Origin of the sequence: Mangrovihabitans endophyticus (genome assembly GCF_014646155.1) — a bacterium.
GTDB classification, from domain to species: domain Bacteria; phylum Actinomycetota; class Actinomycetes; order Mycobacteriales; family Micromonosporaceae; genus Actinoplanes; species Actinoplanes endophyticus.
In genome coordinates, this window is record NZ_BMMX01000025.1 from 1 (window position 1) to 81,724 (window position 81,724).

The following is an 81,724-nucleotide window of genomic DNA, read 5'->3' on the forward strand; positions in this document are numbered from 1 at the left end:
CTCGCCACCGACCGCCATAGCAGATCAACGAAGCCGAATCCGCCAAGCTACGGCTTGTTTCCCAGCGGACCCTAACTACGCGGCATTGGGGCTAGCCCCCGGCGCCGGTCAGGACTCCGGCTCGTACGCCAGGTTCGGGCGCAGCCAGCGCTCCACCACCGCCAGGTCGACGCCGCGCCGCTTCGCGTAGTCGGCGGTCTGGTCGGCGCCGATCCGGCCCACGGTGAAGTACCGCGACGCCGGATGGGCGAAGATCAGGCCACTGACGCTGGCGGCGGGGGTCATCGCGAACGATTCGGTGAGGCCGATGCCCAGGCGGTCGGCGCCCAGCAGGTCGAACAGGTCCTGCTTCTCGCTGTGGTCCGGGCTGGCCGGGTAGCCCAGCGCGGGACGAATGCCGCGGAACCGCTCGGCGTGCAGGTCGGCCACCACCGGGTCGGCGCCCGGCTCGAACCACTCCCGCCGCACGTGCAGGTGGAGATATTCGGCGAAGGCCTCGGCCAGCCGGTCGGCCAGCGCCTTGACCATGATCGACCGGTAGTCGTCGCCGTCCGCCTCATACCGCGCGGCCAGCTCGTCGGCGCCGTGAATGGCGACCGCGAACCCGCCGAGATGGTCGCCGGACGGCCCGACATAGTCGGCCAGGCACCTATTGGCCCGGCCCCGCGGCTTGCTGGTCTGCTGGCGCAGCATCGGGAAGCGCCGGTCCGCGACCACGATGTCGTCGTCCTCGGCGTGCGCCGGCCACAGGCCGTAGACACCGCGCGGCCGGAACGCGCCGTCCGCGATGATCTTGTCGAGCATCTCGTTGGCGTCGTCGTACAGCTCGCGGGCGACCGGTTCGTCGAGGATCGCCGGGAACTTGCCCTTCAACTCCCAGGCCAGGAAGAGGAACTGCCAGTCGATCATCTCGCGCAGCGCCGCGACGTCCGGTTCCATGATGTGCACGCCGGTCTGCGCCGGCACCGGCAGATCGGCGAAGTCGACCGTCTCCCGGTTGGCCCGCGCCGCCTCCAGCGACAGCAACGGCTGCGCGCGCCGGGACTCGTGCTGCTCGCGCAGCCGCTGCTGCTCGGCTCGGTTGGCGGTATCGAGTTCCACGGCCCGGGCCGGGTCGAGCAGGTGGGACACCACGCCGACGACGCGGGAGGCGTCCAGCACGTGCACCGTTGAGCCGTCGTACTCCGGCGCGATGCGCACCGCGGTGTGCTGACGGCTGGTGGTCGCGCCGCCGATCAGCAGCGGCAACCGCAGGTCGCGGCGGCGCATCTCGGCGGCCACCGAGACCATCTCGTCCAGCGACGGGGTGATCAGACCGGACAGGCCCACCGCGTCGGCACCCTCGGCCGCGGCGGTGTCCAGGATCTTCGCCGTCGGCACCATCACGCCGAGGTCGATCACCTCGTAGTTGTTGCAGCCCAGCACCACGCCCACGATGTTCTTGCCGATGTCGTGCACGTCGCCCTTGACGGTGGCCAGTACCACCTTGCCCTGGCCGCGCCCGCCGACCTTCTCCTTCTCCAGGAACGGCTCCAGATAGGCCACCGCGCGCTTCATCACCCGCGCGCTCTTCACCACCTGCGGCAGGAACATCTTGCCGGCGCCGAACAGGTCGCCGACCACCTTCATGCCGTCCATCAGCGGACCCTCGATCACGTCGAGCGGCCGGTCCAGCATCTGGCGCGCCTCTTCGGCGTCCTCCTCGACGAAGTCGACGATGCCGTGCACCAGGGCATGCGACAGTCGCTCGGACACCGACCCCTCGCGCCAGGAGAGGTCCACCGCGCGCTTGGTGCCCTCGCCGGTGACCGTGGCGGCGAACGAGACGAGCCGGTCGGTGGCGTCCGGTCGGCGGTCGAACAGCACGTCCTCGACCAGCTCCAGCAGATCCGCCGGGATGTCCTGGTAGACCGCGAGCTGCCCGGCGTTGACGATGCCCATGTCCAGGCCGGCCTGGACCGCGTGGAACAGGAACGCCGAGTGCATCGCCTCGCGGACCACGTTGTTGCCGCGGAACGAGAACGACAGGTTCGAGATGCCACCGCTGGTGCGCGCCCCCGGGCACCGCTTCTTGATCTGCGGCAGGGCGTCGATGAACGCCTTGGCGTACCCGTTGTGCTCGGCGATGCCGGTCGCCACGGCCAGCACGTTCGGGTCGAAGATGATGTCCTCGGGCGCGAACCCGGCCGTGCCCACCAGCAGGTCGTAGGCGCGCGCACAGATCTCCACCTTGCGCTGCGTGGTGTCCGCCTGGCCCTGCTCGTCGAAGGCCATCACCACCACGCCGGCACCGAACGAACGGATCTTCCGGGCGTGGTCCAGGAATGCCTCGTCGCCCTCCTTCAGGCTGATCGAGTTGACCACGCCCTTGCCCTGCACACAGCGCAGGCCGGCCTCCAGCACGCTCCACTTGGAACTGTCCACCATCACCGGAATGCGGGCCACCTCCGGCTCGGTGGCGATCAGGTTCAGGAAGGTGGTCATCGTCTCCTCGCTGTCGAGCAGGTCGGCGTCCATGTTCACGTCCAGCAGGTTGGCGCCGCCGCGGACCTGCTCCAGGGCGACGTCCACGGCGCCCTGGAAGTCGTCCGCCTCGATCAGGCGCCGGAAACGGGCCGACCCGGTGACGTTGGTCCGCTCCCCGATCATCACGAACCCGGTGTCCGGGCCGATCTCGAACGGCTCCAGACCGCTGAACCGGGTGGCCGGCGCGGGGGTGGGCACCCGCCGCGGCGCCTTGCCACGCACCGCCTCGGCGATCCGCGCGATGTGCGCCGGCGTCGTGCCGCAGCATCCGCCGACGATGTTCACCATTCCGGCGTCGGCGAACCCGGCGAGCAGCGCGCCGGTCTCGTCCGGTGTCTCGTCGTAGCCGCCGAACGCGTTCGGCAGGCCGGCGTTGGGGTGGCTGGCCACGTGCGTGCCGGCCAGTCGAGCCAGGTCTGCCACATGCGGGCGCATCTCGGTCGCGCCCAGCGAGCAGTTGACGCCGACGACCAGCGGCTCGGCCGGCTCGATGGACCGCCAGAACGCCTCCACGGTCTGCCCGGAGAGGGTCCGGCCGGACAGGTCGGTGATGGCAACCGAGATCCAGAGCGGGAGCTGCGGTGCGACCTCCCGGGCGGCGGCAACGGCCGCCTTCGCGTTCAGCGTGTCGAAGATCGTCTCGATCAGCAGCAGGTCGACGCCGCCCTCGGCGAGCGCGCTGATCTGTTCCGCGTACGCCTCCTTGACCTGCTCGAAGGTGACCGCCCGATAGGCCGGGTCCTCGACCTTCGGCGACAGCGACAGGGTCACGTTCAGCGGGCCCACCGAACCGGCCACGTATCGGTCGCCGAACTCGTCGGCCACCTCGCGGGCCAGCCGGGCAGCGCGCACGTTCATGTCGTGCACCATCGACTCCAGGCCGTAGTCGGCCTGCGCGATGCGGGTCGCGGTGAACGTGTTGGTGGTGGTGATGTCGGCGCCCGCCGCCAGGTATTGCCGGTGCACGTCCCGGATCACATCGGGGCGGGTGAGGTTGAGCAGATCGGGGTCCCCGGTGACGTCCTTGGGGTGATCGGCCGCGATCAGATCGCCGCGGTAGTCCGCCGGGCTGAGCTTGGCACCCTGCAGCATGGTGCCCCACGCCCCGTCCAGCACCACGACGCGCTCGGCCAACAGATCACGCAGGCTTTTCATCGGCACTCCTCCTCCGCTCGAACGTCGGAGGCGCCCTTGTTTCGCGTGCCGAAGACCCCGGCTCGCCCAGGCGACCAGCGGGAACACCCACGGCTGCGCCTGGCTCAGGCCGAGCGTGGCGGGTCGCGCCCGTCGCAGCGCCTCTCGGCCTGTCCGGGCAAGTTTAACGGCACCCGAGGGGCGCGGGGGGCCAGCACCACCGCGGGGGGAAGGCTGACCCCCCTGACGGACGACCGCCACGCCGCCACGCTGAAAGCCATGACCATCACCCTGCAACCGCCCGCCCCCGCCGCGGGCAGCGATTTCGCCGAACTCAACCGCCGCGTCAAGGCGCGCGGCCTGATGCGCCGGACGCCGTTTCATTACGCCGTACGGGTGAGCGCGATTCTCGTCACCACGGCCGCCGCGTGGGCCGCCGTGGCCACGCTCGGCGCCTCCTGGTGGACGTTGCCCGTGGCGGCCCTGATGGCGGTGACCTCGGCCCAGTCCGCGCTCATCGCGCACGACGTGGCACACCGGCAGGTGTTCCGCAGCGCCCGGCGCAGCGAACGGGCCGGGCTGATCGCCGGCAACCTGGCCATCGGCATGAGCTACGGCTGGTGGCTGGACAAGCACACCCGGCACCACAACAACCCGAACCACGACGATCTGGACCCGGACGTGGCGCCCGAGGTGCTGGTGTGGACCCCGGAGGCGGCGGCGAACCAGCACGGGCTGCGCCGCCTGATCGCCCGCCACCAGGCGCCGCTGTTCTTCCCGATGCTCACCCTGCTCGCGGTAAGCCTGCGCCGGTCCAGCATCCGGGCGCTGCGGGACGGAACCGTACGGCGCCCCGCGCTGGAGGGCGCCGTGATGGCCGTGCACGCCGTCGCCTACCTGGGGGCGCTGCTGACGCTGCTGCCGCTGCCGCTGGCGCTCGCCTTCATCGTCGTGCACCAGGGACTGTTCGGGATCTACCTCGGCCTGACCTTCGCGCCGAACCACAAGGGCATGCCGCATCCGACCGGAGCCGAGGACTTCCTGCGCAAGCAGGTGCTCACCTCGCGCAACGTCCGCGGCGGGTGGCTCACCGACGCCGCCCTGGGCGGCCTGAACTATCAGATCGAGCACCACCTCTTCCCGGCCATGCCGGCGCCACACCTGCGCACGGCGCAGCCGATCGTCCGCGACTACTGCGCCGAGATCGGCGTCCGGTACGAGATGACCAGCCTGACCGATTCCTACCGTCAGGCCCTGCGCCACCTGCACGACGTGGGCGCGCCGCTGCGCGACGGGCGCTGACCGTGCGATCGTGCAGCCGTGTCGTGGCGGCACGATCGGGAGGCTGGGATGGATCTGCAACTTCGGGACAGGGTCGCGGTGGTCACCGGCGGCAGCGTGGGGATCGGGCTCGCCGTCGCGCGGGGGCTGGCGGCCGAGGGCGCGCACCTCCTGCTGTGTGCGCGCGACGAGGAACGCCTCGGCGCGGTCGCCGGCGACCTCCGGGACGAATTCGGCGTACGCGTCGTCGGGGTGCCCGCCGACGTGGCCACCGCGGCCGGGGCGGCGGCGGTGGCCGACGCCGCCGTCCAGGCGTACGGCGGGGCGGACATCCTGATCAACAACGCCGGCACCGGCAGCGAGGAGACGATCCTCGACGCGGACGACGCGCGCTGGTACGCGTACTGGGACCTGCACGTGATGGCCGCGGTCCGGCTCGCTCGCGCCCTGGCCCCGTCGATGAAGTCCCGCGGCGGCGGGGTAATCCTGCACAACGCGTCGATCTGCGCCAGCCAGCCGCTGGGATACGAGCCGATCTACAACGTCACCAAGGCCGCGCTGGTGATGTTCTCCAAGTGCCTGGCCGAGGAACTGATCGGCGACAACATCCGGGTCAACGCCGTCAACCCCGGCCTGGTGATGACCCCGGACTGGGAGAAGACCGCGCGGGCGCTGACCGAGGGCACCGACACGTCCTGGCAGGACCACCTGCGGCAGGTGGCCCGCGACAACGCCCCGATCGGCCGGTTCGCCGACCCGGCGGAGATCGCGAACCTGTTCGTCTTCCTGTGCTCGCCGCTGGCGAGCTACTGCGCCGGCTCCACCTACTACATCGACGGCGGGTGGCTTCGCACCACCACCTGATCGGTCCACCGACGTCCGTGGGCAGAACACCTAGGCACGCGGTATGTCCCGGCGACCGAAAGCGACGGAGCCGACCAGGGTGAACCCCACGGCGAGGGCGGCCAGCGCGGCCAGGTTGCCGGCGTCGACAGCGCCCAGCGGGGGGTTCCCGATGTGCGTCGTCGGAGCGACGTCGAGCACCCACGGAGCGAGGTCCAGACTGGGGCCGAGCAAGGCGATGAACGCCGCCACGGCGTATGCCGTCCAGGTGAGCGCGAAGCCGCGCGGCCACAGGCCGTACACCGCGAGCGCGAGACCCGCGAGCACGAACTCCGCGGGCAGGTAGTCCAGTCCCGCCCGGATGGTGGCGCCGACCTCGTCGGCGCTGCCGACCGACCAGGTGGTCGACAGCGTGAGAACCACGGTGGAGCCGACCACGATGAACGCCAGGCCGACCGCGACGACGGCGACGTGGGCCGCCAGCCACCGGAGGCGCGACAGCGTTCCGGCGAGCCGCGACTCCACGCGGCCCTCGGCCTCCTCGGCGCGCAGAGCGCCGACCGCTTGGATGACGTACCCGGTGCCGATCACCGCCAGGTAAAGCTGTGTCGCGGCGAGATAGCCGGCCAGCGGCCTGCCGGCGCCGATGCCCATGGCCTCGCCCAGGGCGGGATTGCCGGCCATCGCGTCGAGGAACTGGTGGGCCAGCGCGCCCATCATCGCGGTGAACATGATGCCGCCGGCCAGCCAGCCCGCGGTGGCCGGACCGTGGATCCAGACCGCGAACCCGATCGGCGATCGCCGGAACCGTGTCGCCCGGGCCGGATTCGCGCCGCCACGGAGCAGGGCGCTGCCGAGGTCACGGCGAGCGGCAAGCCACACGGCCGCGCCGCCCGAGGCGAGACCGGCGACGGCCGGCAGGGCCAGCACCCACCACCGCTGCTGTTCCCCGAACGGCGCGGTCTTCTCCGCCCAGCCGAGCGGCGACAGCCACGTCAACCAGTTCCCGGCCACATCGCCGACGCCGCGCAGGACGTACGCCGCGGCCAGCACGACCAGGCTCCACGTGTAGACGCCGCGGGCGTGCGGCACCAGTTGCGCCAGCAGGGCGGCGAGCCCGGCGAACACGGCGGCCAGCAGGCCGAGCGCCGCGCTGTAGAGGATCGCCCCGCGCGCCGGAACTCCGGCAGCCACCAGGCCCGCGGCGAACAGGATGGAGGTCGCGAGTATCGCCGCGGTGGCCACCGCGAGGGCCGCCAGAACCGGCTGGTGCCGGGCGATCCGGCCGCCGAGGATCGTCTCCCACCGCCCCGACTCCTCCTCCCGGCGTGTCGAGCCGGCGATCAGGCCGATGCCCAGCAGCGGCAGCAGGAACGAGGCCAGGAACCCGAACTCGTCCTGGATCACCCCACCGAGGCTGTCGATCCCCTCGACGCGGCCGTTGATCGCGGCGAGCGCGCTGCCGGACGTGACCGCTTCGGCATAACTGTGGATCTTGGCGGGGGTGTCGTAGAGACCGGCGACCGCGACGGCCGTCGCGATCATGCCCGCGGCGAGGGCGATCACCCAGATCAGCGTGCGCCGACGATGCGTACGCCAGGTAATCGCGACCATGGCGCTCATCGGTCGGCTCCGGCGAGCGGTCCGGCCGCCTCCCGGGTGTCGGCGGCCCCGCCGTACGCGCGCAGGAACAGCGCATCGAGGCTCGGCGGAGCGACGGTCAGGGTGTGGATCTGCGCGGCGTGCAGCCTGCCGATCGTGGTGTCGAGGTGATCCGGGTCGATGGTGAACCTGGTGTCGACATGCCCGTCGCGTTGTTTGCTGACGCAGTCGGCCACCCCGGCGGCGCCGGCCAGGCCCTCGGGTTCCCGGGCGGTGACCGCATGCACCGACGTCCGGGTGTGGCGTCGCAGGTCGGCGAGGCTGCCGGTGGTGACGGTGCGGCCCCGCCGCACGATGCTCACCCGGTCGGCCAGCGCCTCCACCTCGCCCAGGATGTGGCTGGACAGCAGCACCGTGACGCCGTCGTCCCGGCGCTCGCGCACGCACTGCTGGAAGGTCTGCTCCATCAGCGGGTCGAGTCCCGAGGTCGGCTCGTCGAGGACGAGCAGGTCGGCATCGGCGGCCAGCGCGGCCACGAGGCCGACCTTCTGACGATTGCCCTTGGAGTAGTCCCGGATCCGCTTCGTCGGATCCAGATCGAAGCGCTCGATCAGGTCGGCGCGGCGTCCCCGGTGCACCCCGCCGTGCGTGGCGCCGATCACGTCGAGACATTGACCGCCGGTCAGGCCGGGCCACAGCGCGACGTCCCCGGCGACGTAGGCCAGCCGCCGGTGGAGCCGGGCGGCCTCGCGCCAGGGATCGGCGCCGAACAGCTCGACCCGGCCGCCGGTGGCCCGGATCAGCCCGAGCAGGATGCGGATGGTGGTGGACTTGCCCGCCCCGTTCGGACCGAGGAATCCGTGCACCTCGCCAGGGCGAACGGTGAGATCCAGGCCGTCCAGGGCACGGACCTTTCCGAAGGTCTTCATGAGTCCCGCCAGGTGCACGATGTCGGTGGAATGACTCACGAGGACTCCTCCCCGGGCGCGGCCACGAACGCACCCGTCATATAGACGGCAGTCACCTCATTCGCCCACCGGGTGATGCCTTCCGGCGTGAGCGGGTCGACGCCGATCGCGGCGGCGATCGGATTCCGCAGCAGGATCAGCGCGAGGTCGTTGACCAGGAGGAACGCCGCACGCACCGCCGGGTCCGCACTCGGCCGGGCGACGCCGGTCTCGGTCATCGAATCGAGCAGCCGACGGGTGAGGGCGTACCACCGGCCGAACAGCGCCGCGCCCGCCGGATCGTTGACGAGCAACAGGCGGCGCAGGTAGGCGGGCAGCGGGGAGCCGTGCGGGAAGGCACGCGCGAACATCTCGGCGACCGACATCCCGCCCTCTCCGGTCAGCACCTTGGACAGTTCCTGACCGTCCATGTCGAAGAGCGCATCGAAAGCCTGCGCGGCATAGCCGTCCACCGCCGCCCGCAACCCGTCCTTGCTGCCGAAGTGATGCACCACCAGCGCGGGTGACACGGCAGCCGCCGCGGCGATCTCGCGCACCGTGACGGCATCGTGCCCCCGCTCGGCGAACAGGCGCAGCGCGGCGTTGCGGATGTTCGCCTTGGCCGTGAGGTCGCCCTCATCCGTGGCTGAACTCATGTTCAGCAGACTAAACGCTTGGTCAGCGTGCGGCAAGGAGCGTGTGCACGGCAACCTCGGCGGCCTGCGCGATGAGCGCGTTGTCGTAGTCGGCGTCCTTCTCTCCCCGGCTCGACATGATCGTGAGCACCACGGGCGCCCCGGTCGGCGGCCACAGCACGGCGATGTCGTTGCGTCCGCCGTACCCGGCGGTGCCGGTCTTGTCAGCGACCACCCAGCCGGCCGGGACGCCGGCCCGGATGAGCTCGTCCCCGGTCGTGTTGGTTCGCATCAGGCGGGTCAGCAGGGCGCGGTCGCCGGGGGGAAGCGCGTGGCCGAGGAGGTACGCGCGCAGGTCCGCGGCGAGGGCACGCGGGGTGCTGGTATCCCGCTTGTCCCCGGGGGTGCCTTCGTTGAGCTCGGGTTCGATCCGGTCCACCTCGGTCACCCGGTCGCCGAGCGCGCGCAGGTCGGACTCCAGCACCGCCGGGCCGCCAAGCTCGGCGAACATCAGGTTGGCTGCCGTGTTGTCGCTGTACCGCAGCGCCGCGTCGATCACCTCGCCGAGCGTCATCCCCTCGGTCACGTGCTGCTCGGTTATCGGCGAGTAGGACACCAGATCGTCCTGGCCATAGGTGATCGTCTTGGTCAGATCGGCCGGTACGGTCCGGGCCAGCAAGGCTCCGGCCAGCAGCGCCTTGCCCGTGGAGGCGTACGCGAAACGCTCATTGGCTCGATGCACCACGGCACGGCCGGTCCCGGTGTCCAGGGCGTACACCCCGAGCCGCGCGGCGAAGGTGGCTTCCAGCCGGCCGAACTCCCGGGCCGCAGCCGAAGCCGCGGGCGCCGCCGACGCGGCCGGCGTGCCGGATCGTGTCGAGACGGCGCCCGTGGATACCTCGTCCCTCTGGCACGCGCTCAGCGGCACCATGGTCAGCGCGGTCGCGGCCGTCAATGCGGTCCACCGGATATCGAAAATCATGCACTGCACTGTGGCATCCCGGCGCACGCGGCCCGCTTCGCCGCCGGTTGCCGCAGATCACCCAGCCGATGGCGGCGCCTCCGCGGGGATGTCCATGGTGCCGCTGCCGACGACGACCGCACACCCGCCGACGATCACCTCCGTGAGCTCCCCGTTCTCCCGGTGCGCCGTGCCGTGCAAGGTGCTCGGGCGGCCCATCGCCACCCCCTGGGTGATGGTCAGACGGTGGGTTCCGTGGCGCCGGGGCGACCGGTGCGCGAGGCTGGCGACCAGGGAGGCCGCCGCCGAGCCGGTGGCCGGGTCCTCGTCGACGCCCATGCCCGGTGCGAACAAGCGGGCATACACGCGGGCGGCGTCACCGAGGTCACCGGCGAAGAGGTACAGGTGGGGTGACCAGCCGCCGGCGATCGAGGACTGCCACGCGGACCGGTCGAGCCGGGCTTGGTCGACCAGGTCCGGACTGGCCAGCCGGATGAAGCAGTACCGCAGTCCGATGCCCGCGTACCAACTGTCCACGATGGCGTCGCCGGGCAGGTCGAGGGCTGCGGCCAACGTCGTCGCCGACGGCGTCTCGTCGGTGCTTTCGTACGGCGGCGCCGGCAAGTGCAGCCGGATCGTCTCACCGTCGACGTTGACGGGGACCGGACCGATGCCCTGCTCGAAGGTGAAGGCCCGCCGGCCCGGCCCGGATCCGGCCAGGACGGCGGCCGTGCCGATGGTCGGATGGCCGGCGAACGGCAACTCCTGGACGGGCGTGAATATCCGGACCCGGCAACTGTGCGCCGGGTCGCGGGGCGGCAACACGAAGGTGGTCTCGGAGAAGTTGAACTCGCGAGCCAGGCGCTGCATGGTCTGCGCACCCATGCCGGAGGCGTCCGGGAAGACCGCCAGTTGGTTGCCGCCGAACGGGCGGTCGCTGAACACGTCGACCAGGGCGAAGGCGTACCCCATGAGTCAGGCCACCACCAAGTCCATCTCGACGCTTGCCCCGAGTGGCAGGGCCGCAACGCCGATCGCGGTGCGGGCCGGATAGGGGGCGGTGAAGTGCTTGCCGTACTCCTCGTTCATCGCCGCGAAGTCGGTCATGTCCGTCAGGTAGACGCCGACGCGGACGACGTCGGCGAGACTCTTGCCGGCCGCCTCCAGCACGGCCGCGAGGTTCCTGAGAATCTGTTCGGTCTGCCGGCCGGCGTCCCCCTCGATCAGCCTTCCGGTGGCCGGATCCTGCGCCACCTGTCCACTCAAGAACAGCAGGTCGCCGCCGTGTACGGCCATCGAGAACGGGCCCACCGGTGCGGGCAGTCCCTCGGCGGTGATCGCGATACGGACCATGGTCAGGTTCTCCTCTCGACGGGTGCCGGCCCTGTCCCGAACGCCGATCAGGGCGGGGACAGGCGGTCACCGCTGGCTTGCAGCCGATGCAGCCGCTCCAGCAGGGCATCGATGTCGGTGCCGCCGAAATCGTCGGCGAGCCGCTGCTGCACGTCTTTCCATAGTGGAAACGCCTGCGCGCGCTTGCGCGCACCGAGCTCGGTCAGGCGAAGAACCCGCCGACGCCGATCCGAGCCGGGCACCATGTCGACCAGTCCGGCGTCGATGAGGGGTGCCGCCTCGCGCGTGCACGTCGTGCGCTCCATCCCCAACCGCCGGGCCAGGTGACTGACGGACATCGGTCCCTCGTCGGCCAACCGGGACAGGATGCTGTAGCCGGTCACCCGCATCCCGACCGCGGCGAGGGCGCGGTCGTACAACCGGTTGATCGACCGGGTGGCCATCCGCAACGAGGTGCACACGCACGAGGACTCCGCTGGCTCCACGGCGATGAGTGTATATACACCCAATGCGTTTGACCAGCCTCTGCCGGGATCGCAGGGATCAGCACCTGGGCCGGGCCGGGTCTCGGCGTGAGTAGTGTTCGGCGACCGCGGCGAAGGCGGCCTTGGGTTCCCACGGGAGGCCGGGGAAGGTGTCGCCGGTGCGGCCTTCGAGGACTTTCACGATCCCGAGGCTGGCGAGATCGAGGTCGTCGCGGGGGTCACCGCCGGGCCGGTGGGGAAAACTGTGGAGCGCGAAGAGGTGGACGAAGGCGCTGTCGATGCCCTCGCTGTCGAAGATATGGAGCAGTTCACTCAGGTAAGTTGCTTGGCCGGCCTCGTCGCGCTCGTACGCTCCGTTGAGCCGCAGTGGTGCATGAGTGGCGGGGTCGTACTCGACGATCTCCATGCTGCGGGGGGCGATGTCACCCGCACCGCGCCACGTCGCCGTGCCGAAACCGGTGACGGCGACCGGCTTGGGTTGGGCGGCCAGGTTTCGCACGGCGTCGCGGAACTGGTCGGCCACCTCGGCGGAACGGATGAGTTCGAGGGTCACGAAGTCGAACAGGTCCCAGTCGACTCCCTCGAACGGGATCGCCGCGTAGGTGACTTCTCCGTGGAAGCGTGCACGGATCGCGGCCACCGCGTCGCGGAGGAACCGGTCGAGCCGGGAACGGACCTCGGAGATCCGCTCGGCGCGTCCGGTCGGATCGGCCAGCAGCCGCCCCAAACGTTCGTCGATGCGGTCGCCGTCGATGAACCCACGGTTCATGATGCTCAGCTCAACCCCGGCGACGAACACCACCCGCGCGCCGGCCGCCCGCAGCCGCTCGGCTCGTTCGGCGCAGTCAAGCAGCAAACCGAGGACCTGGTCGGGTTGCAGATCCAGCGGGTACGGCGAGAACCAGACCTCCAGTCCAAGCTCGGCGGCCAGCCGGGCGGCGGACTCCAGGCGCTGCGGGTGTCCGCCGATGACGTGCACGGCATTGCAGTGCAGCTCATCCCGGATGATCGCCAGCTCGCGGCGAACCACGTCACTGTCGAAGCGCTCCAGCGAGTCGACCCCGTCGATGAGAAAGCCCGTGTCGTAGGCGATGCCTTGCGCTCGCATGTCCATTCCTCCCGGATTGCTTGGCGGTGCGGCGACATCAGGACGGTAGCAGAATATTGCGTGCACGCAATATTGCGTGGACGCAGTTCATCTGCCATCGTGTGGTCGTGACCGGTGCACCAGGCCTGCGCGCACGGAAAAAGCGCGCCACCCGAGATGCCCTTCAGGAGGCGGCGCTGCGCTTGGCGTTGGCACGCGGCCCCGACAACGTCCGCGTCGAGGACATCGCCGCGGCCGCAGGGGTCTCGCCCAGGACCTACAACAACTATTTCTCCAGCCGCGAGCAGGCGGTTGTCGCCGCCGTCGTCGGGGATCGCGCGGCACAGGTTGCGGCGGCCGTGGTCTCCCGCCCGGCCGAGGTCGGCGTCGCCGACGCCGTCATCGATGCCGTCGTCGCCCTGTATTCCGATTCGGACGACCACCCACGCGACGCCTTACTGATGATCGCCAACAGTGCCGTCCTGCGCGCCTGCTACGTCGACACCATCACCATGATCGAGGGTCCGCTCACCGATGCTGTGATCGAACGCTGCGACCGCATCGGACGCTTGACTGCCCAGGTGCTGTCCGCCAGCGTCGGCGCGGCCGCCAAGATAGCCGTCCGGCAGTGGCTGCAAACCACGAGCGCACCGCCGTCGATGCCCGGTTTCGTCGTGCCGTCCGGATCGTTGCCCGACCTCGTCCGCGCCGCCCTGACCCCGCTCGCGCCGGCCTTCGATGCAGCCACCACGCACTCAGCCCGCCGCCCGCCCGGCGCATGACAGAGCCGTAGGCGTGGTGTGCCGGCCCGCCTCCGGCCCCTCGGCGCCACCCGCGGTACCGGGAGAGCGCGACCGTGTCTACTCGCGGAACTCGCCCGCCGGCCACGTGTCCGCGGACTCGTGCTTCTGCCGCTCCGCGTCGCGCAGTTCCACGCGCCGGATCTTCCCCGAAATCGTCTTCGGCAACTCGGCGAACTCGATCCGGCGGATCCGCGCGTACGGGGGCATGTGCTCGCGGCAATGCGCGAAGATCGCCTTCGCGGTCGCCTCGTCCGGTTGCCAGCCCTGCGCCAGCACCACGTAGGCCTTGGGCACCGCCAAGCGAACCGGGTCGGGCGACGGGACCACCGCCGCCTCCACCACCGCCTCGTGCTCGATCAGCACCGACTCCAGCTCGAACGGCGAGATCCGGTAGTCCGATGCCTTGAACACGTCATCGGTACGGCCCACGTAGGTGAGGTATCCGTCCGCGTCCCGGGACGCGATGTCGCCGGTGTGGTACCGGCTGCCCGCCATCCGCTCCGCGGTCAGGTCCGCGTCGCCGTGGTATCCGGTCATCAGGCCCACCGGCCGCGGATCCAGGTCCAGACAGATCTCGCCCTCATCGGCCGGCGCGCCGGTGAGCGGGTCGATCAACGACACGCGGTACCCCGGCACCGGGCGGCCCATCGAGCCCGCGCGCACCGGCTGCCCCGGCGTGTTGGCGATCTGCACGCACGTCTCGGTCTGCCCGTACCCGTCGCGGATCGTCACGTCCCACGCGTGGCGTACCCGCGCGATGACCTCCGGGTTGAGCGGCTCGCCGGCGCCCACCGCCAGCCGCGGCGGGGTGCGCAGCGCGGACAGGTCCGCCTGGATCAGCATCCGCCACACGGTGGGCGGCGCGCAGAAGCTGGTGACCCCGCAACGTTGCATTTCGGACAGCAGCCGCCCCGGGTCGAACCGGGTGTAGTTGTGGATGAACACGCACGCCTGCGCGTTCCACGGGGCGAACACGTTGCTCCACGCGTGTTTCGCCCATCCCGGTGACGAGATGTTCAGGTGCACGTCGCCCGGCCGCAGGCCGATCCAGTACATCGTGGACAGATGACCCACCGGGTACGAGACGTGGGTGTGCTCGACGAGCTTCGGGCGCGCGGTGGTGCCGGAGGTGAAGTACAGCAGCAGGGTGTCGTCCGCGCGTGTGAGGCCGTCGGGCGTGAAGGACGCCTCCCGCCGGTACGCCTCCCGCAGGTTCAGCCAGCCGTCCACCGGCTCGCCCACGGCGATGTGGATGGCGTCCGTGCCGGCGAACTTGCCCGCGGCGGCCGAGGTGGCCACGACGTACCCGGCACCGCCGCGCGCCACCCGGTCGCGAGCGTCCGCGGGCCCGAGCAGCGGGGTCGCCGGAATGAGCACCGCGCCCAGTTTCATCACCCCCAGGATGGTGTCCCACAGCTCGACCTGATTGCCGAGCATCACCACGATCCGGTCGCCGCGTGCCACACCCTGCTCGCGCAGCCACCCGGCCACCCGGTCGGATCGGCGGGACATCTGGGCGTACGAGAACTTCTGCTCGGAGCCGTCCTCCTCGACGATCCACAGTGCCGGATCGTCGTTGCCGTCGGCGATGACGTCGAACCAGTCCAGCGCCCAGTTGAAGGTGTCCAGCCGCGGCCACGCGAAATCCGCATACGCTCGGTCGTGGTCCGCGCCGTGGGTCAGCAGAAAGTCGCGTGCCGCGCGGAAAGCCGCCGCATCCCGAGTGCTCATGGGCGCGCTCACGCGGTCGCGGACGGCACGCCGCCCAGGTCCAGGATGCCGATCGCCTCTTCGCGCATCTCCACCTTGCGCACCTTTCCGGTCACCGTCATCGGGAACCCGTCCACCACATGCACGTAGCGCGGCACCTTGTAGTGCGCCAGCCGCCCGGCGCAGAACTCCTGCACCGCCGCCGCGGTCAGCGGCTGCGCGCCCGCGCGCATCACCACCCAGGCCATCAGCTCCTCGCCGTACTTGGCGTCCGGCACGCCGATCACCTGCACGTCGGTGATGTCCGGATGGGTGTAGAGGAACTCCTCCACCTCGCGCGGGTACACGTTCTCGCCGCCCCGGATCACCAGGTCCTTGATGCGGCCGACGATGTTGACGTACCCGTCGTCGTCCATGGTCGCCAGGTCACCGGTGTGCATCCACCGTCCCCGGTCAATCGCCTCCGCGGTGGCCTCCGGCTGCCCCCAGTACCCGAGCATCACCGAATATCCGCGGGTGCACAGTTCGCCCGGTTCGCCGCGCGGCATCACCAGACCGCTCGCCGGGTCGACCACCTTGGACTCCAGGTGCGGCATCACCCGTCCGACCGTCTCGGTGCGCCGGGCCAGGCTGTCGTCGACGCGGGTCATCGTGGACACCGGGGACGTCTCGGTCATGCCGTAACAGATGGCCACCTCGGTCATGTGCATCTCGGCGACCACCCGCTTCATCACCTCGACCGGGCACGGCGACCCGGCCATGATGCCGGTGCGCAGGCTGGACAGGTCGTACGAGCCGAAGTCCGGCAGGCCCAACTCGGCGATGAACATGGTCGGCACCCCGTACAGCGAGGTGACCCGTTCGGCGGCGACGGCGGCCAGCGTGGCAGCAGGGTCGAAGCCGGGCGCGGGCAGCACGATGCACGCGCCGTGCGAGATGGCGCCGAGGCTGCCCATCACCATGCCGAAGCAGTGGTAGAGCGGCACCGGCAGGCACACCCGGTCCTCGTGGGTGTAGCCGATCAGCTCCCCGACGAAGTAGCCGTTGTTGAGGATGTTGTGGTGCGACAGCGTGGCGCCCTTGGGGAAGCCGGTGGTGCCCGAGGTGTACTGGATGTTGATCGGGTCGTCGAAGGCGAGCGTGGCGGCGCGGCCCGCCAGGTCGGCCGGGTCGCCGTCGAAGGCGGCCAGCTCGGCCCACTGCGGCGAGCCGATGAACACCACGTCGGCGAAACCGATCGCGCCGACCATCTCGCGATAGTCGCTGGTCTTGTGCGATTCCGCGCTGATCAGCAGGGACATGCCCGACTGCTGGACGACGAATTCCAGTTCGTGCGTGCGGTATGCCGGATTGACGTTGACCAGGATCGCCCCGATCTTGGCCGTGGCGTACTGCGTGATCACCCATTCCGCGCAGTTCGGCGCCCAGATGCCGACCCGGTCACCGGCGGCCACGCCGCGGGCCATCAGCCCCAGCGCGACCCGGTCGACCACCTCGTTGAGCTGCGCGTACGTCCATCGCCGGCCGGAGGCCACGTCGACCAGCGCTTCCCGCTCGCCGTACCGGGCCACCGACCGCTCCAGGTTGGCGCCGATGGTCTCGCCGAGCAGCGGCACGTCGCCGACTCCGGAGGCGTAAGAGAGCTGTCGCATTCCGGCAGCATGATCCCGCTCCGCCGGAACGGGCTACCCCCGTACGGGGGTGCGCGTGACATGCTTGCCACATGACGGAAACACCCGGCGACCAGGACGTTCTGCACGTCGCCCTGAGCCGGATCCGTCAGATCACCGCTCTTCCGGTGGCCTTCGGCGGAACGGTGGCCGCCGTGGGCGGTGCGGCGCGGCCGGTCCGGTCGCCGCGCTCGGCCGTGTCCCTGCGGCTGACCGAGTGCGCCGGCACGGTCACCGGGGCGCTGCCCGGCCTGCGCATCGTCGCCGGCGCGGGGCTCGGCGGGCGCGTCCTGCTCACCGGGCAGCCCGGCAACGTCACCGATTACGCCGTCGACCCGCGGATCAGTCACGAGTACGACGGGCCCGTCTCATGCGAAGGGCTGCGCGCCATCGCCGCGGTTCCGGTCGCCGTGGGCGGCGAGGTGCTCGGCCTGCTGTACGCGGGGACCCGCGAACCGCTGGCGGTGGGTGAGCGCGCCCAGGACGCCATGCGGCGGGTGGCCGCGCACGCCGGCACCGAATGGGCCGTACGCCGCGAGGTGCGCCGCCGGATCACCCACCTGGAGACCGCGGCACTGCGCCGCGAGGCTCGGGACCTGCCCACTGCTGCCGAGCGGGAGGAGCTGCGCCAGGCGCACGCGGACCTGCGGTCGATCGCCCAGGAGGTCACCGACCCTGCGGTACGCGCCCGGCTGCACGCCGTGTGCGACCGGCTGGCCGGTGCCGGACGGGCGCCGGCCACGCCCAACCCGCTGTCGCCGCGGGAACTGGACGTGCTGGCCATGGTGGCGGTCGGGTGCAGCAACGCGGAGACCGCCCGCCGCCTGGGCATCCTGCCGGAGACGGCGAAGAGCTATCTGCGCAGCGCCACCCGCAAGCTGGGCACGCACGGACGGATGGACACCGTGGTGACCGCACGACGGCACGGGTACCTGCCGTAGGCCGTCGTTCGTCGTCCCGGCCGAGCCGAGTTCGCCGAGCGGCACGCGATGATCGGGTTATGGTCGGCACCATGTCGATGCGCCGCGTGATGGTGACCGCCGAGGGTGTTCGCGTGACGCGGGCGGAGGTGCCCCGGCCTGCGCCGGGTGAGGCGCTGGTGCGCACGGTGGTGGCCGGGGTCTGCGGTTCGGATGTGCACGCGTGGCATGGCCGGCATCCGTTCGTCAGCCTGCCGTACGCGCCGGGGCACGAGGTCTGCGGCGTGGTGGTCGACGGGGATCTGCCCGCCGGACGCCGGGTGACGGTGGAGCCGGACCTGCCGTGCTGGACGTGCAAGCAGTGCCTGGCCGCTCGGCAGAACCTGTGCGAGCGGTTGCGGTTCTTCGGCTGCGCCCACGATCAGGGCGGGATGGCGGACTTCTTCACCATCGACGTGCGCCGCCTGCACACGGTGCCGGACGATCTCGACTGGCGCACCGCCGCCCTGATCGAGCCGTTGTCCACCCCGATGCACGCGATCCGGCTCGCCGAGGGCGTCCGCGGGCGCACCGTGGCGATCCTCGGCGCCGGCACCATCGGACTGCTGTTGCTGCGTGCGGCGCGGGCGCAGGGCGCGAAGCGGATCGTGGTGACCGCCCGCTCGACGGCCAACCGGGAACGGGCGATGCGGTTCGGCGCGGACGCGGCGGTGCCGACCGACGCCGATCAGGTGCGGGACGCGCTGGGTGAGAGCGCGGACGTGGTCTTCGACTGCGTGGCCGCTCCGGAGACGGTGCCGGCGGCGATCGCGATGGCGAACAAGGGCGGCACCGTGGTGGTGGTCGGCGTGCCTGCCGGCGAGGTCCGCGTTCCGCTGCCGATGCTGCAGGACAGCCAGATCCGCGTGCAGGGCAGCGCCACGTACCTGCCGGAGGATTATGCGGACGCGATGGCGATGCTCGGCGCCGGAACGGTGTCCGCGGCCGATTTCGTCACCGCGGTGCATCCGCTGTCCGACGCCGCGTCCGCGTTCGCCGACGCGGAGCGCGGCGCTCAGATCAAGGTGCTGATCGCGCCGGATCCCGCGGAACTCTCACCGCTGCCGGAACCGGCCCGCGGTGCGAGGATGGCCGCATGATGCGGTACGACGTCGTGGTCGTGGGCAGCGGTTTCGGCGGCAGTGTGAGCGCACTCCGGCTGGCCGAGAAGGGCTACCGGGTCGCCGTGCTGGAGGCCGGCCGCCGGTTCACCCCGCAGACGCTGCCGAGGACGTCGTGGGATCTGCGCAACTTCCTCTGGGCGCCACGCCTGGGACTGCGCGGCATCCAGCGGATCACGTGGCTGTCGCAGGTGGTGGTGCTGTCCGCGGCCGGGGTCGGCGGCGGCTCGCTGGTCTACGCGAACACGCTGTACCGGCCGCCGCCGGCCTTCTTCGCCGATCCGCACTGGGCGGGCATCGCCGACTGGGCGGACGAGCTGGCGCCGCACTACGACCAGGCCGCCCGGATGCTGGGCGCGACGACGCAGCCCACGATGACCCCGGCCGACGAGGTGATCGCGTCGGTGGCGGCGGACATGGGTGCCGGGGACACGTTCCGGCGTACGCCGGTGGGGGTCTTCTTCGGCACGCCGGGGGTGACCGTGCCGGACCCGTACTTCGGCGGCGCCGGGCCGGACCGCACCGGTTGCCTGCAGTGTGGCGACTGCATGATCGGCTGCCGGCACGGCGCGAAGAACCGCCTGGACCTGAACTATCTGCACCTGGCCGAGCGGGCCGGCGCGGTGATCCGGCCGGACACCGAGGTCACCTCGCTGCGTCCGGGCGGCGACGGCTGGCTGATCGGCGACGACGTGACCGCCCGGCAGGTGGTGCTCTCCGCAGGCGCGCTGGGCACCCAGCGGCTGCTGCACGCGATGCGCGACACCGGCGTGCTGCCCCTGCTGTCGCCGCGGCTGGGCGAGCTGACGCGGACGAATTCGGAGGCGCTGCTCGGCGCGCAGACCCGCACGGTTCCGGACCCGCCGTATTCCACCGGCGTGGCCATCACCTCGTCGTTCCACCCGCAGGACGGCACGCACATCGAGCCGGTCCGGTACGGGCCGGGCAGCAACGCCATGGGCCTGTTGTCCACGCTGCTGGTGGACGGCGGCGGGCGCCTGCCGCGCCCGCTGCGCTTTCTCGGCGAGGCGCTGCGCCACCCGGTCCTGTTCGTGCGGTCGCTGTCGGTGCGCCGATGGAGCGAACGCACCATCATCGCCCTGGTCATGCAGTCGGTGGACAACTCGCTGACGGTGCACCGCACGCGGCGCGGCCGGCTGGTGGGCGGTCTCGGCCACGGGCCTGCGAACCCGACGTGGATCCCGGCCGGCCACGAGGCGGTCCGGCGCATCGCGGACAAGATCGGCGGCGACCCGGGCGGGACGGTGGGCGACGTGTTCGACATCCCGATGACGGCGCACATCCTGGGCGGCGCCATCATCGGCGACTCGCCGGACACCGGCGTGGTGGACGCGTATCACCGGGTGTACGGATATCCGGGACTGCATATTGCGGATGGTTCGGTGATTCCGGCAAATCTCGGGGTGAATCCCTCCCTGACCATCACCGCGCTTGCCGAACGAGCGATGTCGATGTGGCCCGGCAACGGCGATCCTGACCCGCGGCCGCCGGTCGGTGCGCCGTACGTGCGCGTGGCCGCGGTGTCGCCGCGCTCGCCCGCGGTCCCCGCGCACGCTCCGGCCGCGCTGCGCATCGGCACACCGCCCACCGGGACACCGCGCACCGTCCCGCCGCCGGGTTGATCGGCGACGGGACGGGCCGTGTGTGTCCACTGTGGTGAGATCAGGCCCTTGTGCAGGCGCTGCCGTTCAGGGTGAACGCGGACGGCGCGGCGAAGCTGCCGCTGTAGGTGCCCTGGAACCCGAAGGACGTGCTGCCACCCGCCGGGACGCCGCCGTTCCAGGCCAGGTTGCGGGCGGTGAGGGCGCCGCTGGACCCGCTCAGCGTGGCGTTCCAGGAGTTGGTGACCGCCTGCTCGGAGGGCAGCGTGAAACCGAGCGTCCAGCCGTTGAGCGCGCTGCTGCCGGTGTTGGTCACCGTCACGTTGGCCACGAAACCATTGCTCCAGGTGTCCGTGCTGTATCCGACCGAGCAGGATGCGCCGCCCGCGGGCGGGGTCGTCGGGGTGCTCGTCGGCGGCGTGGTGGGCGGGGTCGTGGGCGGGGTGGTGCCGCCGCCTCCGCCGCCGTTGACGCTGGCCGAGAAGGAGTTCACCGCCAGGCCCGCGCCGCCGATCCAGGGCTCGAAGCCGGCCTGGATGCTGGTCAGATACCAGGAACTGGTGATCGCCCCGCGGCTGCGCACGTCGGAGATGAAGTCCAGCACGCTGAAGTCCCAACTGGCCAGCGGGGACGGCGCCACGTAGGAGATCACGTTGTTGGAGCCGTTGCTGCCCTGCCAGACCTGCCAGTTCCGGCCGCCGATGGTGGTGTTGCCCACCGGGGAACCGATCGGTTGGATGGAGCCCTGGCGGTTGAACCAGATCATAATCTCCATCTGGTTGACGCCGTCGGTCTTCGGCGTCGGGTCGAGCCAGATGTCGTACGCCGCGTCGTAGGTCGCCCCGGATACGAAGGTGTAGTTGATGCTCGACCGCGCGCTGCTGATGTCGCTCACGCGCATCGGCAGCACCGTGCCGGGCGAGCAGTTGGTGTAGTGGCAGCCGTAATAGACCGCCGGATAGGACACCGGGGCGCCACTGGTGTTGCCGGTGCCCTGCTGACTGGTGATGCCGAACCCGGTGCTGGTGACGTTGATGCACTGCTGGGCGGAAGTCCCCCAGCGGTTGTTCATCACCACGTACCGGCCGCCTATGGTGGTGCTGCCGAACTGCTCGCAGATCTGCGTGTCGGCCTGCGCCGGGCCGGCGACCACGAAGGCGGTGATCGAGCCGGCGGCGAGCAGGGCCGTGGCCGCGATCGCGCGGATGGCACGTCTCATGGTCACTCCTTGCAGGGGATACCCCGGGGGCGGGGCGCGCTGTGGGAGCGCTCCCACGCAACCTACAACAGATCGAAACCGGTGAGAAGTGTTTCCACCAGATTTCGCGGTGTGCTCCCGCGCCCCGGTGCGGCACATGCCACCAAGGACATTGCGCCATAGCAAGCGCAATTTGCGCCCAGAACGGACGCACGACAGAATGCTGGCGCATAACTCCATTCGCCAGCACGGAGCATTGACACCATGGCCAAACAGGTAATTACCCTCCTCACCGACGACATCGACGGCGGCGAAGCCGATCGCACGGTCGAGTTCGGACTCGACGGTGTGAACTACACCATCGACCTTTCCGAAGAGAACGCCGGCCAGCTTCGCAAGACGCTCGACCCGTACCTGAGCGTGGCCACCCGGGTCGGCCGCAACGGCGTCGGCAGCCGGCGCGGCGCCGCCCCCGCCCCCGCGCCGCGCGCCAATCGCGACCAGAACCAAGCGATTCGCGAGTGGGCCACCCAGAACGGATACACCGTCTCCGAGCGGGGCCGCATCCCCGGGTCCATCGTGGAGGCGTACCACAACAACCGGTGACATCGCGTTCCGGACCGGGGAGAATACGGCGTCGCCGCGCTCCGGCGGCGCCGTTTCTTCCACATTCGGAGAAGTCATGAGCGTTGTCATCGTCACCGGCGCCTCGCGGGGCATCGGACGGGCCATCGCCGTACGACTCGGCGAGGCAGGAATGCACGTCGTGCTCGCCGCGCGACGCGCCGAGGAATTGACCGCAGTCGCCGCCCGGATACCGGCGAGCACCGTGGCACCCACCGACGTGCGCGACCCGGCAGCGGTGACCTCCCTGGTGGAACGGGCGGCCTCGGTCTCCGGGCGCATCGACGCGCTGGTCAACAACGCCGGGGTCGGCGGCTCCTCCTCGGTGCTGGCCGATCCGCGCACGGTGGACGACATGATCGACGTGAACCTGCGAGCGCCGATCGCTTTGATGCGCGCGGTGGTGCCGGTGATGCGCGCGCAAGGCGGCGGCGCGATCGTCAACATCGGCTCGGTGGCCGGCGAGGTGGGCATCGGCGGCGCCTACTCGGCCACCAAGTTCGCGCTGCGCGGAATGACCGATTCGGTGCGCCGCGAACTGGCCGGCACCGGCATCGGGGTGACCCTGGTGGAACCCGGCTTCATCGCCACCGACACCAACGGCCGCCGGGGTCTGCCCGGTCCGGAGATCGTCGCGGCGGCAGTACAGCGGGCGATCCGCCGCCCGCGCCGGCGCATCGTGGTGCCGGCCAGATACCGGGTGCTCATTCCGCTGGCCGCGACCCTGCCGGCGGCGGTCGACCGGATGTACGCGGGACAGGCCGCCCGCGGCGACGGCCGGGTGGGGCTGCGCCCCGACCCGCCGCCCGACGAGCCCACCTGACCGGGCCATTGCGCGGTTCACCCCGCCTACATCAAGGTGACCTCGACGGTGAAGCCGCGGGCAATCGCCCCTTCCAGGTGCGTGGCATGCGCGCCGAGATACTGGATCTCGCCGCTGCTGTGCTCGGTAATCACCCGACCACCACATAGTCATCGGTGCCGGTGGTGTCGTCGCCGCAGATGCAGCACCGCATCCGCTGCGCCACCGGTCCGGTCCACTCGGCGGCGCTCATTCGGTGGCATCCAGGTGGAACCCGGGCGCTAGGGCCCTGTTGAAATGGTCCGCATGCGCTCCCAGGTACTGGATGGCGTCGCTCGGTGCGGCCGACAGAGCCAACACGATGTAATTGTCGGCTCCCTCGGTGTCGTCGCCGCAGATGCAGCACCGCATCCGAGTGGTCACCGGGCCGGTCCACTCCCGCTGGTCTGCGCCCATCACTCCCAGCCTCCACTCACACTCTGATCGCCCAGCGCGACGAGCTCCGCGCCTGTCACCTGGCGCGGGTAGGCCACCGTTCCCTGGACGACTGAACAGCTATCGGCGGCAGAGGTGCTTGCGGCCGACGTCCGTCAGGAACGGGCTACGAGGCGAGGGGGAACTCAGCTCGCAGGCTCGTACCGGTGATCTTGAGGTCGAGCTCGCCCTCCAGGGCGCTTGCCAGACGGTGCAGCAGGGGAAGCGTCGGCGTGACCGCGCCACCCTCCAGCCTTGAGATCACGGTCTGCGTCGTTCCTGCCCGCGTGGCCAGCTCGGCCTGGCTGATGCCCAGGACCGTCCGCCGGTCATAGACAGCCTGGCCGAGGGCGATGCGGGTACCCGCCTCGACGTACTCGGGACTTTCCCGATGCTCGTCCGGAACAGTCCACTTGGTGTGGTACCCCTTCATCGCCTGCCCCCTTCACGGTCGTAGAGATGGGTCGCTGGCCCATGCTCGCCTTCGCACGCCTTCTGGGCAGCGACGGCGCGCTCGACCTCGCTTGTAGGGCTCACCGAGCGTGGTCGGCGACGCAGCCAGCCTGTCCGCGTGGTATTCAACTGTTCGGTATGCGGGAGCGGCAACGTGTCCAACCAGCGGCGGACCTCGGGTTCCAGTTCGACGTCAAACCGCTCCCCCATATACGCGAGCATATAAATTGGGCAGCGCCGAAATCCAGAGGGCCGACTTGGCAGTCAGGTGACTGCTCGTATGGTCGAGTTGAGTCGCACCGCCGGTTCGAGCCGCCGGGTCGCGGGTACTCCCCGCTCATGCGAGTCGTCATCGTGGGCGCCTCCGGCAACGCCGGCACCGCCCTGCTGCGCCGTCTTCGCCCGGAGCCGGGTGCCTCCCTGGTCGGGGTGGCCCGGCGGCTACCGCCCCGCACCGCCGACTATGCCGATGTGGAGTGGCACTCGTGCGACATCGGCGCGCCGGACGCGGCCGCCCGGCTGGCCCCGATCGTCACCGGCGCCGACGCCGTGGTGCACCTGGCATGGCAGATCCAGCCCAGCCACCACCGCCGGCGTCTGTATCGCACCAATGTCCTCGGCTCCGCCCATGTCGCCGAGGCGACGGTGCGGGCGGGCGTGCCGGCGCTGGTCTTCGCCTCGTCGGTGGGCGTCTACGCGCCGGGGCCCAAGGACGCGTACGTGCGGGAGAACTATCCGCGCACCGGCGTGCTCGCCTCCTCGTACAGCCGGCACAAGGTGCTGGTCGAGGGCCTGCTGGATGTGGTGGAGGCGCACCACCCGGCGCTGCGGGTGGTGCGGTTGCGCCCCGGCTTGATCTTCCAGCGCGAGGCGGGCACCGAGATCGGTCGCTACTTCGCCGGCCCGATGTTCCCGGCCGGCCTGCTGCGCGCCGGCCGCATACCGGTGCTGCCCGCCCACCGCCGCCTGCGGATGCAGGCCGTGCACGCGGACGACGTGGCCGAGGCGTACGCCCGGGTGCTGCTCGGCGACGTCCGCGGCGCGTTCAACATCGCTGCCGCACCCGTGCTCGATCCGGTGGTGGCCGGGCGCGCGTTCCGCGGCGTGGGCATACCGGTGCCCGGTGCGGTGCTGCGCGGCGCCGCAGCGTTCTCCTGGCGGCTGCGCCTGCAGCCGATCGATTCCGGGTGGGTCGACCTCGGCCTGCAATCGCCGCTGATGTCGTGCGACCGGGCCGCCGCCGAGCTGGGCTGGCGACCGCGGCACGACGCGGTGAGCGCGCTGCGGGAACTGGTCGCCGGCATGGCGGCGCGGTCGCATACCGCGAGCGCGCCGCTGTCGTCCGATCCCGAACTGCCCGGGCGGTTCGGCGGGTTGGTGCACGGCCGACTGCCCGGCCAGGGCGACCCCTACTAGGTCGGCCCGGCCGGGCGTCGCCGCCGGTCAGGGCAGGAAGTAGTTCGGGTTGGGCAGTTGGAACGTCTTGTCCGCATGCCCGCCCTTGAGATCGCTGTACTGGTCGCCGAAGTTCGCCACGATGTCGTAGCCCAGTGACTCGATGTGTGCCCGGGTGGCCGCCTTGTAGTGCACGGTCGTGCAGGAACCGTTCGGGTCGTCGGCGCACGCCGCGCGCAGATAGTCCGGGTAGTCGGCCACCGCCGGCTTGGTGAACAGGCCGTCCTCGCCGTCGCGCAGATCGGTCGGCTTCGGATAGCCGGCGTCCACGCCGACCCCGTCCGCGGTGAGATTACCCAGCGTGGCGGCCTCCTGCGTGGCCGGCCGCCCGGTCAGGTAGAAGACCGCGTAACCCTCCCGCTCGGCCGCCCGCGCGGTGTCCAGCATTCCCGGTACGGCCGGGAAGCGCTGCTCGGTGACGAACGTGGCATTGGTCGACGGGTTGTACGCCCAGTTGCTGTACACCTCGTAGTTCCACGTGGCCAGCGTGGTGTCGTCGACGTCGAAGAGGACGGCGCGCGTCTTGTGGGTCCGGTGCGCAGCGGCGAGGTAGCGCTTGCCGTCCCGGGCGACCTGCCGGGCCTCGCGCGCGTAGAAGCTGGTGTCGCCGAAGACGCCCGAGCCCAGCGGGTCGCCGTAGTAGTTGCGCAACTGCTGGCGCAGGACGTCGATGTTTGTCACGTCGTCCGCGGAGTGCGGGGTGATGGTCTTGATCGCCGGGCCGCCGGACGACGCGGCGTAGCCGATGCCGACGCCGCCGAGGGTGGCGGTCGCGAGCGCCGCGACGGCGGTGATCAGCAACCGCCGCGAGAGGTGCAGGGACACAGATGCCTCCGGATGAGAGAAGGGGCGAGGGAACGGTAATCCCGTCGATCCCTGCCCGCATCCCTCACGCGGCGACGGCGGCCGGGCCGGTCAGCCAGTGCAACGCCTCGGTCGCGCCGACCGGGGTGGAGAACAGGAAGCCCTGACCCAGCGGGCACCCCAGCCGCAGCAGCATGTCCCGGTGGGTGGCGGTCTCGATGCCCTCCGCCACCACCGTGAGGTTGAGCGTCTGCGCCAGGCTGATGATCCCGCTGACCAGGGCGGCCTGCTGGGAGTTGTCCACCATGTCGTCAACGAACGTTTTGTCGATCTTGAGGACGTCGATCGGCCGCTGCCGGAGGTACCCCAGCGACGAATAGCCGGTGCCGAAGTCGTCGATGGCCACGCGTACGCCCATCTCCTGCAATGCCGAGAGTTCCGCCCAGATCCGCTCCTCGTCGCCCATCAGCAGCGTCTCGGTGATCTCCAGCATCAGCGCCTGCGGAGGCACGCCGGCGTGCTGCAGCGCGGTCCGCACATGGTCGACGAAGCCGGGCGCGCGGAACTGCCGGACCGAGACGTTCACGCTGACGTACGGCGCGCGGCTGCGCGGCAGCAACCGGCGCCACTGCGCGACGGTGCGCAGCGCCTCGTCCAGCACCCAGCGGCCGATCGGCACGATCAGTCCGCTCTCCTCGGCGACCTCGATGAACTGGTCCGGCGTGATGATGCCGCGGGTCGGGTGATCCCACCGCACCAGCGCCTCGAATCCGGCGGTGTCGTCCGTGGCCAGGTCCACGATCGGCTGGTACTGGAGGATGAACTGGCCCTCCTTCACCGAGTGTTCCAGCGCCGAGCGCAGCTCCAGACGCTCCACCATCGCGCCGTGCAGCTCCGACTGGTAACGGCGCCACTGCCCCTTGCCGGCGCCCTTGGCCACGTACAACGCGAGGTCGGCCTGACGCAGCAGCTCGGTGGCGGTGTTCGCCTCCGGTGTGGTGGTGATGCCGATGCTCGCCACCGCGTGCAGTTCCTCGCCGTCCACCACGATCGGCTCGGCGAGCGCGGCCAGGATGCGCGTGGCGGTCTCCTCCACCGCGCCCGGGTCCTGCACGTTCTCCACCAGCGCGGCGAACTCGTCACCGCCCAGGCGGGCGGCCGTGTCGTCGGCGCGCAGCGCGCCGCCGATCCGGTCGGCCACCGCCATCAGCAGTTCGTCGCCCACCGCGTGGCCGAGCGTATCGTTGACGATCTTGAAGTCGTCCAGGTCGATGAAGAGCACCCCGACGACCGAGCCGTCCCGGGCGGCGCGTGCCAGCGCGTGTTCCAGCCGGTCGGTGAACAGCACCCGGTTGGCCAGGCCGGTGAGCGAGTCGTGGAATGCCTGGTGGGTCAGTTCGCGCTCCAGGCGGCGCCGCTCGGTCACGTCCCGCAGGGTGACCACCAGCCCGGCCACGCTCTGATCGGCGCGCAGATCCCGGCAGTGCAGCTCCAGCGTGACCTCGGTGCGGTGCGCGCCCAACGCCCGGAAGTCCATCCCGTCGCTGGGCCCGTCGCCGGCGCGGACCGCGCCCAGCACGTCCGACAGCCGGCGCTGGTCCACCGGATGGATGATCTCCGGAAGCGAGACGCCGACCGGGTCGCGTCCCAGCACCGCGACGGCCGACGGGCTCGCGTACCGGATCTGGTCCACCTCGTCCACGATGAGGATGACGTCGGAGGTGTTCATCACCAGGGTCCGGAAGTAGGTCTCGCTGTTGCGCCGGGCCACCTCCTGGCTCAGCTCGATGCGCTCCAGCGCCAGCGCCACCTGGGTGGCCAACACCTCCACGGAGGACCGCAGCCCGCTGAGCATCCACGCCGGCGCGCCCACCGTGAGCACCCCGACCAGCGGGTCGCCGGCCGGCCGGTCGCCCAGCACGAGGGGGCAGCGCAGCACCGTGCTGAACTGGTTGAGCCGCACCGCCGCAACCCATTCCACCTCACGGGTGGGCACGATGCGAGCGGTGGTGCCCCCGGCCCGGTCCGCGGCCGCCCGTGCGGCGGTGGCCCCGGTCGGCACCTCCTCGGACTCGGTGATCGCCATCGACAGCACGACCCGGTGCCGGACGTCGGCGGGCAGCAACTGGGCCACCGCGGCGCGTACCGCCTCGGCCACCTCGTCCGTGCCCGGCGCGGCGACAAGCGTGGCGGACGCCCTGCGCAGGGCGCGCTCGCGGGCCAGAGCGAGCCGGTGGCTGGTCATGATGCCGGCCATCCGGGTCAGCACCAGCAGGAAGGTGACCGCGCTGAGTACCGCGATCACCGACAGGTCGGTGACCCGCCCGGCGGTGTGCACCTCGACAAGCAGCACCGCCGGGGCGACCAGCGAGGCGAGGGCGAGCAGCACCAGACGCAACCGGCTCAGGTCGTCGGCGGATGTGACGGCCGGGCGGGTCATCTCCGTCATCGACGGGTGCAGCGCGGCCAGCCCGACGGCGAGGTAGAACAGCAGCCGGGACAGCCCGGCCATCTGCAGGACCAGGTCGTTCAGCGGGGCGAGGTGGACGCCGACGTCGGACACCAGCAGCACCGCCACGCCGCCACCGACGAGCTTGGTGGCCTCGGCCGACGGCGCCGCCCCGGCCAGCAGCCGGACCAGCAGGGCCAGGCAGATCAGGTCGCCGGCAGGGAAGGCGAGCGACCAGAACACTTCCGGCATCCCGGCGCCGAACTGATGCAGGTGCGGCCGGATCACGAACGTCCAACCGAGCAACGCCAGACCGGTGCTGACGGTGAGGGCGTCCAGCACCGCGCCGCGGTCGCGGGTCGCCGCGGTCCGGCGGCGCACGAACAGCGCCAGCGCGAGCGCGAGCACCGGGTAGCTCACGAGCAGCACCAGCACACCGGTGACGAAGAGCCACGGCCGGCTCTCCGCGAGGTCGGTGCCGCGGATCCGGAACAGATCGGCGGCCACCGCCGACATCAGGACCACCGCGATCAGCAGGCGCCAGGGCGCGGGGGCGGTGGGCCGATGACGGCGCAGACCCAGCACGATCGCGGCGGCGGCGCTCAGCCCGGCGATCGGGCGCAGCACCGGTTGCAGGGCCGGCGCCATCAGGAAGGCGGCGGCCAGGCCCGTCATCCACACACCGAGGAGTGCGGCTGCCAACCGTGTCGGCATCGTGCTCCCTCCCGCGCGGACTCGCTGAGGCTCTGATCGGTGGCCCGCCACCGTTGTTGAGCATTGACGGCGGGACAATCGGGCCATGCTCGACTTCGTGCGTACGCACACCCGCCTGGCTCCCGTCCCGTTCGTTCCGGAGATCTCCCTCTTTCAGGCCGACGAACCGATCGCCCTGTGGGAGCGCACCGAGGCGGACGGCACCGCGCAGCCGCCGCCGTTCTGGGCGTTCGCGTGGGCCGGCGGCCAGGCACTGGCGCGGTATGTGCTTGATCATCCCGATCTGGTCGCCGATCGGTCGGTGCTCGATCTGGCCACCGGCTCGGGTCTGGTGGCGGTCGCCGCGGCCCGGGCCGGCGCGCGGACGGTGACCGCGAACGACATCGACCCCCTCTCACTGGCCGCGGCGCATGCCAACGCCGAGGCGAACGACGTACGGGTGCAGCAGGCCGCCGGCGATCTGCTGGACACCGACGCGGAGGCCGATGTGGTGCTGGCCGGGGATGTCTTCTACAGCCGCGCGATGGCCACGCGGGTGCTGCCGTTCTTGCGCCGTGCCGCCGCTCGTGGCGCGCTGGTCCTGGTCGGCGATCCGGGCCGGGCCTACCTGCCGGACGACCTGCGCCCGCAGGCGGGCTACGAGGTGCCGGTGGCGGAGGAGCTGGAGTCCGTGCCGATGCGCCGGGTGACCGTCTGGCAGGTCTGATGTGCCAGATTGTTGAACAAATCTTGTGCGATTGTTCAACAATCTCTAGCGTCGGGGGCGCCTCCCTTCGAACCCACTAAGATCGAGGAGCGCCAATGTCCACGCAGACCCCGGCACCCGCGTCCGCTCGCAGATCCCGCCGCACCGCGCTGATCGGCGCCATCTTCCTGATGGCCACCAGCGCCATCGGACCCGGTTTCATCACCCAGACCACCACCTTCACCGCGCAGCTCGGCGCGGCCTTCGCCTTCGGCATCCTGGCGTCGGTGCTGGTGGACTTCGTGGTGCAGATGAACATCTGGCGCATCGTCGCGATCACCCGCAAGCGCGCCCACGAGATCGCGAACGCCGTGCTGCCGGGCGCCGGCCCGCTGCTCGCGGCCCTCGTGATACTCGGCGGGCTGATCTTCAACATCGGCAACGTGGCCGGTTCCGGACTGGGCCTGAACGCCGCGCTCGGCCTGGACCCGAAGATCGGCGGGGCGATCAGCGCCGCCATCGCCATCTCGATCTTCGCGGTGAAGCGCGCCGGCATGGCCATGGACCGGCTGCTGATCGTGCTCGGCATCATGATGATCGTGCTGACGTTGTACACCGCCGCGGTCTCCGGGCCGCCGGTCGGCGAAGCCCTGCGGCAGACCGTGTGGCCCGAGCGCATCGACTTCGCCGCCGTCACCACGATCATCGGCGGCACGGTCGGCGGCTACATCACCTATTCCGGTGCGCACCGGCTCCTGGACAGCGGCGCCACCGGGCCGGAGCACGTCCGCGAGGTGACCCGCGGGGCGCTGACCGGCATCGCGGTCACCGGCCTCATGCGGTTCCTGCTGTTCCTCGCGATCCTGGGCGTGGTGTCCGCCGGGGTCGCGCTGGACACCAGCGGCAACGCCACCGCCCAGGCCTTCGAGTCGGCCGCCGGCGAGCTGGGCCTGCGCGCGTTCGGCGTGATCCTGTGGGCGGCCGCAATCAGCTCGGTGATCGGCGCCGCGTTCACCTCGGTATCCTTCTTCGACGCGTTCTCCCGCCGGTTCTCGCAGCCGCGCGTACGCTCCTGGACGACGGTGGCGTTCATCGCCGTCACCACGGTCATCTTTCTGCTGATCGGGACGGCACCGGCGGCGCTGCTGGTGTTCGCCGGCGGCTTCAACGGCCTGATCCTGCCGATCGGTCTGACCATCCTGCTGGTCGCGGCGTTGCGCCGCCGAGACATGCTCGAAGGGTACGAGTATCCGGTGTGGCTGTTGGCGCTCGGGGGCATCGTTGCCGCGCTGACCTGGTACATGGGTGTGGTGTCGGCGGGCACCATCTTCGACTACCTGGCGGGTTGACATGGATCTCAACAGCGACCTCGGCGAGAGCTTCGGCATCTGGGAACTCGGTGACGACGAAGCCATGCTCGACGTGGTGAGCAGCGCCAACGTCGCCTGCGGCTTTCATGCCGGCGACCCGCGCACGCTGCTGACCACCTGCGAGCAGGCAGTCGAGCGGGGTGTGGTGATCGGCGCTCAAGTCGGCTACCGCGACCTGGGCGGGTTCGGCCGCCGGTTCATCGACTACGAGAGCGCCGACCTGGTCGCCGACCTGATCTACCAGCTCGGCGCGCTGGACGGCCTGGCACGGGCGGCGGGCGACGGCGTCAAATACGTCAAACCGCACGGCGCGCTCTACAACACGATCGTGCACCACGAGTTGCAGGCCGCCGCGGTGGTGGAGGCGGTCCGCCGTTATGACCCCGATCTGCCGGTGCTCGGCCTGCCCGGGTCGGCATTCCTGCGGCTGGCCGCCGACGCCGGCCTCACGTGCGTACGGGAGGCGTTCGCCGACCGTGGCTACCGGCCGGACGGCAGCCTGGTGCCCCGGCGCGACGTGGGCGCCCTGCTGCAGGACCCGGACGAGGTGGCCGCCCGGATGGTGCGGCTGGCCACCGAGGGGCAGCTCGTCGCGATCGACGGCACGGTGATCGACGTCGCCGCGGACTCCATCTGCGTGCACGGCGATTCGCCGGGCGCGGTGGCCATGGCGCACGCGGTGCACGACGCGCTGGCCAAGGCCGAGGTCGAGATCACCGCATTCGTGGGGCCGGGCGCGTGACCCGTCTCCCGGGAAGCCCAGCATGACGGCGTTTCTGACCTGCGGCCGGGAGGCCGTGCTGGCCGAGGTGGACGATCTCGACGCGGCGCTGGCCCTGTACGCCGCGCTGCGCGACGCGGCGCTGCCGGGTGTGCTCGACCTGGTGCCCGCGGCGCGCACCGTGCTCATCACCATCGATCCGGCGATCACCTCGCCGGCCGCGGTACGCGAGGCGGCGGGCAAGCTGACGGTCGAGCGCCGCCGCCCCCCGGACGCCGGCCGGGTGGAGATCCCCGTCCGGTACGACGGCCCGGACCTGGCCGAGGTGGCCGAACTGCTGGGCGTCTCGGCGCAGGAGGTGGTGCGCCGGCACACCGGCTCGCCGTGGACCGTGGCGTTCGCCGGGTTCGCGCCCGGCTTCGGCTATCTGACCGGCGGCGACCCGCTGCTCGACGTGCCCCGGCGGCGGTCGCCACGCACCCGGATACCGGTCGGCTCGGTGGGGTTGGCCGGGCGTTTCTCCGGTGTCTACCCCAACGAGAGCCCCGGCGGCTGGCAGCTCATCGGCCGCACCACCGCCCGGATGTGGGATCCGGACCGGCCGGAACCGGCGCTGCTGATGCCCGGCATGTCGGTGATGTTCCGGGCCGTGCCGACGGCGACGCACACCTCGAAAGGCGGCTCGGCATGACCATGACCGTTCTGCGCACCGGGCCACTGGTGGTGCTCAAGGACCGCGGCCGGCCCGGCCACGGCAACCAGGGCGTGGGCCCGTCCGGCGCGGTGGACCGTCTCGCGTACGCCCGGGCGAATGCCCTGGTCGGCAACCCGGCCGGGCACGCCGTGCTGGAATGCACCCTGGGCGGCCTGCGGGTGCGGTGCGACGAACCGGCGACAATCGTGCTGACCGGCACCGACGCGGTGCTCACCGTGGACGGCTCCCCGGCCGGGCCGGAGCAGGTGGTGCGGGTCAGCGCCGGCGCCGTCGTGGCGGTGACCGCGCCACGCCGCGGGCTGCGCAGCTACCTCGCGGTGCGCGGCGGCTTCGACTCGCCGCCGGTGCTCGGCTCCCGGTCCACCGACCCGCTCGGCGTCGGACCGCCCCGCCCGGCACCCGGCGACGTGCTGCCGATCGGGCCGGCACCGGACGGACCGGCAGCTTCCCCCCGCGCGGATCCCGGTGACGGACCGCTGGAGGTCGACCTCGGGCCGCGCGACGACTGGTTCACCGCCGCCGCGGTGGCCACCTTCCTCAGCGCGGCCTACACCGTCTCGCCGGCCAGCAACTCCGTCGGGCTGCGGCTGGACGGCCCACCGCTGGCCCGGTCCCGCGACGACGAGCTGCTCAGCGAGGGTGTGGTCCGCGGCGCCGTCCAGGTGCCGCCGGACGGGCAGCCCATCGTGTTCCAGGCAGACCACCCGGTGACCGGCGGCTACCCGGTGATCGCCGTGCTCACGCCGCGGTCCGCGGACCGGGCCGCGCAGGCCCGGCCAGGGGCGCGTCTGCGCTTCGCGCGGGCGGCTGATTGACTGGCCCGGTGACGACCGTGGACAGGGCGGGCTCCGCCGCGCGGGCGGCGGAACAGCTACGCAACTCGATGATCAACGGCGATCTGGCACCCGGCACGCGCCTCGCCGAGGCATCCCTCACCGGACCGCTCGGCGTGTCCCGCAACACGCTGCGCGAGGCGTTCTCCACGCTGGTCGAGGAGGGGCTGCTGGTGCGCCGGCCGCACCGCGGCGTGTTCGTGGCCGTGCTCAGCTCGGCGCAGATCGCCGACATCTACCGGGTGCGCGCCATCCTGGAATGCACCGCGCTCGCCGAGGCGCCGGTCGACCCGCCGCAGGCGGCCGGCATGCGCGCCGCGGTCGAGGACGCCCGGCGTGCCATCGCGGCCTCCGACTGGCGAGCGGTGGGCACCAGCAACATGCACTTCCACGAGCAGATCGTGGCGCTGGCCGGCAGCCAGCGGCTGAACGGCTGGATGAAGCAGCTCACCGCGGAGCTGCGGCTGGCCTTCGCCGGGGTGCCCGACCCGTCGGCGCTGCACCGCCCGTTCGTGGCGATGAACGACGAGATCACCCGCGCGTACGAGGACGGCCGCACGGACACCGCTGCCGACCTGCTGCGCGACTACCTGCGCACCTCGGAACGCGTGATGCTAGGCAGCCTGCCGTAACAGCTTCTGCAGGCCGAAACCGTCGTCCACCTCGGCGTCCGGCGCCGGCCACGCATCGGGGTCCTCCCCGCGGGTGCGCCCGGAGATCATCAGAACCGCGGCGGCGGTCTCGGCGCGCCGGGCGCACACGATGTCCCGGCGCCGGCTGTCGCCCACGAACCAGCAGGACCGGGCCGGCACACCGAGTTCCGCCGCGGCCGACCAGATCATCTGCGGGTTGGGTTTGCGCACCCCGGCCTCGTCGCTGTAGACCTGCGCGCCGAACAGCCCGGCCACCCCGGCGCGGGCGAGGAAGTCGCGGTGCGCGGCACCGCACAGCGTGTTGCTCACCACCGCCATCGGCAGCCGCGCGGTGTGCAGCAGGTCGGCGATGCCCGGCCGCAACGCCCAGCCGTGCCGCCACGCCCAGTCGTAGCTCAGCTTTCCGACCACGGCGCGCACCTTGGCCCGCGCGGTGCGCGGCCACTCCCCGATCACGAACCGCTCCCACACCTCGGCCTGCGGGAGCTCGTCCGGCTCGTCCCGGTCGCGCCACCGCGCGTACGCCTGCGCGCCGGATGCCAGATCCCGCTGGATCTCCCCCGGCGTGCGCACACCGGCGATCAGGTTGTAAAGGCGCAGCACCAGCTCCGGAGGCGCGTCGGCACGCTGCGGCGGCGCGTCGGCGAGCACGCCCCCGAAGTCGAGCAGCAACGCCTGCGGGCGGGGAAGCATCCGCCCACGCTATCGAAAGCCGTCGGCACCTCGGCCCAGCGTCCAGGCCCGGACTCCGCCGAGAATGCCCGCGGTGTTCGGCACCACCACCACGTCGTCGCCCATCCGGGCCAACTGCGTGGCGGTGATCAGCCGCGCGTTGCCGCCGCCCAGATACAGCCGGTCCCAAAGGAACACCGGCCGCAGCCCCTCGACGACGTTGCGCACCCGTCGCGACCACAGCGCGTCGCCCAGTCGCCGACGCTCATGCTCCCCGATGTAGGTGTCGTAGCTCATCCCCCAGCGGACCGGCGCCTGCGACACCTCCAGATGCGGTGCCAGCGCGCCGCCGTCGAACAGCGCGCACCCCAACCCGGTGCCGAGCGTCAGGATCAGCTCGCACCCGGTGCCGGCCACCACCCCGGCGCCATGCACCTCGGCGTCGTTCAGCACCAGCGTCGGCAGGCCGAACGCCTCGGCCAGGGCGGTCCGCGCGTCGAACCCGAACCATGCCTGCATCAGATCCGGGTCGATCCTGGTGCGCGGACCGCTGCGGGTGATGTAGTGCGGTGTCGCGACCACCACGCCGTGACGCAACATGCCCGGCATGCCGACGGTCACCCGGTCCGCGGTCGGCAGCCGTTCGCCGAGACCCACCAGCGTCTTCACGAACAGGTCAGGCGGCAGTGGGTACGGCGTCGGGATGCGCAGCGCCTGCGCTCGCATCGTGCCGGCATCATCCAGGACCGAGCCCTTGATGCCGCCCCCACCGCAGTCGATCGTCAACGTGAAAGCCACAGTCACGAGTTTGCCCTGTAAGCCGCGGCGTCGTCACGGCGACGCGGGCAACCGGCTCACCCCACCGGGTCCCCCATGTCGGCGGCGCGCGGCAGGGCACGCAGGCGCACCCGCGTGATGGCCCGCCCGGAGATCTCCACCACCTCCGCGGTGAAGGCCGGCAGGGTGACCACCTCGCCGGGCGCGGTCGGGATGTATCCCAGCGCGGCCAGCACCATGCCCGCCACCGTCGTGTAGTCGCCGTCCTCCGCCTCGGCGGGTTCGAAGCCCACGTCCGGCAGGTCGTGGATCGGGAAGGAACCCGGCATCAACAAGGCGCCGTCCGGTTCCAGCACCGAGCGCTGCACGTCGCGGTCGCGCTCGTCGTAGATCTCCCCGACGATCTCCTCGACGAGGTCCTCCATGGTGACGATGCCGTTGACCGCGCCGCGTTCGTTGACCACCATCGCCAGTTGCTGACGTTCCACGCGCAACTGTCGCAGCGCGTCGGACACCCGGAGCATCTCCGGCAGGAACAGGCCCGGCCGGACCAGCCCGTCCACCGTGCCGTCCGCGTCCACCAGGGCGCTCAGGTGCACCACGCCGTGCACGTCGTCCAGCCCGGCCGGCCCCACCACCGGCGCGCGGGACCGACCGGCGTCGATCATCATCCGCAACGCGTCGTGGGCGCTCGTGCCCCGGTGCAGGGTGAGCACGTCCCGGCGGGGCACCAGGATCTCCCGCAGGCTCCGGTCGGCGATCGCGAACGCGCCGCTGATGATGGTGCGCTGCTCGGCGGTGATGTCCTGCTGCGCCGCGACCATGTCCCGGAGTTCCTCCGCGGTCACCTCCTCGCGCTGCGCCTTCGGATCCCCGCCCGCCAGCCTGACCACCACGTCGGTGGCGACGCCGAGCAACCACACCGCCGGACGGGAGATCATCGACAGCGTGTCCAGCGGGCGGGCCACCACCAGCGACCAGCCTTCCGTACGCTGCATCGCGATCCGTTTCGGCGCCAGCTCGCCGAGTACCAGGGTGACGAACGTCAGCACGATGGTGACCAGGACGACGGCGGTGGGCTGCGCGGCGCGGCCGAGGAAGCTCAGCGGCTCCACCAGCGGCTTGGACAGCGAGACGGCAGCCGCCGCGGAGGCGAGGAACCCGGCCAGCGTGATGCCGATCTGGATGGTGGCCAGAAATCTGTTCGGGTCACGGCTGAGCCGGGCCAGCACCCGGCCACGCCGGGAGTCGCGCTCCAACCGCTGCACCTGACTGTCGCGCAGCGACACCAGCGCCATCTCGCTACCCGCGAAGGCGGCGTTGACCAGCACCAAAACCAGCACCAGGAGGAGCTCGCCCGCTATCCCATCCATCGTCACATCCTTGGGGGTGTTCCCGAACCGTCGGTGGGGTTTACCCAGCCGAGGGGCCTCTGAGGCTTGGGCGAATGATGCCCGACTCCCGGACACGCCACCCGCACGGGTGGCGACCTTCCGGAAGTGCTCCCCGCACGGGACGCTCAGAAACGGGCGAACGACCGTAACGGCATGCGCGGACCGCGGCGCGGCGCCATGATGCCGCCAGCCGCGAGCAGGTCACACACCCGGCCGCGATGGCCGCGGAACGGCTCCAGCAACTCCAGCATCCGCTCGTCGGTGCCGCGCGCCTCGCCGGCCAACGCCCAGGTCACGGTGCTCGGGATGTGGTAGTCACCGACGCTTACCGCGTCCGCGTCGCCATACGCTGTGCGCACCACCTCCGCCGCCGTCCACGCCCCGATGCCGGGCAACGCGACCAGGCGCCGGGTGGCCTCGGCCGCGTCCACGCACCTCTCCAGCCGATCGGCCACCGCCGCGGCGCGCAGCAACGTCTGCGCGCGGCGCTGCTCCACCCCGAACGGATGGAACACCCAGTACGGCGTCGCGGCCACCGCGGCCGGGTCGGGCGGCAACAGCAATTCCGCCGGTCCGGGTGCCGGCTCCCCGAAATGAGCCACCATGGCCCGGTACGCGCGATGCGCCTCTTTGCCGGTGACTTTCTGTTCCAGAACCGCCCGCACCAGCCGGGGAAAAACGCGCCCGGTGGCGGGCATGCGCACACCGGCGAAGGTACGCGCGAGCCGCGCCACCATCGGATGCCGCGCGGCAAGCTCGGCGAAGCCGGCAACATCGTCGCGCAGACCGGCGATGGCGTCGGCCCGGTCCACGACCCAGTCGGCGCCGCTGCCGTACCCGGTAGCCACGAGCGCCTCGCCATCCCGGGCACACCACAGCGTGCCGGGGCCGTCGGGAGTGCGCAGGGCGAGCCAGAAGCCGCGACCATCAACCCGGGCGCAGGCGTCGTGCCGCACCGCAACGAGAGAACCGACCGTACGGGCAAGGTCGTAACGCTCCGGCAGCTCCAAGCGTCGCCTCACCGGGGTGGTCACCGCACCACTGTGCCACCCCACTCATCCCCCCGCCCCCACCGCCCCCGTCACGTCGCCCCGCCGCCGCCCCCCGTCACGTGGCCCGCCACCGCCCCCGTCACGTGGCCCCGCCGCCCCCGTCACGTCGCCCCGCCGCCCCCGTCACGTCGCCCCGCCGCCCCCGTCACGTCGCCCCCGTTACGTCGCCCCGCCGCCGCCCCCGTCACGTCTCCCCCGTCACGTGGTCCCGTCGATCTTGAGCTTCGTGTGCCCTTTTCATACGGCTTTCACGTGGAATGTCTGCCCGACAAGTTCAAGATCGAGGCCGTGGCGCGGGGCCGCCGGATCGATCTCGGAGTTCCGGTCGGACTTGTCGCATAGGACACCCCAAACCAGGCACCTCAGTTTCGCCATCGCTCTGGTTTGCGTGACCGTGACGGCGGACGGGTCCTTCGGCAGCGGGGGCCCGCCTCCGATGGTGGCCTCGGCCGTGGCGCGGGGCCGTCACCACCCACCCGGCATCCGGCTCCACCCCGACGGTGTTCCCGGCCGTCACTGGTGGCCGTCACCACCCACCCGACACCCGGCCAGCCGTAGCCGGTGGCTGTCACCGCCTGCCCGGCCGTAGCGCAGAGCTGTCATGCCGGGCCCATGACGTGCGTGAGCGACGGCCGAACGAGCGATGACAGCCACCCTCTACGGCCGGATCTCACCACCGGGCGCAGGCGCAGCGGGCACCGGGCACAGGCGCACCGGGCACACCCCGCCGCCGGGGCGGTCGAGCCGTTGCACGCCCCGCCACACCATCACAGCCGACAAAGCAGACACGAGGGCCGGCGTGAACCGTGCCAACGCACACGCCTCGGGGCGCCGTCAGAAACGGCGAAAGTCGAGTGGCACACAAACCCCAAGATCGATGCGCTGGGGAGCGCGTCAAACGAACGAGAGGCGCCGAACGAGCCGGGAAGCGCGTCGAAGAACGAGAGCGTGCCGAACGGACGGGAGGCGCCGAACGGACGAGAGCGTGCCGGGCCGGCCTGTCGGTGGCTCATCCCGGGTCCGCTGCGGTCCCGGGCGGATCGGCGGGCCCAGGCCAGCGAGGGCATGCCGATGGCCCTGGCCGCGCTCCCGGCCAGGGCCATCGGGGGCGAACACCGACACCCGAGTAGGTCCGTGTCGCCCAGTGCCGGAGCTGGTAGCCCGGCCCGATCGGTCTCGCGCCTCCTTTCGTCAGCCGACTCCTGTCGTCGGGCCGTCTGCCGGGGCATCCGTCCTCAGGGTGGGACGGGCGCCGGGATGCGATGGGGGGTCCTCCGCGTACGCGACGGGTGCCTCGCTGAAGGAGCCGCGTCGCGGAGTTCGCATCCCGGCCCGCCGGCAGTTGCTCCGCGGGTCAATGCGAGCGTGCCGACTTACTGGTTGCCGCCCTGCTGCCGGCCGCCACGCCCCTGCTGCTGGTCGCCCTGCTGCTGGTCGCCACCGTCCTGCTGGTCGTTGCCGCCCTGCTGGTCGCCACCCTGCTGCTGGTCGTCGCCACCCTGCTGGTCGTTGCCGCCCTGCTGGTCGCCACCCTGCTGGTCGTTGCCGCCCTGCTGGTCGCCACCCTGCTGGTCGTCGCCACCCTGCTGGTCACCGCCGCCGTTGCCGCCGGTCACCTGGATGCGGACCACGTCGAAGGCCGGCGTCTGGTTGGCGCGCTCCATCATCGGGATGCGGTGCGAGCCGTCACCGGCCCACGAGGCGCACTGCGCGAGGCCCGCGTCGGGCAGGCCCGGCACCTGGATGGTGACCTGGTCCGGGGCGCGGCCACCCTGGCTGTCCTCGGTGGCCACGAAGAACGCCGGAACCGGGTCAGGCGCGGGAGCCTCGTCGGTGCTCTGCAGCATGCGGCAGGCGGTGTGGAAGTGACCGCGGGTGATGCCGTCCTCCAGCACCGAGCTCTCCACGTAGTATCCGCCCTGGCCGGCGGCCAGGAAGCGGTCCCGGATCAGGTTCCGGGTGCTGACCCGCATGGTGAACGCCTGGTTCACGCCCACTTCTTGCGGCGCGTCGGTGATCAGCAGCGACGGGTTGTTCGCCGCCGCACCGACCTCACCGAAAGCGGTGGAGACGCACTTGTCGCCCTCCTGGAAACCGGTGTGCGGCTGCAGGGTGCTGTTGTCGCAGTTGTTGGCCAGCACGCCGAGTCCGGCACCGGGCGGCGGCGTGGCGTCGTCGCCCGACTGGCCGCCGTTGTTGTCGCCGCCGGCCTGGTCGCCCGCGCCGGCTCCGCCGTTGTCGCCGTTGTTGTTGCCGACGTTGTCCATCACCCATTGGCGGCACCGGGCGCGCAGCTCCGAGGCGCTCACCGTGTCACTGGCACCGTCGTCGGAGTGCTGGGTGACCCGGCCCTTGTTCGTGGTGTACGTGCCGCGCTTCGTCTCCGAGGAGAGCTTGTTGGTGCGTGGCGGCCGGAGCCGGTCACAGGCGGCGAGGGCGCGATCCGTGGACCGGCGGGTGCTCGCGTCCGAAACCTGGGTGACGGTCACGACGCCACCGAACGCCACGAGGGTGGCGGCCACGGCGATGATCCGCCGCCGGCCTCGCAGCCAGGTCGATTTGCTGTTGCGCCGGTACTGCGACCTTCGCATGGGTGACACCTTTCTCTGTCGCACATTTTGGGCCGACGGTGGAGGCCGCCCCGGGATGTGGTGAGCCGGGCTAGGGGTTACCGCGCCCGGAGAATGCGCATGGTGGTGATGACGCCGGCGGTGAGCGCACCCGCCAGCACGAGGAGCAAGACCGTGGTGCTGACGCCGGACACTCCGCCGCCGGAACTGGTCGCGGCGGCGAGCATCTGCCCGTCCACCGGCACCGGACCCGCGTTCGGCTTCGGCGGCGGCGCGGTCGGCAACGATCCGTAGTCGACCAACCCGGTGCTCTCCAGCAGAGCGATGTGGGTGAGGACGAACTGGTTCGCCTCCTGCGCCAATTTGCGTACGGCGTCGTTGCGGGTGCTGGCCCGGATCGTCGCGATGGCCGGGAAGATCTGGCCGTGCGCGGCGCGGAGCCGGTCCACGTAGATCTGGTCGAAGGTGGTGCTGTTCGCCGCCCGCATCTCGGCCAGCCAGCCGAGCTGGTTGTTGTTCGGCTGGTTCGGCAGCGCGATGCCCAGCGTCTTCGCCACGCCGACGTCGAGCTTGTCGAGCAGCACGTGCTGCCCCGAGATGGTTTTGCCGATCTTGATGACCTTGGGGTTCTTCGACTTCTCCTGCGCCATGTTGCCGGCCGGGATCTCCCACAGGCCGGCCAGCCGAACCTTGACCACGAAGTCCCGGTCCGCCGCGCTCAGCGGCCCGCTGCCGGTGTCAGTCATGGCACCGTCCGGCGGCACCGGCACACCGTCGGCGGCACGGGCCGCACCGGCGGGCGCCAGCAAGAACGCCAGGACCGTTGCCCCGATGCCCACCATGACGCGGCGGGCGCGTCGATCGATGCGGGCGGCGATCATCTCGTGACCTCTTTCGACTTTCGACGTGTTGTGGAGATCGAACTAAACAGCCGAACAATGCCGTACGCAATGCGAATCAGCATCTGTTGTGGAAGTCCTATGGCGTACTTAAAAATTAATTCAGAATCGCGGATGATCGGCGGGCTGCCGGCTACCGGCCGAATACCCACCGATTCTCATCCGTCAATGCTTAGTAGCTGTAGTCCGAACCCGAGTCATCACCGCCGTCGGAGCTGCTGTCGGAATCGTCCGCGGGCGGCGCGACAGCCTTGGACTTCTTCGGAAGACAGGTCAGGTTCTTGGTGCCGTCCGGCGTCACCACGAACCACTTGCCGGCCACGTTCTGGCCGGTCCACTTGCCGGGCTGCTTGTCACCGATGTACGTGTAGACCGGCCACTTGCCAACGGTCACCTGCTTGGTGCCGTCCTCGCGGGTCACCGTGCCGACGTCCGCGGGGTCCACACCGTCCAGTTCGGGCAGCTCGTCGTTGACCCGCACCGGCGGCCAGACCTTCTCGCAGTCGTCGTTACAGTTGGAGACGACTTCCGGCTTGGTCTTGTCATCGTCGAAGCGGTACAGCACGAAGCCGTCCTGGTTCTGGACCGTCTCGCCCATCCGCTTCACCTTCGCGGCCGTTAGCTGCGTGGTGACCTCGTCCGTGGGGACCTCGACGGTCTCCGAGCCGGCCTCCTCGCTGCCCGCGTCGGCTTCGGCACCCGCAGAGGCGGTGGCCGTCGGCGTGGCCGCCACGGCGTTGGCCGCGGGTTGTGCCGCGCCGCCATAGTCGGCTGCGTTGTATCCGGCCGGAGCGCAAGCCGCGAGCGCGAACGCCGCGGCGACAGCCGCACCGGATACCACCAATCGCTTGTCCGGAACCACGTGCCCTCCCACTGACGTCTACTGCTCATGCGTTTCCGGGCAGTAGTACGAGTGCGGATGCCGCGCGGTTGAAGACGGCCCTCAAACAATTTCTTTCTTTTTCATTGAACCGTACGGCCACAAAATCCGTATCGATTGCCCGCACCACCGTGAGGTGATCTCAACGACCCCCGGCAGCCAGCAAGGTCCAGCAGGCGACAGACGGCCGGCGGCAGGCGGCAGGCGGCGGGCGACAGGCAGGGCGGCGCGGGGCCGGGCATGCGAAAGCCCGGTCGCTGCATGGCGACCGGGCTCGGTGCGACGTGACGTGGTGCTAAGGGTGACGTGGTGCTATGAATGACGTGGTGCTATGGCGTGGACGGCTGCGGAGCCGTCGCTCAGGGCACGCGGACCAGGGTTTCGCTGCCGCCCTTCGCGTCCACCGACTGCACCTGCAGGTGGGCGATCTCCTCCCGTGGCAGGGCCGTCACCGCCTGCAACATCAGCGGGTCGGGGTTCGCCGCCGTGCCCCAGCCGTCGTCCCCCACCGTCCAGGTGGACAGCGTCTCGGTCGCGCCGTCCGTGCGCACCGCCACCAGCCGGCAGGTCAACGGGCCCTTGATGTTGGAGACCATGAAGGACACCTGGGTGCCCCAGTCCTTGCTCTCCAGGCCCACGTCGGCGCGTACGCCCGTACGGGTGTCGGTGCCGCTGAAGCGCTCGCCCGGCAGGTCCGGACCACCGAGGCCCGGCCCGTCGTCCGGGGGCAGCGGGTCCAGTTGTGCCGTGCCGGCGCTGCGCTGCGCCGTCGGTGACTGCTGTTCCTGCTGGTCGGGGGCGAAGACCTGACCGCCGACGAAGAGCGCGCCGATGGACAGCATGGCGAACACCACGACCGCCGCCGCCAGCGAGTAAAGCCGCCGGCTGTTGGCGCGGCGACGTTCCTGCCGGACGTCGCCGATCACCTTCTTCAGCACCAGGCCGTCGTGGCGTTCCTGCTCCACGGCCACCATCGCGTCCGCGTCCACATCCGCCAGGATGTCCGCCACCGGAAGGAAGGATTCCAGCTCCAGCGCGCACGCCGGGCATTCGATGAGATGGTCCTCGAACCGGGCTGCGTCGCGTTCATCGAGCACTCCTAACGCATACGACGCCACGTCGAAGTGCTGCTCCTGTGTCATTCCGTCACCCCCCGCTGCTGCAGCGCCGTCCGCAGCGCCCGCAATGCGTAGTACACCCGCGACTTGGCCGTGCCCAGCGGCAGACCGAGCACCTCCGCCGCCTCCGGAACGGTCCGGCCACGGAAGTACGTCTCCACCAGGATCTCACGGTGCGACTGGCTGAGCGCGCGGAGAGCATCGGTCACGGTCATCGTCTGCAGCACGCGGTCGGTGTCGTCCGCGGTGCTCGGGAAGCTTTCCAGCTCCCGGTCGTACGTCTCCGGCGGGCGGGCACTCATGCTGCGGTGGTCGTCGATGGCGATGCGCCGGGCGACGGTCACCAGCCACGGCCGCAGCGACTGCTGGCCCTGCGCACCCAGCCGGTGGGCGTTACGCCAAGCCCGCAACAACGTCTCCTGGACGATGTCCTCGGCACGCTGCCGGTCGCCGCCGGTCAGACGCAGTACGAACATCAGCAGCGGGCCGGCGTGCTCCTCGTAGAGCATCCGGACCAGCGTGTCCTCGTGGTCCGCCGTGCCCGACGGCGTGCCGTGCCGGGGAGCCTGTCGCGGAATCACCGCACCATCATTGTCCGCACCGCGGCCTCCGTCGAGAGCCTGCCACCGTCCGCCGGGTCGTTGCCGCGTCATCACGCACACCCTGTCCGGCGTGAGCCGATCCTCGGCCAACGCATGCATCGATTCCTCCTGCCGGCGCTCATCCCGTCGCCTGTGATACGGCCGGAGAGCCCGTCGGGGATCAACACCGACGGAGGAATTTCTGGACGGACGGCGACCACGCTCGAACTCAAAGGTCCTCCGAGACTGTGACGATCAGGCGGATACCGATCAAACCCATCCATGTACGCCGATACGGCGCGGGGGCATGCGAATAATACTCAGCGCATGGCCGCGCCGGAACGACTCAGGCCATCCGAGCTTGTGCCCTTAGCCCAGCGCACACACGGACCTCACTGTCCGTGCAACATGACGCCGCTCACCGGCCGCGGCGGGCGCTTAAGCGCATTCGTGCCATCACCGTGCGTACGCGGTCGCGGTGGTCAATGCCCGGTACAGCACCCGGGAATCCCCCAGAAGTGCGCGCAGCCGACGCTCCAATCCGGCGATCGGTAGGAGGTTCTGCGGAGCACGCGGATCCTTGTACGCCGCCGACGCGAACCGGGGCAACGTCGCGCACGACAGATCGGCCAACTCGACGGCTTGCGCCGCGGGCATCTCCGACGAGCACTCCACCCGCACGATCCCCGCCCACGGTGCGCCGCCCGCGCCGGGCAAGCGGAGGTACCACGACCAACCGCCCCACATCGTCCCGATGGCGAACACCGGGGTGCGCTGACCCGGACGCAGCGCGGTGACCACCGTGTTCAGCGCCGCCGGGAGATATTGCGACTCCTGCCGCTTGACGTACCCGATGGTGCGCGGCAACTGCCGGCGGCTGCGCAGCGGCCCGTCCACCACCAGGAGATCGGACTCGTCCTGACCATGCGAGCGGGCCGCTGCGGACACCTCGATCTCCAACGCGGTCAGCGGCACCTGGACCGCGACCGGCAGCTTGCTCGCCTCGCCGGCGCCGCCCAGCCGGTGAATCTCGTACCGCACCGGTCCGGCCGACAGCGCCTGCGCCGACGGGCTCGCCGTGAACAAGCCCCGGCCGACGCGGTGGTCGGCCAGTTCGGCGACGCCGCGGCCCAGATCGCACCGGACCACACCGGCCGCGTACGAGGCGGCCAGTCCCGCGTACGACGTGCCGTCGTCCTCCTCCGTCCACAACATCGCGTCGTTGCGGCGCACCCCGTCGACCAGGAGCACCACGTCCGGGCAGCGCAACCCGGCCGGCGCCTCGATGGGCGCCCAGCCGGACGCCGGCACCTCGACGTCGGTGTCCACCTGGGCGCTGCTCGGCGAGCCCGGCCCCTCCCCGCTCCCCGGCTCGAACGAGGTCCCGTAGGACGGATCCCACGAGTCGACGTACATCTTCACAGCCCGATCCTCTCCACGCGGGCGGTGCGCGCGTCCTTGCGCACCTCGAAGCGGACCGGCACCCGTTCGGCAAGGGCGGTCACGTGCGTCACCACGCCGACCATCCGGTCACCGCGCGCGGCCAGGTTCTCCAGCGTCGCGGCCACCACGTCCAAAGTCGCCGCGTCCAGCGTGCCGAAGCCCTCGTCCAGCACGATCGACTCCAGGCTCGCGGCGGTCGTGGACATGCCGGCCAGTTGCTCGGACAGCGCCAGCGCCAACGCCAGCGACGCCTGGAACGTCTCGCCACCGGACAGGGTGCGCACCGCCCGGCGCAGACCGGCGTCGTGGTGGTCGATGACGAAGAATTCGCCCTTCTCGTGGATCAGGTCGTACTGCCCGCCGGTCAGGTCGCGCAGGATCCGGGACGCGCCGTCGACCAGCAGGTCCAGCGCCTCCTCCAGCAGCCACCGCTCGAAGTTGTTCGCCCGCAGGTGACCCGCCAGGGACTTGGCCACCCGGCCGTCGCGCACCAGGACGGCCCGCTGCTCGGCGAATTCGCGGGCCTGCTCGCGCCGGTCGGACAGCCGTTGCCAGGTGGCCGCGGCGCGTTCCGCGGTCACCGCCGCCGCCCGGATCAGGTCCGCGGCGGCGTCGTCCCCACCGCGCCGGCCGGGTTCCGGCTGACCGGCGGCGGTGAACAGCGCGACCACCGCGTCGTACGCCCGGGTGGTCGCCTGCCGTGCCGCCGCCACCGCCGCCTCCGCGTCGGCACGCGCCGTCGCGCGCTGCTCCCGTTCCCGTGCCGCCCAGCCGACCAGCGCATCCCAGGCGCCCGCCAGGTCGTCGCGGTCGGCCGGCGGCGGTCCGAAGCGAGCCACCGCGTCGCGGCGTTCGTCGAAGGACCGCCACGCGGCGCGCTGCCGCTCCACCGCCGCGGTCAGCGCCCGCTGCGCGCGGCGCTGCGCCTCCCGGGCGGTGCGCATCTGACCGGTCGCCTCGTCCAGGTGACGCTGCAGGCGGTCCAGCTCGGCCAGGCGTCGCTGCAACGCGTCGACACCCGGAGCGTCGGCCACCGCGGCGCGCACCTCCGCGAGCCGGGACAGGTGATGCTCGTACTGGGCGCGCTTGCGCTCCAGGTTGCTCTCCAGCTTGCGGGCCACCGCGTCGCGCTGCTGCCAGGCGCGCTCGGCCGCCTCGGCCGCCTCCCGCGCCGCCTGGCCGGCCGCGTGCGCCGCCTGCACCGCCGAATCGGCGGGCACCGAGGGGACCGCCGCCACCGGCTGCTCGCAGACCGGGCAGGTCTCCCCCGCCTGCAGGTGCGCCCGCAGCGCGACCGCCCGGTCCACGCGCTGCGCCTCGGTGTAGTCCGCGCGCGCCTGCTCCAGCACCTGCTGCGCGCCGGTGTGCGCGGAGCGGGCCAGGTCCGCCGCGGCCGCCGCGTCGCGATGCTCCACCTCGGCCACCGACAGCTCACCGGCGAACCAGTCCGCCTGCCCGGTCAGCCGTTCCTGTTCCGCGTGCCGGTCCAGGAGCAGGCGCAACGATCCCGCGTCGCCGGCCGCGGCCAGCTCGCCGCGCACCTTCTCCTCGCGTTCCTCGGCGACCCGCACCGCCTGCGCCGCGGCCTCGGCGTCGGCCTGCGCGGCGGTCGCCGCCTCGGCCACCTGCGCGCTGCCGTCCGGCATCCGCACCGCGGCCAGCGCGGCCAGTTCGGCGTCCAGGGCGTCGCGGGCGACGGCCGCCTCGGTCTCCCCGGCCCGGCTCTCCCGCAGCCGCGGCACCGCCGCCTCCACCGCGGTGGTCAGGTCACGCATCGCGGTCAGGTGCCGCTCCGCCTCCGCGACCGCCTCGTCGTCGGCGTCGGACAGCGACTCCAGCACCTGGTCCACCGTGGACAGTTGAGCCTCGGCCTTCGCCGCGCGACCCGAGGCGAGCGTCTGGACCTGCTCGTAGACGTGCAGTCCGAGCAGGTTGACCAGGATCTGCTGCCGGGTGGCGGGCTTGGCGTGCAGGAAGTCCGCGAACTGGCCCTGCGGCAGCACCACGCAGCTAGTGAACTGCTCGTACGGCAAGCCCACCGCGTCCTGCACCGCGCGGTCCATCTCGTTGGGCGTGCCGGCCAGCACCTCGCCCAGGTCGTCCAGGCTCATCCCGGTGTCCAGCCGGGTCACGTCGAAGCCGGGCGGCATCAGTTGCAGGCCGGCGGCGGCGGTCTTCACGTTGCCCCGGCCGTCGCGGCGCACCACCCGGGTGGCGACATATCGGGATCCGGCCGACTCGAACACCAGCCGCACCCGCGCCTCGGCGGCGGACGGGGCGAGCGCGTTGCCGATGCCGCGGGTGCCGCCCCAGCGCGGCACGGTGCCGTAGAGCGCGAAACAGATCGCGTCCAGCACCGTGGACTTGCCCGAGCCGGTGGGGCCGACCAGGGCGAAGTAGTCCGCGTCGGTGAAGTCCACGCTCGTCTCGTCGCGGAACACGGTGAAGCCGCTCATGTCCAAACGCAGCGGTCTCATGACTGGGCGCTCACCTCGTCGTACAGCTCGTCGAACAGCTCCCGGACCCCGTCCTCGCCACCGCCGCGGTTGTCCAGGTAGTCGCCGAACAGCTCGCGCGGAGACCGTCCGGCGCGCTGCGCGGGCGCACCGGCGCGGTCCGGCATCATGTCCGGATCGATGCGCACCTCCAGCGCGTTCGGCAGCAGCTCCTGCACGTCCTCGCGCAGGCCGACCCGGGGCGTCTCCCGCACGATCACCCGCAGCAGGGCATCCGGCGCGTCGACGGTCGCGAGCTGTTCCAGCGTGCCCCGGACGGTACGCAGCGACACCGCGGTGGTCACCGGCACGTCGCGCACCCGGGCGGCCTTGTCGGCGCTCACGTCGACCACGGCCACCGAGCAGATGTTCTCCTCCTCGCCGAAGTCGACGGCGATCGGGCTGCCGCTGTATCGCACCGGGCAATGCGCGATGACCCGTTGCGCCCGGTGCAGGTGGCCGAGCGCGACGTAGTGCGCGTTCGGCGGGAAGACCGTGGCCGGCACGGCGTATCCCATCACCGTGTGCGCCTCCCGCTCCCCACCCCCGGCGCTGGCACCGAAGATGGTCAGGTGTGCGGTCAGCAGGTTGATCACCCCGGGTTCGGCGAACGGCTCGCTCAGCCGCGCGATCAGGCGGGCCACGTGATCCGCGTACGTCTGACTGGCCTCCGCCGCGCTCAACTCGTACATCTCCGCGGCCCGGACGGCGTACCGCTGGGAGAGGAACGGCAGCGCGACCATCTGCCAGCGTTCGCCGCCCGCCGTGCTGCCGGAGATGACCAGCTCATCGGGGTTGTCGCGGACCGCGCCGCGGAGCACCACGCCCGCCGCCTCGGCCCACGGGCGCAGCGCGTCCAGCGCCGGTCCGTTGTCGTGGTTGCCGCCGATCGCCACCACCTGAGCGCCGGTCTGCCGCAGCGCGGACAGGGCACGGGTCACCACCCGGGTCGAGTCCGGGGTGGGCGTCGCGGTGTCGTAGAGGTCGCCGGCCACCACGACCAGATCGGGCTGCTCCTGGCGGGCGATGTCCACGACCTGGCCCAGCACGCGGATGTGCTCGTCGTGCCGGGACCGGCCCTTGAGGACCTTCCCGACATGCCAGTCGGAAGTGTGCAGGATGCGCATCGCGAAACCCTAGAACGGAATGTCGTCGTCGGACGAGCCGCCGCGGGATCCGACCACCGCGAACGGGTCGGCGCCCTGCACAATGGACCGCATCGTGCCGGACGGCGGCGGACCGGACTCGGACTTGCGAGTGGCCCACGCCGGGAACGGGAACTCCACGCACAACGGCACCGGAATGTCCGGCTGGTTGACGAACATCGTGCCCGGCCGGGCGAGCAACGCGCGCTGACGCATGGCCGGTGGCAGGAACCCGTACTCCGGGCGGGAGGCCTCCGCCGGGTCCAGCCGACCGACCACCCGGACGGCCGAGTTGGTCACGATCCGGCGTTCCACCTCCGAGGCGGTCTGCTGGGCACCGATCAGGATCACCCCGAGCGACCGGCCCCGCTCCGCGATGTCCAGCAGCACCTCCTTGATCGGCGAGGACCCCTCCCGCGGCGCGTACTTGTTCAGCTCGTCCAGCACCACGAACAGCAACGGCCGGGATGTGCCGGTCTTCTCCTTGTCCTCGAACTCCGACTTGAGCGTCACGCCGACCACGAACCGCTGCGCGCGGTCCGGCAGGTTGTGCAGGTCGACCACGGTCACCTGGGCGCTCTCCGCGGTCTTGATCTGGTGCGGGCGGCGCTGCGCGAGATCGCCGCGGATCAGCCGGGACAGGTCCCGCTTGCTGCTGATCAGGCGGCGGGCGAACGCGTTCACCGTGCCCATGCTGACCGCGCTGCCGGCCCAGGTGGTCCGGGTCTCGTCGTCGGTGAGGCGGTCCACCACGTGATCCACCAGATCCTCGTATGACCCCAACCGCACCCCGTCGAGGCTGATCCCGCCCTCCGCGGGCACCGCATAGCGAGCCAGGTGAGCCGCTACCGAGTGCACCACCATGGTGTATTGCTGCCGCTCGTCGTCGGCGTCCGCGAACACGTACGGCAAGAGGCGTTTCTCGCAGAACTCCGCGAGCGTCCAGTAGAAGCTGTCCACACCGGTGAGCCGGCTTGCCACATCCGGCGCCCCGGAGGAGTCACCGGCCCGCGGCGGCGCGTAGACCCGCACATCGGGGAAGGCCGTCGCGTCCAGCTCCAATTGCTTGTACGCCGCGACGGTGCGCTCATCCAACTTGGTGTTCGGGTGGTCGAGGAACAGCAGATCCTCACCCTTCACGTTGAAGATCAACGCGCGGGCGTTCGCGCCGTCGGCGCCTAGCTGGCCGGAGCGGAACACCGAGAACAGCAGGAACGTCGCGAAGCTCGTCTTGGTAGCCACGCCGGAAATGCCGGAGATGGACACGTGGGCACCCCGGGTGCCGTCCAGGAAGTCCGCGTTGAGGAACACCGGCACGCCGTCCCGCCCGGTCCCCATCGGCACCCGGCGCTCCATCCGGTCGAAGTGCAGCGCGGCGGCTCGGGCCTCGCCGGACGCCCGGCTCACCACCGCGCCCGGGGCGGGCGGGACATAGAGCTCCGGGTCGACACGGGTGGTGGTGACCTCGGCAGCCTCCTGCACCTGGGCGGGCAGCGTGCCGTCGGCGATGGCGAACACGTCCGAATCGAACTGCGCACCCTCGTGCCGGGCACGCACCTGGGTGACCACGCCGGCGATCGTCACCGGCTCCCGGTCCGGGAGCTCACGCTTGGTCACCACGACGTCGTCGAGCTGCAGGTAGCTGCCCGGCGCAACGGCCGTCCAGAACTGCAGCGGCGTGGCGTCGGCGGTGCCGAGCACGCGGCCGACCTGCTCGCCTGCGGGGGAAGATTCGTCAGACACGCCGATCATGTTGCACCAGGTGTACGACAAGAGGCGGACGGCACGTCGGTTGGCACGCGTTTTCCACAACTTCTAGTGGCCATCCACAGACTCATCCACAAGAACTTGATCAGCGGACGTCGGCGACCTTCACGGCAGTCGCCGTGCGTACCGGAGAAAGAGCATGTCCTCCTCGGCCAGCACGTGCCGCAGCGCCATCCGCCGCGCCACCCCGGACGGCCCGGACGCGATCCGCCCCGCGGAACCGCCCGCCAGCAGCGGCGACACCGTCAAACACAGCTCGTCCACCAGGTCCGCCACGAGGAGCGCACCGAACAGACGCGGGCCGCCCTCGCACAGCACCTGGGTAGCGCCGCGCTCGCGCAGCAGTCGCACCGCAGCGGCGAGGTCCACCGATTCGTCACCCACGGTCACCACCTCGGCCACCTTCTCCAGAGCCGTACGCCGCGACGACGGACCGCGGTCACCACCATGCCGGTGGGTCAGAATCACCGGCCGGACCGGCGCGTCCGCAAAAATCGCCTGGGCCGGATCGAGGTCCAGCGACCCGGACACGACCACCATGAGCGGGAACTCGGACAGCCCGTGATCGCGCCGCCACGCACGGCATTCCGGATCCGGACGGAGGGCGTCATACTGCTCCGCGCGTACCGTCCCGGCGGCCACCACGAGCGCGTCGCACACCATCCGCAGCGTGTCGAAGATCCGCTTGTCGCCGGGTCCGGCCAGTCCCCCGGAAACCCCGTCCACGGACACCGCACCGTCGAGGCTGGCGATGAAGTTCATCCGGAGCACGGGACCGTCGCCGCGCGGATAACAGGCCGCGACGTCGCCGACCGCCGGATCGGCCGGAGCGGTCGCGCCGGCGATCCCGGCGGGGCCCGTCACGGCCTCGGCGGGCGGCCAGATCTTGACGAGGCTCACCGGCGCTTCACGGTCCTGGCGGGCCGGTGACCGGCGGCCGTGGCTCCGGCGGGCGGTGCTGGCAATCGCACCACGAACCGCCTCGGCAGTCGTCGTGGCGGCGTTCGCGACAGGCGCGGCAAATCATGTCCGCAGCGTATGCCGTGTCGCGCCGGAACGTCGGCCGCTGACGCCAGACACCGGGAATACCGGCCGTCACGCACGGCTGCCACGGCTCCACGGCCGTAGCCGGCGGCCGTCATCGGGGCGTCCAGAGGCATCTCAGCCACGCCCGACCCCCGATGTGCGGAGCGCTTGCCGCCACCCGCCATCCTGGGACCGGTGCCGGTGAACGCCGCCGGCACCGCCACACGTTTCCACAAACAAGAACATCACGAGTGATCAACGGAACACACGGCAACGCCGCCGGTGGCGCGGCGACGTACGAGACAGATCCGCGCCGACAGACGATAATGCCAGCGAAGTCGCTGCCCACGGGTAGCGTGCCGGGAGGAGCGCCATGAGCAGACAGCCGTTGCGGTCGCCAGGCCGCCCAACGCTGGACGCTGTGGCTGCCCGCGCCGGCGTGGGACGGGGCACAGCGTCCCGCGTGCTGAACGGATCGTCGCAGGTCAGCCCGCAAGCCAGGGCCGCGGTCGAGGCCGCGATCGTGGAGTTGGGCTACGTGCCCAACCGGGCGGCACGCTCCTTGGTCACCCAGCGCACCGACTCCGTCGCGCTGATCGTGTCGGAGTCGCAGGAGCGCGTCTTCGGCGAGCCGTTCTTCGCGGGCGTGCTGCGCGGCATCAACTCCGCGCTCATCGAGACACCGCTGCAGCTCTGGCTCGCCATGGCCGCCTCACCGGAGCAACGGGAAAGGGTCGAGCACCACCTCACCGACCAGCATGTGGACGGCGTGATGCTGCTCTCTCTGCACGACGACGATCCACTGCCCGGCATGCTGCGCCGCCGCCGCATGCCGTTCGTGCTGGGCGGCCGGCCGGTGCGGCTGGAGCCGGACGACGCCTTCGTCGACGTGGACAACGTCGCCGGGGCCTGCCAGGCGGTGGAATACCTGTTGGGGCAGGGCCGCCGCCGGATCGCCACGGTCGCCGGGCCGCAGGACATGGAGGTCGGCCGGGCGCGGCTCGCCGGCTATCGGTCGGCGGTCGCGGAGCACGACCTGGATCTGGTGGCGTACGGCGACTTCAGCGAGGCCGGCGGCAGCGCGGCGATGCGGTCCCTGCTGGACCGGGCACCGGACCTGGACGCGGTGTTCGCCGCGTCCGACCTGATGGCCAGCGGCGCGTTGCGGGTGCTGCGGGAGACCGGCCGCCGGGTGCCGCGGGACGTGGCGCTGGTCGGCTTCGAGGACGCCGCCGTGGCGCGGCAGACCGATCCGCCGCTGACCACCGTTTACCAGCCGGTCGAGGAGATGGGCCGCCGGATGGCGCAGTTGCTGATCGCCCGGATCGCGGGCGAGGACGGCGATTCGCACGTTTTGCTGGACACCCATCTGGTCCGTCGAACGTCCGCCTGATTCCGCATAGGCTCGCTGAAGCGTGCCGGGCAGGCGCGGAATCCCCGGCACCAAACGGGCCATGCCGGGCGAGTCATCGAGGCCGAGCGCGGCTTAGCGGTCGGGACATGCCGCCGCAACCGGTGCGAAACGCCGTGTTGGCACGCTGGATGCCGCACGGACGGCCGTGCTGTGCCGTCGTGCCAGACGGGAGGAGTTGCATGTTGCTGCGGGTACGCGTCACTCTGCCGGACCGGCCGGGCGCGCTCGGGCAGGTGGCGCGCACGCTGGGCGTCGCCGGTGCCGACATCGTCCAGGTCGTCGTGCTGGAGCGGCTCGGCGGCCGGGCCGTCGACGACTTCACCGTGGTCTGGCCGGGCGCCTCCCGTGTGGAACGCCTCCTCGCCGGGCTCGCCGCCATTCCGGGTGTGCAGGTCGACGGCATCTGGAAGGCCATCGGCGCGCCGGTGTCCGGCGGCCACGACGCCGAGTTGCTGGCGCAGGTGGCCGCGAACCCGGCGGATGGCCTGGCGACGCTTGTCGACGCCGTGCCGGGGCTGCTGGCTGCGGACTGGGCCGCCGCTGCGGTCGTCCCGCCGGACTGGGCGGCACGCTCCGGCGCGCCACGCCCGCCATCCGCCGAGCCGACCCTTCCGGTGGGCAGCGAGCCCACCGCGGCGTACGCGAGTTGGCGCGCGCCGTCTCCGCTGCACCTGCCGGAGGTCACTCCGCTGCGTGCCCGACCGTTGATCGGCGCCGACGGCACACGGTATGCGGTGGCCCCGTTCGGCCGGGCCGGCCTGGTGCTGGTGGTGGCGCGTGCGGAGGATGCCGAACTGCCCGCCGCCGCCTTCCACGTCACCGAGGTGGACCGGGTGGCGCAACTGGTCCGGGCCGCCGCCGTCATCCTGGGCGACCGGTTGGATCACGCGGGCACGTCACCGGTGGCCAACCAGTTGTGACGGACCCCTCATGACCTTTGAGGCGTCGGCAATGCACGGTTAACACCGCCGGGGCACTCTGGAATTCGGTCCCAGAGACTCGATCCGAACTAGGGAGTGCCGCATGGCGTTGTGGCGGATCCGGGCCACGGTCGATGACCGGCCGGGTTATCTCTCGGTACTGACCGCCAGCCTGGCGCTGCGGTCGGTCAACATTCTCGCGGTACAGGTGCACACCACCGAGGCCGGCGCGGTGGACGACTTCCTCGTCGACGCGCCGGACGCGGTCACCGAGGCCGACCTGCTGGGCGCCATCGCCCGGGGCCGTGGCCGGGACGCGTTCGTCGCCCGCGCCGAGGCCCAGGGCCTGGCCGACCAGCCGACCCGGGCGCTGGCGATGGCGGGCCGGCTCGTGCACGACCCGGACACGCTGGGCGAGGCGCTGATCGCGCTGCTGGACGCCGCGGAGGTGCGGTGGCGGCCGGAGGGCATCGACACCGTCACGTACGGGCTGGCGCCGAACCGGATGATGCTGCCCGACCCGGCCGGCGGGTCGTATGAAGTGTTGCGCCGCGCCCCGGAGTTCACCCCCGCCGAGTACGCCCGCGCCCAAGCGCTCATCGAGGTGTCCGGCGCGGTGCTGCACCGGCATGTCGAGCACCGGGCGCTGCTGCTGCCCAGCGGCGACGAGCTGCTGCTGCGCGCGGGTACCCCGCAGGACGCGGAGGCGGTGCGCGGGCTGCACGAGCGCTGCTCCGCCGGGACGCTGACGCGCCGTTATCCGGGACGTGCCGGCATCACCGCCACGCCCCGCCTGCTGGAACCGGCCGCCGGGCTGACCCTGGTCGCCGAGCGTGACCACGAGGTGGTGGCCCTGGCGACGCTGGTGGTGGAGGGCGATCTGGGCGAGGTGGCGCTGCTGGTGGAGGACCGCTGGCAGCGGCTCGGCATCGGCACGGCGCTGCTGCGCCGGCTGGTGGCACACGCCGAGCGGACCGGGCTTGCGGCGCTGACCGCGCACACCGCGACGGACAATGTGGCGATGCTGCGCACGTTGCGCCGGATCGGGCCGGGACGCACCGACCGCGACGGACCGGTGCTCAGCGTGACCTTCCCGGTGGCGACCCGGTCGGCAACCGCCGACGAGAGCCCGGCCACCTCCGGATAGCCGACGGCCGTCAGGACCGCCGGGTGCCGTGCTCCACACAGGTGGCGGTCCACCCGGCCGGGATCACCTGCACCTTCATCCGGCGACGGCAGGACGGGCAGTATCGCGGCGGTTCCAGCTCCCGTGCGACCGCGCAGGCGGCGTGATCGCCCCGCCCGGCGGGCTCGCCGCACCTGTCACACCACAACGCCGCACCGGCATCCGGTGTCGTCATGGTCACAGCGTCGCCGACAGCGCCTTGACCGGCATCTTCAGGTCGTCCAGGAGATCCAGGTCCGCCGTCGCCGGTCGACCCAGCGTGGTCAGGTAGTTGCCGACGATCACCGCGTTGATGCCGCCCAGCAGGCCCTCGCGCGTACCCAGATCGCCGAGGGTGATCTCCCGCCCACCGGCGAACCGCAGGATGGTGCGCGGCATGGCCAACCGGAACGCGGCGATCGCGCGCAGCGCGTCCTTGCCGTCCACCACCGGGCGGTCACCCAGCGGGGTGCCCGGACGCGGGTTGAGGAAGTTCAGCGGGACCTCGTGCGGGTCCAGCTCGGCAAGCTGGGCCGCGAACTCGGCGCGCTGCTCGATCGTCTCGCCGAGGCCGAGGATGCCGCCGCAGCAGACCTCCATGCCGGACTCGCGAACCATCTTCAGCGTGCTCCAGCGCTCCTCCCAGCTATGCGTGGTCACCACGTTCGGGAAGTAGGACGCGCAGGTTTCCAGGTTGTGGTTGTAGCGGTGCACGCCCATCTCGACCAGTTCGTCGACCTGCTCCTGAGTGAGCATGCCGAGGCTGGCCGCGACCTGGATGTCGACCGCCTCCTTGATCGCCTTGACGCCGTCGCGCATCTGGTCCATCAGGCGGCGGTCCGGGCCGCGCACGGCCGCCACGATGCAGAACTCGGTGGCGCCGGTCGCGGCGGTCTGCTTGGCCGACTCGACAAGTGCGGGGATGTCCAGCCAGACCGCGCGGACCGGCGAGGTGAACAGGCCGGACTGCGAGCAGAAGTGGCAGTCCTCCGGGCAGCCGCCGGTCTTCAGCGAGACGATGCCCTCCACCTCGACCTCGGGACCGCACCAGGCCATCCGGACGTCGTGGGCGAGTTGCAGCAACTCCGGCAGGTGCTCGTCGCCCAGCCGCAGCACGGCGAGGATCTCCGCCTCGTCCAGGCCGACACCGTCGGTGAGCACCTTGGCGCGGGCCCGGTCGAGGATCGTTGGGGCCTGGTCGAGGATCTCTGGCATGCCCGTACCCTACAAGGGTCCCGTGGGCGCGGGGACTGTCGGATCGCAGTGATAGTTTCCCCACCCGGAACACGCGAGGGCGGCGAGATGACGGGATCGTGGTGGCGAGCTGGTTGACGGCGCTGGAGCGCCTGGCCCACGCACGGGAGAAGGCGGGCCTGACCCGCGCGCTGCGTCCCCGGTCGGCCGATGACCCGGTGGTGGATCTGGCCGGCAACGACTATCTCGGCCTGGCCGTCCACCCCGCCGTCGTCGCGTCCGCCGGCCGGGCCCTTGTCGCGTACGGGCTGGGCGCCACCGGCTCCCGGCTGGTGCGCGGCTCCACCGATGCCCACGCGGGGCTGGAGCGTGACCTGGCGGACTGGCTGGGCACCGAGTCCGCGCTGGTGTTCTCCTCCGGCTACCTGGCGAACCTGGGCGCGGTCCGGGCGCTGGCGCAGTACGGCACGTTGGTGGTGTCGGACCGCTACAACCACGCCTCGCTGATCGACGGGTGCCGCACCAGCGGCACCGAGGTCGTGGTCGCGCCGCACGCCGACCCGGTCGGCGTGGCGGAGATCCTGGATGGTCATCCCGGCCGCCCGGCGGTGGTGGTCACCGAGTCGATCTTCTCGGTGGACGGCGACTTGGCGCCGCTGGCCGCGCTGCACGAGGTCACCACGGCACGCGGCGCCCTGCTCCTGGTCGACGACGCGCACGCGGTGGGCATCCTGGGTCCGCAGGGCGCCGGCGGGGTCGCGGCTGCGGGCCTGGCCGGTGCGCCGGACGTGGTGGTGACCGCCACCATGTCCAAGTCGCTGGGCGGCGCGGGCGGTGTGGTCGCCGGTCCGCAGCAACTGGTCCGGCATCTGGTGGACACCGGCCGCACGTTCATCTACGACACCGCGCTGCCGCCCGCCGTGGCCGCCGGGGTGCACGAGGCCCTCCGGGTGGCGCGCGCCGCCGACGACCGGCGCGCGCTGCTGCGGTCGCGGGCCGCGCTGACCATGAGCCGGTTGTCCGCCGCCGGGCTGCGCGTCTCCGACCCGGCCGCGGCCGTGCTGTCGGTCTGGGCGCCCGGTCCGGAGGCCGCGCTGACATGGGCGGCGGACTGCCGCGATCGCGGCGTGGCGGTGGGATGTTTCCGGCCGCCGTCCACTCCGGACGGGTCGTCGCGGCTGCGGCTGACCCTGAACGCGGGGGTGTCCGCGGAGGATTTCGAGCGGGCCCTGGACGTGATCGTGGAGTGCGCACCGTGACCGCCACCGACGCTCCCGCCACGGCGCCGACCGGACCCGACGACACCGCACCAGACGCCCACGACCGCTCGCCGGAGCCCGCGGAGCGGACCGCCGCGACCGCGCCGCGCCCCGAGGAGACCGGCGAGTGGCGTGGCGTCGTGCTGGTCACCGGCACCGACACCGACGTCGGCAAGACCATCGCGACCTCGGCGGTGGCCGCCGCAGCGACCGCCGCCGGGCTCCGCGTCGCGGTGATCAAGCCGGGGCAGACCGGGGTGGCCGGCGGCGCGCCCACCGACATCGAGCTGGTGACCCGGCTCGCCGCGCCGGCCACCACGCGGACCCTCGCGTCCTATCCGGATCCGCTGGCGCCGCTGGCTGCCGCGCGGGTCGCGCATCTGCCGCCGCTGGAGCTCTACGAGGTGGTGGACGCGGTACGCGCCGAGGCCGAGGGCCACGACCTGGTGCTGGTCGAGGGCGCCGGCGGGCTGCTGGTGCCGATGGGTGTGCGCCCCTCCGGCGAGCCGTGGACGCTCGCCGACCTGGCCACCACCCTGGGCGTCCGCGCGCTCGTGGTGGCCCGGGCCGGCCTGGGCACCCTGAACCACACCGCGCTGACCTTGGAGGCGCTGGGCCGTCGCGGCGTACCGGCCGGGGTGGTCCTCGGCGCCTGGCCCGCGGAGCCGGAACTGGTGCACTGGGCCAACCTCAGCGAGCTGGTCCCGCACCTGGTCGGCGCGCTGCCGGACGGCGCCGGCGCGATGGATCCGGGGGTCTTCCGTCGCTCCGCGCCGGGATGGCTGACGCCCGCGCTCTACGGCGTGCTCGACAACTGGCGGGTGTGGGCCGAGGAGGCGGGCTCCGCCTGACCGGCGTGTGGCCGGTCCGACGTGTGGCCCGTCCGACGTGTGGCCCGTCCGGCCGACAGATTGTGCGACATTCACGGCGATGAGCGCGCGGGCCCGGCATTTCTGCTCGCCGGCACCCTTGCGTACCGGAAAATGTCACTAAGCTCGAAAGCCGTCCAGTCGGTGTTTTCCGCGCTAGGGAGGCTGTCGTGACGCTCTACGGCTCCGCGTCCTCGAACGGTTTCGAGTACTCCCCCGACTACCCCTACCTCGATGCCGTCGGCGCTCAGGAACAGGCGCGGCTGGCCGCGGTGCGCCGCTACCAGTTGGTGGATCAGCCGGTGGAGAAGGAGTACGATCGGATCGCGTTCGTGGCGGGCGCGCTGTTCGACACCCCCATCGCAACGGTGTCCCTGGTCGAGCAGGACCGCGTGTGGCTCGCCGCCTGCCAGGGCCTGAGCGGCATCCGCGAGGTCGGTAAGGAGCCCGGCCTGTGCGCCTCGGTGATCGCGCAGGACGACGTCTATGTCATCAACGACGCGGCGGTGGATCCGCGTACGCTCGCGCACCCGCTCGTCCGCGGCGAACTGGGCCTGCGGTTCTACGCGGCGGCGCCGATCCGCACCACGGACGGTTACCGGCTGGGCACGGTCAACGTGATAGACAACCGCCCGCGCGACGCGTCTCGCCGGCAGTTGATGGCGTTGGAGCACCTCGCCGCGATGGTCTCCGAAGAGCTCGAACTGCGGCTGATGGTGATCCGCAGCGCGGCCGCCGAGCAGCGCATGCGCGACAGCGTGAATTAGGCCGCGCGGCGGCGAGGCCGTCTCAGAGCACGAAGGCGTCGGTCCACAATTGCCGGGAGCGCCCGGAGAGCACCTCCATCAAACCGATGGCCTGGCTGTCCGTCAGCGCGGCCACGAAGTCGATCACCGCTCGGCCGCGGGCGACGCCGATCAGGTTGGGCGTGCCGTCCGGCAGTTCCGCCTCGGCCAGCTCCACCAGGTCGCGGATCCGGCTGGGGATGCGTTCGGCCTCGTCCGGATCGGTCAGCCAAGCCAGCAGCGCCTCCACCAGGGAAGCCAACAGCCGCGCCTGGCCGCGCTGGTGAAGCGCCAGGTCCGGGCGGGCCAGCACGAAACGGTTCTGCACGAACTTCAGCACCTGCACCTCATGCCACTGGCCCGGCGCTAGCTGCACGTGACCGGAACGGACGGCCGGTTGACCGGCCACCTCGACCGCATCCACCAGCCAGCGTGTCCACCGCGCGGAGAACGCCGCGACCTGCGCTTCCGCTTCGAGTGAACCGTCGAACGGCGCGGAGAGCAGGCCGTCGGCGAGTTCCGCGCGCACCTGCTCGACCGCCGCGGCGAAAGCCTGGTCGTCGGCGATCCACGGATCCTTGCGATGGAGTTGGCGCCGCAGCGACTCGATGGCCGAATCCTCGCCCGGTGACCGCTGCCACGCCGCCAGTTCGGCGGCGACCATGCCCGGCTGCAGCACACCCACCCGGTGCACGTCTTCCAGATCATGGATCGCGTACGCGATGTCGTCCGCCGTGTCCATCACCGACGCCTCGACCGTCTGCTGCCAATCGGCCACCCGCCCGGCGAACGGCGCCCGCGCCTGCACCATGTCGTCCACCTCGGTGGAGTAGGCGCCGAACTTCACCGACCCGGCATCCGGATCATCCGGCGATGCGGCGGCGCCCCGCGGCGTCGGGTCCATGAAGCGCGGATGCGGCTCCGGGTGCGTACGCCGGGTCCAGGGATACTTCAGAATGGCCGCCCGGACGGCGGCGGTCAGGTTCAGGCCGATGGTCGCCTGCCCGCGGATCTCGGTGCTGGTCACGATCCGGTACGACTGGGCGTTGCCTTCGAATCCGTCACGCAATTGCAGCCGTTGCCGGGCGAGCTGGTCGAGCACCCGCTCACCGAGGTGCCCGAACGGCGGGTGGCCGAGGTCGTGCGCGAGCGCGGCGGCCTCCACCACGTCCGGGTCGCAGCCGCCCAGCTTCTCGACGATGTCCGCGTCACCGGCGACCCGCTCCGCGATGGCCCGGCCGACCTGGGCAACCTTGAGGCTGTGCGTGAGCCGGTTGTGCACCAGCAGCCCCGAGCCGCCCGGACTGATCACCTGCGTCACGCCCCCGAGCCGGGCGAAGAACGGTGAGCTGACGATCCGGTCCCGATCCACCCGGAACGGGCTCCCCGCGAGGTCGCCGGGCGCGACCAGACCGTCCCCGAACAGGCGCGTCGCGCGCGGATCTTCCATGCCGGTCGAGGCTACCCGCCCCCGCTACACGGGTGCGGTGGATCGGCGCTCACGCCACCGACTGCCACCACCCGTCGACGGCCGGTGGCTGGTCGACGTCCACGCGCTCACCCGGCCTCGGCACCGCCAGCGCCACGTCGCGGGCCTTCGCCTCCCGCCACACCCGGTCCGCCGGCTCCGACCAGTCGTGCAGCGCCAGGTCGAACGTCGCCCAGTGCACCGGGATCATCAGCCCACCGCGGACGTCCACATGGGTGGCCACCCCGTCCTCGGGCGTCATGTGGATGTCCGGCCACTCGTCGCCGTACGCGCCGACCTGCACGAGGGTCACGTCGAACGGACCGTACTGCGCGCCGATCTCGGCGAAGCCGGGAAAATAGCCCGTGTCGCCGGAGTAGAACGCCTTACGCGTGGGTCCGGCGATCACCCATGAACTCCACAGCGTGCTGTCCCGGTCGAATCGGCGCCCGGAGAAGTGCCGGGCCGGGGTGGCGGTCAGCTCGATGCCCGCGACCGTGGCCTTCTCGTGCCAGTCCAGCTCCACGATGCGGCCGGGCGGCACGCCCCAGCGTTCCAGATGCGCGCCGACGCCCAGCGGCACCAGGAACGGCGCCGCCTGCAGGTCCACCAGGTTCTGGATGGTGACCATGTCGAGGTGGTCGTAGTGATCGTGCGAAATGACCACGGCGTCCAGCGGCGGCAGTTCGCGCAGCGCCACCGGGGGCTCGTGCAGACGCTTCGGCCCGGCCAGCCGGGACGGCGAGCAACGATCGCTCCACACCGGGTCGAGCAGGACGCGGCGGCCGTCCAGCTCGATCAGGGCGGAGCTGTGGCCGTACCACGTGACGAACAGGCCGTCGGCGGCACCGCCGGTGTCGGGCTTGAGCAGCGGCACCGGCACGTGCGGCCGGCGGCGTTCACGTCCACCGATCGTCCTCGCGAGCAGGGCGGGCATCGAGGCGAAGGTGATCGGTGAGGGGCTGGACGGCACGGGGTTGCGGAACTTGCCGTCGGCGAACTGCGGTGACGCGTCCCGCCGGCGGGCCCGCTCGCCGGCGGCGCGGCCACCCATCTGCCGAGGGATGTCCCGCGCTGCCCACGCCAGTGTGGCACCCAGTCCCAGAGCCACGAAGGTGCCGATCCGTCCCTGTTTCGCCATGCGCAATGTCCTCCTGGTGAACGCGTCCCAGCAGCCAGTCTGACCGGCGGCGCGTGGTCTTGGCCACCGCTTGTAGTGCGGCGCACTGTCCCGGCGGCAGGGCGGGCAACAGCCGTCACACGCGCACCGCCCGCAGAGCCACGGGCCATGAATCTGGTGTGTAATGATGTAATCAGGTAATCATACTCACGCCATCGACCCAGCCACACCATCGACCCAGCCACACCATCGACCCGGAGGACGCCATGCGCCACCACACCCCGCCCGGCAGCCGCACCGAACCGCCGCCCGCCGACGACGCCGCCGCCTGGATCACCGGCGCCGTGACCGAGGGGTGGTTCACCGAACCGCCCGAGGTGGTCATCGACCGCGATGAGATCATCGTTTGGGGACGGCTGCCTCAGCCGGAGCTCGCCGCCGAGGCGACCGAGGCCGACCGGGCCGCCGCCCAGTCCGGACGCATCAACCAGTTCCGCGAGGACACCCGCAACGATCGCATCCGGGTCGCTCGTCAAGTGGAGCATCGCTACCAGCGCAAGGTGGCGTGGGGCCTCCGGTGCGGAGACACCGCCGAGCTTTTCACGCACCTCGCCGCGCCGGTGATGACCCGGTTGCGCCAGCCCGAACGCCAGGTGCTCGACACGTTGGTCGAGGCCGGCGTGGCGCGGTCCCGCTCGGAGGCCCTGGCCTGGTGCGTCAAGCTGGTCGGTCAGCACAGCGAAGACTGGCTGGCCGAGTTGCGCTCCGCGATGGCGCACGTCGACGAGGTGCGCCGGCAAGGACCCGCCTGAGACCGCAGGGGTCCTCATCGCAGGGTCCTCATCGCGAGGACGACACACCCGCGTCCCGGATCTTGCGGAGCGCCAGGGCCGCGACCGCCGTGCCGGCACCCACCGCGCCGCCGAGCGTGGCGCCCACCGCGCCGCGGCTCCACCCGCCCGGCCTGCCGCCGGACCCGCGTTGCGGGGCGAACACGTTGCCGTTCTGCGGCGCGGTCGCCCGCCGACTCAGGCCGAGGCGGCTCATCATCGGCCCGACCAGCGCGTCGTAGACGCGGGGCAACGCCGCGAAGCCGAACTCCATGACCCGGTTGGCCGCACCCACCGAGACGTCCGCGCGGGGCCGGTCGGCCAGCCGGACGATCGCGTCCGCCACCCGTTCCGGGGGATCCACCGGGGGCGGCGGACGCCCCACGAAACCGGCGTAGTTGGCGGCGCTGGTGAAGATCGGGGTGTCGGTGCTGCCCGGCGACACCATGCAGACGTGAATGCCGGGCGCGTCCCGGGTCTCCTGGCGCAACGTGCGGGCCAGACCGCGCACACCCCACTTCGCCGTGACATAGGGCGCCATCTGCGGAGCGGTGATGTGCCCGAGCAGCGAACCGCACAGGATCAGGGTGCCGCGACCCTGGCGACGGAAGCGCCGCAGCGCGACGCGTGCCACGTTGGCCGGGCCCAGCAGGTCCGTCGCCACCACTCGGTCGAAGACGTGCGCCGGCACGTCTTCGAACTTCCCGTACGCCATCACGGCAGCCGTGTCGACCCAGACGTCGATGCGGCCGAACTGCTCGACGGCGGCGTCCGCCAGCGCTTCCACCTCCACCGCACGGGTGATGTCGGTGGGCACCATCAGTGGCGTCCCGCCACACGAGGCCGCCGCCGACTCCAGCCCGGCCAGCCCACGCGCCGCGAGTACGAGCCGATCACCCCGTGCCGCGAAGGCGCCGGCCGCCGCCCGCCCGATCCCGCTCGACGCGCCGGTCAGCACCACCACCCGTGAAGTCATGGCAGTGTCTTTACCCGCAGCGCGGGAATTGATCCCTTGGTGCCGAATGATCTTCGGATTCCGCGTCGGCGCCGGTCACCGTACGAGCAGATCCAGCAACCGCTCCAGCTCGGCCCCCGGGTCCGCGGCCAGTCCCATGTGGACCGGCCCGGCCCGCAACACGGTGCTCCGCGGCGCCACCAGCCACCGGAAACGCTCGCCCTGCGTCATCGGGCTGGGCGTGCCGGCGTCGGTGCAGGTCCGTTCCCAGGATTCCAGCGCCACGCGGACGGCCTCGACGTCGGCGCCCGGGTCCAGCGCCCGCAGCCGATCCGGATGCAGGTGGGTCCGCGCCCGCAGAAAATCCCGGCGATGGCAGTAGAGCAGCACCCCGACGTTGATCACCTCGCCGCGCTCCACTCGGGGCATCGCCTGGATGATCGCGTATTCGTACGGCGTCCTCACGGCATCCACGCCTCCGGCCGCGCGGCGCGCGCGCTCAGATGCGCCACGTACGCCGCACGCTCGGCCTCCGGATCGTCCAGCCATGCCTCCGGAACCATCGCGACCACCTCGTCGATGAGGCGCGGGGTCAGCCGTTCCGCGATGTCGGACTGTCCCGTCGCGTACGGGAGAAGCACATGATCGTCCGTGCGGTAGGGCCGGTGCACCACCGCCTCGGCCCGTGCCCAGTTGTGGTGGAAGTACAGCGTCGCTCCGTGATCGATGAGCCGGAGCCGACCGTGCCAGACCAGCAGATTGGGGTTGCGCCAGCTCCGGTCCGCGTTCTCCACGAACGCGTCGAAGGCCAGCACCCGAGCGGCCAGGTCGGCGTCCACCGGATGCGCCGCCGGGTCGTACCCGAGGGCGCCCGGCAGGAAGTCCATGCCCAGGTTGACGCCCGCACTCGCCTTGATCAGCGCTTGCACCTCTTCGTCGGGCTCGGCGCGGGCCACCACCGGGTCCAAGTCGACGACCACCAGGTCGGGCACCGGAAGCTCCAGCCGGCGGGCCAGCTCGCCGGCGATCACCTCGGCGACGAGCGCTTTCGGACCTTGCCCGGCACCGCGGAACTTCACGACGTAGGTGCCCAGGTCGTCCGCCTCGACGATGCCGGGCAGGGAGCCACCCTCCCGCAGGGGCGTGACGTATCGGGTGGCGACGACCTGGCGAAGCACGCCGATCACCCTAGCGGGCGCGGCTGCCCGGACGGGACGCCGCCGCGGGCGCGCTACGGCGTGTCTCGCGGGTCCAGCCGGATGGACAGGCTGTTCACGCAGTGCCGGGTGTCCTTCTCGGTGAGGCGCTCACCCCGGAACACATGCCCCAGGTGACTGTCGCAGTTCGCGCAGCGGATCTCCGTACGCACCATGCCGTGGCTGCGATCCTCGATCTCCTTGATCGCGCCCGGGATGGCGTCGTCGAAGGACGGCCAGCCGCAGTGGCTGTCGAACTTCGTGTCGCTCGGGTACAGCTCCGCCCCGCAGGCGCGGCAGCGGTACATCCCCGCCGTCTTCGTGTCGACATATTCGCCGGACCACGCCGGTTCCGTCCCGGCCTGGCGCAGGACGCGGAACTCGGCAGGGGTGAGGCGGACCCGCCACTCGTCCTCGGTGACCGGCAGGGTGGACTCGTCAGAGGTCATGTGTCAACGGTACGTCGCACTGGGAGTGCGTGCCGGACGCCGCCGCGCGCGTTGGATTCGTCATGCGAGAGGCACGTTTCCGGCCGACTCGACGGCAGGCGGTGGCCGGTGGCCTCTGCCAGGGCTCGGTCGCCGCGGCGGTTGCGATCACCGCCGGATTGTCCGCCACCGTGGCCACCACCGGCTGGACGGGCACCGGGCCGCCGTGGTGGTTGTGGCCCGTACTGGCGCTGGCGCCGCCCTTGTTCGGCGCGGCGGCGTGCCTGATGTTCCGTGCCCGCGGGCGCGGACTGGCGACGAAGCAGGGCATTCGGACGCCCCGCGCGCTCGAACCGTGGAGTTCGGTGGTCGACCTGCGCGCGGAACGGCGGGGCAACCGCACGGTGGTGTCGGTGTACCTGGTCGGTGGCCGCAGCGTGCGGCTGAGCGCCCCGTACACCGGTGAGCTGTTCGCCACCGACCCGCAATTCGATCTGAAGCTCTCCGAACTGGTCCACCTGTGGCGCAGCCACCGCTTCGGCGGCGTGGCCGCCTGAGGGCAGTGCCGTGGCCCCGCGGGGCGGAGCAGGGCTTGACCGCCTGAGGGCTGGGCCACACCCCCGGATGCCGACAAAACAGACATTCGCGGTTAAGATGCCTCCGATATTCGGACAATCCACAACAGAACGGAACTCCTCATGACCTTCACCCGCCGCTTGGCCGCCGGCCTGCCCGCCCTGGGCGTCTCCGCCTTCGCCGTCCTGGCCTTCACCGGGGCACCGGCCGCGGCCGCCGGCACCGGCCTCACCGCCGCGGCGCCGGTGCTCCGCGCCGCCGGGTGCGCCGAGGACACGCGCATCAAGTGCGAGGGCTACGGCTACGACGACGAAGAAGGGGCCACCGACGAGACCGAGGAGGGTCCGGGCGACGAGACCGAGGCCGGGGACGAGACCGAGGAGAACGGCGACGAAGCCGAGGACACCGACGGCTCGGGCGGCATGGACGAGGTCGACGACGAGCGCGGCAACCCGGGGTACGGCGGCGTGAGCCCGACCACGGCGCCGACGCCGAGCGCGACGATCAACACGGTTCCGCCGACCACCAGCCCGACCACCAGCCCGGCCACCACGGCGCCCGCCGCCGGGCCGGCCGGCGGCGTCAGCCCCGACGAGGCGACGCTGCCGCTGACCGGTTCCCAGGCGGGCGTGACCCTCGGCGTCGGCGCCCTGCTGATCGCCGGTGGCGCGGCCATCGTCTGGTACACCCGGCGCCGCCGCAACGCCTGACCCGGCGCTGCCGGAAGCAGTCCGGAAGGCGCAGCACGGGGCCGCCGCATCCCTCGCGGATGCGGCGGCCCTTTTCCTTCTCCGCAACACCCCCGGCCGGCGACCGTCTGGCATAGGGTCTCGTCATGGCGAGCAAGACACCGGCGTTGCAGCTCGAAGTCGACGGCCGTGACGTGCGGCTGAGCAGCCCCGACCGGGTGATCTTCCCGGGGCGTGGATTCACCAAGCGCGACGTCTTCGAGTACTACGTGGCCGTCGGCGACGGCATCATGCGGGCGCTCGGTGGCCGCCCGACCACCTTGCAGCGGTTCCCCGACGGCGTCGACGGCGAGATGTTCTTCCAGAAACGCATCCCTACCCGAGGCGTGCCGCCGTGGATCGCCACCGCCACCATCACCTTCCCCAGCGGACGTACGGCGGACGAGTTGTGCCCGGCGGACCTGGCCCACGTCGCCTGGGCCGCACAGATGGGCACCGTGGTGTTCCACCCGTGGCCGGTGCGCGGCGACTCGCCGGACCACCCCGACGAGTTGCGGGTCGACTTGGACCCCCAGCCGGGCATCGGGTTCGCCGAGGTGGCACGGTGCGCCGGCCGGATCCGCGAGGTGCTCGACGACCTCGGCTGGACCGGATTTGTGAAGACCTCGGGCGGCCGTGGAGTGCACGTCTATCTGCGCATCCGGCCGGAGTGGACGTTCGTGCAGGTGCGCCGGGCCGCCATCGCGCTCGCCCGTGAGGTGGAACGCCGCGATCCGGACCGGATCACCACCGCCTGGTGGAAGGAGGAACGCGGCGACCGGGTGTTCCTGGACTACAACCAGATGGCTCGCGACCGCACCATCGCCTGCGCCTACTCGCTGCGGGCCAACGCGCGGGCCACCGTGTCCACCCCGGTCACCTGGGACGAACTGGGCGACGTGCAGCCGGACGACTTCGACCTGCGGACGGTGCCGCAGCGGCTGGCCGAGCGCGGCGACCCGCACGCCGCCATCGACGACGTCGCGCACGACCTCACGCCGCTGCTCGAATGGTCGGAGCGGGACGAGAGGAACGGCCTGGGCGACCTGCCGTACCCGCCGGATCATCCGAAAATGCCCGGCGAGCCGAAGCGGGTGCAGCCGTCCAAGGACCGCGACCGGCCACGCGGCTGAGACCAGCGCGCCTCACAGCGCGATCTTCATGCCCTCGTGCGAAGCCGCGAAGCCGAGCGACGCGTAGAACCGATGCGCGTCGCGGCGCCGTTTGTCCGTGGTGAGCTGGGCGATCCCGCACCCCCGGGCGCGGCCGCGGTCCAGCGCCCACCGGATCATGTCCCGCCCCAGCCCTCGTCCGCGCAGGTCGCTCCGCACCCGCACGGCCTCGATGATCATCCGCTCGGCGCCGCCGCGGCTCAGCGACGGGACGAACGTGAGCTGAAACGTGCCGACCACCGCGCCGTCGCGCTCGGCCACGATGAGCTCGTTGCGGGGGTCCTCGTCGATCGCCTCGAACGCCGCCCAGACCGCCGCGTCCCGGCTCGGCGAGACCGGTTCGCCGTGCGCCGCGCGTTCCCGTGCCACGTCGTCGTCGGCCAGCAGTTCCAGGATGACCGGCACGTCCGCGCGCGCGGCGCAACGGTAGGTCAGCATGCGGCCATCCTGGCACGGCCACGCCTCACCGGGCCGGGCAGCGCAGCCCCTCGCGCGGCACGGTCAGATCGATCAGATAGGCGTCCACCGCGTCCACGATGCACGTGGTCGAGGGATAGGCCGTGTGCCCCTCGCCCTCCCAGGTCAGCACATGCCCGTCGCCCAGCATGCGGGCCAGCTCCGCGGTGTTCTCGTACGGCGTGGCCGGGTCCCCGGTGGTGCCCACCACCACGATCGGCGGGGCACCGACCGCCGCCCCGGTCGGGTACGGGTCGTGCCTGCCCGGCCAGAAGGCGCACGGCAGCATGCCGGTCGCGAGCGCCGCCCCGAACAACGGGTACTTCGTCCGCCACTCCCCCTGCAACCGGCGGATCTCCGCCACGCCCGGGACGTTGACCGCGTCCGCGCAGTTCACCGCGAAGTTCGCGTCGAACAGGTTGGGATAGCTGCCGTCCGGCCTGCGTTCGGCGTACTGGTCGGCCAGCTCGAAGATCCCGTCCGCGTCGCCGGCTTGCAGGTCGTCCACCGCGCGGGCCAGCTTCTGCCAGCCCGACTCGGTGTAGAGCGACGAGATCAACGCGACGAAGACCCAGCCGCTGGTGGCGTCCCGCCCGTCACGCCCGCGCACCGGCGACGCCTTCGCCTTGGCGAGCGCGTCGGTCACCGCACCGCGCGCGTCCGGCGCGATCGGGCACTGCCCGGCGTGCCCGCTGCACCACTTCGTGAAGTTGGTGAAGGCCCGTTCGAAGCCCTTGGCCTGCGACTCGGACCCGGCCACGAAATCCTGCTTCGGGTCGATCGCGCCGTCCAGCACCAGCGCGCGGATGTGCTCCGGAAAGAGCTGCGCGTACGTGGCGCCGAGCAGCGTGCCGTACGAGTAACCGAGGTAGGTCGTCTTGGCGTCGCCCACCGCCGACCTGATCGCGTCCATGTCCCGGGCCGCCTGCTCGGTGCTGAACAGCGACAACTCGTCGCCGTACTTGTCTGCGCACCCCTGCGCCACCCGTTTGTTGAGCGCCACCACCTGGTCGAACTCCGCCTGCTCGACGGGGTCCGGCGGGGCCGCGAACAGCGCGTCCTGGTCGTCCCCGCCGATGCACTTGACCGGGTCGGACCGGCTCACCCCGCGCGGGTCGAAGCCGATGATGTCGAACCGGTCGGTGATCTCCGACGGCAGGCCACCCAGCCGCTGCCCGAACGACAGGTAGACCGCGAGGTCGATGCCGGAGCCGCCGGGGCCGCCGGGGTTGACGAGCAGCGAGCCGATCCGGTCGGTCTGCGACTGGGCGCGGATCCGGATCATCGCGACGTCGAACGTGTCGCCGGCTTGCGCATCGGTCCAGTCCCGCGGCACCGCGACCGACGCGCAGTCGTAGCTCATCCCGGGAGCCCCCTGACCGACGAGCTGACGCGGCACCTGCGGGCACGGCTGCCAGTCGGCGCGCGTGCCGGGCACGGCGGGCGCCGGCGCACCGCCGGACGGCGCCGGCGCCGCGACGCTCCCGCCGTCCGGGGCGAAGGCCGGCACGGTGCACCCGGCGGTCGCCACAATCGCGGCGAGCAGCCCGGTGGCGAGCCGGGACCGGCGCGTACCGGTGGGCTGACGGAGTCGACGCACGGTGCGGCCCTTCTGGGGGTAGCTGTCGGGTCTCGGGTAGCTGTCGGGCCGGCGGGCCCTCGTCAGACCCTAGCCAATCGCCCTGCTGTGTTTCGCCGTCCCGGACGAGCCACGACGGCCACTCGCGAAACCGACCCCGGTCAGCGGCTGTTCAGCACCTCGGCCAGATCGAACCGCACGGGACGTTCCAACTGCTCGTATGTGCAGGTGCGCGGCTCCCGGTCGGGCCGCCACCGTTCGAACTGGGCGGTGTGCCGGAAGCGTGCGCCCTCCATGTAGTCGTAGCGCACCTCGACCACCCGTTCCGGGCGCAGCGGCACGAAGGAGAGGTCCTTGCCGTTGTTCCAGCGGCTCACCTCGTTCTTGCGCGGGGTGCGCTCGCCCTGCTCATGGGCGGCCCAGTTCCATGGGTGGCCGTCGAACGTGGTGACCAGTTCCTGCATCTCGGCGAACAGCTCCTGCCGCACGGCCATCGAGAACGATCCGATCACGCCGACCGAGACCAGCATGTCGCGGTCGTCGTACAGGCCGAGCAGCAGCGATCCGATGCGGTCGTCGCCGGACTTGTGCACCCGGTATCCGGCCACCACGCAGTCCGCGGTGCGCTTGTGCTTGATCTTGGTCATCACGCGCTTGTCCGGTTCGTACGCGAGATCACCGTCCTTGGCGATGAGACCGTCCAGCCCGGCGCCCTCGAACTCGGCGAACCAGCGCCGCGCCGTGTCCACGTCCCGGGTGAGCGGTGTGGTCCAGATCGGCGGCCGGGCCGTGCCGAGGGCCTCCTCCAGACGCGCACGGCGGTCCGCGAAGGGCCGGTCCATGAGATTCTCGTCGCCGATGGCGAGCAGGTCGAACGCCACGAAGCCGGCCGGCGTCTGCTCGGACAGCAGCTTGATCCGGCTGGCCGCGGGGTGGATCCGCTGCTGCAGCGCCTCGAAGTCGAGGGTGTTGCGCGCGGTGTCCGCCACGATGATCTCGCCGTCGATCACCGCCCGCTCCGGGAAGTTGGCCAGCACCGCCGCGACGACCTCGGGAAAGTACCGGGTCATCGGCCGCTCGTTGCGGCTGCCGATCTCCACCTCGTCGCCGTCGCGGAAGATGATCGACCGGAAGCCGTCCCACTTGGGCTCATACATCCGCCCGGCCGGGATGTCCGCGACCGGCTTGGCCAGCATCGGCTTGACGGGTGGCGTGACAGGCAGATCCATGGGCACATCCTCGCACCTCAGCGCAGGCGACAGGGGTCAGCCGCGCACCCAGGGGCGGTCGGAGCGGGACCGGTGCCACCAATCGCATTCGACCACCGGGACATATCCGTCGCGCGGCTTCGTCGCGGTCAGTTCGCACAGGTACGCGCGGCGGGCCTGGTACGGGTCGACGCCGGCGGGCCACCGTCCGATGCCGTGGTTGAGCACCGGTTCCAGGGCGCGATACCAGTTCCAGGCCATCTGCGCCGCGCCGTAGTCGTTGGGATGCAGCGTGTCGCGCATGCTCAGGCCGTGCACGCTGCTCTGGTCGACCAGGTGGACCCGGGCACCGGCGGCACGGACGATGTCGGTCAGCGCGTCGTTGAACGTGTCGATGCGGCGCTGATTCGCCTCCTTCGAGGATCCGATCAGCTTGGCCACCATGATCTGGGCACCGGGCACTTGGTGCCTGATCCGGCGGATCAGGACGGCGAACCGGTCCTGCGCGCCGCGGGCACGTTGGTCGCTACGCATGTCGTTGGTGCCCAGGTGCAGCAGGACCACGTCCGGGCGGTACCGGCGCAGCCAGCCGTCGACGTTCCCGGCGATCCGGGCGATGGTCCAGCCGGAATGACCCTCGTGGTCGTTGTCCGCACCGGTGCCGGCGTGCTGGGAGCCGACGAAGTCGACGTCGACACCCGCGGCGACGAGCCGGTCGTAGAGGTCGCGGCGGTACGAGTCGTAGGTGGCGGTGCCGATGCCGGCGGTGATCGAGTCGCCCAACGGCATGATCCGCACCGGACGACCGGCGCCCCGCGCGGGTGTCCGCTTCGTCCCCGCGGCGGACGCGTCCGGACGGGCCGTGACAGCGACCGGGCCCGCACCGGAGGCCACGTGGCGCGGGGCGGCGGGCGCGGTCGCCGCCAGCGTGATCACCACGGTCGCGGTGACGGCACCCGCGGACAGGGCCGCTACCACGCCGGGCGACCGCCACCACGCCGATGCGCCGGTGCCCGGCAACCAGTACCGCACGGCTATCTCATCCGGCCCAGGCTTCGCTCGGCTCACGGACCGGACTACTGTCGTGCGCCGCGTGGCCGGGACCGGTCGGGCTGCTCCAGGACGTCTGCGTCACCGGGGCCGAGAGCGCCTGCGTCGCCGGGCCGGTGGACGCCTGCGTCGCGCCGGCGAATCCGAGCTCTGCGCCGATGGCCTGCCAGCGCTCGAACAGCAGCCGGTCGAGCAGCACGTCCTTGACGTCCTGATGCGCTGCTCGCAACTCGGCCACGGCGGCCTCGTACCGTTCCACCCTTTTCAGCAGGTCAGCACCCTCGTGAATGGTCATGACCGCAGAATACTGAAATATGAACTTCTTTCTGGGTGTTTCGGGGAAAGCCTCATGAGCACCGTACCGCCCCGTCCGGGCGCAGGGGTCTCGTCGCCGAGTCCGGCCGCGACGGCACACGATCCGTCGCGGCCGGGCCGCCGCACACCGGTCGCCGGGCGGGGGCGACCCGCGTGACTCAGTCGCGGGCGAGCTTCCCGCCGACCGCCACCACACGCTCGGCCAGGTGATCGAGTGCCGCATTCTGCACGTCGGTCAGCGGCGCGTCATTGCTGCCACCGGTCACGTGCGACACGCCGTACGGGTTGCCGTCGGCGAACTTGAGCGGATCGGTGTATCCGGGTGCCACCACGACGCCGCCGAAGTGGTAGATCGTGTTGTAGAGGGCCAGCAGCGTGGACTCCTGTCCGCCGTGCGCGGTCATGGTCGCGGTGAAGCCCGCGTACGCCTTGTCGGCCAGCTTGCCCTCCGCCCACTGCGGGCCCAGGCCGTCCAGGAACTGCTTGAGCTGGCTGGCCACGTTGCCGTAACGGGTCGGCGATCCGAACAGCACGGCGTCCGCCCACACCACGTCGTCCGGGCTGGCCTTCGGCTCGTCCTTAGTCTGGTCGAAGTGCTGACTCCAGGCCGCGTTCGAGGCGATCGCCTCAGCCGGCGCGAGTTCCGCGACCTGGCGCAGCCGCACCTCGGCGCCGGCCTTCTCCCCGGCCTGCTTCAGGCGCTCGGCCATGCCGTGCACCGTGCCGGTCGACGAGTAGTAGATGATCGACAGTTTGACTGCCACGGATCCTCCTCCGGAATTACTTGCCGGTCAAAAATTTGCCGAGTCAAGTAACTCCCCGGGCGACCGACGCCCAAACCCCTAGAGGCGCAACTCACTCCCCTGCGGCCCGACCCCGTCCGCCTGGTCGTCGTCCATCCACACGCCGTCGCTGGCGAGGTAACGGAACCGGTAGTGACCCGGATCGAGCCGTACGGTGATCGTCCGGGTGCCGTCGCGGCGCAGCTTCAGCTCGTGCGTGCCGGGCTCCCAGTCGTTGAACGAGCCGACCACGCTCACCGCCCCGGCGGGCTGGTCGGCAGGCAGGCAGAAGGTCACACGGGTCTTGTTGCCGAAGAGCTTGCTTCTCTTGATCATCATTCCTCCGAGGGCCGTGCCCTATCGGTACAACGACCGGCTGGGAATCCGGTGACGACGCGCCGCCTAAGGTGACGTCATGTTTTCCGCACCACCACCCGAAGAGCGCGAACCGGTGCGCGCAGCGTCGTTCGGCGACCTCGATGCGGCCACCGTCTACGCGATCATGAAGCTGCGCTGCGACGTGTTCGTGGTGGAGCAGAAGTGCTACTACGCCGACCTGGACGGACGCGACACCGAACCCGGCACCCGGCACGTCTGGCTGACCCGCGACGCACAGATCGCGGCGTACCTGCGCATCCTCGACCTGGACACGCCCGGCGCGGCCCGCATCGGCCGGGTCGTGACGGCACCCGCCGCGCGGGGTTCCGGGCTGGCCGGCCGCCTCATGACGCACGCGCTGACGGTGATCGGCGAACGGCCCAGCCGGCTGTCCGCCCAAGCTCACCTGACCGGCTTCTACGCCCGGTTCGGATACACCGCCGAGGGGCCCGAATACCTCGAAGACGGCATCCCGCACGTGCCGATGACCCGGCCGGCACAGCTACCGGATCAGGGCAGCGCGGCGATCAGCTCCGCGGTCGAGCGGCGCCGCCCGGTGTAGAACGGCACCTCCTCGCGGACATGCCGCCGTGCCCCGGAGGCCCGCAGATCCCGCATCAGGTCCACGATCCGGTGCAGCTCGTCGGCCTCGAAGGCGAGCATCCACTCGTAGTCACCGAGGGCGAACGACGCGACCGTGTTCGCCCGCACATCCGGGTAGCCGCGGGCCATCTGACCGTGCTCGGCGAGCATCGCACGCCGCTCGGCGTCGGGCAGCAGATACCACTCGTAGGACCGCACGAACGGGTAGACGCAGAGGTACGGGCGCGCCTGCTCGCCGGCCAGGAACGCGGGCAGGTGACTCTTGTTGAACTCGGCCGGCCGGTGCAGCGCCATCTGCGACCAGACCGGGGACAGGCTCCGGCCCAGCCCGGTGCGCCGGAACAGGCCGTACGCCTCCTGCAACGCGTCCGAGGAGCTGGAGTGCCACCACACCATCACGTCCGCGTCGGCGCGCAGCCCGCTCACGTCGTACGTGCCGCGAACCACCACGTCCTTGCCGGCCAGTTGCTCGAAGAGCGCATCCACCTCGGAACACAGGTCGTCGCGCAGGGCCGGCAGCGGCGCGGCGGCCCGGAACACCGACCACATGGTGTACCGGATCGTGGCGTTCAGTTCCCGCACCCGCGCGGCGTTGCTCTGCTGCTCCTCGGTGTTCTGAGCCTCGGTGTTCTGCGGCTCGGTGTTCTGAGCCTCGGTGTTCTGAGCCTCGCTCATGACTCCTCCAAGTCCTTCCACACGTCTTCGGCGGCGGCCTCGCCGCTGGCCACACAGGCCGGAATGCCGACACCGTCGTAGGCGGCGCCGGCCAGGGCCAGGCCACGCCGGCCACGCAGCGCCGACCGCGCCGCCGCCACCCGGTCCGGATGCCCCGGCGCGTACTGCGGCAGCCCGCCGCCCCAGCGCTGCACCCATGAGGCGAACGGCGGCGGCAGCGGAGACCCGATGAGCTCACCCAGCTCGGCGTGCGCCCGGCCGGTGAGCACCCGGTCGTCGCACTGCAGCCGCTCCTCCTCGCCGGCCCGGCCGGCCGACACCCGTACGGTCACCGGTCCGCCGTCGCGGTCCAGATGCGCCCATTTGCGCGTGACGAAGGTGGCCGCCTTGATCAGCGTGCCCTCCGCGGGCGGGACCAGCAGACCGGACAGCTCGGGCAGCGGGGTGCCCGGCGGCAGCGCCAGCGCGACAAGCGCGACGCTCGCGTAGTCCAGGGCGGACACCGTCGCGGCGGCGTCGGTGTCGACACCCCGCAGCAGCCGGGCCGCCGGTCGCGCCGGCACCGCCAGCACCACCGCGTCCACGTCGTCGTACTGCGGTTCGGGCACCGGGCCGAGCAGCAGGCGCCAGCCGTGCCCGGTGCGGGTCAGGCCGCGTACCGGCAGTCCCAGGCTGATCCGCGCGCCGGCCGCGGCGGCGGCCGCGGCGACCAGCGTGCCCAGCCCGCCCTCGACCGCGGCGAAGATCGGTCGGCCGGGCACCCGGACGGTGGCTTCCTGCGCCGCCCGGACCGCATCGCTCAGGGTGTGCGCCGTCCGCGCAGCCTGGGCCAGGCCGGGCATCGTGGTGGCCAGCGACAGCCGATCCGCCCGGCCCGCGTAGACCCCACCGAGCATCGGCTCGACCAGCCGGTCGGCTATCGCGTCGCCGTACCGGTCGCGCACCAGCGCGCCGACCGCCACATCCTCGCCCGGCGCGAGCAACGGCCGGCCTCGATCGCGGTCCGCGCCCGGAGCGGCGGCGGCGAGCGCGCCCAGCGCCGACGGATCCCGCGGCACCCCGACAAGGGTGCCGCCCGGCACCCGCTCCAACCGGCCGCCGACCGCGATCGCCGCCGCGGCGGGCCGCGGATGCACCAGCCGGTCACCCAGGCCGAGACGCCGGGCGAACCGGACCGCCGCCGACTCGGTCCCGTCCGGCGCGCTCATCAGGAAGGACTCGGCGCCCCGCTCGACCATGCCGCCGGCCAGTTCGCCGGTGCGCAGCTTGCCGCCGAGCAGGCCGCCCTGCTCGTAAACGATGATCTCGGTGTCGGCGCTCGCGCGGTCGCGAAGCCGCACGGCGGCCGCCAGGCCCGCGATTCCGCCGCCCACGACGGCTACCCGCTTGCGCACGCCGTCCAGCGTGTCAGGTCACGCGCCCCCGCGGCCACCCGGGTGCCGGGTGTGTGCACCGGACGACACCACGCCCGCCGCGGCGCCGGTTTCCGAGTCCCGGTGCACCAGCTCCACGAGGCGGGTGAGCACGTCCGGATCGGTGTCCGGCAACACGCCGTGGCCCAGGTTGAACACGTGGCCGCGCGCGGCCCGGCCCTCGGCCAGCACCCGTTGCGTCTCCTGCGCCACCACCGGCCACGGCGCGAACAGCGCCGCCGGGTCCAGGTTGCCCTGCACCGCCCGGCCGTCCACGGCGGCGACCGCCCGGTCCAGCGGGGTGCGCCAGTCCACGCCCACCACGTCGGCACCGGCCTCGCCCATCGCGCCCAGCAACATGGCGGTGCCGACGCCGAAGTGGATCCGCGGCACACCCGCGCCGGCCAACCCGCTCAGCACGGCGGTGCTGTGCGGCAGCACGTAACGCCGGTAGTCGGCCTCGGACAGGGCGCCCGCCCACGAATCGAACAGTTGAACCGCGCTCGCCCCGTTCGACACCTGGACACGGAGGAAGTTCAGCGTGATCTCGGCCAGCCGGGACAACAGCCGGTGCCACAGCTCCGGATCGCCGTACATCATCGCCTTGGTTCGCGCGTACGTCCGCGACGGGCCGCCCTCGATGAGATAGCTGGCCAGGGTGAACGGCGCACCGGCGAACCCGATCAGCGGGGTGTCGCCCAGCTCGGCCACCAGCAGGCGCACCGCGCGGGCGACGAAGTCCACGTCATCCGCCGTGATCACGCGCAGCCGATCGACCGCGTCCGCGGTGCGCACCGGCTGCGCCACCACCGGACCGGTCCCGGCCACGATGTCCAGGTCCACTCCCGCCGCGGCCAGCGGCACCACGATGTCGCTGAACAGGATGGCCGCGTCCACGCCGTGCCGGCGCACCGGCTGCAGGGTGATCTCGGTGACCAGCTCCGGCCGACGGCACGACTCCAGCATGCCGACGCCCTCCCGGATCTTGCGGTACTCCGGCAGCGACCGGCCGGCCTGCCGCATGAACCAGACGGGGGTGTGCGGCACGTCCAGACCGCGGCACGCGCGCACGAAGGCCGATTCGTCGGGAGAAGAGCTCACCGGGACATGGTGTCACGGCGCGCCGATCGACGATGGACACGGTCCATCGGCATAGGCTGCGACATATGGCATCCCCCTCCGCCGAACCCGAGGCGTTCACACGCGCCGTCGCGGGGCTGCGGACCGCCACCCCGCGCCCGGACATCCTGCTGGAGGAGATCGCCGCGCCGCAGCGCCTCGCGCCGTACGGGTTCGCGCTCAGCGCCACCGTGCTGCGATCCGGCGACGAGGTGGCCGGCGGGCGACTCATCCTGCTGCACGACCCGGAAGGGCACGAGTCGTGGCGTGGCACGCTGCGCCTGGTCGCCCTGATCACCGCGGAGCTGGAGGCGGACATGGCCGGCGACCCGCTGCTGTCCGGCGTCGCCTGGACCTGGCTGACCGACGCGCTCGACCAGCACGCCGCGGGCTACACCGCGATCGGCGGCACGATCACCCAGACCACCTCGACCCGGTACGGCGAACTGGCCGGTCCCGCGCCGACCGCGGACCTGGAGATCCGGGCGTCGTGGACGCCCACCTCCACGGAGACCTCCGCGCACCTGTTGGGCTGGTGCGCGATGCTGGCCTCGGCCGCCGGGCTGCCGCCACCCGGCGTGACCGCGCTCAGCGACCGGCACCGCGCCGGCGCCGGCTGAGGGCCGGGCACGGGCCGCGCTCAGCAGACCCCGAACGTGTCGCACACCGTGGCGATCGGGATGGCCAGGCCGATGCCCTCGGCGTCCCGGGCCTTGGCGGTGGCCACGCCGATGACCTCGTCCGCCGCGTTCACCACCGGGCCGCCGGAGTTACCGGGGTTGATCGGCGCATCGAACTGGATCATCGGCCCGTCCGGGTCGTCCGGCCGGTACGCGCTCACCACGCCCGTGGTCACGCTGTCGTCCAGGCCCAGCGGCGCGCCCACCACGACCACCTGTTGACCCGGCTGCACCTCGGCACCGGCGGCGGCCTTGAGACCCACCACCTCCCGGTCGGTGCGCAACAGCGCCAGGTCCTTGTCCCGGTTGACCTTGACGATCGTCGCCGCGACCTTGTCCGAGCCGCGTTCCAGCGAGACGGTGCGGCGGCCGGCTTCGAACACCGACCGCACCACGTGAAAGTTCGTCATCAGGTTCGCCCGGCCACCGTCGGCCGCGGCGCCCACCGAGAACGCCGTACCGGTGAACCCGCCGGCGCGTACCCGGAAGACGCTGGGCAACACAGCGGCCGAGATCGCGGCCGGGTCGAAGACGCCGGCCAGTTGCCGCTCCAGTCGCTCCGCACGCTGCGCCAGGGCGGACGATCGGGTCTGCTCGCCGTCCAGCAGCGCCGCGATCCGGTCCTGGTCGTGCCCGATCTGCTCCAACCGGTACGCCTGCCAGCCCGCCCCGGCCAGCAGCGCCAGCACCAGCAGCCAGATCAGCGGACGAGCGCGCCGGGGCGGCCGGGCCGCGCCCGTCGGCGCGGCCATCGGTTCCGGTACGGGGGCGGGCGCCGGCTGCGGCGGCTCGAACATCGACGGGTACGGGTCGCCGAACCGCGCCGGACGGGGATGACCCGCGGGCCGGGGCCGCATCGGCGCCGCCCATTCGCCGGACGGATGATCGGGCAGGCTGAGCAGCGGATCGGCGGGCCGCCGCCGCCCGAAACCGTCGCCGTGCATGTCGAAGCCGGTCGTCACGGCAACTAGTACGGATGAAAGTGGTCCCGCGGACGAGCCCGCCAGGGATGAAATTTCGACGCGCGAGACGCTGCCGACGGCGCACGCAGATGTCACCAACGGGGTGCGCGGAGATGTCACCAGGGTGCGCGCGGCGATGTCACCGGGTGGCGTGCAGAGATCGAGAACCGACGCGCCGGGACCCGGCTGCGCCCACGCGAGGCGGCATCCCCGTACGGTAGCGGAGTGACCGACGAAGCACCCCAGCATCGTCGGGACACGCCGGACCATGACGAAGACGGACCGCACGACGTGCCGCCCGGCCAGGAATCCGGCGGTCCCGTCCTGCTGACCGCCCCTCGCGAGGGCACCCCGCGCCCGGTGGAGACGCACGACGAACTGGCCGAGGTGGTGGCCCGGATGGCGGCCGGCACCGGCCCGCTCGCGGTGGACGCCGAGCGGGCCTCCGGATACCGCTATACCCAGCGCGCCTATCTCATCCAGTTGCGCCGGCAGGGCACCGGCACGGTGCTGATCGACCCGCTGCCCCTGGACGATCTGCGCACCCTGGACGCCGCGCTGGCCGACTGCGAGTGGGTGCTGCACGCCGCCAGCCAGGATCTGGCCTGCCTCGCGGAGCTGGGCATGAAGCCGCGCCGGCTGTTCGACACCGAACTGGCCGCGCGGCTGGCCGGGTTCGAGCGGGTCGGCCTGGCCGCGCTCACCGAGCAACTACTCGGATTCGCCCTGGAGAAGCACCACTCCGCCGCGGACTGGTCCACCCGGCCGCTGCCCGAGTCCTGGCTCACGTACGCGGCCCTGGACGTCGAGCTCCTCACCGATCTGCGCGATCGGCTCGCGGCCGAGCTGGAGAGCCAGGGCAAGGCGGGATGGGCCGCGGAGGAATTCGCCGCCCTGGTGGCCAGCGCCGACCGCCCGCCCCGGGTGCGTCCCGACCCGTGGCGGCGCACCTCCGGCATCCACCGCATCCGCGGTGCCCGCGCCCAGTCGCGGGTCCGCGCGTTGTGGTACGCCCGGGACGGCGTGGCTGCCCGCCGCGACTCGGCACCCGGCCGGGTGCTGCCGGATTCGGCCATCATCGCCGCGGCCGAACGCGACCCGAAGGACGAGCGTGCGCTGCTCGCGCTGGCCGGCTTCGGTGGCCGTTCGGTGCGCCGGCTGGCCCGGATCTGGCTGGACGCGCTGGACGAGGCGCGCGCGCTGCCGGACGACGCGCTGCCGGTGAGTCAACCGATGGAGGGCCCGCCCCCGCCGCATCGATGGGCGGAACGGGACCCGGTCGCCGCGAACCGGCTGGCACGGTGCCGACAGGTGGTGATCGCCACCGCGCAGGAGCACAACCTCCCGCCGGAGAACCTGATCAGCCCGGATTTCGTACGCCGTCTCGCCTGGACGCCGCCGGAGGAGATCAACCCCGACACGGTGGGCGGCATGCTGCGCGGACTGAGCGCCCGGGCGTGGCAGGTGAGCCTGATCGCCGAGGGGCTGGCAGAGGTGCTGCCGGACCCCCCGGCCGACCCCATCTGACCCGTCCCCCACACCAGGTTGGTAACGACCCACCCCCACACCCCCGCCCCCGCCGCCCCCGCCGCCTCGGCCCCGCCACCCCGCCGCCCCGCCCCGCCGCCCACCCGGGACCCCGGAGTGCGCGTCGATCTTGTACTTTCGTGGCCCGTTCTGACCGGACGTGACCGATATTCCCGACCACAATCCTCAAGATCGACGCGGTGGCGTCGGCCCGGCTCATCGATCTTGAGATTTGCGGGAGTGGTATGCGCCCTTTTGGGGCGGTAAGTGACTGCGCAAAGTTCAAGATCGACGGCAGACGGGGCGGGCGGGAGGCCGGGGCGCGCGGGGGCGCGGGGGCACAGGGGCGCGCGGGCAGGGCCGGGGCGGGCGGGAGGCCGGGGCGCGCGGG

The 81,724-nt window shown here is 71.7% G+C and carries 77 protein-coding genes; 28 read left to right on the plus strand and 49 right to left on the minus strand.

Annotated elements, in window-relative coordinates; all coding sequences use genetic code 11:
- Positions 1–108 precede the first annotated feature (108 nt).
- Entirely contained in the window at positions 109–3,681 is a 3,573-nt protein-coding gene (metH, locus tag IEY73_RS22630) for a methionine synthase (RefSeq protein ID WP_189081304.1), read from the minus strand.
- Positions 3,682–3,939: 258 nt separating this feature from the next.
- Between metH and IEY73_RS22635 the strand changes: the two genes are divergently transcribed.
- Both IEY73_RS22635 and IEY73_RS22640 read left to right on the plus strand, forming a co-directional pair.
- The gene (locus IEY73_RS22635) at positions 3,940–4,962 is read left to right on the plus strand and encodes a fatty acid desaturase family protein (protein WP_189081305.1); all 1,023 of its coding nucleotides are present in this window, start codon (positions 3,940–3,942) and stop codon (positions 4,960–4,962) included.
- A gap of 48 nt (positions 4,963–5,010) precedes the next feature.
- Positions 5,011–5,805 (plus strand): SDR family NAD(P)-dependent oxidoreductase, encoded by a 795-nt coding sequence (locus tag IEY73_RS22640; RefSeq protein WP_189081306.1) that lies wholly within the window; start codon positions 5,011–5,013, stop codon positions 5,803–5,805.
- A 30-nt stretch (positions 5,806–5,835) separates the two neighbouring features.
- Here IEY73_RS22640 and IEY73_RS22645 read toward each other — a convergent pair whose 3' ends face one another.
- From IEY73_RS22645 to IEY73_RS22680, 8 genes are read right to left on the minus strand one after another with little or no spacing between them, the layout of a single operon-like run.
- Positions 5,836–7,407, minus strand: a complete 1,572-nt coding sequence (locus tag IEY73_RS22645) for an ABC transporter permease (RefSeq protein WP_189081307.1) — start codon at positions 7,405–7,407, stop codon at positions 5,836–5,838.
- Positions 7,404–8,354 carry an ABC transporter ATP-binding protein gene (locus IEY73_RS22650; protein WP_373292851.1) on the minus strand — a complete coding sequence of 317 codons (951 nt, stop codon included), beginning with the start codon at positions 8,352–8,354 and terminating at the stop codon, positions 7,404–7,406. The genes IEY73_RS22645 and IEY73_RS22650 overlap by 4 nt, the downstream gene beginning before the upstream one ends.
- Positions 8,351–8,989: a TetR/AcrR family transcriptional regulator gene (locus IEY73_RS22655; protein WP_189081308.1), complete on the minus strand. Its 639-nt coding sequence runs from the start codon at positions 8,987–8,989 to the stop codon at positions 8,351–8,353. Before IEY73_RS22655 ends, IEY73_RS22650 begins: the two co-directional genes overlap by 4 nt.
- A 22-nt stretch (positions 8,990–9,011) precedes the next feature.
- Positions 9,012–9,950, minus strand: coding sequence for a class A beta-lactamase (gene bla, locus IEY73_RS22660; protein WP_189081309.1), 939 nt, complete (start codon positions 9,948–9,950; stop codon positions 9,012–9,014).
- Positions 9,951–10,007: 57 nt separating this feature from the next.
- Positions 10,008–10,901 carry a PhzF family phenazine biosynthesis protein gene (locus tag IEY73_RS22665; protein WP_189081310.1) on the minus strand — a complete coding sequence of 298 codons (894 nt, stop codon included), beginning with the start codon at positions 10,899–10,901 and terminating at the stop codon, positions 10,008–10,010.
- Between the two features lie 3 nt (positions 10,902–10,904).
- Positions 10,905–11,282: a Rid family detoxifying hydrolase gene (locus IEY73_RS22670; RefSeq protein ID WP_189081311.1), complete on the minus strand. Its 378-nt coding sequence runs from the start codon at positions 11,280–11,282 to the stop codon at positions 10,905–10,907.
- A gap of 47 nt (positions 11,283–11,329) precedes the next feature.
- Positions 11,330–11,767, minus strand: coding sequence for a MarR family winged helix-turn-helix transcriptional regulator (locus IEY73_RS22675; RefSeq protein ID WP_189081312.1), 438 nt, complete (start codon positions 11,765–11,767; stop codon positions 11,330–11,332).
- A 58-nt stretch (positions 11,768–11,825) separates the two neighbouring features.
- The gene (locus IEY73_RS22680) at positions 11,826–12,875 is read right to left on the minus strand and encodes a glycoside hydrolase family 113 protein (protein ID WP_189081313.1); all 1,050 of its coding nucleotides are present in this window, start codon (positions 12,873–12,875) and stop codon (positions 11,826–11,828) included.
- Positions 12,876–12,982: 107 nt separating this feature from the next.
- Between IEY73_RS22680 and IEY73_RS22685 the strand changes: the two genes are divergently transcribed.
- On the plus strand, positions 12,983–13,636 hold the full coding sequence (locus IEY73_RS22685; RefSeq protein ID WP_189081314.1) for a TetR/AcrR family transcriptional regulator: 654 nt from the start codon (positions 12,983–12,985) through the stop codon (positions 13,634–13,636).
- A 78-nt stretch (positions 13,637–13,714) separates the two neighbouring features.
- On the opposite strand, the gene IEY73_RS22690 is transcribed toward IEY73_RS22685, so the two are convergent.
- Positions 13,715–15,388, minus strand: coding sequence for an AMP-binding protein (locus tag IEY73_RS22690; RefSeq protein ID WP_189081315.1), 1,674 nt, complete (start codon positions 15,386–15,388; stop codon positions 13,715–13,717).
- Positions 15,389–15,396: 8 nt separating this feature from the next.
- Positions 15,397–17,019, minus strand: coding sequence for an AMP-binding protein (locus tag IEY73_RS22695; RefSeq protein ID WP_189081316.1), 1,623 nt, complete (start codon positions 17,017–17,019; stop codon positions 15,397–15,399).
- 71 nt (positions 17,020–17,090) lie between these two features.
- Here IEY73_RS22695 and IEY73_RS22700 point away from each other — a divergent pair, with 71 nt between their 5' ends.
- The 3 genes from IEY73_RS22700 (at position 17,091) to IEY73_RS22710 (ending at position 20,760) form a co-directional block, all read left to right on the plus strand.
- The gene (locus tag IEY73_RS22700) at positions 17,091–17,978 is read left to right on the plus strand and encodes a LuxR C-terminal-related transcriptional regulator (RefSeq protein WP_189081317.1); all 888 of its coding nucleotides are present in this window, start codon (positions 17,091–17,093) and stop codon (positions 17,976–17,978) included.
- A gap of 71 nt (positions 17,979–18,049) precedes the next feature.
- Positions 18,050–19,096, plus strand: coding sequence for a zinc-dependent alcohol dehydrogenase (locus IEY73_RS22705; RefSeq protein WP_229716056.1), 1,047 nt, complete (start codon positions 18,050–18,052; stop codon positions 19,094–19,096).
- Positions 19,096–20,760, plus strand: coding sequence for a GMC oxidoreductase (locus IEY73_RS22710; protein WP_189081371.1), 1,665 nt, complete (start codon positions 19,096–19,098; stop codon positions 20,758–20,760). The genes IEY73_RS22705 and IEY73_RS22710 overlap by 1 nt, the downstream gene beginning before the upstream one ends.
- Positions 20,761–20,800: 40 nt before the next feature.
- Here the strand turns inward: IEY73_RS22710 and IEY73_RS22715 are convergent, their stop codons facing one another.
- Positions 20,801–21,958 carry a glycoside hydrolase family 12 protein gene (locus tag IEY73_RS22715; RefSeq protein ID WP_189081318.1) on the minus strand — a complete coding sequence of 386 codons (1,158 nt, stop codon included), beginning with the start codon at positions 21,956–21,958 and terminating at the stop codon, positions 20,801–20,803.
- Positions 21,959–22,201: 243 nt separating this feature from the next.
- Here IEY73_RS22715 and IEY73_RS22720 point away from each other — a divergent pair, with 243 nt between their 5' ends.
- Together IEY73_RS22720 and IEY73_RS22725 are read left to right on the plus strand one after the other, a co-directional pair.
- Complete coding sequence (locus tag IEY73_RS22720) at positions 22,202–22,543, plus strand: histone-like nucleoid-structuring protein Lsr2 (RefSeq protein ID WP_189081319.1); 342 nt, start codon at positions 22,202–22,204, stop codon at positions 22,541–22,543.
- Between the two features lie 76 nt (positions 22,544–22,619).
- Positions 22,620–23,384 carry an SDR family NAD(P)-dependent oxidoreductase gene (locus tag IEY73_RS22725; RefSeq protein ID WP_189081320.1) on the plus strand — a complete coding sequence of 255 codons (765 nt, stop codon included), beginning with the start codon at positions 22,620–22,622 and terminating at the stop codon, positions 23,382–23,384.
- Between the two features lie 228 nt (positions 23,385–23,612).
- Here the strand turns inward: IEY73_RS22725 and IEY73_RS22730 are convergent, their stop codons facing one another.
- Together IEY73_RS22730 and IEY73_RS22735 are read right to left on the minus strand one after the other, a co-directional pair.
- A complete protein-coding gene (locus tag IEY73_RS22730; protein ID WP_189081321.1) occupies positions 23,613–23,819 on the minus strand; it encodes a hypothetical protein in 207 nt (68 codons plus the stop codon).
- Positions 23,820–23,964: 145 nt separating this feature from the next.
- Positions 23,965–24,270, minus strand: coding sequence for a helix-turn-helix domain-containing protein (locus tag IEY73_RS22735; RefSeq protein ID WP_189081322.1), 306 nt, complete (start codon positions 24,268–24,270; stop codon positions 23,965–23,967).
- Between the two features lie 359 nt (positions 24,271–24,629).
- Between IEY73_RS22735 and IEY73_RS22740 the strand changes: the two genes are divergently transcribed.
- Positions 24,630–25,706, plus strand: coding sequence for an NAD-dependent epimerase/dehydratase family protein (locus tag IEY73_RS22740; RefSeq protein WP_189081323.1), 1,077 nt, complete (start codon positions 24,630–24,632; stop codon positions 25,704–25,706).
- A 27-nt stretch (positions 25,707–25,733) separates the two neighbouring features.
- On the opposite strand, the gene IEY73_RS22745 is transcribed toward IEY73_RS22740, so the two are convergent.
- Both IEY73_RS22745 and IEY73_RS22750 read right to left on the minus strand, forming a co-directional pair.
- Entirely contained in the window at positions 25,734–26,570 is an 837-nt protein-coding gene (locus IEY73_RS22745; protein ID WP_189081324.1) for an HAD family acid phosphatase, read from the minus strand.
- 64 nt (positions 26,571–26,634) lie between these two features.
- Positions 26,635–29,712, minus strand: a complete 3,078-nt coding sequence (locus IEY73_RS22750; protein WP_189081325.1) for a putative bifunctional diguanylate cyclase/phosphodiesterase — start codon at positions 29,710–29,712, stop codon at positions 26,635–26,637.
- Between the two features lie 85 nt (positions 29,713–29,797).
- On the opposite strand from IEY73_RS22750, the gene IEY73_RS22755 reads away from it, so the two are divergent.
- The 6 genes from IEY73_RS22755 (at position 29,798) to IEY73_RS22780 (ending at position 34,668) form a co-directional block, all read left to right on the plus strand.
- The gene (locus tag IEY73_RS22755) at positions 29,798–30,418 is read left to right on the plus strand and encodes a class I SAM-dependent methyltransferase (protein ID WP_189081326.1); all 621 of its coding nucleotides are present in this window, start codon (positions 29,798–29,800) and stop codon (positions 30,416–30,418) included.
- Between the two features lie 95 nt (positions 30,419–30,513).
- On the plus strand, positions 30,514–31,746 hold the full coding sequence (locus IEY73_RS22760) for an NRAMP family divalent metal transporter (RefSeq protein WP_189081327.1): 1,233 nt from the start codon (positions 30,514–30,516) through the stop codon (positions 31,744–31,746).
- 1 nt (position 31,747) lies between these two features.
- The gene (locus IEY73_RS22765; RefSeq protein WP_189081328.1) at positions 31,748–32,509 is read left to right on the plus strand and encodes a LamB/YcsF family protein; all 762 of its coding nucleotides are present in this window, start codon (positions 31,748–31,750) and stop codon (positions 32,507–32,509) included.
- A gap of 22 nt (positions 32,510–32,531) precedes the next feature.
- The gene (locus IEY73_RS22770; RefSeq protein WP_189081329.1) at positions 32,532–33,179 is read left to right on the plus strand and encodes a 5-oxoprolinase subunit B family protein; all 648 of its coding nucleotides are present in this window, start codon (positions 32,532–32,534) and stop codon (positions 33,177–33,179) included.
- On the plus strand, positions 33,176–34,018 hold the full coding sequence (locus tag IEY73_RS22775) for a 5-oxoprolinase subunit C family protein (protein ID WP_189081330.1): 843 nt from the start codon (positions 33,176–33,178) through the stop codon (positions 34,016–34,018). The genes IEY73_RS22770 and IEY73_RS22775 overlap by 4 nt, the downstream gene beginning before the upstream one ends.
- Positions 34,019–34,026: 8 nt before the next feature.
- On the plus strand, positions 34,027–34,668 hold the full coding sequence (locus tag IEY73_RS22780) for a GntR family transcriptional regulator (RefSeq protein WP_189081331.1): 642 nt from the start codon (positions 34,027–34,029) through the stop codon (positions 34,666–34,668).
- Here IEY73_RS22780 and IEY73_RS22785 read toward each other — a convergent pair.
- From IEY73_RS22785 to IEY73_RS22850, 14 genes are all read right to left on the minus strand, one after another.
- On the minus strand, positions 34,651–35,382 hold the full coding sequence (locus IEY73_RS22785; RefSeq protein WP_189081332.1) for an HAD family hydrolase: 732 nt from the start codon (positions 35,380–35,382) through the stop codon (positions 34,651–34,653). The genes IEY73_RS22780 and IEY73_RS22785 overlap by 18 nt on opposite strands.
- Positions 35,383–35,391: 9 nt before the next feature.
- Positions 35,392–36,159: an ROK family protein gene (locus IEY73_RS22790; protein WP_189081333.1), complete on the minus strand. Its 768-nt coding sequence runs from the start codon at positions 36,157–36,159 to the stop codon at positions 35,392–35,394.
- A 56-nt stretch (positions 36,160–36,215) separates the two neighbouring features.
- The gene (locus IEY73_RS22795) at positions 36,216–37,511 is read right to left on the minus strand and encodes a hemolysin family protein (protein ID WP_189081334.1); all 1,296 of its coding nucleotides are present in this window, start codon (positions 37,509–37,511) and stop codon (positions 36,216–36,218) included.
- A 146-nt stretch (positions 37,512–37,657) separates the two neighbouring features.
- On the minus strand, positions 37,658–38,566 hold the full coding sequence (locus tag IEY73_RS22800; RefSeq protein WP_189081335.1) for a DNA-3-methyladenine glycosylase family protein: 909 nt from the start codon (positions 38,564–38,566) through the stop codon (positions 37,658–37,660).
- Positions 38,567–39,957: 1,391 nt separating this feature from the next.
- On the minus strand, positions 39,958–41,175 hold the full coding sequence (locus IEY73_RS22805) for a Pecanex-like protein 1 (protein WP_306661525.1): 1,218 nt from the start codon (positions 41,173–41,175) through the stop codon (positions 39,958–39,960).
- A 77-nt stretch (positions 41,176–41,252) separates the two neighbouring features.
- Positions 41,253–42,035, minus strand: a complete 783-nt coding sequence (locus IEY73_RS22810; protein WP_189081336.1) for a DUF4142 domain-containing protein — start codon at positions 42,033–42,035, stop codon at positions 41,253–41,255.
- Between the two features lie 190 nt (positions 42,036–42,225).
- Positions 42,226–42,915, minus strand: coding sequence for a COG4315 family predicted lipoprotein (locus IEY73_RS22815; RefSeq protein WP_189081337.1), 690 nt, complete (start codon positions 42,913–42,915; stop codon positions 42,226–42,228).
- Between the two features lie 377 nt (positions 42,916–43,292).
- Positions 43,293–44,075, minus strand: coding sequence for a zf-HC2 domain-containing protein (locus IEY73_RS22820; RefSeq protein WP_189081338.1), 783 nt, complete (start codon positions 44,073–44,075; stop codon positions 43,293–43,295).
- A complete protein-coding gene (locus tag IEY73_RS22825) occupies positions 44,072–44,752 on the minus strand; it encodes a sigma-70 family RNA polymerase sigma factor (protein ID WP_189081339.1) in 681 nt (226 codons plus the stop codon). Before IEY73_RS22825 ends, IEY73_RS22820 begins: the two co-directional genes overlap by 4 nt.
- Before the next feature lie 336 nt (positions 44,753–45,088).
- Entirely contained in the window at positions 45,089–46,048 is a 960-nt protein-coding gene (locus IEY73_RS22830; protein ID WP_189081372.1) for a hypothetical protein, read from the minus strand.
- A gap of 2 nt (positions 46,049–46,050) precedes the next feature.
- Entirely contained in the window at positions 46,051–48,552 is a 2,502-nt protein-coding gene (locus IEY73_RS22835; protein WP_189081340.1) for an AAA family ATPase, read from the minus strand.
- Complete coding sequence (locus IEY73_RS22840; protein ID WP_189081341.1) at positions 48,549–49,697, minus strand: exonuclease SbcCD subunit D; 1,149 nt, start codon at positions 49,695–49,697, stop codon at positions 48,549–48,551. The genes IEY73_RS22835 and IEY73_RS22840 overlap by 4 nt, the downstream gene beginning before the upstream one ends.
- Before the next feature lie 9 nt (positions 49,698–49,706).
- Positions 49,707–51,467, minus strand: a complete 1,761-nt coding sequence (locus IEY73_RS22845) for an ATP-binding protein (protein ID WP_189081342.1) — start codon at positions 51,465–51,467, stop codon at positions 49,707–49,709.
- A 120-nt stretch (positions 51,468–51,587) separates the two neighbouring features.
- On the minus strand, positions 51,588–52,382 hold the full coding sequence (locus IEY73_RS22850; RefSeq protein ID WP_373292852.1) for a pyrimidine reductase family protein: 795 nt from the start codon (positions 52,380–52,382) through the stop codon (positions 51,588–51,590).
- 499 nt (positions 52,383–52,881) lie between these two features.
- Here IEY73_RS22850 and IEY73_RS22855 point away from each other — a divergent pair, with 499 nt between their 5' ends.
- The 3 genes from IEY73_RS22855 to IEY73_RS22865 all read left to right on the plus strand — a co-directional run bounded on the left by IEY73_RS22855 (position 52,882) and on the right by IEY73_RS22865 (position 55,989).
- Positions 52,882–53,901 (plus strand): LacI family DNA-binding transcriptional regulator, encoded by a 1,020-nt coding sequence (locus tag IEY73_RS22855; protein WP_189081343.1) that lies wholly within the window; start codon positions 52,882–52,884, stop codon positions 53,899–53,901.
- 200 nt (positions 53,902–54,101) lie between these two features.
- Entirely contained in the window at positions 54,102–54,842 is a 741-nt protein-coding gene (locus IEY73_RS22860) for an amino acid-binding protein (RefSeq protein ID WP_189081344.1), read from the plus strand.
- Positions 54,843–54,945: 103 nt separating this feature from the next.
- The gene (locus tag IEY73_RS22865; RefSeq protein ID WP_189081345.1) at positions 54,946–55,989 is read left to right on the plus strand and encodes a GNAT family N-acetyltransferase; all 1,044 of its coding nucleotides are present in this window, start codon (positions 54,946–54,948) and stop codon (positions 55,987–55,989) included.
- 10 nt (positions 55,990–55,999) lie between these two features.
- Here IEY73_RS22865 and bsaP read toward each other — a convergent pair whose 3' ends face one another.
- Positions 56,000–56,203 (minus strand): biotin synthase auxiliary protein BsaP, encoded by a 204-nt coding sequence (gene bsaP, locus IEY73_RS22870; RefSeq protein ID WP_189081379.1) that lies wholly within the window; start codon positions 56,201–56,203, stop codon positions 56,000–56,002.
- A 2-nt stretch (positions 56,204–56,205) separates the two neighbouring features.
- Complete coding sequence (gene bioB, locus IEY73_RS22875) at positions 56,206–57,222, minus strand: biotin synthase BioB (RefSeq protein ID WP_189081346.1); 1,017 nt, start codon at positions 57,220–57,222, stop codon at positions 56,206–56,208.
- A 101-nt stretch (positions 57,223–57,323) separates the two neighbouring features.
- On the opposite strand from bioB, the gene IEY73_RS22880 reads away from it, so the two are divergent.
- The 3 genes from IEY73_RS22880 (at position 57,324) to IEY73_RS22890 (ending at position 60,096) form a co-directional block, all read left to right on the plus strand.
- Positions 57,324–58,460 (plus strand): 8-amino-7-oxononanoate synthase, encoded by a 1,137-nt coding sequence (locus tag IEY73_RS22880; RefSeq protein ID WP_189081347.1) that lies wholly within the window; start codon positions 57,324–57,326, stop codon positions 58,458–58,460.
- Between the two features lie 140 nt (positions 58,461–58,600).
- Positions 58,601–59,311 carry a dethiobiotin synthase gene (gene bioD, locus IEY73_RS22885; protein ID WP_189081374.1) on the plus strand — a complete coding sequence of 237 codons (711 nt, stop codon included), beginning with the start codon at positions 58,601–58,603 and terminating at the stop codon, positions 59,309–59,311.
- 188 nt (positions 59,312–59,499) lie between these two features.
- A complete protein-coding gene (locus IEY73_RS22890; RefSeq protein ID WP_189081348.1) occupies positions 59,500–60,096 on the plus strand; it encodes a GAF domain-containing protein in 597 nt (198 codons plus the stop codon).
- A gap of 22 nt (positions 60,097–60,118) precedes the next feature.
- On the opposite strand, the gene IEY73_RS22895 is transcribed toward IEY73_RS22890, so the two are convergent.
- Together IEY73_RS22895 and IEY73_RS22900 are read right to left on the minus strand one after the other, a co-directional pair.
- Complete coding sequence (locus tag IEY73_RS22895; protein ID WP_189081349.1) at positions 60,119–61,564, minus strand: deoxyguanosinetriphosphate triphosphohydrolase family protein; 1,446 nt, start codon at positions 61,562–61,564, stop codon at positions 60,119–60,121.
- A gap of 49 nt (positions 61,565–61,613) precedes the next feature.
- Positions 61,614–62,723 (minus strand): MBL fold metallo-hydrolase, encoded by a 1,110-nt coding sequence (locus IEY73_RS22900; protein ID WP_189081350.1) that lies wholly within the window; start codon positions 62,721–62,723, stop codon positions 61,614–61,616.
- A gap of 245 nt (positions 62,724–62,968) precedes the next feature.
- On the opposite strand from IEY73_RS22900, the gene abmR reads away from it, so the two are divergent.
- Positions 62,969–63,514: an ATP-binding transcription factor AbmR gene (gene abmR, locus IEY73_RS22905; RefSeq protein WP_189081351.1), complete on the plus strand. Its 546-nt coding sequence runs from the start codon at positions 62,969–62,971 to the stop codon at positions 63,512–63,514.
- Positions 63,515–63,542: 28 nt separating this feature from the next.
- Here abmR and IEY73_RS22910 read toward each other — a convergent pair whose 3' ends face one another.
- The 4 genes from IEY73_RS22910 to msrB all read right to left on the minus strand — a co-directional run bounded on the left by IEY73_RS22910 (position 63,543) and on the right by msrB (position 66,132).
- Positions 63,543–64,508, minus strand: coding sequence for an SDR family NAD(P)-dependent oxidoreductase (locus tag IEY73_RS22910; RefSeq protein ID WP_189081352.1), 966 nt, complete (start codon positions 64,506–64,508; stop codon positions 63,543–63,545).
- Positions 64,509–64,583: 75 nt separating this feature from the next.
- A complete protein-coding gene (locus tag IEY73_RS22915) occupies positions 64,584–64,952 on the minus strand; it encodes a DUF3037 domain-containing protein (protein ID WP_189081353.1) in 369 nt (122 codons plus the stop codon).
- Positions 64,949–65,665, minus strand: a complete 717-nt coding sequence (locus IEY73_RS22920; RefSeq protein WP_189081354.1) for a HipA family kinase — start codon at positions 65,663–65,665, stop codon at positions 64,949–64,951. Before IEY73_RS22920 ends, IEY73_RS22915 begins: the two co-directional genes overlap by 4 nt.
- 53 nt (positions 65,666–65,718) lie before the next feature.
- Positions 65,719–66,132 (minus strand): peptide-methionine (R)-S-oxide reductase MsrB, encoded by a 414-nt coding sequence (gene msrB, locus IEY73_RS22925; protein ID WP_189081355.1) that lies wholly within the window; start codon positions 66,130–66,132, stop codon positions 65,719–65,721.
- A gap of 62 nt (positions 66,133–66,194) precedes the next feature.
- Here msrB and IEY73_RS22930 point away from each other — a divergent pair, with 62 nt between their 5' ends.
- The 3 genes from IEY73_RS22930 (at position 66,195) to ligD (ending at position 68,548) form a co-directional block, all read left to right on the plus strand.
- On the plus strand, positions 66,195–66,668 hold the full coding sequence (locus IEY73_RS22930) for a hypothetical protein (RefSeq protein WP_189081356.1): 474 nt from the start codon (positions 66,195–66,197) through the stop codon (positions 66,666–66,668).
- A 141-nt stretch (positions 66,669–66,809) separates the two neighbouring features.
- The gene (locus IEY73_RS22935; protein ID WP_189081357.1) at positions 66,810–67,397 is read left to right on the plus strand and encodes an LPXTG cell wall anchor domain-containing protein; all 588 of its coding nucleotides are present in this window, start codon (positions 66,810–66,812) and stop codon (positions 67,395–67,397) included.
- A 125-nt stretch (positions 67,398–67,522) separates the two neighbouring features.
- The gene (gene ligD, locus IEY73_RS22940; RefSeq protein ID WP_189081358.1) at positions 67,523–68,548 is read left to right on the plus strand and encodes a non-homologous end-joining DNA ligase; all 1,026 of its coding nucleotides are present in this window, start codon (positions 67,523–67,525) and stop codon (positions 68,546–68,548) included.
- Between the two features lie 12 nt (positions 68,549–68,560).
- On the opposite strand, the gene IEY73_RS22945 is transcribed toward ligD, so the two are convergent.
- The 7 genes from IEY73_RS22945 to IEY73_RS22975 all read right to left on the minus strand — a co-directional run bounded on the left by IEY73_RS22945 (position 68,561) and on the right by IEY73_RS22975 (position 74,313).
- Positions 68,561–69,025, minus strand: coding sequence for a GNAT family N-acetyltransferase (locus IEY73_RS22945; protein WP_189081359.1), 465 nt, complete (start codon positions 69,023–69,025; stop codon positions 68,561–68,563).
- 25 nt (positions 69,026–69,050) lie between these two features.
- A complete protein-coding gene (locus IEY73_RS22950; protein ID WP_229716057.1) occupies positions 69,051–70,643 on the minus strand; it encodes an alpha/beta hydrolase in 1,593 nt (530 codons plus the stop codon).
- A gap of 140 nt (positions 70,644–70,783) precedes the next feature.
- Positions 70,784–71,851 carry an ATP-dependent DNA ligase gene (locus IEY73_RS22955; RefSeq protein ID WP_189081360.1) on the minus strand — a complete coding sequence of 356 codons (1,068 nt, stop codon included), beginning with the start codon at positions 71,849–71,851 and terminating at the stop codon, positions 70,784–70,786.
- A 36-nt stretch (positions 71,852–71,887) separates the two neighbouring features.
- Positions 71,888–72,862 (minus strand): SGNH/GDSL hydrolase family protein, encoded by a 975-nt coding sequence (locus IEY73_RS22960; protein WP_189081361.1) that lies wholly within the window; start codon positions 72,860–72,862, stop codon positions 71,888–71,890.
- Positions 72,863–72,869: 7 nt separating this feature from the next.
- Positions 72,870–73,175: a hypothetical protein gene (locus IEY73_RS22965; protein ID WP_189081362.1), complete on the minus strand. Its 306-nt coding sequence runs from the start codon at positions 73,173–73,175 to the stop codon at positions 72,870–72,872.
- Between the two features lie 178 nt (positions 73,176–73,353).
- Positions 73,354–73,959: an NAD(P)H-dependent oxidoreductase gene (locus IEY73_RS22970; RefSeq protein ID WP_229716058.1), complete on the minus strand. Its 606-nt coding sequence runs from the start codon at positions 73,957–73,959 to the stop codon at positions 73,354–73,356.
- Positions 73,960–74,037: 78 nt separating this feature from the next.
- Entirely contained in the window at positions 74,038–74,313 is a 276-nt protein-coding gene (locus IEY73_RS22975) for an isoamylase early set domain-containing protein (RefSeq protein WP_189081363.1), read from the minus strand.
- Positions 74,314–74,392: 79 nt separating this feature from the next.
- Between IEY73_RS22975 and IEY73_RS22980 the strand changes: the two genes are divergently transcribed.
- On the plus strand, positions 74,393–74,917 hold the full coding sequence (locus tag IEY73_RS22980; RefSeq protein WP_189081364.1) for a GNAT family N-acetyltransferase: 525 nt from the start codon (positions 74,393–74,395) through the stop codon (positions 74,915–74,917).
- On the opposite strand, the gene hemQ is transcribed toward IEY73_RS22980, so the two are convergent.
- The 3 genes from hemQ to hemE all read right to left on the minus strand — a co-directional run bounded on the left by hemQ (position 74,866) and on the right by hemE (position 78,146).
- Positions 74,866–75,507, minus strand: coding sequence for a hydrogen peroxide-dependent heme synthase (hemQ, locus tag IEY73_RS22985; RefSeq protein WP_229716062.1), 642 nt, complete (start codon positions 75,505–75,507; stop codon positions 74,866–74,868). The genes IEY73_RS22980 and hemQ overlap by 52 nt on opposite strands.
- Before the next feature lie 122 nt (positions 75,508–75,629).
- A complete protein-coding gene (hemG, locus tag IEY73_RS22990; protein WP_373292854.1) occupies positions 75,630–77,027 on the minus strand; it encodes a protoporphyrinogen oxidase in 1,398 nt (465 codons plus the stop codon).
- Between the two features lie 18 nt (positions 77,028–77,045).
- Entirely contained in the window at positions 77,046–78,146 is a 1,101-nt protein-coding gene (gene hemE / locus IEY73_RS22995) for a uroporphyrinogen decarboxylase (RefSeq protein WP_189081366.1), read from the minus strand.
- Positions 78,147–78,211: 65 nt separating this feature from the next.
- Here hemE and IEY73_RS23000 point away from each other — a divergent pair, with 65 nt between their 5' ends.
- Positions 78,212–78,784: a DUF3000 domain-containing protein gene (locus IEY73_RS23000; protein ID WP_189081367.1), complete on the plus strand. Its 573-nt coding sequence runs from the start codon at positions 78,212–78,214 to the stop codon at positions 78,782–78,784.
- A 20-nt stretch (positions 78,785–78,804) separates the two neighbouring features.
- Here IEY73_RS23000 and IEY73_RS23005 read toward each other — a convergent pair whose 3' ends face one another.
- Complete coding sequence (locus IEY73_RS23005; RefSeq protein ID WP_229716059.1) at positions 78,805–79,806, minus strand: S1C family serine protease; 1,002 nt, start codon at positions 79,804–79,806, stop codon at positions 78,805–78,807.
- A 225-nt stretch (positions 79,807–80,031) separates the two neighbouring features.
- Here IEY73_RS23005 and IEY73_RS23010 point away from each other — a divergent pair, with 225 nt between their 5' ends.
- The gene (locus tag IEY73_RS23010; RefSeq protein ID WP_189081368.1) at positions 80,032–81,333 is read left to right on the plus strand and encodes a ribonuclease D; all 1,302 of its coding nucleotides are present in this window, start codon (positions 80,032–80,034) and stop codon (positions 81,331–81,333) included.
- The last annotated feature ends 391 nt before the right edge of the window (positions 81,334–81,724 follow it).

Excerpts from the sequence above, each read along its gene's own strand:
- IEY73_RS22860 (WP_189081344.1), top strand. The coding sequence starts at position 54,102 with ATGTTGCTGCGGGTACGCGTCACTCTGCCGGACCGGCCGGGCGCGCTC.
- IEY73_RS22715 (WP_189081318.1), bottom strand. The coding sequence starts at position 21,958 with ATGAGACGTGCCATCCGCGCGATCGCGGCCACGGCCCTGCTCGCCGCC.
- IEY73_RS23000 (WP_189081367.1), top strand. The coding sequence starts at position 78,212 with ATGGCATCCCCCTCCGCCGAACCCGAGGCGTTCACACGCGCCGTCGCG.
- IEY73_RS22680 (WP_189081313.1), bottom strand. The coding sequence starts at position 12,875 with ATGCGAGCGCAAGGCATCGCCTACGACACGGGCTTTCTCATCGACGGG.
- IEY73_RS22840 (WP_189081341.1), bottom strand. The coding sequence starts at position 49,697 with ATGCGCATCCTGCACACTTCCGACTGGCATGTCGGGAAGGTCCTCAAG.
- IEY73_RS22820 (WP_189081338.1), bottom strand. The coding sequence starts at position 44,075 with ATGACACAGGAGCAGCACTTCGACGTGGCGTCGTATGCGTTAGGAGTG.
- IEY73_RS22720 (WP_189081319.1), top strand. The coding sequence starts at position 22,202 with ATGGCCAAACAGGTAATTACCCTCCTCACCGACGACATCGACGGCGGC.
- IEY73_RS22735 (WP_189081322.1), bottom strand. The coding sequence starts at position 24,270 with ATGAAGGGGTACCACACCAAGTGGACTGTTCCGGACGAGCATCGGGAA.
- IEY73_RS22755 (WP_189081326.1), top strand. The coding sequence starts at position 29,798 with ATGCTCGACTTCGTGCGTACGCACACCCGCCTGGCTCCCGTCCCGTTC.
- IEY73_RS22965 (WP_189081362.1), bottom strand. The coding sequence starts at position 73,175 with ATGACCATTCACGAGGGTGCTGACCTGCTGAAAAGGGTGGAACGGTAC.
- IEY73_RS22750 (WP_189081325.1), bottom strand. The coding sequence starts at position 29,712 with ATGCCGACACGGTTGGCAGCCGCACTCCTCGGTGTGTGGATGACGGGC.
- IEY73_RS22645 (WP_189081307.1), bottom strand. The coding sequence starts at position 7,407 with ATGAGCGCCATGGTCGCGATTACCTGGCGTACGCATCGTCGGCGCACG.
- IEY73_RS22810 (WP_189081336.1), bottom strand. The coding sequence starts at position 42,035 with ATGATCGCCGCCCGCATCGATCGACGCGCCCGCCGCGTCATGGTGGGC.
- IEY73_RS22975 (WP_189081363.1), bottom strand. The coding sequence starts at position 74,313 with ATGATCAAGAGAAGCAAGCTCTTCGGCAACAAGACCCGTGTGACCTTC.
- IEY73_RS22760 (WP_189081327.1), top strand. The coding sequence starts at position 30,514 with ATGTCCACGCAGACCCCGGCACCCGCGTCCGCTCGCAGATCCCGCCGC.
- bla (WP_189081309.1), bottom strand. The coding sequence starts at position 9,950 with ATGATTTTCGATATCCGGTGGACCGCATTGACGGCCGCGACCGCGCTG.
- IEY73_RS22945 (WP_189081359.1), bottom strand. The coding sequence starts at position 69,025 with ATGCTGACCTACCGTTGCGCCGCGCGCGCGGACGTGCCGGTCATCCTG.
- IEY73_RS22900 (WP_189081350.1), bottom strand. The coding sequence starts at position 62,723 with ATGGCGAAACAGGGACGGATCGGCACCTTCGTGGCTCTGGGACTGGGT.
- IEY73_RS22710 (WP_189081371.1), top strand. The coding sequence starts at position 19,096 with ATGCGGTACGACGTCGTGGTCGTGGGCAGCGGTTTCGGCGGCAGTGTG.
- metH (WP_189081304.1), bottom strand. The coding sequence starts at position 3,681 with ATGAAAAGCCTGCGTGATCTGTTGGCCGAGCGCGTCGTGGTGCTGGAC.
- bioB (WP_189081346.1), bottom strand. The coding sequence starts at position 57,222 with ATGCCAGAGATCCTCGACCAGGCCCCAACGATCCTCGACCGGGCCCGC.
- IEY73_RS22795 (WP_189081334.1), bottom strand. The coding sequence starts at position 37,511 with ATGGATGGGATAGCGGGCGAGCTCCTCCTGGTGCTGGTTTTGGTGCTG.
- IEY73_RS22700 (WP_189081317.1), top strand. The coding sequence starts at position 17,091 with ATGACGGAAACACCCGGCGACCAGGACGTTCTGCACGTCGCCCTGAGC.
- IEY73_RS22725 (WP_189081320.1), top strand. The coding sequence starts at position 22,620 with ATGAGCGTTGTCATCGTCACCGGCGCCTCGCGGGGCATCGGACGGGCC.
- IEY73_RS22930 (WP_189081356.1), top strand. The coding sequence starts at position 66,195 with ATGCGAGAGGCACGTTTCCGGCCGACTCGACGGCAGGCGGTGGCCGGT.
- IEY73_RS22740 (WP_189081323.1), top strand. The coding sequence starts at position 24,630 with ATGCGAGTCGTCATCGTGGGCGCCTCCGGCAACGCCGGCACCGCCCTG.
- ligD (WP_189081358.1), top strand. The coding sequence starts at position 67,523 with ATGGCGAGCAAGACACCGGCGTTGCAGCTCGAAGTCGACGGCCGTGAC.
- IEY73_RS22695 (WP_189081316.1), bottom strand. The coding sequence starts at position 17,019 with ATGCGACAGCTCTCTTACGCCTCCGGAGTCGGCGACGTGCCGCTGCTC.
- IEY73_RS22855 (WP_189081343.1), top strand. The coding sequence starts at position 52,882 with ATGAGCAGACAGCCGTTGCGGTCGCCAGGCCGCCCAACGCTGGACGCT.
- IEY73_RS22845 (WP_189081342.1), bottom strand. The coding sequence starts at position 51,467 with ATGATCGGCGTGTCTGACGAATCTTCCCCCGCAGGCGAGCAGGTCGGC.
- IEY73_RS22830 (WP_189081372.1), bottom strand. The coding sequence starts at position 46,048 with ATGTACGTCGACTCGTGGGATCCGTCCTACGGGACCTCGTTCGAGCCG.
- abmR (WP_189081351.1), top strand. The coding sequence starts at position 62,969 with ATGCGCCACCACACCCCGCCCGGCAGCCGCACCGAACCGCCGCCCGCC.
- IEY73_RS22910 (WP_189081352.1), bottom strand. The coding sequence starts at position 64,508 with ATGACTTCACGGGTGGTGGTGCTGACCGGCGCGTCGAGCGGGATCGGG.
- bsaP (WP_189081379.1), bottom strand. The coding sequence starts at position 56,203 with ATGACGACACCGGATGCCGGTGCGGCGTTGTGGTGTGACAGGTGCGGC.
- IEY73_RS22635 (WP_189081305.1), top strand. The coding sequence starts at position 3,940 with ATGACCATCACCCTGCAACCGCCCGCCCCCGCCGCGGGCAGCGATTTC.
- IEY73_RS22690 (WP_189081315.1), bottom strand. The coding sequence starts at position 15,388 with ATGAGCACTCGGGATGCGGCGGCTTTCCGCGCGGCACGCGACTTTCTG.
- IEY73_RS22865 (WP_189081345.1), top strand. The coding sequence starts at position 54,946 with ATGGCGTTGTGGCGGATCCGGGCCACGGTCGATGACCGGCCGGGTTAT.
- hemQ (WP_229716062.1), bottom strand. The coding sequence starts at position 75,507 with ATGTGGTCGGTGTTCCGGGCCGCCGCGCCGCTGCCGGCCCTGCGCGAC.
- IEY73_RS22665 (WP_189081310.1), bottom strand. The coding sequence starts at position 10,901 with ATGGGGTACGCCTTCGCCCTGGTCGACGTGTTCAGCGACCGCCCGTTC.
- IEY73_RS22935 (WP_189081357.1), top strand. The coding sequence starts at position 66,810 with ATGACCTTCACCCGCCGCTTGGCCGCCGGCCTGCCCGCCCTGGGCGTC.
- IEY73_RS22730 (WP_189081321.1), bottom strand. The coding sequence starts at position 23,819 with ATGGGCGCAGACCAGCGGGAGTGGACCGGCCCGGTGACCACTCGGATG.
- IEY73_RS22955 (WP_189081360.1), bottom strand. The coding sequence starts at position 71,851 with ATGGATCTGCCTGTCACGCCACCCGTCAAGCCGATGCTGGCCAAGCCG.
- IEY73_RS22775 (WP_189081330.1), top strand. The coding sequence starts at position 33,176 with ATGACCATGACCGTTCTGCGCACCGGGCCACTGGTGGTGCTCAAGGAC.
- IEY73_RS22785 (WP_189081332.1), bottom strand. The coding sequence starts at position 35,382 with ATGCTTCCCCGCCCGCAGGCGTTGCTGCTCGACTTCGGGGGCGTGCTC.
- IEY73_RS22770 (WP_189081329.1), top strand. The coding sequence starts at position 32,532 with ATGACGGCGTTTCTGACCTGCGGCCGGGAGGCCGTGCTGGCCGAGGTG.
- IEY73_RS22895 (WP_189081349.1), bottom strand. The coding sequence starts at position 61,564 with ATGGAAGATCCGCGCGCGACGCGCCTGTTCGGGGACGGTCTGGTCGCG.
- msrB (WP_189081355.1), bottom strand. The coding sequence starts at position 66,132 with ATGACCTCTGACGAGTCCACCCTGCCGGTCACCGAGGACGAGTGGCGG.
- IEY73_RS22835 (WP_189081340.1), bottom strand. The coding sequence starts at position 48,552 with ATGAGACCGCTGCGTTTGGACATGAGCGGCTTCACCGTGTTCCGCGAC.
- IEY73_RS22765 (WP_189081328.1), top strand. The coding sequence starts at position 31,748 with ATGGATCTCAACAGCGACCTCGGCGAGAGCTTCGGCATCTGGGAACTC.
- IEY73_RS22655 (WP_189081308.1), bottom strand. The coding sequence starts at position 8,989 with ATGAGTTCAGCCACGGATGAGGGCGACCTCACGGCCAAGGCGAACATC.
- IEY73_RS22640 (WP_189081306.1), top strand. The coding sequence starts at position 5,011 with ATGGATCTGCAACTTCGGGACAGGGTCGCGGTGGTCACCGGCGGCAGC.
- IEY73_RS22825 (WP_189081339.1), bottom strand. The coding sequence starts at position 44,752 with ATGCATGCGTTGGCCGAGGATCGGCTCACGCCGGACAGGGTGTGCGTG.
- IEY73_RS22670 (WP_189081311.1), bottom strand. The coding sequence starts at position 11,282 with ATGGTCCGTATCGCGATCACCGCCGAGGGACTGCCCGCACCGGTGGGC.
- IEY73_RS22805 (WP_306661525.1), bottom strand. The coding sequence starts at position 41,175 with ATGCGAAGGTCGCAGTACCGGCGCAACAGCAAATCGACCTGGCTGCGA.
- IEY73_RS22705 (WP_229716056.1), top strand. The coding sequence starts at position 18,050 with ATGTCGATGCGCCGCGTGATGGTGACCGCCGAGGGTGTTCGCGTGACG.
- IEY73_RS22980 (WP_189081364.1), top strand. The coding sequence starts at position 74,393 with ATGTTTTCCGCACCACCACCCGAAGAGCGCGAACCGGTGCGCGCAGCG.